At 53.7% G+C, this 115343-nt stretch carries 109 protein-coding genes, 3 pseudogenes and 1 riboswitch (2 of these 113 cut by a window edge); of the genes and pseudogenes, 41 read left to right on the forward strand and 71 right to left on the reverse strand.

Annotated elements, in window-relative coordinates; all coding sequences use genetic code 11:
* From BQ5383_RS06015 to BQ5383_RS06035, 5 genes are all read right to left on the reverse strand, one after another.
* A protein-coding gene (locus tag BQ5383_RS06015; protein WP_071430309.1) for an ABC transporter ATP-binding protein crosses the window boundary here: on the reverse strand, positions 1 to 743 show its 5' end (the start). 1066 nt of this gene lie to the left of the window's left edge; only the first 743 of its 1809 coding nucleotides appear in the window; it begins with the start codon at positions 741 to 743; its stop codon lies off the left edge, out of view.
* 122 nt (positions 744 to 865) lie between these two features.
* Positions 866 to 2347: an ABC transporter ATP-binding protein gene (locus tag BQ5383_RS06020; RefSeq protein ID WP_071430311.1), complete on the reverse strand. Its 1482-nt coding sequence runs from the start codon at positions 2345 to 2347 to the stop codon at positions 866 to 868.
* Positions 2347 to 3024, reverse strand: coding sequence for an energy-coupling factor transporter transmembrane component T family protein (locus BQ5383_RS06025; RefSeq protein WP_071430314.1), 678 nt, complete (start codon positions 3022 to 3024; stop codon positions 2347 to 2349). The genes BQ5383_RS06020 and BQ5383_RS06025 overlap by 1 nt, the downstream gene beginning before the upstream one ends.
* A gap of 3 nt (positions 3025 to 3027) precedes the next feature.
* Entirely contained in the window at positions 3028 to 3633 is a 606-nt protein-coding gene (locus BQ5383_RS06030) for an MptD family putative ECF transporter S component (protein ID WP_071430316.1), read from the reverse strand.
* A 117-nt stretch (positions 3634 to 3750) separates the two neighbouring features.
* Positions 3751 to 4806, reverse strand: a complete 1056-nt coding sequence (locus BQ5383_RS06035; protein ID WP_235821950.1) for a helix-turn-helix domain-containing protein — start codon at positions 4804 to 4806, stop codon at positions 3751 to 3753.
* Positions 4807 to 5107: 301 nt separating this feature from the next.
* Between BQ5383_RS06035 and BQ5383_RS06040 the strand changes: the two genes are divergently transcribed.
* The 3 genes from BQ5383_RS06040 to BQ5383_RS06050 all read left to right on the forward strand — a co-directional run bounded on the left by BQ5383_RS06040 (position 5108) and on the right by BQ5383_RS06050 (position 7175).
* A complete protein-coding gene (locus BQ5383_RS06040; RefSeq protein ID WP_071430318.1) occupies positions 5108 to 5437 on the forward strand; it encodes a plasmid mobilization protein in 330 nt (109 codons plus the stop codon).
* A complete protein-coding gene (locus BQ5383_RS06045) occupies positions 5398 to 6747 on the forward strand; it encodes a relaxase/mobilization nuclease domain-containing protein (protein ID WP_071430320.1) in 1350 nt (449 codons plus the stop codon). The genes BQ5383_RS06040 and BQ5383_RS06045 overlap by 40 nt, the downstream gene beginning before the upstream one ends.
* A gap of 92 nt (positions 6748 to 6839) precedes the next feature.
* Positions 6840 to 7175: a DUF6050 family protein gene (locus BQ5383_RS06050; protein WP_071434910.1), complete on the forward strand. Its 336-nt coding sequence runs from the start codon at positions 6840 to 6842 to the stop codon at positions 7173 to 7175.
* A gap of 48 nt (positions 7176 to 7223) precedes the next feature.
* On the opposite strand, the gene BQ5383_RS06055 is transcribed toward BQ5383_RS06050, so the two are convergent.
* The 23 genes and pseudogenes from BQ5383_RS06055 to BQ5383_RS06165 form a co-directional block, all read right to left on the reverse strand.
* Positions 7224 to 8090, reverse strand: coding sequence for an alpha/beta fold hydrolase (locus tag BQ5383_RS06055; RefSeq protein ID WP_071430322.1), 867 nt, complete (start codon positions 8088 to 8090; stop codon positions 7224 to 7226).
* A 15-nt stretch (positions 8091 to 8105) separates the two neighbouring features.
* On the reverse strand, positions 8106 to 8765 hold the full coding sequence (locus tag BQ5383_RS06060; RefSeq protein ID WP_044993466.1) for an L-2-amino-thiazoline-4-carboxylic acid hydrolase: 660 nt from the start codon (positions 8763 to 8765) through the stop codon (positions 8106 to 8108).
* A 14-nt stretch (positions 8766 to 8779) separates the two neighbouring features.
* Entirely contained in the window at positions 8780 to 9595 is an 816-nt protein-coding gene (locus BQ5383_RS06065; protein WP_071430324.1) for a class I SAM-dependent methyltransferase, read from the reverse strand.
* A gap of 12 nt (positions 9596 to 9607) precedes the next feature.
* Complete coding sequence (locus BQ5383_RS06070) at positions 9608 to 10123, reverse strand: hypothetical protein (RefSeq protein ID WP_071430326.1); 516 nt, start codon at positions 10121 to 10123, stop codon at positions 9608 to 9610.
* A gap of 477 nt (positions 10124 to 10600) precedes the next feature.
* Positions 10601 to 10783 (reverse strand): hypothetical protein, encoded by a 183-nt coding sequence (locus tag BQ5383_RS06075; protein ID WP_071430328.1) that lies wholly within the window; start codon positions 10781 to 10783, stop codon positions 10601 to 10603.
* Positions 10780 to 12639 carry an antirestriction protein ArdA gene (locus BQ5383_RS06080; protein WP_071430330.1) on the reverse strand — a complete coding sequence of 620 codons (1860 nt, stop codon included), beginning with the start codon at positions 12637 to 12639 and terminating at the stop codon, positions 10780 to 10782. The genes BQ5383_RS06075 and BQ5383_RS06080 overlap by 4 nt, the downstream gene beginning before the upstream one ends.
* A 12-nt stretch (positions 12640 to 12651) precedes the next feature.
* A complete protein-coding gene (locus BQ5383_RS06085) occupies positions 12652 to 13179 on the reverse strand; it encodes a hypothetical protein (RefSeq protein WP_071430332.1) in 528 nt (175 codons plus the stop codon).
* Positions 13169 to 15265: a type IA DNA topoisomerase gene (locus BQ5383_RS06090; RefSeq protein WP_071430334.1), complete on the reverse strand. Its 2097-nt coding sequence runs from the start codon at positions 15263 to 15265 to the stop codon at positions 13169 to 13171. The genes BQ5383_RS06085 and BQ5383_RS06090 overlap by 11 nt, the downstream gene beginning before the upstream one ends.
* A pseudogene (locus tag BQ5383_RS21860) lies at positions 15262 to 15816 on the reverse strand (DUF4366 domain-containing protein); the annotation flags it as partial. The pseudogene BQ5383_RS21860 and the gene BQ5383_RS06090, both read right to left, overlap by 4 nt.
* A gap of 111 nt (positions 15817 to 15927) precedes the next feature.
* Positions 15928 to 16461, reverse strand: a pseudogene (locus BQ5383_RS21865) (SH3 domain-containing protein); the annotation flags it as partial.
* A complete protein-coding gene (locus BQ5383_RS06100; protein WP_071430338.1) occupies positions 16430 to 16711 on the reverse strand; it encodes a DUF4315 family protein in 282 nt (93 codons plus the stop codon). The pseudogene BQ5383_RS21865 and the gene BQ5383_RS06100, both read right to left, overlap by 32 nt.
* A gap of 504 nt (positions 16712 to 17215) precedes the next feature.
* Positions 17216 to 17587, reverse strand: coding sequence for a metal-dependent transcriptional regulator (locus BQ5383_RS06110; protein ID WP_071430342.1), 372 nt, complete (start codon positions 17585 to 17587; stop codon positions 17216 to 17218).
* Positions 17574 to 19067, reverse strand: coding sequence for an ATP-binding cassette domain-containing protein (locus BQ5383_RS06115; RefSeq protein ID WP_071430344.1), 1494 nt, complete (start codon positions 19065 to 19067; stop codon positions 17574 to 17576). The genes BQ5383_RS06110 and BQ5383_RS06115 overlap by 14 nt, the downstream gene beginning before the upstream one ends.
* Positions 19064 to 19804, reverse strand: a complete 741-nt coding sequence (locus BQ5383_RS06120; protein WP_071430346.1) for an energy-coupling factor transporter transmembrane component T — start codon at positions 19802 to 19804, stop codon at positions 19064 to 19066. The genes BQ5383_RS06115 and BQ5383_RS06120 overlap by 4 nt, the downstream gene beginning before the upstream one ends.
* A gap of 1 nt (position 19805) precedes the next feature.
* Positions 19806 to 20393, reverse strand: a complete 588-nt coding sequence (locus BQ5383_RS06125) for an MptD family putative ECF transporter S component (RefSeq protein WP_005341835.1) — start codon at positions 20391 to 20393, stop codon at positions 19806 to 19808.
* Positions 20394 to 20432: 39 nt separating this feature from the next.
* Complete coding sequence (locus BQ5383_RS06130) at positions 20433 to 22151, reverse strand: ABC transporter ATP-binding protein (protein ID WP_071430348.1); 1719 nt, start codon at positions 22149 to 22151, stop codon at positions 20433 to 20435.
* Positions 22145 to 23920 (reverse strand): ABC transporter ATP-binding protein, encoded by a 1776-nt coding sequence (locus BQ5383_RS06135; protein ID WP_083389861.1) that lies wholly within the window; start codon positions 23918 to 23920, stop codon positions 22145 to 22147. The genes BQ5383_RS06130 and BQ5383_RS06135 overlap by 7 nt, the downstream gene beginning before the upstream one ends.
* A 131-nt stretch (positions 23921 to 24051) precedes the next feature.
* A complete protein-coding gene (locus tag BQ5383_RS06140) occupies positions 24052 to 24672 on the reverse strand; it encodes a TetR/AcrR family transcriptional regulator (RefSeq protein WP_071430352.1) in 621 nt (206 codons plus the stop codon).
* A 237-nt stretch (positions 24673 to 24909) separates the two neighbouring features.
* Positions 24910 to 25263 carry a TnpV protein gene (locus BQ5383_RS06145; RefSeq protein WP_071430354.1) on the reverse strand — a complete coding sequence of 118 codons (354 nt, stop codon included), beginning with the start codon at positions 25261 to 25263 and terminating at the stop codon, positions 24910 to 24912.
* A 26-nt stretch (positions 25264 to 25289) separates the two neighbouring features.
* Positions 25290 to 27170, reverse strand: a complete 1881-nt coding sequence (locus BQ5383_RS06150; RefSeq protein WP_071430355.1) for a recombinase family protein — start codon at positions 27168 to 27170, stop codon at positions 25290 to 25292.
* A gap of 91 nt (positions 27171 to 27261) precedes the next feature.
* Positions 27262 to 28215: pseudogene (locus BQ5383_RS06155) on the reverse strand (type IV secretory system conjugative DNA transfer family protein); the annotation flags it as partial.
* Entirely contained in the window at positions 28212 to 28694 is a 483-nt protein-coding gene (locus BQ5383_RS06160; RefSeq protein ID WP_071430357.1) for a PcfB family protein, read from the reverse strand. The pseudogene BQ5383_RS06155 and the gene BQ5383_RS06160, both read right to left, overlap by 4 nt.
* Positions 28695 to 28699: 5 nt before the next feature.
* Positions 28700 to 29599, reverse strand: a complete 900-nt coding sequence (locus BQ5383_RS06165) for a DUF6017 domain-containing protein (RefSeq protein ID WP_071430359.1) — start codon at positions 29597 to 29599, stop codon at positions 28700 to 28702.
* A gap of 672 nt (positions 29600 to 30271) precedes the next feature.
* Between BQ5383_RS06165 and BQ5383_RS06170 the strand changes: the two genes are divergently transcribed.
* Positions 30272 to 30964 (forward strand): MgtC/SapB family protein, encoded by a 693-nt coding sequence (locus BQ5383_RS06170; protein ID WP_071430361.1) that lies wholly within the window; start codon positions 30272 to 30274, stop codon positions 30962 to 30964.
* A gap of 130 nt (positions 30965 to 31094) precedes the next feature.
* Here the strand turns inward: BQ5383_RS06170 and BQ5383_RS06175 are convergent, their stop codons facing one another.
* The 8 genes from BQ5383_RS06175 to BQ5383_RS06210 form a co-directional block, all read right to left on the reverse strand.
* Complete coding sequence (locus BQ5383_RS06175; protein WP_076944456.1) at positions 31095 to 32855, reverse strand: Na/Pi cotransporter family protein; 1761 nt, start codon at positions 32853 to 32855, stop codon at positions 31095 to 31097.
* Between the two features lie 659 nt (positions 32856 to 33514).
* On the reverse strand, positions 33515 to 33952 hold the full coding sequence (locus BQ5383_RS06180) for a hypothetical protein (protein WP_071430363.1): 438 nt from the start codon (positions 33950 to 33952) through the stop codon (positions 33515 to 33517).
* A 12-nt stretch (positions 33953 to 33964) separates the two neighbouring features.
* Positions 33965 to 34306 carry a phenylpyruvate tautomerase MIF-related protein gene (locus BQ5383_RS06185; protein WP_071430365.1) on the reverse strand — a complete coding sequence of 114 codons (342 nt, stop codon included), beginning with the start codon at positions 34304 to 34306 and terminating at the stop codon, positions 33965 to 33967.
* A gap of 29 nt (positions 34307 to 34335) precedes the next feature.
* Entirely contained in the window at positions 34336 to 35466 is a 1131-nt protein-coding gene (locus BQ5383_RS06190; protein ID WP_071430367.1) for a hypothetical protein, read from the reverse strand.
* A gap of 42 nt (positions 35467 to 35508) precedes the next feature.
* Positions 35509 to 37200: an arginine--tRNA ligase gene (argS, locus tag BQ5383_RS06195; RefSeq protein WP_071430369.1), complete on the reverse strand. Its 1692-nt coding sequence runs from the start codon at positions 37198 to 37200 to the stop codon at positions 35509 to 35511.
* Between the two features lie 185 nt (positions 37201 to 37385).
* Positions 37386 to 37829 (reverse strand): YwiB family protein, encoded by a 444-nt coding sequence (locus BQ5383_RS06200; RefSeq protein ID WP_071430371.1) that lies wholly within the window; start codon positions 37827 to 37829, stop codon positions 37386 to 37388.
* Positions 37830 to 37881: 52 nt separating this feature from the next.
* On the reverse strand, positions 37882 to 38724 hold the full coding sequence (gene murI / locus BQ5383_RS06205) for a glutamate racemase (protein WP_071430373.1): 843 nt from the start codon (positions 38722 to 38724) through the stop codon (positions 37882 to 37884).
* A 31-nt stretch (positions 38725 to 38755) separates the two neighbouring features.
* Entirely contained in the window at positions 38756 to 39838 is a 1083-nt protein-coding gene (locus BQ5383_RS06210) for a D-alanine--D-alanine ligase family protein (protein WP_071430375.1), read from the reverse strand.
* Between the two features lie 398 nt (positions 39839 to 40236).
* Between BQ5383_RS06210 and rpmG the strand changes: the two genes are divergently transcribed.
* From rpmG to rplA, 5 genes are all read left to right on the forward strand, one after another.
* On the forward strand, positions 40237 to 40386 hold the full coding sequence (gene rpmG, locus BQ5383_RS06220) for a 50S ribosomal protein L33 (RefSeq protein ID WP_071430379.1): 150 nt from the start codon (positions 40237 to 40239) through the stop codon (positions 40384 to 40386).
* Between the two features lie 13 nt (positions 40387 to 40399).
* Entirely contained in the window at positions 40400 to 40615 is a 216-nt protein-coding gene (secE, locus tag BQ5383_RS06225; RefSeq protein WP_071430381.1) for a preprotein translocase subunit SecE, read from the forward strand.
* A gap of 45 nt (positions 40616 to 40660) precedes the next feature.
* Positions 40661 to 41182, forward strand: a complete 522-nt coding sequence (gene nusG / locus BQ5383_RS06230) for a transcription termination/antitermination protein NusG (protein WP_071430383.1) — start codon at positions 40661 to 40663, stop codon at positions 41180 to 41182.
* A gap of 158 nt (positions 41183 to 41340) precedes the next feature.
* A complete protein-coding gene (gene rplK, locus BQ5383_RS06235; protein ID WP_071430385.1) occupies positions 41341 to 41766 on the forward strand; it encodes a 50S ribosomal protein L11 in 426 nt (141 codons plus the stop codon).
* Between the two features lie 63 nt (positions 41767 to 41829).
* Positions 41830 to 42543, forward strand: a complete 714-nt coding sequence (gene rplA / locus BQ5383_RS06240; protein ID WP_071430387.1) for a 50S ribosomal protein L1 — start codon at positions 41830 to 41832, stop codon at positions 42541 to 42543.
* A 421-nt stretch (positions 42544 to 42964) separates the two neighbouring features.
* On the opposite strand, the gene mfd is transcribed toward rplA, so the two are convergent.
* The 4 genes from mfd to glmU form a co-directional block, all read right to left on the reverse strand.
* The gene (mfd, locus tag BQ5383_RS06245; RefSeq protein ID WP_071430389.1) at positions 42965 to 46444 is read right to left on the reverse strand and encodes a transcription-repair coupling factor; all 3480 of its coding nucleotides are present in this window, start codon (positions 46442 to 46444) and stop codon (positions 42965 to 42967) included.
* 118 nt (positions 46445 to 46562) lie between these two features.
* Complete coding sequence (gene pth, locus BQ5383_RS06250; RefSeq protein WP_083389862.1) at positions 46563 to 47192, reverse strand: aminoacyl-tRNA hydrolase; 630 nt, start codon at positions 47190 to 47192, stop codon at positions 46563 to 46565.
* Positions 47193 to 47298: 106 nt separating this feature from the next.
* The gene (locus tag BQ5383_RS06255) at positions 47299 to 48261 is read right to left on the reverse strand and encodes a ribose-phosphate pyrophosphokinase (RefSeq protein WP_071430391.1); all 963 of its coding nucleotides are present in this window, start codon (positions 48259 to 48261) and stop codon (positions 47299 to 47301) included.
* 76 nt (positions 48262 to 48337) lie between these two features.
* Positions 48338 to 49720: a bifunctional UDP-N-acetylglucosamine diphosphorylase/glucosamine-1-phosphate N-acetyltransferase GlmU gene (gene glmU, locus BQ5383_RS06260; RefSeq protein WP_071430393.1), complete on the reverse strand. Its 1383-nt coding sequence runs from the start codon at positions 49718 to 49720 to the stop codon at positions 48338 to 48340.
* Positions 49721 to 50151: 431 nt separating this feature from the next.
* On the opposite strand from glmU, the gene ppdK reads away from it, so the two are divergent.
* Entirely contained in the window at positions 50152 to 52785 is a 2634-nt protein-coding gene (gene ppdK / locus BQ5383_RS06265) for a pyruvate, phosphate dikinase (RefSeq protein WP_071430395.1), read from the forward strand.
* A 160-nt stretch (positions 52786 to 52945) separates the two neighbouring features.
* On the opposite strand, the gene BQ5383_RS06270 is transcribed toward ppdK, so the two are convergent.
* The 5 genes from BQ5383_RS06270 to BQ5383_RS06290 form a co-directional block, all read right to left on the reverse strand.
* Positions 52946 to 54013, reverse strand: a complete 1068-nt coding sequence (locus tag BQ5383_RS06270; RefSeq protein WP_235821951.1) for an FUSC family protein — start codon at positions 54011 to 54013, stop codon at positions 52946 to 52948.
* Positions 53997 to 54440 carry a MarR family winged helix-turn-helix transcriptional regulator gene (locus tag BQ5383_RS06275; protein WP_071430399.1) on the reverse strand — a complete coding sequence of 148 codons (444 nt, stop codon included), beginning with the start codon at positions 54438 to 54440 and terminating at the stop codon, positions 53997 to 53999. Before BQ5383_RS06275 ends, BQ5383_RS06270 begins: the two co-directional genes overlap by 17 nt.
* 495 nt (positions 54441 to 54935) lie before the next feature.
* Positions 54936 to 55304, reverse strand: coding sequence for a response regulator (locus BQ5383_RS06280; RefSeq protein ID WP_071430401.1), 369 nt, complete (start codon positions 55302 to 55304; stop codon positions 54936 to 54938).
* Positions 55305 to 55371: 67 nt separating this feature from the next.
* Positions 55372 to 55854, reverse strand: coding sequence for a chemotaxis protein CheX (locus BQ5383_RS06285; protein WP_083389863.1), 483 nt, complete (start codon positions 55852 to 55854; stop codon positions 55372 to 55374).
* 99 nt (positions 55855 to 55953) lie between these two features.
* The gene (locus tag BQ5383_RS06290; protein ID WP_071430405.1) at positions 55954 to 57579 is read right to left on the reverse strand and encodes a DUF342 domain-containing protein; all 1626 of its coding nucleotides are present in this window, start codon (positions 57577 to 57579) and stop codon (positions 55954 to 55956) included.
* Between the two features lie 429 nt (positions 57580 to 58008).
* On the opposite strand from BQ5383_RS06290, the gene BQ5383_RS06295 reads away from it, so the two are divergent.
* Positions 58009 to 58848, forward strand: a complete 840-nt coding sequence (locus tag BQ5383_RS06295; protein WP_071430407.1) for a MerR family transcriptional regulator — start codon at positions 58009 to 58011, stop codon at positions 58846 to 58848.
* A gap of 116 nt (positions 58849 to 58964) precedes the next feature.
* A complete protein-coding gene (locus BQ5383_RS06300) occupies positions 58965 to 59990 on the forward strand; it encodes an NAD(P)H-dependent amine dehydrogenase family protein (protein WP_207646808.1) in 1026 nt (341 codons plus the stop codon).
* A 104-nt stretch (positions 59991 to 60094) separates the two neighbouring features.
* On the opposite strand, the gene BQ5383_RS06305 is transcribed toward BQ5383_RS06300, so the two are convergent.
* The 7 genes from BQ5383_RS06305 to BQ5383_RS06335 all read right to left on the reverse strand — a co-directional run bounded on the left by BQ5383_RS06305 (position 60095) and on the right by BQ5383_RS06335 (position 66818).
* Complete coding sequence (locus tag BQ5383_RS06305; RefSeq protein WP_071430411.1) at positions 60095 to 60661, reverse strand: folate family ECF transporter S component; 567 nt, start codon at positions 60659 to 60661, stop codon at positions 60095 to 60097.
* A gap of 82 nt (positions 60662 to 60743) precedes the next feature.
* A riboswitch (THF riboswitch) is annotated at positions 60744 to 60874 on the reverse strand.
* Between the two features lie 90 nt (positions 60875 to 60964).
* Complete coding sequence (locus BQ5383_RS06310) at positions 60965 to 61300, reverse strand: cupin domain-containing protein (protein WP_071430413.1); 336 nt, start codon at positions 61298 to 61300, stop codon at positions 60965 to 60967.
* Positions 61301 to 61392: 92 nt separating this feature from the next.
* Positions 61393 to 63042, reverse strand: a complete 1650-nt coding sequence (locus BQ5383_RS06315; RefSeq protein WP_071430415.1) for a DAK2 domain-containing protein — start codon at positions 63040 to 63042, stop codon at positions 61393 to 61395.
* Between the two features lie 91 nt (positions 63043 to 63133).
* Positions 63134 to 63484, reverse strand: a complete 351-nt coding sequence (locus BQ5383_RS06320; RefSeq protein WP_071430417.1) for an Asp23/Gls24 family envelope stress response protein — start codon at positions 63482 to 63484, stop codon at positions 63134 to 63136.
* 101 nt (positions 63485 to 63585) lie between these two features.
* A complete protein-coding gene (locus tag BQ5383_RS06325; protein ID WP_071430419.1) occupies positions 63586 to 65091 on the reverse strand; it encodes an ABC transporter substrate-binding protein in 1506 nt (501 codons plus the stop codon).
* Between the two features lie 443 nt (positions 65092 to 65534).
* On the reverse strand, positions 65535 to 65795 hold the full coding sequence (locus BQ5383_RS06330; protein ID WP_071430421.1) for a stage V sporulation protein S: 261 nt from the start codon (positions 65793 to 65795) through the stop codon (positions 65535 to 65537).
* Between the two features lie 252 nt (positions 65796 to 66047).
* Positions 66048 to 66818: a TIGR00282 family metallophosphoesterase gene (locus BQ5383_RS06335; RefSeq protein WP_071430423.1), complete on the reverse strand. Its 771-nt coding sequence runs from the start codon at positions 66816 to 66818 to the stop codon at positions 66048 to 66050.
* 301 nt (positions 66819 to 67119) lie between these two features.
* On the opposite strand from BQ5383_RS06335, the gene BQ5383_RS06340 reads away from it, so the two are divergent.
* From BQ5383_RS06340 to BQ5383_RS20645, 3 genes are read left to right on the forward strand one after another with little or no spacing between them, the layout of a single operon-like run.
* Positions 67120 to 67635 (forward strand): tRNA (cytidine(34)-2'-O)-methyltransferase, encoded by a 516-nt coding sequence (locus BQ5383_RS06340; protein ID WP_071430425.1) that lies wholly within the window; start codon positions 67120 to 67122, stop codon positions 67633 to 67635.
* Entirely contained in the window at positions 67628 to 68509 is an 882-nt protein-coding gene (locus tag BQ5383_RS06345) for a DegV family protein (RefSeq protein WP_071430427.1), read from the forward strand. The genes BQ5383_RS06340 and BQ5383_RS06345 overlap by 8 nt, the downstream gene beginning before the upstream one ends.
* Positions 68510 to 68563: 54 nt before the next feature.
* Complete coding sequence (locus tag BQ5383_RS20645; protein ID WP_139193369.1) at positions 68564 to 68782, forward strand: hypothetical protein; 219 nt, start codon at positions 68564 to 68566, stop codon at positions 68780 to 68782.
* On the opposite strand, the gene BQ5383_RS06350 is transcribed toward BQ5383_RS20645, so the two are convergent.
* Positions 68767 to 69276, reverse strand: coding sequence for a hypothetical protein (locus BQ5383_RS06350; protein ID WP_071430429.1), 510 nt, complete (start codon positions 69274 to 69276; stop codon positions 68767 to 68769). The genes BQ5383_RS20645 and BQ5383_RS06350 overlap by 16 nt on opposite strands.
* A gap of 243 nt (positions 69277 to 69519) precedes the next feature.
* On the opposite strand from BQ5383_RS06350, the gene BQ5383_RS06355 reads away from it, so the two are divergent.
* A complete protein-coding gene (locus BQ5383_RS06355) occupies positions 69520 to 70320 on the forward strand; it encodes a M55 family metallopeptidase (RefSeq protein ID WP_071430431.1) in 801 nt (266 codons plus the stop codon).
* Positions 70321 to 70685: 365 nt separating this feature from the next.
* Here the strand turns inward: BQ5383_RS06355 and BQ5383_RS06360 are convergent, their stop codons facing one another.
* From BQ5383_RS06360 to BQ5383_RS06370, 3 genes are read right to left on the reverse strand one after another with little or no spacing between them, the layout of a single operon-like run.
* Positions 70686 to 71516, reverse strand: coding sequence for a VOC family protein (locus BQ5383_RS06360; protein WP_071430433.1), 831 nt, complete (start codon positions 71514 to 71516; stop codon positions 70686 to 70688).
* A 21-nt stretch (positions 71517 to 71537) separates the two neighbouring features.
* Positions 71538 to 72824: an APC family permease gene (locus tag BQ5383_RS06365; protein WP_071430435.1), complete on the reverse strand. Its 1287-nt coding sequence runs from the start codon at positions 72822 to 72824 to the stop codon at positions 71538 to 71540.
* A gap of 26 nt (positions 72825 to 72850) precedes the next feature.
* Positions 72851 to 74029: a MalY/PatB family protein gene (locus BQ5383_RS06370; RefSeq protein WP_235822027.1), complete on the reverse strand. Its 1179-nt coding sequence runs from the start codon at positions 74027 to 74029 to the stop codon at positions 72851 to 72853.
* 187 nt (positions 74030 to 74216) lie between these two features.
* Between BQ5383_RS06370 and BQ5383_RS06375 the strand changes: the two genes are divergently transcribed.
* Positions 74217 to 74687 carry a MarR family winged helix-turn-helix transcriptional regulator gene (locus BQ5383_RS06375; protein WP_083389867.1) on the forward strand — a complete coding sequence of 157 codons (471 nt, stop codon included), beginning with the start codon at positions 74217 to 74219 and terminating at the stop codon, positions 74685 to 74687.
* 615 nt (positions 74688 to 75302) lie between these two features.
* Here the strand turns inward: BQ5383_RS06375 and alaS are convergent.
* Positions 75303 to 77951, reverse strand: coding sequence for an alanine--tRNA ligase (gene alaS / locus BQ5383_RS06380; RefSeq protein ID WP_071430439.1), 2649 nt, complete (start codon positions 77949 to 77951; stop codon positions 75303 to 75305).
* A gap of 457 nt (positions 77952 to 78408) precedes the next feature.
* Between alaS and BQ5383_RS06385 the strand changes: the two genes are divergently transcribed.
* Positions 78409 to 78849: a DUF8122 domain-containing protein gene (locus tag BQ5383_RS06385; protein WP_071430441.1), complete on the forward strand. Its 441-nt coding sequence runs from the start codon at positions 78409 to 78411 to the stop codon at positions 78847 to 78849.
* Here BQ5383_RS06385 and BQ5383_RS06390 read toward each other — a convergent pair.
* From BQ5383_RS06390 to BQ5383_RS06410, 5 genes are all read right to left on the reverse strand, one after another.
* Positions 78827 to 79495 (reverse strand): stage II sporulation protein R, encoded by a 669-nt coding sequence (locus BQ5383_RS06390; protein WP_071430443.1) that lies wholly within the window; start codon positions 79493 to 79495, stop codon positions 78827 to 78829. The genes BQ5383_RS06385 and BQ5383_RS06390 overlap by 23 nt on opposite strands.
* Before the next feature lie 114 nt (positions 79496 to 79609).
* Positions 79610 to 80737, reverse strand: coding sequence for a DUF362 domain-containing protein (locus BQ5383_RS06395; protein ID WP_071430445.1), 1128 nt, complete (start codon positions 80735 to 80737; stop codon positions 79610 to 79612).
* 113 nt (positions 80738 to 80850) lie between these two features.
* Positions 80851 to 82029 (reverse strand): aminotransferase class I/II-fold pyridoxal phosphate-dependent enzyme, encoded by a 1179-nt coding sequence (locus BQ5383_RS06400; protein ID WP_071430447.1) that lies wholly within the window; start codon positions 82027 to 82029, stop codon positions 80851 to 80853.
* Complete coding sequence (locus BQ5383_RS06405; protein WP_071430449.1) at positions 82029 to 82505, reverse strand: Lrp/AsnC family transcriptional regulator; 477 nt, start codon at positions 82503 to 82505, stop codon at positions 82029 to 82031. The genes BQ5383_RS06400 and BQ5383_RS06405 overlap by 1 nt, the downstream gene beginning before the upstream one ends.
* A gap of 182 nt (positions 82506 to 82687) precedes the next feature.
* The gene (locus BQ5383_RS06410; RefSeq protein ID WP_172724595.1) at positions 82688 to 83503 is read right to left on the reverse strand and encodes a histidinol-phosphatase HisJ family protein; all 816 of its coding nucleotides are present in this window, start codon (positions 83501 to 83503) and stop codon (positions 82688 to 82690) included.
* Between the two features lie 438 nt (positions 83504 to 83941).
* Here BQ5383_RS06410 and nadE point away from each other — a divergent pair, with 438 nt between their 5' ends.
* The 13 genes from nadE to BQ5383_RS06475 all read left to right on the forward strand — a co-directional run bounded on the left by nadE (position 83942) and on the right by BQ5383_RS06475 (position 99064).
* Positions 83942 to 85759: an NAD(+) synthase gene (gene nadE, locus BQ5383_RS06415; protein WP_071430451.1), complete on the forward strand. Its 1818-nt coding sequence runs from the start codon at positions 83942 to 83944 to the stop codon at positions 85757 to 85759.
* A 235-nt stretch (positions 85760 to 85994) separates the two neighbouring features.
* A complete protein-coding gene (locus BQ5383_RS06420; RefSeq protein WP_071430453.1) occupies positions 85995 to 86312 on the forward strand; it encodes a hypothetical protein in 318 nt (105 codons plus the stop codon).
* 4 nt (positions 86313 to 86316) lie between these two features.
* A complete protein-coding gene (locus tag BQ5383_RS06425) occupies positions 86317 to 87354 on the forward strand; it encodes a V0D/AC39 family V-type ATPase subunit (protein WP_071430455.1) in 1038 nt (345 codons plus the stop codon).
* A 90-nt stretch (positions 87355 to 87444) separates the two neighbouring features.
* Positions 87445 to 89391: a V-type ATP synthase subunit I gene (locus tag BQ5383_RS06430; protein ID WP_071430458.1), complete on the forward strand. Its 1947-nt coding sequence runs from the start codon at positions 87445 to 87447 to the stop codon at positions 89389 to 89391.
* A gap of 65 nt (positions 89392 to 89456) precedes the next feature.
* On the forward strand, positions 89457 to 89897 hold the full coding sequence (locus BQ5383_RS06435; RefSeq protein ID WP_071430460.1) for an ATP synthase subunit C: 441 nt from the start codon (positions 89457 to 89459) through the stop codon (positions 89895 to 89897).
* Positions 89898 to 89944: 47 nt separating this feature from the next.
* Entirely contained in the window at positions 89945 to 90253 is a 309-nt protein-coding gene (locus tag BQ5383_RS06440) for a V-type ATP synthase subunit F (RefSeq protein ID WP_071430462.1), read from the forward strand.
* A 50-nt stretch (positions 90254 to 90303) separates the two neighbouring features.
* Positions 90304 to 90900 carry a V-type ATP synthase subunit E gene (locus BQ5383_RS06445; protein WP_071430464.1) on the forward strand — a complete coding sequence of 199 codons (597 nt, stop codon included), beginning with the start codon at positions 90304 to 90306 and terminating at the stop codon, positions 90898 to 90900.
* Positions 90901 to 90992: 92 nt separating this feature from the next.
* Positions 90993 to 92789 carry a V-type ATP synthase subunit A gene (locus BQ5383_RS06450; RefSeq protein WP_071434921.1) on the forward strand — a complete coding sequence of 599 codons (1797 nt, stop codon included), beginning with the start codon at positions 90993 to 90995 and terminating at the stop codon, positions 92787 to 92789.
* Between the two features lie 18 nt (positions 92790 to 92807).
* Entirely contained in the window at positions 92808 to 94220 is a 1413-nt protein-coding gene (locus BQ5383_RS06455) for a V-type ATP synthase subunit B (protein WP_071430466.1), read from the forward strand.
* Between the two features lie 29 nt (positions 94221 to 94249).
* Positions 94250 to 94960: a V-type ATP synthase subunit D gene (locus tag BQ5383_RS06460; RefSeq protein ID WP_083389869.1), complete on the forward strand. Its 711-nt coding sequence runs from the start codon at positions 94250 to 94252 to the stop codon at positions 94958 to 94960.
* A 653-nt stretch (positions 94961 to 95613) separates the two neighbouring features.
* Positions 95614 to 96456, forward strand: a complete 843-nt coding sequence (locus BQ5383_RS06465) for a YitT family protein (protein WP_268874640.1) — start codon at positions 95614 to 95616, stop codon at positions 96454 to 96456.
* Positions 96457 to 97057: 601 nt separating this feature from the next.
* Positions 97058 to 98398, forward strand: coding sequence for an alanine/glycine:cation symporter family protein (locus BQ5383_RS06470; RefSeq protein ID WP_071430468.1), 1341 nt, complete (start codon positions 97058 to 97060; stop codon positions 98396 to 98398).
* A gap of 240 nt (positions 98399 to 98638) precedes the next feature.
* A complete protein-coding gene (locus tag BQ5383_RS06475; protein WP_071430469.1) occupies positions 98639 to 99064 on the forward strand; it encodes an RrF2 family transcriptional regulator in 426 nt (141 codons plus the stop codon).
* A gap of 194 nt (positions 99065 to 99258) precedes the next feature.
* On the opposite strand, the gene BQ5383_RS06480 is transcribed toward BQ5383_RS06475, so the two are convergent.
* Positions 99259 to 100122, reverse strand: a complete 864-nt coding sequence (locus BQ5383_RS06480; RefSeq protein ID WP_071434924.1) for a putative manganese transporter — start codon at positions 100120 to 100122, stop codon at positions 99259 to 99261.
* A 258-nt stretch (positions 100123 to 100380) separates the two neighbouring features.
* Between BQ5383_RS06480 and BQ5383_RS06485 the strand changes: the two genes are divergently transcribed.
* Genes BQ5383_RS06485 through BQ5383_RS20005 form a run of 3 tightly spaced genes read left to right on the forward strand, consistent with a single transcriptional unit; the run spans position 100381 to position 102814 of the window.
* Positions 100381 to 100626 carry a FeoA family protein gene (locus BQ5383_RS06485; RefSeq protein ID WP_071430471.1) on the forward strand — a complete coding sequence of 82 codons (246 nt, stop codon included), beginning with the start codon at positions 100381 to 100383 and terminating at the stop codon, positions 100624 to 100626.
* The gene (gene feoB, locus BQ5383_RS06490; protein ID WP_071430473.1) at positions 100623 to 102623 is read left to right on the forward strand and encodes a ferrous iron transport protein B; all 2001 of its coding nucleotides are present in this window, start codon (positions 100623 to 100625) and stop codon (positions 102621 to 102623) included. The genes BQ5383_RS06485 and feoB overlap by 4 nt, the downstream gene beginning before the upstream one ends.
* Before the next feature lie 23 nt (positions 102624 to 102646).
* A complete protein-coding gene (locus BQ5383_RS20005) occupies positions 102647 to 102814 on the forward strand; it encodes a FeoB-associated Cys-rich membrane protein (RefSeq protein WP_076944457.1) in 168 nt (55 codons plus the stop codon).
* 156 nt (positions 102815 to 102970) lie between these two features.
* On the opposite strand, the gene BQ5383_RS06495 is transcribed toward BQ5383_RS20005, so the two are convergent.
* Positions 102971 to 103498 (reverse strand): cysteine hydrolase family protein, encoded by a 528-nt coding sequence (locus tag BQ5383_RS06495; protein WP_071430475.1) that lies wholly within the window; start codon positions 103496 to 103498, stop codon positions 102971 to 102973.
* Positions 103499 to 103845: 347 nt separating this feature from the next.
* Between BQ5383_RS06495 and BQ5383_RS06500 the strand changes: the two genes are divergently transcribed.
* The 3 genes from BQ5383_RS06500 to BQ5383_RS06515 all read left to right on the forward strand — a co-directional run bounded on the left by BQ5383_RS06500 (position 103846) and on the right by BQ5383_RS06515 (position 106663).
* The gene (locus BQ5383_RS06500) at positions 103846 to 104931 is read left to right on the forward strand and encodes an MGDG synthase family glycosyltransferase (protein ID WP_071430477.1); all 1086 of its coding nucleotides are present in this window, start codon (positions 103846 to 103848) and stop codon (positions 104929 to 104931) included.
* Between the two features lie 15 nt (positions 104932 to 104946).
* Positions 104947 to 105987, forward strand: coding sequence for a lysylphosphatidylglycerol synthase transmembrane domain-containing protein (locus tag BQ5383_RS06505; protein ID WP_071430479.1), 1041 nt, complete (start codon positions 104947 to 104949; stop codon positions 105985 to 105987).
* A gap of 463 nt (positions 105988 to 106450) precedes the next feature.
* Positions 106451 to 106663 (forward strand): hypothetical protein, encoded by a 213-nt coding sequence (locus BQ5383_RS06515; protein ID WP_139193371.1) that lies wholly within the window; start codon positions 106451 to 106453, stop codon positions 106661 to 106663.
* A gap of 186 nt (positions 106664 to 106849) precedes the next feature.
* Here BQ5383_RS06515 and tnpA read toward each other — a convergent pair whose 3' ends face one another.
* The 4 genes from tnpA to BQ5383_RS06535 form a co-directional block, all read right to left on the reverse strand.
* Entirely contained in the window at positions 106850 to 107326 is a 477-nt protein-coding gene (gene tnpA, locus BQ5383_RS06520; RefSeq protein WP_071430484.1) for an IS200/IS605 family transposase, read from the reverse strand.
* A 209-nt stretch (positions 107327 to 107535) separates the two neighbouring features.
* Entirely contained in the window at positions 107536 to 108474 is a 939-nt protein-coding gene (locus BQ5383_RS06525; protein ID WP_071430486.1) for a putative ABC transporter permease, read from the reverse strand.
* 187 nt (positions 108475 to 108661) lie between these two features.
* The gene (locus tag BQ5383_RS06530) at positions 108662 to 108964 is read right to left on the reverse strand and encodes a hypothetical protein (RefSeq protein ID WP_071430488.1); all 303 of its coding nucleotides are present in this window, start codon (positions 108962 to 108964) and stop codon (positions 108662 to 108664) included.
* Positions 108965 to 108970: 6 nt separating this feature from the next.
* Positions 108971 to 109264: a DUF2089 family protein gene (locus BQ5383_RS06535; protein WP_071430490.1), complete on the reverse strand. Its 294-nt coding sequence runs from the start codon at positions 109262 to 109264 to the stop codon at positions 108971 to 108973.
* A 414-nt stretch (positions 109265 to 109678) separates the two neighbouring features.
* Here BQ5383_RS06535 and BQ5383_RS06540 point away from each other — a divergent pair, with 414 nt between their 5' ends.
* On the forward strand, positions 109679 to 110824 hold the full coding sequence (locus tag BQ5383_RS06540; RefSeq protein WP_071430492.1) for a hypothetical protein: 1146 nt from the start codon (positions 109679 to 109681) through the stop codon (positions 110822 to 110824).
* A 400-nt stretch (positions 110825 to 111224) separates the two neighbouring features.
* Here BQ5383_RS06540 and BQ5383_RS06545 read toward each other — a convergent pair whose 3' ends face one another.
* Both BQ5383_RS06545 and BQ5383_RS06550 read right to left on the reverse strand, forming a co-directional pair.
* The gene (locus BQ5383_RS06545; RefSeq protein ID WP_139193372.1) at positions 111225 to 111431 is read right to left on the reverse strand and encodes a hypothetical protein; all 207 of its coding nucleotides are present in this window, start codon (positions 111429 to 111431) and stop codon (positions 111225 to 111227) included.
* A gap of 63 nt (positions 111432 to 111494) precedes the next feature.
* Positions 111495 to 111752: an AbrB/MazE/SpoVT family DNA-binding domain-containing protein gene (locus BQ5383_RS06550; protein ID WP_071430496.1), complete on the reverse strand. Its 258-nt coding sequence runs from the start codon at positions 111750 to 111752 to the stop codon at positions 111495 to 111497.
* 213 nt (positions 111753 to 111965) lie between these two features.
* On the opposite strand from BQ5383_RS06550, the gene BQ5383_RS06555 reads away from it, so the two are divergent.
* The 3 genes from BQ5383_RS06555 (at position 111966) to BQ5383_RS06565 (ending at position 114727) form a co-directional block, all read left to right on the forward strand.
* Entirely contained in the window at positions 111966 to 112541 is a 576-nt protein-coding gene (locus tag BQ5383_RS06555) for a nucleoside recognition domain-containing protein (protein ID WP_235821952.1), read from the forward strand.
* Positions 112538 to 113068, forward strand: a complete 531-nt coding sequence (locus BQ5383_RS06560) for a spore maturation protein (RefSeq protein ID WP_338061413.1) — start codon at positions 112538 to 112540, stop codon at positions 113066 to 113068. Before BQ5383_RS06555 ends, BQ5383_RS06560 begins: the two co-directional genes overlap by 4 nt.
* Positions 113069 to 113347: 279 nt before the next feature.
* Positions 113348 to 114727 (forward strand): MATE family efflux transporter, encoded by a 1380-nt coding sequence (locus tag BQ5383_RS06565; RefSeq protein ID WP_071430500.1) that lies wholly within the window; start codon positions 113348 to 113350, stop codon positions 114725 to 114727.
* Positions 114728 to 115208: 481 nt separating this feature from the next.
* On the opposite strand, the gene BQ5383_RS06570 is transcribed toward BQ5383_RS06565, so the two are convergent.
* A protein-coding gene (locus BQ5383_RS06570; RefSeq protein WP_071430502.1) for a MerR family transcriptional regulator crosses the window boundary here: on the reverse strand, positions 115209 to 115343 show its 3' portion. The gene runs 699 nt beyond the window's last position; the window shows 135 of its 834 coding nt (coding positions 700-834); the start codon falls outside the window, past its right edge; it ends in the stop codon at positions 115209 to 115211.

Here is a 115343-nt window from a genome sequence, read left to right on the forward strand (position 1 = left end):
GCATACCCGGAAGCAAATTTTTCGTATTCTTCTATTGCAGCGTGAAAATTTTTGAAGGAATAAATAGTTTGCTGAAATACTTTTACAACAGGAATACCGCGAATATATTCCACAGCTTCTTTATTCATTGTTTCCAGTGCAGTCATATACTTGCCCATAAACTGCGCATTATCTCCGCCCATCATCTGTTTGAGAAAGATGACACTGATTCCCATAGGTATCAGGCAGCAAATTCCCAGCCGCCAGTCAAAAAGGAAAATCAAAATAATAACGGCAACCGGCATAACTGCGGCTCCGGTCAGATCGGGAAGCTGATGGGCCAGAAATCCTTCTGTAAGTCCTGCATTATCATCAATGATTTTTCTGAGCCGTCCGCTTGCATTTTGGCTGAAATACCCCAACGGCAGCGTCACGATATGATGAATTGCAGATTTTCTCATATTGGTGGCTGTACGAAACGCCGCCAGATGAGTACAGTTCAGGGCGATAAAATAAATTAAAATGCTTGCCGCTGCAAACACAACCGCCATCCACGCATAATGGGCGCTCCCCGTTGCAAGAGATATATCCCCGGCAGCAAAAGCCTGGATTAAATCGCGGATGACGAGCCAAATGCAAACAAAAGGCAGCATAGATAAAATGGTACTGATCCCGGAGAGAACACATCCCAAAACGGTCAAAACATGGAATTTCCCTGCATATCCGAACATTCTGGACAGTTCTCCATTTTTTTGCTTATCCATAAGCAAGGCTCCTTTCGCAATAATAGACGGGTTAGCATCTTCTAACCCGTCTATTATCATAAAATCATTCGGTTGTTTCTGCCACTCCATACAGAGCGTATCTATCCAATCAGACACATAATTCATTGACACATAAGGCAGGAATATAAGCGGGACAAATTTTCCTGTAACGGAAATGCTTCTACATGACCTTCATCAACGAAATGCAGAACCCGATTGCAAGTCATAGCGGCAAATTCATAATCGTGGGTAATGATTAAAATGGTCTTTCCTTTTTGCGCCAGAGCTTTCAAATGCTCCGATATTCTCATCATATTTTTGAAATCAAGACCGCTGGTAGGCTCATCCAAAATCAAAACGGGGGTATCTATCCAATCCGATACTGCAAGAGCGAGCCGTTGTTTCTGCCCGCCGGAAAGAGTAGCGGGATGCCGTTCTTTCCATTCAAACAAGCCATATAGTTTTAGCAGATCATCGCGTTGCTCCTGGGTACTTCCTTTTCCGTTCAATAGCAGTTCTTCTTCTACGCTGTCCCCAAACAACTGGCAATCTGTATTTTGCATAACAAAGTAGGCAAAATTCTTCCTTTTGCCTTTAGATACCTTTGTCCCGTTATATATGACCTGACCCTCTTTTTCCTTTTGCATACCACAAAGAATATTCGACAAAGTAGTTTTCCCTATTCCGTTATGGCCTACAATCGCAATCAGGTCGCCAGCATACGCCCGAAAAGATATATCGTGGAAAACCGGATGTTTGCGATAGGAAAACGTCAAATCCTTTACCTCCATCGTCATATCTTTTTCTTTTGTAGGGGGAATATCTACTTCAATATGGTGTAAATCTGCCGCCCGTATTCCTATGGCTCGTCTTTTTTCTTCTGGAATAGAGAGCAGTTCTCCCGCCGTCCATTCTTCTTTTATGCTCCCGTTTTCCATATAAAGAAAACGGTCTGCAAGGTCAGTAAGATAATAAAGCCGGTGTTCAGCAACAATGATTGTGTGGCCTTCCGCTTTTAGTCCACCCATCAAATTTTTAAGCGCCTCAACGGAATACATATCCAAATTGGCCGAAGGTTCATCAAACACATAAATTTCCGGGTCAACAGCATTGACGGAGGCCACCGCTATTTTCTGTTTTTCTCCGCTGGACATCGGATAAATTTCTTTCCCGCGCAGCATATCTCCGTTAATACGTTTGATCGCACTTGAAACCCGTCCATCCAGTTCTTCATACGGAACGCCATAGTTTTCACACCCGAACGCAATTTCATCCTCTGTAATACTGGCAAAAAACTGGCTCTTTGGATCTTGAAAGATTGAACCTACTTTTTTCCCGATTTCATACAGAGGATATTCCGATATGCTGCGTCCCAGCAGTGTGACTCGCCCTTTCAGCGTCCCTTCGTAAAATTGTTCAGCTAACCCGTTTATCAATCGTGTTAAAGTTGTCTTTCCGCAGCCGCTCCCTCCAGTCAGAACAAGGAACTCGCCCTTTTTTATATCGAGGCTGATATGATGGATACTTTCTGTTTCGGCTCCCGGATATTCAAAAGATACATCTTCAAACTGGATAACGGATCGCCTTGCTTTATCATTTACCATTATGCTACCGTCCTTTCCAGCACAAAATAGAGTGCGGTTACGCAAACAGCAACCACGCACATAATCCAATCTCTTTTTTGAAATTCTATCTTCCTGCGGCAGGTATGTTTTCCCGGATTGGAAATCCCCCTGCTTTCAGCAGAAGCTGCGAGTTCTTCAGCTATTCTGGATGAACGGAAAATAACAGGCGTAACAATATACTCCATTGCGTCCAGAGGATGTTTCCATGACAACAGCTTTCGCAGCCGAAGTGAGGCAAACACATCGGAAAATTCACTGCGCACAGTAGGGAAGAAACGCAGCATGAAGGTTACGGGCAGGGCAATTCCATCAGGAGCGTGGATTTTCTTAAAAACTGCTACAACTTCTCCCGGCGGCATACCAATCACGGGCTGCGCAGCCATAACCATCATCAAAATACGCAGCACCATGAACAGGAACATTTCCGGCATAAGAATGGTAATGCCCTGTCCTCCTGAAAGCAGCCTCAACACGATAAAAACACCGCAGACGATTAGATATTTTATTGTCTGCCTGCCAAAGCCCTGAATAATCAAATACACGCTCAAAACGCCCAAAAGTGTGTATATCAAAATGTCGCTTGTGAGCACCGCCACAAGCGACATAGTGAGAACTATGACAAGCAATTTGGTCCGAAAATCAAATTTCATGCTCATAGTTTATTTAATCGCGCCACTCTTTCTGAAGTGCTTCACAATCAGTTTGTTGCTAATCATGCAGCCAAGGACGGCCAGGATAGCGGTGACAGCCAGGCTCAAAAGGACGTACTTCGGATCGGTGTAATACTGGGTCTGAACCTGAACCTGCTGCTCACTGACACCGGTGGCAAGAAATGCGTCTTTGAAAAACCAAATTTCTGACATACCATGTGCAGCGCGAACCAATGCCGTGATTACCCACGAAATGGACACACGCTTAATGTCATGGTAGGCATCCTTTCCGCACATGGAAAGCTCTGCGATGATACCGCCGCCCAAAAACCACGGAATCATAAATGGCCCCATCATCAATCCGGCGATAATTGCCCACATGATATTGTAGACAAGAGCGGGGCCATGCTTGCCGACTTTCATGCACATATAAACATAGAACGGTGCGAGGATAAGTGCCGCACCTGCGGCGTTAAAAATCATGGAATAGAACAGTGAAGCGCCGGTCAGGGTCGAATAGACCATAAATACAACGAACATGACCGCACAGAAGATACCGATGATTGCCGCGTCTTTGACAGTGTACTTGTTACCTGTCGATTTTTCATTTTCCATTTGGAAATCCTCCTTTGTCTTGCAGAAAGTTAGCAGTACCTAACCCACCATTCAAAAAATAGGCCAGCTTCAAGCGGTCTTTCTGCTTTTATCTGACAAAGGATATTCTAATACAGCTCAGATTTCTTCGCCACTCCATACGGACCCGCTTCTATCCAAACGGACACTCTTTCTGAATTCCGTCGGAGAGCTGCCATACGTTTCTTTGAAGGCAGAAGTGAATTTATTCGGATTTTCATATCCGATTTTACTTGCAATCTCCGTTACTGACAACTCGGTTTCCAGCAACAATTTTTTGGCGACTTGAAGCCGATAGGTACGAAGATAAGAATAGACAGAGGTTCCATAGACGCCTCGAAAGCACTTTTTCAATGCTGTTGTAGAAATCTCGAATTTCTGGGAAAGCTGTTCAATCGTATGATGTGCTGTCAAGTCCTCCGTAATATAGGACGCTACTGCTTTAATCAATGCGACCTGATTTTGATTGAAATAATCCGTCTGTAAAACTTCTTCTGCCGTATTGAGATCACTTAAGAACAGAAGCAGTTCCAGCATTTTGACTTTCATGTATCCTGGTTTTCTTTTTTCCCGGACATGATAGAGTTCCGAAAAAATATGTTCAATAGACGGATTGGCCCGCATGATGCAGCAACGGTTTCCTTCGCAAATATATTTTTGTATGTAGTGCAAATCAATATTCAATAGCTCCATGATTTGCCGTACTTCCGGCAGCAATTCATCCAGATTGATGATGATAGAAATACCGTGATAGTGGTTCAGCGGAAAACACGAATTTGACTTTTTCTTCATCATGGAGCTGATCGACAAATCGCCTTCCGCCATATAGCAGCAACTATTTTCACCAAAGCTACACTCAAAACGTCCTATCAGACAATGGTTAATCTCTATCATGTTTTTAGCTGTGGCTTGATTTTGATTGCAATATCCCATGTGCATATCGTTATAGTAAAGCTCAATACCAGAAAAAACCTGATAGACTGTAATGCGTCCATGCCCTGTTTCATTTGACAGCCGAAATATTTTACAGTCCTGCCGTAGTTCATCTTCTTCGGGAGAGCCGTATAACTTTGTCCCTTCAAATTCGTCTGGCAATTCAGACCGCAATAATACTTCAATCGCACCAGAGAGTGCTTGTTTTTCATAGGTCAGCACCACCCATTCCTCCCTTCAGTTCGCCATAACTAACTGCTATTAAGTATATGTGATAATTTCTTCTGTGTCAAATTTTGATAAAGGCCCATGACGTTAAAGATTTTTAGATGGAAATAGCCAAAATCTCTGTTTCAAATTGTAGTATTAGTAGAGGGAGAATACGAGGGTAGGGTTACGATAGCAAGCACAGCCAGTGAGTACCCACTGGCGGATTTTTGATTTAGGGGGGACCCCTGCCCCTAAATCAAAAATTGCTTGCTGGGATAGTCCCAGACCCTTATAGAAACGGAGGCGGCGCAGCATGGCAAACCGAAAGCGGAATATCCAGATGAAGTTTTGGGTGACAGAGGAGGAAAAGCGGCTCATTGAGGAGAAAATGGCCCAGCTCCACACAAAGCGGAGCGGCGCCTATCTCCGCAAAATGGCGATTGATGGGTACATCATCCAGGTGGACACCACCGACATCAAGGAGATGACCCGCGCCCTCTCCGCCATCGGCCGGAACATCAATCAGATCGCCAAACGGTTGAACGCCGGCGGTCCGGCCTACCAGGCCGACATGGAGGAGATCCGGGAGAGGATGGACCAGATATGGCAGTTACAAAGACGCATCCTATTAAGTCAACGCTGAAAGCGGCCATTGACTATATCTGCAATCCCGATAAGACAGATGGGAAACTGCTGGTGTCCTCCTTCGGCTGCTCCGCCGAGACCGCCGACATCGAATTTGCCTGGACCCGCCGCCATGCCATCGACAAGGGCACGAACCTGGGCAGGCACCTCATCCAGGCGTTTGAGCCTGGGGAGGTCACGCCGGAGGAAGCCCACCGGATCGGCATGGAGCTGGCGCGGGAGGTCCTGGGCGGCAAGTATGAATTTGTCCTTACCACCCACATAGACAGAGACCACGTCCATAATCACCTGATTTTCAATACGGTCAGCTTTCAGGACCACAAGCACTATCACTCCAACAAGCGGAGCTATCACTTCATCCGCCGCGCCAGCGACCGTATCTGCAAGGAGCATGGCCTGTCTGTCATCGTCCCCGGCCGTGACAAGGGCAAGAGCTACATCGAACACCAGGCGGAACAGAACGGCACCAGCTACAAGGCAAAGCTGCGCTCCGCCATCGACCGGCTCCTGCCCGGCTGCGCCGACCTGGAGGACCTGCTCCGCCGCCTCCAGCGGGAAGGGTATGAGCTGAAACGGGGCAAGTACATCTCCGCCAGGGCTCCGGGCCAGGAGCGGTTCACCCGTCTGAAGACCCTGGGCGCCGACTACGCCGAGGAGGCCCTGACCGCCCGAATCGCCGGAAGGCCCAGCCCCTCCCGCCAGCCGAAGCAGCGCACCGGGAAGCCCAGCCTGCTCATTGACATCCAGAATAACATCAAAGCCCAGCAGAGCGCCGGCTACAAGCATTGGGCGACCATCGAGAACTTGAAGCGGGCCGCGGAAACACTGAACTTCCTGACGGAGCATGGCATCGGAAGTTTGGAGGACCTGTCCGAGCGGTGCGACGGGGCGGCGGCTGCTACCGCCAGGGTGAAGGCGGACCTCCGAGCGACGGAGAAGGAAATGGAGCGGCTGACCCTCACCATGAAGCACGCCGCCACCTACCGTCAGCTCCGTCCACTGTATGAGGAATACCGCCAGTCCAGGGACAAGGAGAAGTTCCTCCGGGGGCATGAGGGCGAGATCATCCTGTTCGAGGCGGCGGCAAGGGAGCTGAAACGCCTGGACGCCGTACCCCTGCCCGCCACCAAGCGGCTCCGGGCCGAGATGGACGAACTCACCGCCAGACGGACCGCCCTGCAATCAGAATATCGGAAGGCCCAGCGGGAGGAGCGGGAGTACGACACCCTCCGTCAGAATGTGGAGGCTCTGCTGGAAAAGCCGAGGGAACCCGAACCGCACAGGCAGCGGAGCAACGAACTGGAATAGAGGCGGTTGTGCGCTTTGCCGGACTTTTCAAAAGCCCCTGGGCGCGGTCTGATTTTATCTGTATAATGGAGGCAGGAATGGAGGTGCTGCCAATGACGAGAACCGAGGCCGTTAAGGAATTTTTCAAGAAGGCAGTTTTGCCCGTCGCCATCGCCGGGCTGCTGTACTGCATTTTCAAATCCGCCTGCATCAGGAATGGAGAGCTGGATCTTCTCTGGCTCTGGATACTCTGCGGCCTGCCCTTCGGCATCCATCGGATGTGCGTGTGGATCGTGCCGGGCGGCGGCTCCCTGGGCGGCGGCGCCGCCCTGTTTGTTCTGAACTTCGTGATCGGCGGCATCATCGGCGGCTTCGTCCTGGTGTGGCGCCTGCTGGTGGCGGCATGGTATGTGCCCCTCACCATCTACCGCCTGATCGTAGGATATTGAGATGGACAAATGATAGAGAGCCGGCTGGCATTGACCAGCCGGCTCTCCTCATGGTGTCCGCTCCAGAATAAATTTTGTTACCAGATCCGCATACTGTTCCAGCCGCACCATCAGCGCCAGGTGGCCGCCGGTCAGGTCGGTGACCACCGTGGGACTTGGCATCAGGGCGATCAGGTCCTCCCGGCAGGCCGGGGTGAAGGTGGTGTCGTCCTCGGACAAAATCAGCAGCACCCGCCCCTCCCACGGGGCAAAATCATTGCGGGTCATGCCAAAGTAGTGTTCTGCGTCACAGAGAAAGTCAATCATGTGCTGTTCATAGGGCTTGGTGAGCAGTTCCATCATAGCGCCGCACAGTTCCTCCATAGCGGCCTTTTCCTGGGCTGTAAAGCCATCGGTTTTCTTTTTCATCACCGCCCATCTCATCATCCGCTTGATGAGCGGAAACGGCAGGAAGGCAAGCCATTTTTTGAACTTCCGCTGGCTTTCGATTATCTTCATCAGATCCTGATACCCGGCCTTGCTCATGTTGCCGGACAGCGAGCAGGTGTTGGAGAGGACCAGCCCCTCCACCACTTCCGGGTGGCGGGAGGCGATGACCTGGGCCACTACGCCGCCCAGGGACTGTCCCACCAACCAGACCTTTTCCTTCAGGTGGCGGAGTAGTTCAGCCACGGCATCGGCAAACTCGCCGTTGTCCCCGAACTGGAGCTGATAGTCAAAGGTCAGCACCGAAAAATCCCTGGCGAACCGGGCAAAGTGCTTATAAAACAGGTCGGACAGCCCAATGCCGCCCGTGAGCAGGACCAGCGTGGCTTTGGCCTGGCGATTTTGATAGTAGCGATAGGTAAAGAGTTTCCCGCTGCTGACCGTGAAGGTGGCGGCGGGATAAGTCCGGCGAAATTCTGCAAGCGTCATCAAATCTTCCTTTTTCTATTTTCCCTGCCGTTCTTTGTCCCAACGGGAACCCTTTTTGCAGATATAAAAGTCACAGCAGTCACCGCCGGCAGCCAGCGTTTTGGTACGGTAGAGCCGCCCACCCATCCAGTCGACGGACATCGTGTCCAGAGCGCATAGATAGGGAACCAGATGAGGAAGGCCCTCCTGTCGGCCCAGGGCACACAGACCGCACTGGTGGTAAAGGATCGTATATTCCTCTGCATCCCGGCCGAAGATGACCTCGGCATTCCACTGAAAGGGGTTCCTATCTGCATCCGCCAAAGATGCAGTCGCTGCTCGCTTATATTGAGCCTTCAATGTAAATGCAGTCTTGGCTTTGCCCCGGAAGGCGGTCACAACCAGAGGAGAACGCATACTGGCACTTACCATGCCCTCAAAGCACTTTTCACTCATTTTTTCTTCTGCCGCCTTATAGATAGACAGCCATAGAATTCCACCAGTCAGGCAGACCCGCAACGGGTTTTCCATCATGGAGCCAATATCCGGGGTACGGGATACCATTTGCCGGTAAATCTGCTTAGAGAGCTGCTTCAACGCAGAAATATCCCATCCCAACTCCTGCCTTGCCAGATACCGAAATGCGGCAGGAGCGATGGCAACCCACATCAGCCTTTCACAATATGTATAGTTCATGACAAACCTCCGTCTTACTTCCGCCCCGCCAGCATCCGGGAGTCGCCCAGCATCATCATGGCCGCCCGCCGGCGGGAACCGAAAGCCTCCTGGGCGGTGTCGATGAGGCGCACGTCCTCATAGCCCATGTCCCGCAGCTTTTGGACAAAGGCATCCATGTCCCCGTACTTTTTTGGCTTCATGTCATCGTTGAGCGCAAAGACGCCGCCCTTTTTCAGCACCCGCAGGGTCTCCAACAGCAGAGCCTGCTTGTCCGCACCCATTACATTGTGGTAGACATAGTTGCTCACCACGGCGTCGAAACTCTCATCAGGGAAATCCAGCTTGTTGGCATCCCCGTGCCGGAACGCACACCTGAAGCCGACGCCCTCGCTCTCGGCATTTTTCTCGCACATGGCCTGACCATAGCCGTAGGCCACACCCCAATAGTCCATGCCGGTGATTTGGGCGTCCGGCCAGGTGAGAGCCGCCCGTATGCTCAGTGCGCCGGAGCCGCATCCAACCTCCAGAAGTTGTCCCTGCCCGTCAAAATCCAGATGGGAGAGGACGACCTGATGGACCCGCTCCATCATTCCTCCGCCGCCGAAAGCGTACTGTTTCCGTATCCATGCACACCAGATCAGCAGGGCAAGCAGCGCCGCTGCGGCAACAGAGAACAGGATGCCGAGCGCGGCAATATGAAACATGGAAAAGGATATCGCTGCCAGCACCGCCGACAGGGTCAACAGCCCACCGATCATGTAAAAAACCGGGTTAGACATCCAGCTTCCGTAGTCCTCGCCGTGGGTGCCGAGTCGGATTATTTTTTGTTGCTTTTGATGTTGTTTCATTTGAACCATCTCCTATCCTATCTTTTGCAATAACAGCCCCAATCCCGCCTGAGCCGCCGCCATGAGCGGGCACAGCAGCAGCGGCCATTGGAGCAGGTGCTCTGGCAGCGCATAGCCCTTCATCCAGTCTGTGAACTCATAGCCGGGATGTCCCTCTGTACCAGGGATCACAAAACGGTCTTTCGCTTTTTTCTGGATCAGCCACACATCCAGAAAAAGAAGATCGCCTATGTTGATCATCATCCACTGGATGTATCCCATCAGGGATAGACGCCAGAATCCGGTTGTCCCGCCCTCCACAGTGCTGACCGCACCATAGAGAAGGAGGGGCAGCCACTCCCCGAAGCAGATCCAAAGCCGGTAAAAACGGTTTTCGGCCTTTGTCGGCGGATCTTTTGCCGCCTTGATGATGGCGGGCGGATAGCAGGGAAACATCAACCGGGGCTTATACAGTGCCACCGCCGCGGCGAACAGGTTAAAATAGGCCGCCATGGCGAGCCCGTCCAGGATGGTGCGCGTCCAGTTCATATACATCCCCTTTCACTTGTAAGCAAATCAATAGGTTAGCAATAACTAACCTATATGTTCAGTATATCTTATCCCGCATGAAAAAGCAATGCACCATTGATGCCATCCTGCGATTTTGCACTATGGAAATGTGGAAAACGGCCGCTCCGCCGATGGAAAGCAGATATTCACGGCCCGATGGAAAAGCCGCCGGCTTTCCCACAGCTCCGCAAGCATGACCGTTTACGCACATTCCCACAGCGCCTACTACGGCGAATATCCTTCCTGTCCGATCCTGATGGAAAGAGAAAAAAGAGAACAAAAAAAGAAGCGGGAGCGTCACCCTCGGCCCAAACCGAAGGCGGCGCTCCCGCTCTGTTATGGAAAAGCGTTCAAAACAGCCTCTTTGCACCCCTCAAATCAGAGGGAGAAGCCCGCATGGGAAATCATAAGGGCGGCTCCCGGAAAAGCTGCCACAGACGATTTTTCAGCCCATTTTCAACCCCTATCTGCACACTTTTTCGCGCGTGCGGACTGGTAATGGGGACAGGCGATGAGGACTGCCCGGAAACTCTGCTTGCAGGGATGGACACAGCCCTTGCAGATCTTGTTGTACCTGCGGCGGCCGTTCTCCCCCAGGAAGAAAGCCCATTCCAGCCGCCACTTCTTGCTCCGGCTCATAGGTCGTGCTCCCGGGGCTTCTTCTGGTGGGCCTTGTCCGGGGGCTTGCGCTCGCCGCACTCCCGCTTGGCCTCCTCCAGCCGTTCCCGGATGGAGGGGCGCTTCTCCGGGGATGTCCGGGCCGCCTCGGCCTTCGCCGCCTCCTGCTCCTCCCCCTTGCGGCCGTTATTGATAACCCCATCGATCATCCCGTAGTCGTCCTCCACGGTCATCTCGGCGGTGCGGAGAGGATTTTCCGGCTCTACCGGCAGGGCGATGATCTGCCCGTTCAGGTTGATGAACTGCTCCGGCTGCTTGAAATGTTCCGTGTACTTCTGCGCCAGCTCCGGGGGCAGCGAGGTGAAGTCCTCCTCGCTCAGGCCCACCACCAGGAAGGTGCCGGCCATGATGTCATAGAGGTTGCCCTCCTCATCCCGCAGGCCCCGGTTCAGTTCCAGGCCGATCAGCTTGCCCTCATCGTTGCAGACCAGCCCCACAGGGTCAGAGAAAGGATAGGAGGCGGTAATGTCGCCGCCCACCTCCGCTTGCAGCGAGTGAAGGCCGGGGTCGATCTCCTTCAGGTAGGGTTCCTTCCTGGGCTCCACCACCAAAACGGTCATCTTCTCCGGGGTGATATGTTCCTGGGCCTCCTCGCTGCGGATAGCGAAGGAACGGGAACCGTTGCCCATGATGAGGTACTTCCCATCGTCAGACTGATGGTGGAAGCCGTACCCGGCCGCCTCCATCTGCTCCCGGCTCATATCCGTCACATAGAAGGTGCCCCTGGGAGTCCGCACCGTTTCGCCGGTCTCCCGGTCATCCGGGGAGGGCGCCGGGGTCTGTCCGGCCAGCTCCGCCTCATACTCCCGGCCCGCCTGCTCCGCAAAGGCCAGCATCTCGTCCACATGGGACTTGTCCGGGTCCTCCAATGCCGCTTTGATTACAGCCGGATCAAAGTCAAGAAATTCCTCATAGCCGGTGGCGTCTTTGAATTTCTCAATCTCCGAAGGGAGATAGTCCTCCTGGGTCTGCCCCAGGGCGGCCAGCTTCTCATCCAGGGCGGAAATGCGGCCGGCCATCAGATTTTCGTAGATCTCCTCCTTGGCCGCGTGCTCCTCCGGGTGCTCGGCGGCATACTGCGGGTCGTGCTGGCGGAAGAACTCGTCCATATCGTAGGCGATGTCCATCGCCCATTCGGATTTTTCCTCCTCGGTCAGCTCCTCCGCGTCCTGGAAGGTCATCACCCGGTATTCCTCCGGGATGCTGCCATGCTCCCCATCGTAATACTCATGGAAGCTGCTCCCGGTGTCCCGCACATACCCCAGGTCGGTGAACTCGCCGCCCTCCTCCAGGGCGACGTCCCGGCCGTAGGCCTCATAGTCGATGTAGTTCCGCAGGTGCTCCGGCACCTGCATGGCGTCCAGCTCCTCGATGTAATACCGGCCCAGGTCGTCGTGGTCGTGGATGTCGGGGTAAATGTCGTAGCAGTCTAGGTTCTCGGTCAGGTTGATGATCTCCTGCAAGCTGCCCGAATGGTCGCCGATCTCCATCGCCGCCTGGAACTGTTCGTACTCGCCCTGGCTCATCTCGTCCAGTTTGGAGGCCAGGTAGTTGAGCTCGTCCAGGTTCTCATACTCGCCCAGCTTGTCGTAGAGGCCGTCCACATAGCAGTCATAGTCAGTGATGAACCACTCCTCATAGGGCTGGCCGAAGTCATCCTTCTGCCCAATGCCGATCCGTTCAAATACCTTCTGCATCTCCTCTGGCGTGGTGGGGAACTTCACCCATTCGCCCACCAGGTCGCCCTCGTTGTACTTGCCCAGGTTGGTGATGAAGGCGGCAAAGGGATAATCCTTGTCATATTCATAATGGGGCATATACGCACCTCCTTACAGCTCCGGCTCAGACTTCCCCTTGCGGGGCGCCTGGGCCTTATTTTTGTTCCTGCACTCCTGTTTGCTCTGTTCCAGCCGCTCCTTGATGGAGGGCTTGCGGTCCGCCTGCTTCGCCTGGGGGCGGTCGTGCTGCCATGGGTCATCCGTGGGGAACAGATACCCCCGGCTGGTGAAGCACCCCCGGTCCTCCTCCAGGGCGCGCCGGCCGAAGGGGGCGGGGTCAATGGCGGCCCGGAGGTCGTCCGTCAGGCCGATGGTCAGTTTCTCCTCCAGGTACTCCCAGCCCAGGTCCTCCAGGGTCCGAACATGGGGCTCCAGCACGAAGCAGTCCACATTTTTCTCAAATTCCAGGAACTGCTCCGCCGTGGTCAGCCGATAGGGGGACTCCTGGACAGCAGCCAGAAGATCCCGGTCCTCCTGGGATAGGGCGGCAACGGCTTTCGCTACCGCCGCCAGCTCCTCCCGGCTCATGTTCTGTTCAGCGCCGCCCAGGGAAATATCCGGGATTGCTTTATCTGCCATTCACGCCCTCCTTCCGTTTGGGTAACTCCAATTTGAAGCGGACATACTTCTCGCCGGTATCGTCCAGCACCACCACCGCGTCATAGGCGGCGCCCTTCTTTTCAGACCACATCCCCTTGACGGAGGTGCGGCCCTTCTTCAAAAGGTCGGCGGCCATCTTCTTTGTCAGCTCCTTCTTGCGGGAGGTCCAGAAACGGTCGTCCTTCCACAGCACGAAGCGGCAGGAGCGGTCGGAGCAGTAAAAGTTCTTCCTGCCCTCATAGACCGGCTTGCCGCAGCGGGGACAGAGGCCCACGGCCTCCCGCTCCGGGGCAAACAGCTTCTGGCCCTCCTCGGAGATGTGGGAATAGGTTTTCACCAGCTCCCGCGCCATGTCAGAGATCCCCGCCATGAAAGCGGCGGGATCGCCCTCACCCCTGGCGATGGCGGTCAGCTTCTGCTCCCACTCCGCCGTGAGCATGGGAGAGGTCAAAGTATCCGGCAGGACGGTGACCAGGTTAATCCCCGCCTTGGTAGGGATGAGACTTTTCCCTTTGCGCTCCACAAACCCGGCCGCCACCAGCTTCTCCAGGATCGCCGCCCTGGTGGCCGGGGTGCCCAGGCCCTTGCGCTCGGCGTCCTCCGGCATCTCCTCTTTCCCGGCAGTCTCCATCGCCGCCAGGAGGGTGTCCTCCGTGTACGCCTTGGGCGGGGCGGTGAAGTGTTCGGTGACAGCGGCCTCCACCTGGTCAAAAAGTTGACCCTCGGTGAAGTCCGGCAGAGCGGCGGGTTCCGCCTCGCCCTCCGGCTGCTCCTTCAGGGAAACGCGGAAAATGTGGTCGATCTCACGCCAGCCCTCGGAGAGGATGCGCCGCCCCTTGGCGGTGAAGGTCTGCCCGCCGCAGGTAAAGGTCGCCGTCACCGCCTCGTACACATAGGGCTCCGCAACCGCGCACAGCAGCTCCCGGCACACCAACAGAAGGATATTGCGCTCACCCACGGGCAGTTCGGACAGGTCCGCCTTCTCCAGCTCCAGCGTGGGGATGATGGCGTGGTGGTCGGACACCTTCTTGTCATTTACCAGCAAGGACACATCCGGGAAGAACTCCCCGCACCCGTCAAAGGGCGGTACCTTGGCCGCCAGGTGGAGGACCACCGAAGCGGTCTCCGCCATGTCGGCGGTCAAAAACCGACTGTCCGTCCGGGGATAGGTCAGCAGCTTTTTCTCATAGAGGGATTGTGCGTAGTCCAGCGTCTGTTTCGCCGTGTAGCCGAAGATGCGGTTGGCCTCCCGCTGGAGGGTGGTCAGGTCGTAGAGCCTGGGCGGTGCCTCTTTCTTCTGTTCACGGGTGACGGAAGCGCAGACTGCCTCCGCGCCGGCACAGGCCGCCCTCAGGGCCTCCGCCTCCTCCGGGGCGGCGATCTTCTCCGACACCGCCTCGGCCCCGCCCAGGGTCAGGCGCACATGATGGTATTTCTCTTTGCGGAACATTGTGATTTTGCTGTCCCGGTCCACCAGCATGGCAAGGGTGGGGGTCTGCACCCGCCCCACATTCAGGGTGCGGTGGTAGAGGACAGAAAAAAGTCTTGTGGCGTTGATCCCAATGAGCCAGTCTGCTTTCTGGCGGCAGAGGGCGGACTGGTACAGCGGGTCATACTCCGCGCCGGGGCGCAGGTCCTGGAAGCCCTCCCGGATCGCCGCGTCCTCCATGGAAGAGATCCACAGACGGGAGAAGGGCTTCTGGCATCCCGCCATCTCATAGACCAGCCGGAAGATGAGCTCGCCCTCCCGCCCGGCGTCGCAGGCGTTGACCAGCTCGGTGACATCCTCCCGGTCCATGAGGCACTTCAAGTTCTGGAAGGCGTCCTCCTTGTCCTTCACCAGCACATAGCGGAAGGGCTCCGGCAGGATGGGAAGGTCATCATACCGCCATTTCTTGTAGCCGGGGTCATAGCCCGCCGCATCCATCGGGGACACCAAATGGCCCACACACCAGGAAACGATGAGCCCATTCCCCTCAAAACAGCCGTCGGCCCTGGATGTGACGCCCAGGGCCGACGCGACGGCTTTTGCAACACTCGGTTTCTCGCAGATCACCAGCTTCATTTCGTTTCCTCCGTTTCTTCTTCCTGTTCCGGTTCGTCCTCGTTGATGTAGTCCTCCTCATCCTCAAAATCATAGTCGTCCGGGTCCGCGCTGGCCTTGGCCGCCTGCTTGGGCTTGATGAACTTGATATAGGCGAAGGCTCCGCCGCCGCACAGCACCAGCAGCACCAGGGCCAGCGCCAGGGCGCCCATGCCCCCGGACTTCTCCGCCTCCGGCTCCGGTTCGGGTTCCGGCTCCGGCTCCGCGCCGGCGCACTCGGCCATATTCACCGCGCACACCTCGCAGGAGGTGTTCACCGCCCCGGCCTGGCATTTCTCCGTACAGGTGCAGACCGCCGGCGCCTCCTGGGCCTCGCCATCCTCCATCAGTGCCAGGAGGTCCGCCTCGTCCACCTGGTTCAGGAAGTGGACGGTCTGCGCCCCCTCGTCATCCCGGTCGATGATGAGATAGAACACGTTGCCGCCCTTTGTCTCCACCGTGATGAACTGCTTGCCGGAGGATGTCCCGCCCAGGTCGTCAATGAGGGACAGGTTCCCATCCGGGGTCAGGGCTGCCCCTCCGCCCCCGGAGAGGCCGGAGGCGAACAGCTCCAGCAGGGCGGAGAGGTCCGTCCCGTCCAGGGAGAGGGAGAAGCTGCCCGTGTCCGTGATGGTCAGGTAGTCGGAATGAACATAGCCCTCCCGCTCCGGCAGAAGCACCTTGACCCATTCGCCCTCGGTGCCGATGACTTCTACCTGCGCCCCATCGGGAAGCTGGGTGAAGGCGTCGTTATCCAGCCCAGCGCCGGTGCGGACATTCAGGTTGCCGCCGCAGGTGGTCACGGTGCCGGTCTGCTGGGTTTCCCATTTCTCCGTGTCAGGGGTGAACAGGATACCGTCCTCGGTGACAGTCACAGTCCCCAGGCCGCCCAGCAGTTCGGTGATCTGGTCCAGGGTGTCCCCGTCTGCCTCCGTGTTATTGTCCGCGCTATCATCGCCGGCGGGATCTTCCTCATCAGTGATAGTGACCTCCGGGGCCTCGGCGTCCTCCGCAGGGTCCGCCTCCGTCCCGGCAGTTTCGGTGTAGTAGGGTTCGCCCTCCCCACCGCCGGCGAAAGCGGGGACAGCAAAGGCCGTGGCACAGAGCGCCACGGCCAGGGCCGCCGTAAACAGGCGGATGATCTTCTTATTCTTCATACTCGGTATCCTCCATCTCATTCTCGCCGGGGTCCGCCGCGGCCTCCGCCTCCATCATGCCCTCCGGCAGGGTGATGAGGCCGCTGGCGTAGGCCTTCAGGAAGGCCGTCAGTTCCCGGTTGTCCATCTTCACCGCCTTGACCATGCGGACGATCTCCAGGTTCTCCTCCTCGGTGAGCTGGGCCTCCAGGGCGCGGAGGCGCTTCTGCTGCTCGGAGATTTTCTCCTTGGTCTTTTCAATGTCACGGCGGATCTTCTCAACAGTTGCCATGTGTGCAAAACTCCTTTCCATAACTTCCATCTGCCTTTCCTCCATTCAGATTTTTTTGGTAAATCTGAATGGGGCGGCGGGGATCGGCACCGGGGATAAAGTTCGGGCCATGCTGACCCGATGTTCCGGCTCCACAGGTATGAAAAAACGCCCGGACAGCAGAAAGCTATTCGAGCGCAAAAACTCCAATATTCACTTACAGAATGACAATTTTCGCACCGGCTACCAGACGGAGCCTGTTCGTTGACTGGGCTTTTTTTGACGGTAGTGAAATATCGTCTGAATTTGTCGAAGCGTTCTTTGCTTCACGGCGGCTCCCTCCTAAAGCCGCCGTGTCAGCGTATAGGCGTCACTCCTTTGTTGAGGGCATAAGGAACGGCGGCCTTGATGTACTCAAAACCGCCGCAGTCTTTGAAAATCCATTATGGGCGCACGAAGCTACCTGCCCTGCAACGGTTTTTTTCTTTCCCGTCTGGCGGGGCAGGATAGCTTGCCTTATTCAGTTTATTCTTGCTCTTGTGCGGCTGCCTCTTTCAGCCGCGAAAAGCTCTCGTCACTGATGATGTGTTCAATCCGGCAGGCGTCGGCCTCCGCAGTTTCAGGGTCAACGCCCGCTGCGATAAGCTGTTCGGTAAAGAAACAATGTCTCTCATAGATTTTTTCAGCGACCTCGCGGCCTACATCGGTCAGATGGAGAAAATGATCTTTGTCCATTGTGAGAAAGCCGCCGTTCCGCAAGGTAGCCACTGCATGGCACACGCTGGGCTTTGACACCTCCATGTGCCGGGCCACATCTACGGAGCGCACCATACCGCGTTTCTTTTGGAGAACAAGGATGGTTTCCAGGTAGTCCTCCCCGGATTTATGTAGCTTCATAGTTTCTATCTACAGGTACAAAAAACTCCGATAGTTTTTGTTTACTAATATAATTCCAGCCATCGCTCCATTTAACTTTCCCATTTTCTATAAAGACGAAATAATTGCAGCATTTTCCGATCAACTCTGGATCATGAGTAATCACAAAAACTGTTTTTCCCATATTACTGAGTTGTTGTAGATTATCTGCAACCTCCAGCATATGATGATAGTCTAATCCGCTGGTAGGTTCGTCAAATAGGAGAATGGACTTAGCTGAGGCGATTGCACTGCCAATAGCCACTCTCTGCTTTTGCCCTCCTGAAAGAGACATAGGATGATATTCCGAGAACGCTTCCAGATTTAGACTATCTAATATGCTTATAGCGTTGTTTCTATCTAATTCTTCATCTTCTCCAGACATGCTTAACAGAATCTCATCCAGAACACTTTCCGTAAAAAGCTGATGGTTTACATCTTGCATAACCATATAGCTGATTTTCAACCGTTCCTTTGTATCATAAGAAACTCCATCCATCTCAACCGTTCCTTTTGCACCTTTCAACAGTCCACACAGGCATTTTCCAAAGGTGGTTTTCCCTGCTCCATTATGCCCAAGAACTGCCACAATACTTCCTTTAGGAATAGATAGCATTGGAATATCTAATAGGGAATGCTTCTTGTCATATGCAAAGGAAAAGTCATAGATATTGATAACACCTTTTTTTTGACTTATGGAAGGTATTTTTTGAAACACTGTCGGATTCCGTGAACGTAACCCCATGTGTATAACTTCCGTATCGTCATACTTCCAAAATGATGCGGCATCTATATCTCTTTCGATCTGTCCATTCTGTAAAATTATAATTCGATCCACAACATCCATTAGGTAATACAGCCTATGTTCCGCAATCAATATCGTTTTTCCTTTTTTCTTCCACCCAATGATTGCCTGTCTCAAATCCCAAATGGTAGCAACATCCAAATTCGAGGAAGGCTCATCCAATATAAATATATCTGGTTCCATCGCAGATACAGAAGCGCAGGCCACCTTCTGTTTTTCCCCCCCGGACAAAGCAAAAAGGTTACGTCCCATAAGATTTTGGATTTTCATTTCTCCAATGGCTTGTCCTATTCGTCTTAATATTTCCTGTTGTTCGATACCATAGTTTTCGCACCCAAAAGCAATCTCGCTGGTCGTATCCACATTAAAAAATTGGCTGCGAGGATTCTGGAATACGGTTCCTATTTTTCCATTAAAATCATAAATGGTCTGTCCTGTTACATCTTTATCATCGATTATTACTTTACCTGACATTTTTCCCTCATAATACTCTGGGATAAGTTTATTGATGATTCTCGTCAGTGTTGTTTTTCCACAGCCGGATTCTCCACAAAATAAGACTACCTGACCTGTAGGAATCGTGATAGAAATATTATGTACGCCGCTTTCACGCTCTGAACTATTATAGGTAAAAGATACATTGTCCAATTCAATCACGACATCACCCCCAATGCAAATGCCCATAATAACAGAAATATTGATATTATCAATACAATAGCATCATTTTTGCTGAATCCGATTTGTGCAATATTGGTTCGTTTAACTGAGTTACCCAATCCGCGAGTTAAAGCAGCGGCTGATAATTCATCTCCTATTTTTACAACGGAGATCAGAAGCGGTATCAGCCGGTACTCCAAAATAGTACCGGGAGACTTCCAGAACTTTTTTGTACCAAATTGAATTCCCCTCATCCGCATAGCTTCAGTAATAGATTGGGATTCTTCCTGCATGGTTGGTACAAAGCGAAATACCACAGCAATCGGAATCAGCACCTTTTTAGAAACATGCCAACGCTCCATAGAAGATACAAATTCATCCGCTTTCGTAGACTTTATGATGTAATAACCCATCATAAAGGTTGGAAATAACCGCAAGACCAATGCAATTAGAAGGACAACAATACCGTTTAACAGTTGAGGCAGAGTAGCAATGTCTTTTATATAATTGGCAATCACAGCCAAAACAAATAAGCTACCATAAATCACTGCTGTTTTTTTCTGACCGTTAACAATAAGGAGCAAAAAGGGTAGTCCTGCCAATACGCAGATGTAAGGCATGTTGTTATAAACAACAAACATTAATGTTGCTATCAGCACCATGAAAAGTAACTTTGTCCTGGGATCAAGGGAAAAGCCTTTCCTCTTTTCTGGTATGTAAGCCGGATACTGCATCATTTTACGCAATTCCTGCACGCTTAAAATGCTTTTTCAGCATTTTCTTTCCCAAAGCTGCTCCAATCAAACCACCGATAAAAATAATCCCAAGACCGGCAATTCCCATCCACCATGGCATATACTGCATGAGTTGTGTTACATACTGAGAACCCATTTCTTCTTCAATGTGCGCCATATAGGTATCTGTCATAACCCACATAGGCATACAGCAACCGATTGCACCCCAGCTAAAGACACAATATCCCATAACAATAAGTTTAAAATTCTGGAATTTCGCAACTTTAAAGAAAATTTCGGCTAAAATACCAGCAACAATATAAGAAACAAGTGGTGTCCAAGTATATCCGAGAGCAAACCAGAACAGACCAAGTATCAAAGCCATAATAAAAACCATACCTGATTTCTTTACTTTTGTAGCAAAAAGCATGAATGGTATTCCTGTGACAATCGGCACAAAAAACAAGGAAATCGGATAAAGGATAGGAACCGCATTCATCATCCCAACCACAAAGAATACTACCAGGTACATAGCGGTATAGATACCGATGTTAATTAAGTCCTTTGAATTAAGTTTGTTTGTTTTTTCCATTTTCATTGTCCTTTCCAAGTATAAATATTGGTTTTACTGCTAAATCTGCCAACCAACAGATTGTGTACGGATTGTTAGAAAGTTCTTGTAAACTCCTTCCTGTGCTATCAGTTCTTTATGAGTGCCTTGCTGTACAATTTCACCATCACTCAATACAATAATCTGATCCGCTTTCCGAACCGTTGTCATACGGTGGGCAATACTGATCAATGTTTTACCCTTTGTCAATTCTTCAATCGCCTTTAACAATTCATGTTCGTTTTCTGGATCGACACTCGAAGTTGCTTCATCCAGAATAATTACGGGGGCATCCTTTAGAATCGCTCTTGCTATAGAAATACGCTGTCTTTCACCGCCTGAGAGAGTAGAACCTCCTTCTCCGATGATAGTATCAAAGCCATCCGGCAACTTCATAATAAAATCATAACAGCAGGCTTTCTTTGCAGCAATTTTCACTTCTTCTCGTGTTGCATCCGGTTTACCAAATTTGATATTATTTGCAATCGTATCGTGGAAAAGATAAACATTTTGAAATACCATGCTGATGTTAGAGAGCAGATCGTCACAGGCATATTCTTTCACATTATGCCCTCCAAACAACACTTCTCCAGAATCCACATCCCAAAACCGGGTAATCAAATTGCATAAGGTTGTCTTTCCAGAACCAGAGTAACCAACAATAGCGGTAGAAGTTCCTTGAGGAATTTTTAGGCTAACCTTTTTAATGATTGGGCGGCTATCATATCCAAAAGATACATTTTTCAATTCTATATCACAATTCGCAGGTTCAATCTTTTTCGCGCCCTCGTCCATGACAGGAATGTTCATAACCTTCTCCATTCGGTTTAGTGAACTGTCAAGAACACGCAACAAAAATGCTCCATTCCCCATCGTTTCCATTTGCCCGTAAATCATAAACGATGATACCAAAAACATTACTCCTATAGGAAATGTTAGCTGCCCGATCAGCATAAGCCACGCTGAATAACCAATAATCAGCCCACTGAACACCTCAAGAATTCCCTTATAGAGATTAACAACAGACATTACCTGTTTTTCCATCGTAATATTTGCATTTTTTGTTTCTTCTAATACCTGATGTATTTCATCATCCGGCTGGCGTCCAAAGGAACGTATTACGGAAATACCTCTAATGTATTCAAGCACTTTTGTGACCATTATTTCGCGAGATGCTTCCCGTCGAGGAGCCTGTTTTGTCGTCCGGATCTTTATCAGTTTGAGTGTAACAGATGATAAAAGCAAGCCAATCAGTGAGAGTAATGCAACTTTCCAGTTGAAAAACAAGAGGACAATCATCACACACACTGCCTGAATAATGCCGCCTACCATATTCTCCACAGCAACCATTGAGAAATTTTCCAGTTCTGTTGTAGCGGAACTTAATGCTGTGTTAATCATACCTAAGTTCTGTTCGGAGAAAAAGCCCATAGGCGCTCGTTTCATTCTATCACCTATTTCCATACGTTTTTCACAAAAAACGTTGTATCCATTTGCGCTCATATAGATACTGATAAGATACTTCATAATGCATTTTCCAACAATACTGACCAAAAGAATCCAAATACTGTTTCGTATGTGATCATTCGTAAGCTCCCGGATATTTAACAGAATATTTAAAATTGCAAAGATCGAGCAAGCTGTACAAACAGAATAAATCAAGCTACACACGATACCGGCAATCAGCCGAGATTTATAAGAGCCGCATAAGTCTAAAATACGCTTGATAGTTTTTAGCATGATTCCACCTCCTGTTCCAACACAGATCCATCCATTGCCGTAATATGATCTCTCCACATACGGTTATACAACGAACAATTCTTCAGTAACTCTTCCTGTTTGCCCTCGGCAACAATTTCTCCACTGTCCATAACCACAATTTTATCCGCATTTTTAATCGTAGACAGACGATGTGCAATAACAATTAACGTTTTTCCCGCAATCAATTTATTGATTGCAGACTGGACAATAGACTCACTTTCTGGATCTGCAAATGCTGTGGCCTCATCAAGAATAATCACATCTGATTTTTTCAACATTGTTCTTGCGATAGTAATCCTCTGCCTTTCACCTCCAGACAGTTTGCTACCCGCATCTCCTGCTTTTGTGTCGTACCCGTATTCCAGCTTCTGTATAAATTCATGACAGTTTGCTGCCTTTGCTGCGGCTATAACTTCTTCGTCGGATGCGTCTTTTCTGCCCAAACGAATGTTTTCCATAATGGAAATATCAAAAAGAAAATTGTCTTGTGCCACATAACCAACATGTTCCATCAACTGCGGAAACGGAATATCCTTTATGTTTTGACCGCCTAAAAGAACATTTCCCGAAGTAGCCTCCCAAAATCCTGCCATCAATTTTGCAATCGTAGACTTTCCGCTTCCAGAAGGGCCAACGATGGCCGTTACTCCATGCGGAATAGTTTTTAAATTGATATGATGAAGGACTTCTGTATCCTTATAGGCAAAGGATACATCCTGAAATTCAAATTCTGAATCAGAAAGAATAACGGGTGCGGAAGGTCTATCCATTTCTTTTTGCCCTAAAAATGCGTCTACCTGCTCCACACTTTGATATATAACCGCAAAATCATCTACAAACTGTGTTGCCGCCATAATCGGCCCGGCAATTCCCATAGAAAGGATAATACAGGTAATAAACGTTGAGAAATCCAACATACCAGTTCTAAACCAATATGCCCCCAATGGTAGAGAAAATAATAATGTAGAAGAAATAACTGTATATCCAATCGAAGAAAACAGCCAGCATCCTTTCCACCAATCTAAAGTCGAATCCCGAAAGAATTTTACAGCATCCGTAAACTTTCCATAAGAAGATGCAGACTGGTTAAAAGCTTTAATCACCTCGATACCATTCACATACTCCACAATCGCATTGTTCATTTCATTTCCTGCTCTGATGTACCGTTCGGACTTTTCTTTATACCCAATCATCTGTCCCATAAGAATTACAAATCCAATCGGAACTGTTGCTAAAGTGGCCAGTGCCATCCTCCAGTCCATGGCAAATAGCATAACCAAAATAGCAATCGGGGCAAAAATATTAGAAATCATCTCCGGCAGAATATGGGCAAGTGGCTTTTCCAATTTATCAACGGTATTAACCACAAGTGATTTCAACGTGCCCGTAGGAGTATCTATCATAACTCCCATAGGCACACGTTCCATCTTTCTTGTGAGCTTTTCACGAATATTTTTTAGTACAGTAAATGCAGCCTCATGAGATTTCATAGATGACCATGTGGTGAGAGTCATTTTTAGCAACAAACCAAGAACAGCGAGTGTTGACCACCCAACAACCGCTTTCATCGTTTGTTCTTCATAAAAGAAATCTGCTGTTAATCTTGCCACACAGAAATAGGGAATCATTCCGCATAAAATCCCTATGACTGCCAGAAACACGGAAGCTGCCATTTTCCCATAACAATCTTGGGCAAATACAATCAATTTTCCTACTGTTCCAGTCTGAATTTTGGGCTTTTCATTCATTTTCATTCCTCCTTGAACAACACGATGAGTTAGATGTAGCTAACTTCATATTAAAAAACAAGATACGCTTTAAAAACAAAGTATGCTTACTTTGTCAGCTTTTATTATAAAAGTTTGGCCCTTGATTATTCTCAAAGGCCAAGAACCTTCTGCCAGCCGGCATTAAAAAACTCTACCATTGTATGAACATACGCCAGTGTATCTTCTCTTCCATAATTATGCATGACAGATTCAAAGACACAGGAAAGAAATGCATGAGACAACATATGAAATTCATTCTCACACAGATCCTTTACAATAATTCCTCGTTCGTGCATGACATCCAGCATTTTAAGGGTATTCTGCACCTCCATAGTGACAACGTCATTAACAAAAGAGCTATACTTCGTTCCATCTGCACATTCTAACAGCAATTTGAAACTGTCAAAATTCTGATAAATAAAGTCTACCAGATTCTGTAATGTATCATTGCTGATTTTCCAAAGTTCTTTAATACATTCTGTCTCAATAGAATCAAAACAAAGTTCTTTTGATGCATCATACATTTTATAAAGACCATCAATTGCAGGTTGCACCAAATATCCAAAGAGTTCTTCCTTGCTTGCAAAATGTCGATAAAACGAACCAGTGGTAATTCCCGCTTCTTTACATAGTTCTCGGAGATTCGTTCTTTCATATCCATTTTGCATAAATAATCGTTTTCCACTTTTAATAACATTTTCATGTGTAGTCTCATATGTTCCATATCCCATTTTCCCACCCCTTAGTGAACAAAGAAAGCTAACTTAGTTATAAGCATACACTCATTCCTGTTTATTGTCAAGTCTTGTAGTATTAACTTTACGCATTTGATGCCTACAAATTTTTGAATTTTAAGTTTTCTTCCGCATAGTGTGTTTGCCATGGAAAAGTTAATCATATGAAAAATTCACAAAGCGTCAAATATAGTGCGCTAACGTCCACTATATTTGACGTTTCGGATAAATTATCTAATTGCAAATCAATTCATCGTTCACTATTTCCTCCGCCTGCGCTTTCAGCGTGTTCATCAGCCCTACCCAGCGCATGGGGTCGCGGGCTTTCAGTTCCTCAGTGACGCCCGCCGCCTCCATCATACAGGGCAGCATGGTCTCCATCTGTTCCCGCGCCGCCCGGTCAATCTCCAACAGGTGCGGGTACAGCTTTTCATTCAAAATCAAGCTGCTGTAAAGACCGGGCCGGTGTTCCTTCAGGTAGCGTTGCCGCATACGGCCATACTTGCCGATGGCGGCCTCCGGCTGCTCGGAAAGTTTCAGGTCGGGGATGTAGTAATCCCCGCAGCGGGTGTAAGTCAATTCGCTCATGTTCATTCTCCTTTGCACTGTGATGGTTAAACTGCGGCGCTGGCCGGTAAGGTGGCCTTGCGCGGCTCCTGCCTGGGTAACTGGCTGACGGTGTTAAAAATGCCCTTCTCCATATCCTCGGCCCGGATCGCGGCCTTTGCTGCCTCCATTTTCGCCTTGCGCTTGGCGTTGTAGCGTTCTTCCCATTCCTTCTGCTTGCCATTAGCCTTACGGCGCAAGTAGTTCTGGTGAAGCCTGTCCTTGCGTTCCTCCTTCTTCCGCAGTTCTTCCTGTTCCTCCGGGGTCAGGGGAACCGGCTGCAAGGCAGGAGGGATATAGCGGCCCACAAAGTTGAAGTAGATTTCAACCTCCTGTGTGGTATCCTGGCTGCCTTTGCGGGCGCGTTCATGGACAAGGATTTTCTCTACAAACTCGTTGAGCATGGTGTTTGTCAGCGTGTCGAAGTTCTCGTACTTGTCAATCAGGGCAATAAACTTCTCCGCAGATTTCCGGCTCTGCTCATAGCCGGTAACGGCCTTTTCCAATTCCACGATTTCCGCATTGAGGGTGTCCTGCTCTTTGGCGTACTGTGCGTCCAGGGCCTCATACCGGGCGTCCGGCAGCTTACCCAGGGCGTTGTCCTCATAGATTTTGCAAATCAGCTTTTCCAGTTCCCCGGCCCGCTTTTGGGCGGCGGCCAGCCGTTTCCGCTTCTTGGATATGTCGGCGGTCTGCTGGGCTACCTGCGTTTCCTGGACGGTGCGGATAAACTCGGCCCGGTCATTCCTGGAATACTCCGCGATGGCCCTGAGCATATCGGCAATCAGGGTCAGAACAGCTTCGGCCTTGATACGGTGCTGTGTAGGGCAAAGGGAGCCGATAGGATACTTCCCATACTGGCCGCAAGTGTACTGCGGGACGCGCTTGCCGTTGTATGTGCGGTGAACATACATCTTGCCGCCGCAATCGGCGCAGTACATCAGGCCGGTCAGGGGATGGGCCTCCCCAAAGCCGTCCGGGTAGCGTCTGGCGTTTCCCCGGATACGCTGCACATTGTCAAAGGTTTCCTGGTCGATAATGGCCTCATGGGTGTTCTCAAAAATCGTCCATTCGCTTTCGTCAACATAGTGACTTTTCTTGTCCTTAAAGTGCTTGCGGGTTTTGAAATTGACCGTATGGCCTAAATACTCCTGTTTTTTCAGGATTTCAACAACGGTAGAGGCACTCCAACGATAAATATCCGCAAAGGCCTTATTCTTGTTCACTCCCTCGCCATAGCGGGCAAGGTGAACGGCTGGCATTTCAATTTTTTCTTCTGACAACTTGGTTGCGATCTGATAGGGGCCGTAGCCCTCCATCGCAAGCGCGAAAATATGGCGTACCACAGCGGCGGCTTCTTCATCCACAAGCCAGTGTTCCCGCTTTTCGTCCCACAGATAGCCGTAGATAACGGTGCCGGTCAGGTGCTTGCCGCTCATGCCTTTGGACTTAAATACAGAGCGGATTTTCCGGCTGGTGTCGCGGGCGTAAAACTCATTCATGATATTGCGGAAGGGCGTAAAATCATCATCGCCTTTCAGACTGTCCACACCGTCATTGATGGCGATCAGCCGGACACCGCGCTGCCGCAAAATCTCCATGACCTGACCGACTTTCAGATAGTCGCGTCCCAGGCGGCTCATGTCCTTGATGACGATGGCCTCCACCCGTCCGGCCTCGACTTCCTCCATCATCGCCAGAAAGCCGGGACGGTCAAAGCGGGTTCCCGATACGCCGTCATCGGTGAAGTGGGTAGGGTTCGGCAGTCCATTCCGGCGGGCAAACTCCTCTAACATCTGCTTTTGATGGCTTATGGAGTTGCTCTCGCCCTGTAACTCATCATCGCGGCTCAAACGCTCATACAGTGGGGTGATTTTCTCGTTTCTCATGGCTGTACCTCCTGAAATGAAAATGCTCTAAGTGACTGCTTCACTAACCATGACAAAAACCATGATTAAGAAGTCACTTAGAGCATACATCTCCCGCCGCCATCTTGAATTTGCGGTACTGCTTCACAGCAAAGTGGTCCGGGTGCTCCTTTTCCAGCTTGGCGAACAGAATGTCCACCGGGCTTTGGAACTCCTCGTCGTCCTCCCGCGCCTCACTGGCGTTGATGAGGTCCAGCAGGGTGATAAAGTTGCGCTCCTCCGGCTCCGCCTCGTACCAGATGTACCCGATGAGGGCGGAATAGTACAGCCGCTCGGCCTTCACCCAGAAATCTTCACTGGACTTTTCGCCCTCGCCTTTGGTGTTGAGGATCAGGGCATTCACCAGCTTCAAAATATCCTTCTCCGAGCGGATGTACGCCAGAGGGTTATACCGCATGGACTTCTTGAAGTTGATGAGGTTCAGGCTTTTGATGCGGTATCCCTTGCGCTCCAGCAGGGCTCCTACCTCGTTCAGGATGGTGCCTTTCGGGTCAGTGACCACATAGGAGGAATGGCACTGGAGCAGGTTGGGCTTGACAAAGAACCTTGTCTTTCCGCTGCCGGAACCGCCAATGACCAAAATGTTTTTATTCCTGGCATACTTGGGCTCCTTGGGGCGGCTCGACATGGTGATCCGTTCCGTCTGAGTGAGGAGGACGTTCTGGAAGAAGTCCGGGTCTGCGTAGGGAGCGATGTCGGCCGGGGTGCCCCAGCGGGCGCTCCCGTACTCGATCCCCCGGCGGTATTTCTTCGCGTTCTTGCCTTTGGAGTAGACCGCCAGCCGGATCAGCACCGCGCCGGCGGCGCCCATGCACAGGTCCAGCAGATGGAAGCTGGGCGCCAGGCTGGCAAAGGCCGCCGAAAAGCCCTGCCCGATGTGGAGCAGCTTCTCCGAGGCGTCCGCCCCAGGCGCCAGCCGTATCCCCTGGCAGAGCTTGTCAAAGAGATACACGAAGATGAGATACGGGAGGTTGAGGATGATCTGCTTTTTCAGCTTGTCGGTCATCGCGCCACCTCCCGGTCCTTGGTCTTGACCTTCTCCCGTTCCCGGTGTTTGGTCTTTGACTGTTCCTGAGCCTGGGCCAGCCTCTCCCGGATGGTGGGGCGATTCTCCCGGCCCAGGGTCATGGCGGTGAACTCCTTGAAGGCCGGCTGGAGCTGGTCCTTGTCCTTCGCCTTGAAGAACACATAGTAGTGCGGCGGGTCGGTTGTGGGGTCTTTTTTCAGGGCATAGTCGATGTCATACTTTTTCGCCACCGCCGAAAACGCCTTGATGTTCTGCTCCGTGATCTCGATGTTGGTCAGGGAGGCACCATGCTGTTTGAGCTGGTGCAGGGTCTGTTTTCCCTGGTGTAAGCTGCGCTGGGAGGGCTTTTTCTGCATCTCCTCCAGCACCTTCTTCACGGCCTTTTGGAGCAGGTCCGCGGTCATCTTGCCCGCCTCCACCGAGAGGGAGACCACGCCCTGGGTGATTTCTTCCTGCACTCACATCACCTCCGATCTCCGCCGCCGTACATATCGTGGCTCACCAGGGAAGTGTAGTAGCTGTCGATGGTGGCCGGGGCGTTATACAAAGCGGCCAGCAGGTATTTCTTGATATTGCGGACATAGGTGGTGTTCTCCCGCATCCGGTCCAGCACATACTCGATGTGGGAACTGTTCAGTTTCAGGAACCGGGACTTGACCACCTCCGCCGGGTAGTCGTCCCCGGCGATACGGATCATCTCCCGGTTGGAGCACACCGTGTCCACCATGAGCTCCACCAGCTCGTCCAGGCGGTCACGGTCAAGGCGGTGGTTCTGGATGAGGCAGTCATACTCGATGTTCTCCAAAATCAATTCCCGATAGCTTTCCCGTTCCCGCATCCGGTCCCGTCCTTTCCGGTCCGAGCCCCTGGGGGTTTGGGGGATTGATTGGACAGGATTTGATCCTTCCGTACTTGATAGATCTTTTTTTGATTTTTCTTTACTTGATCTATTAGTATTTAATTGTGCGGGGTTTCCCTGTTCAGGTTCTTCCAAGACAGGGGAAGCCTGTTCAGGATTATCCAAGACTGGATTTTCCCGTTCAGGTTTTTGCGGTTTTGGTTCCGGCGGTCTGGGCTGCTCCAGGATGGTGTACTCGATGGCGCCGAGCTGGCCGTTGGGGTTGCGGACCCGCTGGCGGATCACATAGCCGTGTTCCTCCAGCTCCCGCACCCCGGCGCAGATACTGTCAACGCCATCCTTGCAGATCCGGGCCAGCCCCTTGGTGGTATAGTCCCACTCCTCCGGCAGGGAGAGCATGAGGGAGAGAAGGCCCTTCGCTTTCAACGAGAGCGACTTGTCCCGCAGGTGATGGTTGGACATCACCGTGTAATCGCGGGTTTTCTCAATGCGGAATACCGCCATGTTGGATACCTCCTTCCTTCGGTTTTGAAAAGTGTTCGTTTCGGCGGGTTTGCGCCCCTGTATCGCCGCCCGGCCTCCCATGAGGGAAAGAATATGGGCGGCTTCATTTGCGCCGCCCACAGGCGAAAAAACAGGGGATTTCCCACCCGTTTTTATACAGTTTTGCGTGCCCCCGGCAGGGCATAAAAAAACGCCACAGGTTTGTGTTACCCATGGCGTTGCCCCGGCAGATGGCCGGTCTGTATTCAGTTATATGGTCACGGGGCGGAGGCCCCGATTGACGGGTACTGTACCCGTATCTTGGCATTTCGTGGTCTTTCAGCGTGTCAAGGCTCACTCAACAGTAGTAAAATCGTAGTAAATGAGATGGTTTTGACCTGTCTGAAATGCCCGTGGATACAGTGTTTTCAAGGGATAATCAGATTTTGGCTTGATTTTTCAGAGAAAAATCCTGCTTTCAGCAAACAGACTAAATCATGTTTTGAAGCCGCTCCTGTTTTCAGAGGCATTTTTCTCCATGTCCCTCTTTTTGTACCTTTGGCTGCTGCGGGTATCGTTGACAATTAGAACAAAATGTGGTTTAATGGACAAATGGTATAGATTCATTTTTTATGATTTTTCTTTTTTGTTGAAATATACAGTTTCCCCTTGGGGAGAAGGAGAGGAACTTTTATGTCGGGGATTTTCTCGCTGGACCTTGTCAGCATCAATACTGTCTCCATTCTGGCCCGTTTGGGATTGTCTGTCATCTGCGGCGGCATTATTGGCCTGGAACGGGGTAAAAAGGGACGTCCCGCCGGCTTCAGAACCCATATTCTGGTTTGTATGGGTTCTGCCTTGGCCATCATGACCAATCAGTATATTGTGGAAACCTTCGGCGTTTCTGACCCCGCCCGTCTGGGTGCTCAGGTCATCAGCGGCATCGGCTTTCTGGGCGCTGGTACCATCATTGTCACCGGCCGTCACCAGGTAAAGGGACTTACCACCGCCGCCGGTCTGTGGGCTTGTGCCTGCATGGGGCTGGCTATTGGCATCGGCTTTTATGAAGCGGCCATCGCTGCCTGTGCCTGCATCTTTTTTGTTTCCACGCTGCTGCATCGGTTCGACCATTATGTGCTGTCCCGCTCCAAGGTAATGGATCTGTATGTGGAATTCGGCTCCATCAGCGATATCAGTTCCTTTATGGCCCGGATGAAGGTCCAGGGCATCAGCATTGTGGAACTGGAAATGACCAAAGTCAACAGCACCAGCGACGCGGAAGTGGCTGCGATCATGACCATCAAGAGTGAAGAAGCAAAAGATCACGCTGATGTGATGGGGCTCATCAGCCAGATGCCCGGCGTCAAGTTTGTGGAAGGCTTGTAACTGCCATCTGTCCTTCCCCATCGTCAACAGCCAAAACATAAAACGCGGCACAGTCTCCGCCAATGTGAGACTATGCCGCTTTTTTAATTCGGGTAAAGGCTGCACAATGCCCATTTCCGGCAAAGGCTCTTTATTCTCCCAGATACTTTTGCTGATATTCCTTATAATAAGCCTCATAGGCGGCAGAACTGCCCCGATGAAGAGCGTGAAGATATGCATGGGTATCGAAATCCTGATGGTCTTCCTGAACGGTGATGAGGAAAACCGCGATGTTGGAACAATGGTCGGCAATCCGCTCCAGATTGGACAGCGCCTCAACAAAGGAAAAGGCGGTATCGATAGAACATTGCCCATCCCGCAGGCGGGTGACATGGGACGCTTTCAGCTGCTCCTCCAAAATGTCGATCACCTGCTCCAACGGCTCTACCCGATGAGCCAGAGGCAGATTTCCGCCGCAGTAAGCTGACAGGGTGTTGCGGAGGATCTCCTCCACAGCGGCAGTAATGAGCATCAGCTCCCGATGGGCTTCCTCGGAAAAATCGCTGTTGCGGTTCTGGATGGCTTCCATGATATTTTCGCACTGGTCACCGATACGCTCCAGTTCACCGATCATATGAAGCAGCTCATTGACTTCATTATTGTTCTTTTCCGACAAGGCATGGTGGGAAATTTTGATGGCATATCCCTCGATTTTATCCTGAAGGGAGTCCAGCATGGTCTCGTTGCGCTGAAGTTTCTCAGCACTTTTGGCATCATAGCCTTCCAGCAGCATTTTTTTGGCCAGGAAGAAATTTTCCAGCGCCAGATCAGCCATATGGAATACCGCTTCCCTGCCATGCTGGATCGCCAGACCGGGAGAAACCAGCAGCCGTTCGTCCAAGCCTTCCAGCGTGTCCGCCATTTGATTTTCTTCCTCGGACGCGGGAATGATGGTATAGGCCAATTTTTCCAGGGCACCGGCAAAGGGCATCAGCAGCAAGGTAACTGAAACGTTGAAAATGGTGTGGAAGTTTGCGATACCGCCTTTGGTGATGGGGTCATTCCAGAAAGGAAATCCCACCAATCCCTGTATGGCGTACAATCCGGTGAGGAACACCACTGTGCCAACGATATTAAAGGACAGATGGATCAGTGCTGACCGCTTGGCAGAACGGGACGCACCGATGGAGGCCAGAATGGGGGTAATACAGGTACCGATGTTCTGGCCCAAAATGACCGGGAACGCCGCGGCACAGGTGATGCTCCCCGTAGAGGAAAGGGCCTGCAAGATACCCACTGAAGCGGAAGAGGACTGGATGATGGCTGTGACCACCGCGCCTGCCAATACGCCCAGCAGAGGATTGGACATGGTTTGGAAGAGCTGCGCGAAAGCAGGGGAGGAGCTGAGGGGCTCCACAGCAGATTCCATTTGGAACATACCGGTAAACAACACGCCGAATCCCAGAAGCATCTGGCCTACATTCTTGATCCGGTCACTTCTGCCCGCCATGTAGCAAACAATACCCACAAGGGCCATCAGCGGCGCCAAAGTGGTGGGTTTGATCAGTTCCAGCCAGAAATTATCGGAAGAAATATCGGTCAAACGCAGGATATGGGCGGTAATGGTGGTACCGATATTGGCGCCCATAATGACGCCGATGGCTTGGCGCAGACGAAGAATACGGGCATTGACCAAGCCCACCACAACCACGGTGGTAGCGGAAGAGGATTGGATCGCGCCGGTCACCAAGGCACCCAGCAGAACCGCCTTGGGCAAGCTGTCGGTGAGCCGCTCCAGAATACTCTCCAGCCGTCCTTCCGACGCCTTTTCCAGGCTGCCGCTGAGGACGGACATTCCATACAAAAATAAAGCCAGGCCTCCCAAAAGACCTACCACGTTGAAAAAAGCCAAGGTGAAAACCTCCTGTTAGTTCTTTCTCTACACTGCTCTTGTATCCTAACAACAGTTTTTGCCATGGGGATCATTTTATGTTATGCCTCTGCTTTTCTCTGCTCAGGAGAGAAAAAAGGCTGATTTTACATGAATTTTACATTAAAATACGCCCTAAAAACCGTCATATTACCTATATTTTTCAATTCTATTATAACAACAGGGTCGTCTCAGGGGAAGCTGGCACAATAGCGAAATATGATTAAAAATTTAATGGATTTTGTTGCAATAGTAGAAAAGAAAGAAAATCTGTCCTTTTTTGGCAGCCGTTTCATCTGTTTCCAGGTCAAGAGGGACGGAAGGCAGTACCTGTTTTAAGCAGATCTTTTCCTATAGAAAAAATTTCCCGACGAACTTGGGCCGACGCAAACGCCGTACCAGGATCGTCAGGAAACCTCAACTGTATCTTTTTATTCTGTTGGATTTCAAAGGGTTATAAGCCTTCCGAAAGTCTGGGTCTTCCGGCACCTTCTGCCGCCGCAGCATCAGCTGCCCCCTTCATTGCTTTTCCAAATGGCCAAAGGCAATGCTATTTTCCAAAACAGCACCCCTGTGCTTCAAAGGTCGCAGCTGAAAAATATTGCCGCCTGCTTTAAAGGGTCTTATACCCCCATCAGGCTTTATTTTTGTCCGTTTTTGGCCCATTTGCGCCACAGCAGGAGCAGGCCGCTGTACCCATTGTTTTTGTCCCGCCGCAGGTCCTGTACCATCTTCCAGGGGGCGTCACTGCCGTCAAAATAGAGAATCGTACCATCTTCACTGCATCCGGTCAGCTCCTTGGGAGCCTCTTCCACAGCGGAAATCACTTCGCCTTTTCCAGCTTCCCAAAGCATTTTCCCCTGAGGGTCCATATTCCGGCACCAGGCTTCCCCGGACAAACCGGCCGCCTCCCCATAACACCAGCGCTCAAAGTGGATACGGCCATCCAGATAGAATACCAGGCAATCCCGGAATCTGGCAGCGGGCTGCTGGAGCTGGTACCGCCGCCCCGCACAGCCGCTTTTGCGCAGCTTTCCCTGGCGGATGAGGCCGATCAGGTTTTGGCATTGTTCCGTCATGGCCGCTCCTCCTTAAAAATTGCTGCCGCTCCAGCCCCACAGGCCGGTACCCAGGTAGCGGACATAAATTCGGTCCATGGGAATTTCCAGCGTTTCTGCCACTGTTTTGGTGAGGGCGGCGGTCAGTTTGCCGCAGGGGCCTTCCGACGGCTGGCCGAACAGGTCCACCGCCACCATAGCGCAGGGGGCGCTGCTGCCCTGGAAATACATCCGGCAGTCCCCTTCCATCTGACACATGAGCCACTGTTCGCTCTTCCCCGGCAGCAGGGAGATATCCCGTCCAAAGGCAGCTTTCAAAGCTTGTTCCTGGCTGTCAGAAATCCCTTTGTTGGTTTTCAGCTGAATATAAGGCACAGACGCTTCCTCCTCACTTTTTGCAGTATTTACAGCACCACCGCGCCGTAACGATCCGCCAATTCCTCCAGCACCTCCGGCTCCAGTCCGGAACGGCTGTCCACAATAGCCCGGCCATTGTAATAAAACAGCGCCGCCTCCAGCGCCTCTTCCCCTTCCGCCAGAAAAGCCACCGGCAGCTGGTCTATATGACCATTGTTCAGGGAGATGGCATAGGCGTCATCAGCGGTATCCAGCTGGATGCAAAGCACATCGCAGCCGCTCCGCTCCGCCTCCAGAACATCGTCGGTCATATCCAGGCGGCATTCCACCGGCTCGCTGAACTCCAGGTTTTCATCCAGATAATACACCTGGGTTTCATTGGCGGCCCAGATGTTGTCCGGCTCCAGCTCGCTTTCCTCCTCCTGATCTGCCAGACGGGCTTCCCGCAGGGCCCCCGCGGCATAAACCAGCTGTTCCTCCTTCGCTCCCCGGATACCCATCATCCCCACGCCCAAAGCAGAAAGCTGGCGGGCCCGCTGGGCAAAAAGGATATTGGTATCCTCCGCCGACAGATTGCCGGTAAGGTTCCGGGTGACAGACAAAACAGGGATCCTTCTGTGGGGGCGGATGGTTTCCAGCGCTTCCAGCTGAGCGCCGGTAAAGCTGGTGGAATAGCCGAAGGCGGCGATTCCCAGTTCCTGAAGCACCGCGAAAGCGGAAAGAAGATCAGTCTGGCCCAGCAGCACTTCCCCTTCTCCCAGGGGTTCCATGGACACCAGCACGGGCAATCCCGACGCGCGGCAGCCCAGCACGCCCGCCCGGGCCTGCAAAAGACTTCTGGCACAATAAACCATCACCCAATTGGCTCCGGCGGCAGCACAGGCGGCGGCCAATTCATGGAAATGAGCCACCCCCGCGGCAAAAGGGATCTCTCCGTAGGGCTCCAGGATCAAATCTCCCGCATAGATCGCGGCACAAATCAGCGCTTCCCCGCCGGTTTCCTCCTTTGCCTGCTCCATCAGACGGCGGCAGCAGGCGGTCCCTTCCGGCCCCGGCAGGATATCCTCCGGCAGCGGCACCACCGCTACCGGCTGGGCCCCCGCTCCGGCAATCTCCCGGCAGTAGGGCAGCTGGTCTTCATACAATAAAATACACGGTCGCTGAGGTACAGATTCCATAGACGATGTCAGACGCTCCTTTTTTCATCCAAAGGCGGGAGGTCACATAACCTCCGGCGCGGTAATCTTGAGCAGGGAAAGGGTGTTGCGCAGCACAATGCGGGCGGCATCGCACAGGCACAGACGGGCCTTGAGGATCTGCTCCTCCTCCCCTTTGACCCGGCAGGCAGTATAGAACTTGTGGAACAAGGTTGCTACATCGGTGCAGTAGCTGCTGAGCTTGGCGGGATCGTAGTGCTTGGCCACACCCACAATCTCCTGGGGCAGCTGTCCCAGACGGCGGATCAGCTCCCGCTCCTCGGGGGCGGTAAGGATCGCCAGAGCCTCCTCGCTCAGCTGGCCGGGTTGATAGCCCTCAGCCGCCAGATTTTTCAGCAGGCTGCAGATTCTGGCATGGGCGTACTGCACATAGAAGACAGGGTTCTGGGCGCTCTGCTCCACCGCCAGATCCAGATCAAAGTCCAGTGTGGAACCAGGTTCCCGCATAATGAAGAAGAACCGGGCGGCATCCAGCGGCACCTCGTCCAGCAGGTCGGAGAGGGTGACGGCATTGCCGGAGCGCTTGCTCATGCGATAGGGCTCGCCGTTTTTCATCAGCCGCACCAGCTGCATCAGTACGATATCCAGCTTGTCCCCTTGGAGGCCCAAAGCATCCATCGCTCCCTTGAGGCGGGCCACATGGCCGTGGTGGTCGGCGCCCCAGACATTGATGACCCGATCAAAGCCTCTGACGGCAAACTTATTATAATGATAGGCGATATCCGCGGCGAAATAGGTGGAAATACCGTTGGCCCGCACCAGCACATCATCCTTTTCCGCGCCGAAAGCGGTGGCCTTATACCAGATGGCCCCATCCTTCTCATAGGTGTAGCCCCGGTCGGTGAGCATCCGGATGACATCCTCCACCGCCTGGGGATGGAGGGTGCTTTCATGGAACCAGACGTCGTAGTTGATGCGGTACCGTCCCAGGTCCTCATGGAGCTTCTGGATGTTTTTGGGCAAAGCAAACGCTACCAGTGCGTCCTTGCGCTCCCTGGAATCGGCATTAACATACTTGTCTCCATAGATGGCGGCAAAGGCCTTGGCGTGTTCAATGATATCCGCTCCATGGTAGGCGTTCTCCGGCAGCTCCAGAGCGTCCTCACCCTGGTACAGCTGGAGATAGCGCACCTCCAGGGAGACGGCAAATTTCTCGATCTGATTGCCGGCGTCGTTGACATAGAACTCCCGGGTAACATCATAACCCGCCCAGTCCATGGCCTCTGCCAGACAGTCGCCGATGGCGCCGCCCCGGGCGTTGCCCATGTGCATGGGACCGGTGGGGTTGGCGGAAACATACTCCACCATCACCTTTTCCCCGTTGCCGAAGGTGCTGCGGCCATAGTCATCTCCTTTTTCCCGTACCTCGGAAAGGATACGTCCAAACCACTGGGGCTTCATAAAGAAGTTGATAAAACCAGGACCGGCCACTTCCACCCGCTCCACATCGGTACCCTCGGTGTTCATAGCGGATACCAGCGCCGCGGCAATCTTTGCAGGAGCCGAACGCATGGTGCGGGCGTTGACCATAGCGGCATTGGTGGCGAAATCTCCCTTGGTGGTATCACCGGGGACCTCCACAATAAATTCAGCGGGGGGGCAATCGGGCAGGCTTCCGTCCTTTGCCGCCTGAGCAAAGGCATCCAGCAGCATCTGGCGCAGCTTACTTTCGGTCTGTTGGGTTACACTGATCATGATGTTTCAAAACTCCTTATATCTGATACTTCTGTATGTTTTTATTTTCCATGAAAGGACGTTACCAAAATGGAACGAGGAAACTGCCGCTTTTGGGGGCAAATCCATCCTTCTCTCCACAGTTGGCGTGGAGAAGAGCTGGGATGGTTCCTCTTTCCAGCTCTTTCCTTTATTCTGGACAAAATTCAGTTGACTTTGGCGTCGTTGGCAGGAGAAACGATGATATCCACCTGATTCTCACTGGTCAGGGCAGTGTTCAGATCCAGGGAATAGCGGAAAAAAATATTTCCTCCCTCATCGGTCAGGGTGCTTCGGATCTCATCTCCCGACACGCCAATGGTCATGCTGCCGTAACCGGTCTCATAATTACATTGGTGGCGGCGGCCCTTCTCCACAATCAGCTGGGATTCCACCGAGCCATGGCGGCTCATGGTCACCCGCTGCTGGGTGGGATCAAAACGCAGCGTGGTCCTGGCCCCCTGAAAGCCGGTGGCCTCGCTCTCCTCATACATAATATAATAACTCTTGTTCCGGCGGCAAAACTGACCTGTGGTGATCAGCTCCACCACATCCCGATCTCCCTGGGCGATCTGGGTGCCGGTGATTTTGATGACAACATCCTTTTTCATCTGTTTCCTTTCCGGCCTTCCGGGCCTTGATGGATTCTCATGGTGTGTCTGTTCAGATCCCGGCGGTCAGCCGCAGGCTCTCCAAAACATCCGGCTCCACATGGGAAACATGGCCCTCCATGGTTTCCCCCAAAAAAATCCTTGCCAATCGGGAAAAGCCCTCGGCAGAATCGGACACCATGCAGTCACAGCTCCCCTGCTGTCCAGTGGGAGCCAGCAGCTCCTTTTCCCGCAGCAGCGCTGCCACCGCTTCCGCCGCTTCCCTTCCGGAATCGATGAGGGTCACTTCATCCCCCATGTAAGCGGAGATGGCGGGGGCCAATAACGGATAATGGGTACAGCCCAGAATCAGCGTATCCACCTGCTCCTGGCGGAAATGGGAAAGATACAGCTCCATGGCGTCCTCCACCAGAGGGTCCCCCGGCTGATAATGTCCTTCCTCCACCAGCGGCACAAAGAGGGGGCAGGGGGCCGCCAGCAAAAAGGCTCCGGGGAGCTTCTGCTGCAGCAGCCGCTGGAACTTTCCGCTGCTGATGGTGGCCCGTGTGGCGATGACGCCGATGCGTCCCCGTCTGGTGGCACGGCAGGCGGCCTCCACAGCGGGGGCCACCACCTCCAGATAAGGACAGGGACAGGCTTCCTCCAGCAGCTCACCGGCCACAGAGCTGACGGTCCCGCAGGCGGAAAGAATCACCTTCACCTGATGATCCAGCAGCAGCCGCGCTCCCTGAGCGGCATAGCGGGTGATGGTTTCCCGGCCCCGGCTGCCGTAAGGCACCCGTCCGGTATCGCCAAAGTAAACAATTTTTTCCTCCGGAAGGATACGGCGCAGCTGCCGCACCGCGGTCAGTCCTCCCAGACCGGAGTCGAATACTCCAATGGGGCGAGAGTCCATTACATGGCTCCTTTTCTTGATATAATAGTAGTTACCCCTCCAGCGCCAGACGGATCAGACGGTCCAGCAAAGCGCCATAGGTAAATCCGGAGGCCATCATCAGCTTGGGATACATACTGATATTGGTAAAACCGGGCATGGTGTTGATTTCATTGAGGATCACCGATTTTCCGTCACGGAGGGCAAAGAAGTCCACACGGGCCAGCCCCTGGCATCCCAGCGCCTTATAGGCCTCCACAGCGTACCGACGGATGGTCTGGGTCTGCTCCTGTCCAAGGCGGGCGGGAATATACAGATCGGTGGAGCCGTCCAGATACTTGCCCTCATAATCGTACAGCGCCCGCACCGGCACAATTTCCCCGATGACGTCGGAGGCGGCGGGAGAACTGTTGCCGATCACGGCGCACTCCACCTCCGCTCCCTCAATGGCCTGCTCCACGATGACCTTGTCATCCTGGGCAAAGGCGGTTTCCAAAGCGGCCTTGAGGGAGGCAAGATCATCCGCCCGGCTCACCCCCACGGAGGAACCGGCATTGGCGGGCTTGACAAAGGCGGGGTAGCCAAAGCTTTCCAGAATCTGCTTTTCCACCTGCTCCGGCCGGGAGAGATCCACCTGGGTCAGGGTGATCCATCTGGCATTGGGGATGCCTGCGGCGGTAAAGAGGCGTTTGGCGGTATCCTTATCCATGCAGTTGGCGCTGGCCATCACGCCGCAGCCCACATAGGGGATGCCCGCCAGCTCCAAAAGTCCCTGGATGGTGCCGTCCTCACCGTTGCGGCCATGGAGGACCGGAAAGACCACATCCACCGGAAGCTTTTCCCAGCCGTCTCCCTTCAGCATCAGCAGTCCGTGATGTTCCCGGTCGGGAGAAAGGACGCAGGGGGTCAGATATTCCGGCAACCGCTCCCAGTCACCGGGGCTGATGGCCTCAACAGGACCGGTATACAGCATCCAGCGGCCCTGTTTGGTGATACCTACCATTCGTACCTGATAGTGCTCCCGATCCAGGTTCTGCAGCACCGAGGTAACCGACAGCCGGGAGACTTCATGCTCCGAGGAAACGCCGCCGAAGATCACAGCGACGGTGATTTTGCGCTTTGTCAGCTTTGTCATGGGCAAAAGACCTCTTTAATTCAAAGGTTTTGTCTGCCGCGCCGCTCTGAGATCAAAAAATCGCCGCGGCGGTACACATTAATATATGATAGCACAAACAGCGTATATGCGCAACGGATAAAAGCTCTTTCCACCCCCTGTTCGAAGGGCGAAAAAGAGCATGGAAACAGGGCTTTTCTTGTTCAAAAGGACGGTCCCGCCGCAGGTTGGAAGCGGCAGCTTGTTCAAAAGGGAAAAAAGGCCGCAAATCCTTCCGCCGCCTTGACTTTTCCCCGGAAGATATGCTATAGTAGGAATACCTCTCAGGAGGGTTCTTTTTTTGTGCGCTTTTTTGCGCATAAACCCCTCCGCCAAGAACAGAGGGAGGCAAAAAAATCCGCAAATCAGGAGGTGCCGAAATGAGAGTAAAGGTTACTTTGGCTTGCACGGAGTGCAAACAGCGCAACTACAACACGATGAAGAACAAGAAGAACGATCCGGACAGACTGGAAATGAACAAGTACTGCCGCTTCTGCCGCAAGCACACCCTTCATCGGGAAACCAAGTAAGGAGGTCGTGAAAATGGCAGGTGAACAGACCAAAAAGCCCGGCATTTTCGCTCGGATCTCCCGTTCCTTCAAGGACATGAAGGGTGAGATGAAGAAGGTCGTATGGCCCAGCAAAAAGCAGATCATCAACAACACCCTGGTGGTACTGGGCTTTGTGATTGTGGCCGGCATTTTTGTCTGGGGACTGGATTCTCTGCTGTCCCTGCTGGTCAGCGGCCTGTTCCAGTAACACCGGAATATCACCCCCTGGCCGGGGGCAAGGGAGGGAAAACCAGTGCCGGAAGAAGCAAAATGGTATGTGGTCCATACCTATTCTGGATATGAGAACAAGGTAGCGGACAGCATCCTCAACGCGGTGGAAAACCGTCAGCTCCATCACCTCATCCGCGAGGTGAAGATCCCCACCGAAAAGGTGATCGAGATCACCAAGGACAACCAAAAAAAAGAGGTGGAGCGCAAGCTTTTCCCCAGCTACGTGCTGGTGAAAATGATCCTCACCGACGACAGCTGGTATGTGGTGCGCAACATCCGGGGCGTCACCGGCTTTGTCGGCCCTGGCTCCAAGCCTGTTCCCCTCACCGACGCGGAGGTTGCCCGGTTTGGCGTGGAGACCCGTGAAATCGAGGTCAACTATGCCGTGGGCGACAGCGTTATGGTGGACGGCGGCTATCTGGAAGGCTTTATCGGCGTCGTGGATTCCATCGACATGGACAAGCAGACCGTCTGCGTCACCGTGTCCATGATGGGCAAAGAGGTGCCGGTGGAGCTGGAGCTCAACCAGGTCAAACCGCTGTAACAACTGCCGGAAGGGTCCGGCATGGTATGCAAACTCATTCCGCCGGAGGGCGGAACAAATAGGCTGGTCCGTCGTTGAGCCGAGGATACAGTCTGTGGGAGGGACTGCCCGGAGGGACAGATCCCGCAAGAATGACCACTAATTTGGAGGTGCTTATTATGGCTCAGAAAGTAGTTGGCTTTATTAAGCTGCAGATCCCCGCTGGCAAGGCTACCCCGGCTCCCCCGGTTGGTCCTGCTCTTGGTCAGCACGGCGTCAACATCATGGCGTTCACCAAGGAGTTCAACGAGCGTACCAAGAACGATGTGGGCCTGATTATCCCTGTCGTTATCACCGTTTACGCCGACCGCTCCTTCAGCTTCATCACCAAGACTCCCCCCGCCCCCGTTCTCATCAAGAAGGCCATCGGCCTGCAGAGCGGTTCCGGCGTGCCCAACAAGACCAAGGTGGGCAAGATCACCAAGGAGCAAATCCGGAAGATCGCTGAGCAGAAGATGCCCGACCTGAATGCCGCCTCCATCGAGGCCGCCATGAGCATGGTCGCTGGTACCTGCCGCAGCATGGGCGTTGAAGTAGTAGACTGAGATTCTCCCGGTGGGAGGAAGTAAAGGTCCGTTTATTACCACTTTAGGAGGAGTTTGATCCACATGAAACACGGAAAGAAATATGTAGAAAGCCGTAAGCTGCTGGAAGGCGCCAGCTATTACGATACCGCAGAGGCCATTGAGCTCTGCACCAAGACCGGTAAGGCCAAGTTTGACGAGACTGTGGAGATCCATGTCCGTCTGGGCGTTGACTCCCGTCACGCCGATCAGCAGGTCCGTGGCGCCGTCGTGCTGCCCAACGGTACCGGCAAGAAGGTCCGGGTCCTGGTTTTCGCCAGAAACGATGCTGCCAAGGCTGCTGAGGCTGCCGGCGCTGAGTATGTTGGCGCTGAGGATTACATGGAGAAGATCCAGAAAGAGAACTGGATGGACTTCGACGTTGTTATCGCCTCTCCCGACATGATGGGTATTGTCGGTCGTCTCGGTAAGGTGCTGGGTCCCCGCGGCCTGATGCCCAACCCCAAGGCTGGTACCGTTACCCCCGACGTGGCCCGTGCTGTCACCGAGGCCAAGGCTGGTAAGATCGAGTATCGTCTGGACAAGACCAACATCATCCACTGCCCCATCGGCAAGGTTTCCTTCGGCGCTGAGAAGCTCCAGGAGAACTTTGACACCTTGATGAACGCGATCATCAAGGCAAAGCCCGCTGCTGCCAAGGGTCAGTACGTCAAGTCCTGCGTCATTGCCACTACCATGGGTCCTGGCATCCGCATCAATCCTGCCAAGTTTGCTTCTGTGGCTCCCGCCGCGAAATAAGCTTTTTATGGCTGTACGCCGCTCCGGTTGAACCGGAGCGGCTTTTTTTCTGCTTCCAGGTTGCATAATAAAAGCCGTGGCTCTCAGTCAAACCGGGAACCACGGCTTTTGGCGTATCAAAAAAACTTTACTTTTGAGAGAGCTACTCCATTTTCCCCTCTGCGCCTTCGGCTCCCCGGGGGAACCGGAGATTTCCCCCATTTTCCGCTCCAGTGGGACCCCAGACGCTAATTAAAAATCAGGTTTATTCCCTGTTTTCTTTCTCTTTTTTTCTTCTTTGAAATCATTTTTCTGTGTACCAGCCGCTTCGGTTTAATCTGAGCGGCTTTTTGCCGCCATCCTGTCATGAGCCGGACAGCAAAAAGGCCGTGGCTCCCATTTTATCTGGAACCACGGCCTTCAGAAAGCAGTTTCAAAAGATTCAGGATTTTGGGGCTGCCTCATCCTCTTCCATTACACCCAACACCTCACGGATGGCATCCAGGGGGGTCTGGTTCTTCTGGACACGGACGGTAAAATAAGGTTTTGCACCGGCATTCACCAGCACACGGCCCTTCATCCGCTGAACCATGGCGATAGTCTTTTCCATATCCAGGTTTTCCGGATAAAGAAGCACGCTGTTGCCCCGTTGGCTGATCTCCTTGATGCCGTGGGCGGCGGCGGAATTACGTACCAGCGCCACATCCAGCAGTCCCTTCACCGCGGCGGGGGGCTCACCGAACCGGTCGATGAGCTCATCCATGGTGTCCATATAATCCTCCTGGGTATATACGCAGGCGATCTTCTTATAGATATCCACCCGCTGGTTGAGGCTGGAAATATAGTCCTCGGGGATATGGGCGCCGATCTGCAGGTCCACCAGGCATTCGGTGGAAGCCTTCACCGGCTCTCCCTTTTCCTCACTGATAGCATCGGAAAGAAGCTTCAGGTACAGGTCGTATCCTACCGCTTCCATATGGCCATGCTGCTGACTGCCCAGAATATCACCAGCTCCCCGAATCTCCAGGTCCCGCATAGCGATGCGGAAGCCGGAGCCGAAGGAGGTGAACTCCCGGATGGCCGCCAGCCGCTTCTCCCCCACCTCGGTGAGGATACGGCCCCGGCGGAAGGTGAAATAGGCATAGGCCCTCCGTCCCGAGCGGCCCACACGGCCCCGCAGCTGATACAGCTGGGACAGGCCCATGCGGTCCGCATCCTCGATGATAAGCGTATTGCAGTTGGGCACATCCACGCCGGTTTCAATAATGGTGGTGCAGACCAGAATATCGATCTCCCGTTCCACCAGCCCCCGCCATACCTGGGAGAGGGCTTCTTCCCCCATTTTTCCGTGGGCGGTCTGAATCCGGGCCTCCGGCAGCCGCTCCTGGAGAAAGGCGGCGCAGCTTTCAATGGAATCCACCCGGTTATGGAGATAAAATACCTGTCCGCCCCGGCGCAGCTCCCGGCGAATGGCCTCCAGGATGATGCCCTCGTTGTATTCCAGCACATAGGTCTGAACCGGATGCCGGTCCTGGGGGGCTTCCTCAATAACAGACATATCCCGGATGCCGCTCATGGCCATGTTCAGGGTCCTGGGAATGGGGGTGGCGGAAAGGGTGAGGACATCCACACTGGCCCGCAGCTCCTTGAACCGCTCCTTGTGGGCCACACCGAACCGCTGCTCTTCGTCGATAACACACAGTCCCAGGTCCTTGAACTCCACATCCTTCTGCACCAGCTTGTGGGTGCCTACCACCACATCGATCTCGCCGGTTTTCAGCTTTCTGAGAATTTCCTTCTGTTCCTTGGGGGAACGGAACCGGGACAGCAGCTCCACCTTGATGGGGTAGCCATCCAGCCTCCGCAGGAAGGTCTGGTAGTGCTGCCAGGCCAAAATCGTGGTAGGGACCATCACGGCGCACTGTTTGCCGTCCAGAACACATTTGAAGATACCCCGGAGGGCCACCTCTGTTTTTCCAAAGCCCACATCTCCACAGAGAAGCCGGTCCATGGGGACAGGGCGCTCCATGTCGGACTTGATCTCCTCGATACACCGCAGCTGGTCGTCCGTCTCCTCATACTCGAACTTCTGCTCAAACTCCCGCTGCCATTCGCTGTCCTCCGAAAAGGCGAAGCCCTTGGTATGCAGCCGTTTGGCATACAGGGCGATCAGCTCCTTGGCCATGTCGGAGACCGCCTTTTTCACCCGCTGGCGGGTCTTGCTCCACTCGCTGGAATTGAGGCGGTTGAGGCGGACGGGGGCATCCTCCTTGCCGCCGATGTATTTGGTCACCAGGTCCAGCTGGGTGACGGGGACAAAAAGCATATCGGTACCGCCATAGCGGATCTTGATATAGTCCTTGACCACTCCCTGGACCTCTTTTTTGACGATTCCCTCAAACTGGCCGATACCGTGGGCGGAATGGACCACATAATCCCCCACCGTCAGATCGGCGATATCCTTGATGGCCTTGCCGTCCCGCCGGGACCGGGTCTTTTTCCGCTTGGTGGGCAGATGAGCGGCCCGGCCATAGGTGAGGATGGCCAACCCCAGCTGGGGATATTCCAATCCGGAGGAAAGGCCCCCTTCGCACACCAGCACCGCGCCCCGCTGGAATTCTCCCTGGTCCTTGGTATATCGCGCGGGGATCTTGTGGCCTTTCAGATCATCCGCCAGAGCCATAGCGCCCCGGACAGTTCCCGCCAGCACCATACAGCAGTACCCCTCCTGGAGGTAATGGTCCAGGTCCTCAATAAGGGTATCCAGCTGACCGCTCCAAACCGACAAGGTATTGGCCCGGATATCCACCAGTTCCCCCAGGCGCTGATTGGGATAGCTGCGCGGGAAGCTGTCCAGCAGGACAGTGGGATGCTCTGTATACAGCCCCGACAAATCGAAGTAATCCACACTGAGCCGGTCACAGCCCTTGGTGAGAACCCCTTCCTCCAGCAGCTGCTTGACATCCTCTTCCTGCTGCCACAGCTGATGGGCCACCGCTTCCTTGACGGCAATGCCGTCGCTGACAAAGAGATACCGGTCCCCCATATAGGACAGCAGGCTGCTCCGCTCCCGGTAAATGAGAGGCAGATAACGGTCCGCGGCAGGGATCTCCCGGCCATCAGCCAGCCGCTCCAGATCCTCTTCCAGGGCAGCCCCTCCTGTTTCCCGCTGCTTCTTGGTCAGCTTCTCCAAATGCTCCCGAAGGATGCCCGATAGTTGTTCCGGGGTATATAACAGCTCCCGGGCGGGGGTGATGACCGTCTTTTCAATGTTTTCCTCCCGCCGCTGGGTCTCGATGGAAAACCGTGCCATGGTGTCGATCTCGTCTCCCCAATATTCCACACGGACGGGCATGGGTGCATCGGGGGGATAAAAGTCCACGATACCGCCCCGGACAGCAAACTGGCAAAGCCCCTCTACCTGGTCGCACCGCTGGTATCCCGCCCACAGCAGATGCTCCACCAGCTCCTGCTGAGGGATGTTCTCTCCGGCGGAAACGGTGCGGATACTTTTGCGCAGCACCGATGGGGGAATGGTCAGCTGGATGGCGGCGGCAGCGGATGCCACAGCGATTCCCTTCTGTCCCTCCAGCAGCCGGCTGAGCACCGACAGCCGCAGGTGTTCATACTCACGGGAAACCCCCTCCACCGGGCGAAGGGTCAGCTCCCGCTCTGGATATTGCCAGGAGATCACCTCCCCGGCGAAGAGATTGATCTCCTCACACAGGCGGGCGGCAGATTGTTCATCGGGGGTGATGATCACTGCTCCCAACCGGTCACGGGTGGTGATGGCGTGGATGATCTGGGCTTTGTGGACCTGGGCGACACCAGTGACCAATACCGGCCACTTTCCTTCGTCCAGAGCCTGGGACAGCTTCTGGAACTGATCCAGTCGGGTCATTTGTTTGGCGATGGATTCCATGGAAACCTCCTGTTTCCGGTCCGCTCCCGCTGTGGGAGGGACATCAGCTTAACGGGATCATCAGGGGAATAAAACGCATTTTTTCTCAGCCGGGTGCTGATCAGCAGCGGCTGTGGGATCAATTGTAATCGCTCATGGCCTTGTCGATATTTCCCGCCAGAATCAGGCGGCAGATGGGGAGAATGTTTTGGAGCAGCTGGCCCAAAGTTTTGACATCCTCCTCAGGAAAGCGGCCCAGCACCCAGTCCGCCAGATCGTAATCGGGGTGAGGCTTTTCCCCCACGCCAAAGCGGACCCGTGGAAAAGTATCCTCCCCCAACAGATAGATGATATTTTTCAGTCCGTTATGCCCTCCGGCGCTGCCTTTACGGCGGATGCGCAGCTTGCCCACCGGCAGAGAGATGTCATCGGAAAACACCAGAATGTGATCGGTGGGGATTTTATAGAAATGGGCCGCCTCCTGCACCGCCTGTCCGGAGAGGTTCATGAAGGTGGAAGGCTTCATCAGCAGCACCCGCTTGCCGTCAATCACAGCGTCGCCGCAGAGGGCTTTGAATTTCAGCTGATCCACCCGGATCCCCAGCTGGGATGCCAATTGGTCCAGCGCGGCAAAACCCACATTGTGACGGGTGCCATCGTATTTGGCGCCGGGATTGCCCAGGCCCACAATCAGCCATTCCACCGGACCGGCGGGAGCCGCTGCGGGTTTGGACTGGATCTTTTTAAACAGATCGAAAATATCACTCATCAGAAAGGTCCTTTCTTTCCCTCAACGACACTTTGGGCAGGACGGGGGAACCCCCGCCCTGCCTTGGGCGTCACTGATGAAATTGTATCACGGTTACAGATCGAAATCAGCCGAACAGAGGAGAAACGGGCTTGTCCTCATAAATGCGGCCAATAGCCTCCGCAAAGACAGGAGCCACAGGCAGCATAGTGATGCGGGCATCCTTGGCGCCTTCCTTCTCGGGGATGGTATCCAGCAGCACCATTTCCTTGATGCAGCTGTTGGTGATGCGCTCAATGGCGGGACCGGAGAGGACACCATGAGTAGCGCAGGCATAAACCTCAGTAGCGCCGCCCACTTCCATCAGGGCCTTGGCAGCGTTGCAGATGCTGCCGGCGGTGTCTACCATATCATCCACCAGGAAAGCGATCTTGCCCTTGACATCACCGATGATGTTCATCACTTCGCAGACATTGGGACGGGGGCGGCGCTTGTCCACAATGGCCAGGGTGGTGTCCATCCGCTCAGCGAATTTCCGGGCACGGGTGACGGAACCCAGGTCGGGAGAAACCACAACCAGATCGTCACGGGGATAATCCTTGAACTTCTCCACAAAGTAAGGGGCCAGGATCGGCACGCCCAGCAGATGATCCACAGGGATGTCAAAGAAGCCCTGGATCTGAGCCGCGTGGAGGTCCATGGTCAGCATCCGGTCAGCGCCGGCGGTGGTGATCAGATCGGCGCACAGCTTGGCAGAGATCGGATCACGGGCCTTGGCCTTACGGTCCTGACGGGCATAGCCGAAGTAGGGGACCACAGCGGTGATCCGTCCGGCGGAAGCCCGCTTGAAGGCATCGATCATGATGAGCAGCTCCATGAGGTTGTTGTTGACGGGGCCGCAGGTGGACTGCACCACGAATACGTCGGAACCGCGGACCGATTCCTCAATGGAAACGGAGATCTCGCCGTCGGCAAAGCTGCTGACGGTGCTCTTGCCCACAGGCAGGCCCAGCTTCTGGGCAATCTCATGGGCAACCTTGGGGTTGGAGTTGGCAGTAAAGATCTTGATGTCCTTGCCGTGAATGTTCATGTGTAACGTCGCTCCTCTTCTATTCTGCAACAGCGCGAAACCGCCGCGCTATGTACCTGATTGACACCGGAGGAAATCACTTTCCCTCCGGCTTTTTCCGGGAATAAAGGCCCCGCTGTTCCTTGACGGTCTCCCGGGCTCTGGCGATGCACAGGCTGTTTTCCGGCAGGTCCACCGTCACAGTGGAACCGGCAGCGGTATAAGCCCCGTCCCCCAGCTTCACCGGCGCCACCAGATTGGTATTGCAGCCGATAAAGCAGTCATCCCCAATAACGGTGCGGTTTTTACCCGTGCCATTATAGTTGACCGTCACCACGCCGCAGCCGAAATTCACCCGGCTGCCGCAGTCGGTGTCCCCAATATAAGTGAGATGGGACGCATGGACGTCCTTGCCCAGAACAGAGTTTTTCAGCTCCACAAAGTCCCCGATCTTGGCTCCCGCGCCGATATGGCAGTCGGGGCGCACCTGGGAAAAGGGGCCGATCTGTACATGGTCCTCCAGTACCGAGCGGGTGATCCAAGTGGCCTTGACCACCGAGCCATCCCCGACTTTTGCATCCTCCAGCATGGAGTTGGGACCGATCACGCAGTTTTCCCCGATCACACAGTTTCCTTTTATCACAGTACCCGGGAGGATGGTGGTATCCCGTCCGATCACCGCCTGAGGACTGATGATGACACCGTCGGTGACGGGAATATCCACACCCTGGTCATAAAGACGGTCAAAAACCATCTCCCGCGCGATATCATTCAGCTGGGCCAGCTGGCGGCGGCTGTTTGCCCCCAGCACCACCCGGGCATCCCCGGCGTCGCAGGCGTCGGTGCGATAGCCCTTGCCTCTGAGGATGGCCAGCGTATCGGTGAGATACAGCTCCCCCTGGGCATTGGCGGGGGTCAGCTCCTCCAAAGCTTCCAGCAAGGGGCCGCACTGATACCAGCAGGCTCCGGCGTTGATCTCCCGGACTTGCCGCTGGGCATCATCAGCGTCCCGCTCCTCCACAATGGCCTCCACACCGTTCTCTCCCCGAATGATGCGGCCATATCCAAAAGGATCATCCACTACGGCGGAGACCACCGTCATGGCATTGCCCTGCTCCTTGTGCTGCCGGTAAGCTTTCTCAATCACCTCCGGGAACAGAAAGGGGGCGTCCCCGAAGAGGACCAGCAGATCCTCCCCCAGATGTGCCCGGATAAAATCCGCCGCGCAGCGGACCGCGTGGCCGGTACCCAGGCGCTCCCGCTGCTCCACGGTAGCGATTTCCTCCGGCAGGATCCCACGGACATCCTCCGCGCCCTTTCCCACCACGACACAAAGCTCACCTACACCAGCTCCGGCGCAGTTGTCCAGCACCCAGCGAAGCATGGGCTGAAACAGCACCTGACAAAGAACTTTCGAGCTTTTGGAACGCATCCGTTTGCCGTCTCCGGCAGCCAGGATCAGTCCGCAGGTATGATTCATCAGCAGGCTCCCTTCTGTCTGAACCCCCGCTTCGGGGAAAGACCAAGCAAAATACCGGAGACGCGAAAAACGGCTCCGTTAAACGTTTCAATCATCTATATGCAGCCAAACCGGCGTTCAGCTGTGTTAATACATCAATATGCTTATATTATGGCAACTTTTGCCCCTGATTGCAACCCCCAGACAGGGACTTTTGAAGGGGGAACGGAATCTTCATTCATTTTCCATGACTTTTTCTCCCCTTGGGAAAAGGAAATCCATCTTTTCACTAAATTTTGATTGTTTGTCCATAAAAAAGCAAGGTTTTTACTGGTATTTTTAAATGCCATTTGCTATAATATGCAGTGAATGTAGGACGCCGGTTTTTCTAACGGTAGAGCCGGAATAAAAGCGGCGGCTGGCATCGAAAAAATTAGGAGGTACCAAAAGACATGAGCAAGAAATTCGTTTACATGTTCTCCGAGGGCAACGGCTCCATGCGTGAGCTGTTGGGCGGCAAGGGCGCCAACCTGGCTGAAATGACCAGACTTGGCATGCCTGTTCCTCAGGGCTTCACCGTAACCACCGAGGCCTGCACCCAGTATTATGCCGATGGCAAAAAGATCAGCGATGAGATCCAGGCTGAGATCTACAAGAATATGGCTGAGCTGGAGAAGATCTCCGGCAAGAAGTTCGGCGACAAGGAAAACCCCCTGCTGGTTTCCGTTCGTTCCGGCGCCCGCGCTTCCATGCCCGGTATGATGGACACCATCCTGAACCTGGGCCTCAATGACGAGGTTGTGGAGAGCTTCGCCAAGAAGACCAACAACCCCCGTTTCGCTTATGACTCCTACCGCCGCTTCATCCAGATGTATTCCGACGTCGTTATGGAAGTGGGCAAGGGCTACTTCGAGAAGCTCATCGACGAGATGAAGGAGAAGAAGGGCGTCAAGCTGGACACCGAGCTGGACGCTGACGATCTCAAGGAGCTGGCTCGCCTGTTCAAGGAGGAGTTCAAGGCCAAGAAGGGCTTCGACTTCCCCTCCGATCCCAAGGAGCAGCTGATGGGCGCCATCATGGCCGTGTTCCGCAGCTGGGACAACCCCCGCGCCATCTACTACAGAAGAATGAACGACATCCCCTCCTCCTGGGGTACTGCCGTTAACGTCCAGATGATGGTCTTCGGCAACACCGGCGATACTTCCGGTACCGGCGTGGCCTTCACCCGTAACCCCGCCACCGGCGAGAAGAAGCTGTTCGGCGAGTTCCTGATGAACGCTCAGGGCGAAGACGTGGTGGCCGGCGTCCGTACTCCCCAAACCATCGATCAGCTGAAGGAGATCATGCCTGAGGCTTACGAGCAGTTTGTGGACATCTGCGGCAAGCTGGAGAAGCACTACAGAGATATGCAGGATATGGAGTTCACCATTGAGGACAAGAAGCTCTATATGCTCCAGACCCGTAACGGCAAGCGTACCGCTACCGCCGCTCTCCAGATCGCCTGCGACCTGGTTGACGAGGGTATGATCTCTGAGCAGGAAGCTGTTCTGATGGTAGACCCCAAGCAGCTGGACGCTCTGCTCCATCCCCAGTTTGACGCTGCCGCTCTGAAGGCTGCCAAGCCCATCGGCACCGCTCTCCCCGCTTCCCCCGGCGCTGCCTGCGGCCGCGTGGTGTTCACCGCTGAAGAGGCTGTGGAAATGGCCGAGAAGGGTGAGAAGGTTGTTCTGGTCCGTCTGGAGACCTCTCCTGAGGACATCCATGGTATGGACGTTTCCGAGGGTATCCTCACCGTCCGCGGTGGTATGACCTCCCACGCCGCTGTTGTTGCCCGTGGTATGGGTACCTGCTGCGTTTCCGGCTGCGGCGAGATCAAGATGAACGAGGAAGAGGGCTACTTCGAGCTGGCCGGCAGAACCATCAAGAGAGGCGACTACATCTCTCTGGACGGCACCACCGGTAACATCTACGGTGAAGCCATCCCCACCGTTCCCGCTTCCATCACCGGCAACTTCGGCCGTCTGATGGCTTGGGCTGACAAGTATCGTGACCTGGGTGTCCGCACCAATGCCGATACCCCCAGAGATGCCAAGAAGGCTGCCGAGTTCGGCGCCGAGGGCATCGGTCTGTGCCGTACCGAGCACATGTTCTTTGATGCTGACCGTATCCCCGCTATGCGCGAGATGATCGTTTCCGAGACTGTGGAGCAGAGAGAGAAGGCTCTGGCCAAGCTGCTGCCCATGCAGAGAGGCGACTTCGAGGCTCTGTACGAGGCTATGGAAGGCAAGGCTGTCACCATCCGCTTCCTGGATCCTCCGCTCCATGAGTTCCTGCCCACCGCTGAGGAGGACATCGTTGCTCTGGCCAAGGAGATGAACATGACCGTTGAGGCTCTGAAGGCTGTTATCGCCTCCCTCCACGAGTTCAACCCCATGATGGGTCACCGCGGCTGCCGTCTGGCTGTCACCTATCCCGAGATTGCCGCTATGCAGACCCGCGCTGTCATCGAGGCTGCTGTCAACGTTCAGAAGAAGCATCCTGAGTGGAACATCGAGCCTGAGATCATGATCCCCCTGGTTGGCGAGATCAAGGAGCTGGCTTATGTCAAGGGTGTTGTGGTTGAGACCGCTGACAAGGTTCTGGCCGAGGCTGGCATCACCATGAAGTACCATGTTGGTACCATGATCGAGATCCCCCGTGCTGCTCTGACCGCTGACGAGATTGCCACCGAGGCTGAATTCTTCTCCTTCGGTACCAACGACCTGACTCAGATGACCTTCGGCTTCTCCCGTGACGACGCCGGCAAGTTCCTGGGCGCTTACTATGACAAGAAGATCTACGAGCAGGATCCCTTTGCTCGTCTGGATCAGAAGGGCGTTGGCAAGCTGGTTGACATGGCTGCTCAGCTGGGCCGTAAGACCCGTCCCGACATCCACCTGGGTGTCTGCGGCGAGGTTGGCGGTGATCCTTCCTCCGTGGAGTTCTTCCACAAGGTTGGCCTGACCTATGTCTCCTGCTCTCCCTACCGTGTGCCGATCGCTCGTCTGGCTGCCGCTCAGGCTGCCATCAAGAACCCCCGCAAGTAAGAATCCCACCGCTTGCCATAGGATCTGATCAGGTGGGAACCCAGATTCCATCGCTGTGGTATGATTTGACCGTGGAGGTTGCTGTCTAAACACCAAAACCCCCGTACATTGCCCAAATGGTAATGTACGGGGGTTTTTTTATATTCTCTCTTTTTCTTTGTTATTCACTTTCCGGCATTGGAAGAAATCTGATCGCCACCAGTTGGTGGAAAATCGCTGCGAAGACCAGGCCAAATGTCACTCCCAGCAGCGTATCCACGATGCGCAGCATAACCGCACCTGTAAGCCCATAGATTTCGGTTGCCAGCATCAGCGCGCCAAAGCAGTTCATGGCCGTCTTGTACCGATAGTCAGTACAGAAACCCAAGCATAGTCCTCCCAATGGCCCCATCAACGGATGCAGGGCTTCCGGCATTACAAGATAGAAAATGAAAAATCCACAGCAGCCTGCGACTGCGCCTACGATTCTCTGCCAAAAACGGGGGAAGGCATTACCACGATAGGGATATTCCGACAGCAGCGACGCACAGGCAAAACCCATCCACATAAACCGCTGTACACCAAAGGCCTGCCCGGCAGTCAACACCAGGCTCACCCCAAGGGCCATGCGCAGCTGCCACAGGAAGATGGGGGCAGACAACTCAGATTCCCGCACCACTTGACGAAAACGAGTTGTTTTGTGCTGGTGCCGATGCTTGGCAAACAGGATTGCTCCACAGATCAAATAGCCCACCAGCGCCAAGAGTCCACGTCGTACCAGAGCCTCTCCAGCCACAGGGTTGCCTGTCAGGTAGATGTAGGCAAAGCTGTATAAACCGCCATTGCCCATTTCGGGCCGCTGGGTGGTCATAAAAAGCACAGCGAAAAAAGCCGCAAAGTGCAGTAGAATCAAAAAGACCGGCGGGAGCACCGCCGCTATGCTGGGTACAAACACCAGAATCGCCAGCACCGCTGCCAGGGTTACAAGGGAGTCCCCAATGTGGTACTGGAAATTGACGAAACGAATCCCCAGCATCATGCAGAACAAGGCCACGGCCAGAGGGGTGTTGTCGGCACCAAAGACACCGGACAGCACACTGATAAATACAATGGCAAAAGCAACGATCAGCGCTGAGCGTACTGCTATGGCAGTCCAATAATATGTTTTTTCCTGTCTTGTGCTGCAAGCCGCAATTTTCCCTTTGAGTATGGAGGGGTCCATCTGCAGCGCATTATAAAATTTCATCATCGGTATTCCGTTGTCCTTTCTCAATATGTGCGGCCAGTTTATCCGCATAATACATAAACGCCTCAAAGTCTTCGCCGGAACTTCTCCATAAATCATAGAAGGGCTGCAGGATGCTTTCATACCCCTTCCTTAATTCTTCAAGACCGGTTTCTGTGAGAAACAGTTGGTAGCTCCGCTCATCTTTTGTTTGTTTCTGTTTGCGGATGCAGTTTTTTTCATACAGCGCTTTGAGGCAGCGGCTTACCGCTTCTTTCTTCATACCGCTGTTTTTTCCCAGCAAAACGGGTGTATTTTCTTCGGGCCGCAAATACAGATGAGCCAAAAGTTCACATTCGCTGACGGTCAATGCAGATTTGTGTATGGGCAGCAGGGCGCGCATGATCTTTTGCATCTGCTGCTGATAATGCATCATATCTGTCCATTCCATGGATATTCCTCCTGTATGTAGTTAACTTTGTTAATTATATGCTTGAAAATCTTATTTGTCAATAGATCTTTTGACAGCATGAAACATTGCAGGTTCTCTTTTGGAGGCGGAGGGCTCTTGAATCTAAGGTGAAAAGATCATTTTCCTTAAAGTGACGCTCATTGGTTTCATGTATTTTTTCGGCCTTTTGAAAGCCCCTGGCTATTTTTCTCTTTCAGGGAAACTGTCCTAACTTTTCTTCCCGATTTCGGCAATGAAATACCACTTGTATCTCTGCCTTGGCTCTCGGAAATAAAACAGCAGTAAAAAGAGCACCTCCATACTGTGTGTATGAAAGTGCTCTTTTGAGGTTTGATTCTGTATTCTCCGCCCGGTCCGAAGCTTTTTATCCCATCCCAGTCTCTTTTGGGCGCAATTTCCTGTATCGGTTTGCAGTCTTTTTGCTTCACAGAAACCCTCAGCCTGCCAAAAATGGGTACAGCATGGGAACTGATCTTATTGGTCTGCAAAAGCCGTTTCCACCGCCTGCAGAAGCTGCTCCCGTTCAAAGGGCTTATACACAAAGCCTTTTGCACCGATATCCTTGGCTTCATTGACTGTATCGTCATAGGCCAGAGAGGAAACCATCAGAACGCGGGCATCGGCGTGAGCCTGCAGCAGCAGCCGGGCTGCCTGTAAACCATCCATTCCCGGCATTACAATGTCCATCGTCACCAAATCCGGTTGGGTAGTCTCATACATAGCCAAGGCGTCTTCGCCATTCTGGCAGCAGGCAACTACCTGATAATCTGTTCCAGACAGCATTTCCTGTAATTGCAGCTGAGCAATTCTGGAATCATCAACAACCATAATTTTCTTTGGCATCTCTGTGGCCCTCCTGTTTTGGTCTTTTTTATTTTGAGTTCCGGTATGTACAACATCGCAAGCAGTATCAGCAAGGCATAATGGAATTTTTCTCTTCATTGGGCGGCAGCCCCACGCAAATCAGCTGCATACTTCCATCCTTTTCGCTGTTATAGGTAAGAATATGCCGGCAGCTGGATTTTGACTCCGGAATGAACTTTCCCGGACGAAACCGGGGCGTTTGAAATCGGGATGGGATATGGGCGATTTGAAAAAATCCGGCAGCGACTCTGCCGCAAAGCACATTAAAATACTCCGTTGCCACGTCTTCAATATCCTGGCTGGTTACTGTTTCCTGTTTCATCACATTTTGAGCCAGTCTGACCAATAGCGCCATATCCGCATGCAGCAGCAGCGCCGCACGATGCTCTCCTTCCAATACTGTGTGAACAGTACAAACATTTTCTGAAAGTCCTACATCATCCTTCATCAGCTGAATACCTGCAAAACATTTGGTAATATCCTGCATGGACCGATCTAATACGCAGTGAACCTCCTGATGGATAGACATACAGACTTCCCTCCCCCTGTTTAATGGAATTACCGCTTGAAAGCGGATAGCTTTGGCACAAACGCTTTTAAATTGTCGGCGGAGCAAATTGGAGACTGTTTACAGGTAACCGACCCACCCGTTTTTCAGTCCTACAGCACAGTTCTGCCGCAGCGCATCAACCGTCATCGTATCATGACCAATGGTAACATTCGTACCTGGATAGACCGTACGGCAGTAAAAGCATCCTATATTTTCTTCTTCATCATGGGCCGAGCTGAGCAAAGCTTCCAGTTCCTTTTCAAATTTCTCCAGCTTCATTTCGGCCACATACTGGTTCAAATGCAGTTTGGAAAGTTTCTGGTCCCGCTGGGGGCTTTTAGGCTGCCGTTCCAGCGCTGCCAGGTCCTTGTTGATGGTTTCCAGCTCCTTGAGCAGCTGGATTTTTTGGGCCTCCTCACAGGGTTTTCCGCCCAAAATCACATGAGTGCACCGTTCCGTTTTAGTACCCACGATGGCGGCGATAACATCCTGAGCCGCACGAATGGTGCCTCCAATCAAAACACCCCGTCCGGTGGATACCTGCACCGTGCCATTGCAATATACCTCGCAGTTGATCATACAGTCTGCGTAAACATTTTTCTCCCCGTAAACGGTACACTGTTCCAGATACTTGGCATAGATACACTGATGCGCGTGAAGCACCGCACGCCCCTGTCCCTGCACACCGCTGGAAACAATGATGTTTTCTCCGGCTTCCACGGAACAGCCTTCCATCACGCCGTCAATCTGAACATTTCCTATGGCGCGGATGGAAAAACCGGTGGAAAGATCCCCGTGGATATGAATATCTCCCAAAAAGTTTATTACTCTTGGATGTTCCAGCTCCTGTTGGGAAATATGCAGCACCGGCTTGACCTGAAAACATCTTCCGCTAAATCCCAGATGGCCGGGCTGACTGGCCACCAGAAACCTGCCGTCAGCGGAAAGCTGCGTATTGCGGCCCTGAGGCGGCTGAGCGCTGCATCCCATTTGGGCTGCAATGACCTCCCCTGTCACTGTTCTGCCGGGAACGCCTGCGGTGGGCGGGAAAATCTCACAGATCACCTCTCCCTGGCGGATATCCTGCACCAGATGCAGATCCTCATAATCCATCTGATCCAGCTGTTCCACATGAACATAAGTGCTCTGCTCATATGTTCGGGGATAATGCTCCTCCACATATCCATCTCTGCCTGGAACCGGCATGGTTCCGGTTGCAATGAGGAAAAGATAAAAATACCGGTTGGACATCAGCTGCAGCCGTTCCAGCGTTCCCGACTTGATCCCACTGACCACTCCATGGGCAGACAGCTGCTGTTGGATTTCTTCCTTGCTTTGCTGATGCTCCATCCCCACCGGAGGGAAAAACAGCAGCCAGGCAGCCATTTTATCACTGGAAACAAAAATAAAGGACCCTTCCTCCAGCTGCACCGTCCTCTTTTGCTGGCACTGGAAAAAAATCTCTCTCAAGCGTTCCTGAGCGGCATAATCGATCAAAAAGGTCAGGCGCTTCATTTCCTCCTTCAGATCCTTCACCGGCAGAGAAACTCCCTGGGGAATGCCGGAAGCCAGATTCAAGCGCAGAGGCAGCTGAGCACAGCAATCACCAGCCCAAAGCACCCTCAGCTTGTTCAGCCCGTGGTTCGGGGGAAATGTCAGCTCATATCTCTCCTGCTCCATAGGGCAGCTTTCCATCTGAGCCATAGTCGTCCCTCCTTTCTTCCCAGCTTGTTTCCATAGACAGCATCTTTTGGTTTTCCAAGTATCTGCAGTTCTGTTCCCGCTTTGTAATATGTTTTTTCTATCACAAAGATCATCTACAAGCAATATCGGCTGAATTGTGAATAAGTTTAGTCATTTTTAAGTCATTATGGAAAATATTGTTTTTTTGTCAACCTTTTTACAAGTTTAACCAGTTGATAAAAATGGTACTCTGGAAGAGCATTCTGGAGCAATAAAAAAATCTGATCATCAGACTGTAGAAAACCTGGTTTAGGAAGCAACTGTTATGGGAGCAGTTTTTTTGAGGTCAGCTGGCCCTTTCTTTCCGAATCTGTTATAATAATAACAATCAGTAATGAACCAAAACTCTCACCCTGCCGCAGAGTTTGAAAAGAAGTTGGAGGCTATACCATGAAAAATCTGATGAAGATCGGCGAAATGGCTCGGTTCAACCAGGTATCTGTTCCCACCCTCCGGCTGTATGACCGGATGGGACTTTTGAAGCCCTGCCATATTGATCAAGACAGCGGTTACCGCTACTACAGTATTTATCAAAAAGCCCGGCTGGATATGATCCAGTATATGAAGGAGCTGGGGATGAGTCTGGGGGAGATCAAAACACTTCTGGAGCAGGGGGACATTCAGCTGATCGAATCCACCCTGATCCGGAAGAAAAAACAGGTTCGGCAGCAAATCGCGGAACTGGAAACACGGCTGGGAGCCATTACCCGTGCTATTGAAAGCACCGAACGGTTCCGGAAAGCCCCCAATAAGGGGATGACCACGGTGGAATATATCCCCCATCGGAAAATTTATGTGATGCACACCGATGTTAATTTTTATGACCACGATATTTCTGTTTATGAGGAGATCCTGGGACAGCTGAAGCTGGATATTCTTCGTCACGGATTGCCCCAGCTGTACTACTGCAACGCAGGCACCATCCTTCCCCGGGAATATTTTCTCAGCCAGCATCTGGAATCCCATGAGATTTTCGTCTTTGTGGATGACAACTTCCCCGAAAGCCAAACGGTGCGCCGGATAGACAGCGGTATGTTCGCCTGCATTTATCTGGACCGTTTCGAGGATGAACCGGCCTATGCGGCCAAGCTGCTGGAATACTGCACTCAAAACGGTTATACCGTCTGCGGAGATTATCTTTGTGAGGTTTTAACTGAATTCAATGTTTTTGACAGCCAGCATCGCTCCATGTTTCTCCGGTTGCAGGTGCCGCTTTCCTTCCAGCAGTAAAATTTGTGAAATAAAAAACAATTTCCTCTTGACTCTCATCCAAGGTGAGGCTGTATGCTGGAAGCAAGAAGAAGGCGGATATCGCCTGAAGTCAGATGAATAAGGAGGCACCAAGGATGAGCAAGATCAAAGTGGTACAGTACGGCTGCGGAAAAATGAGCAAATACACCCTGCGTTATCTTTATGAGCATGGGGCTCAGATCGTGGGCGCCATTGATGTCAACCCCGCCATCATCGGCATGGATATCGGCGATTACGCCGAACTGGGCGTAAAAACCGGCGTCCTCATCAGCGACAAGGCTGAAGAGGTCCTGGACAGCACTCAGCCGGATATCGCCATTGTCACCCTGTTCAGCCTGGTCAGTGACTGCTACGATCATTTTGTCAACTGCCTGAGCCGGGGGATCAATGTCATCACCACCTGCGAGGAAGCCACCTATTGCTGGACTACCGATCCGGTCCGGGCCAACAAGCTGGATGTGCTGGCCAAAGCCAACAACTGCACCTTTGTGGGCAGCGGCATGGAGGATACCTTCTGGGTCAACATGGTGGGAATGGTAGCCGGCAGCTGCAACACTATCCGCAAAATTGAAGGTGCGGTCAGCTACAATGTGGAAGATTACGGTCTGGCCCTGGCCAAAGCCCACGGCGTCGGCCTGACCCCCGAGGAATTTGAGCAGCAGATCGCTCATCCCGAAACCCTGGAGCCCTCCTATGTCTGGAACTCCAACGAAGCTCTGGCCTCCAAGATGGGCTGGACCATCAAGAGCCAGACCCAGAAGTGCGTCCCCTATTTCCATGACAGCGATCTGTATTCTTCCACCCTGGGAGAGACCATCCCCAAGGGCAACTGCATCGGAATGGCCGCTGTAGTCACTACTGAGACCTTCCAAGGTCCGGTTATCGAGACCCAGTGCATCGGCAAGGTTTACGGACCGGATGATGGCGATATGTGTGACTGGAAGATCACCGGTGAGCCGGACACCCAGTTCCATGTGGTCAAACCCGCTACGGTGGAGCATACCTGCGCCACCATCGTCAACCGGATTCCCAGCGTTCTCCGCGCTCCGGCGGGGCTGATCACCCTGGATGAGCTGGATGAGCTGGGCTACCTCACCTATCCCATGGAATATTATCTGTAATTCCCTGGTCCAGTCCCCGGTGAAGTGATTTTTTCATGAAATAAGAAGGGCCTCCCAACGGCGGTACGGGTAACCGTCATTGGGAGGTCCTTTTCCTGTTCTGTTTACGCCGCGCGTCTGGATCTTGCCTGCGCCTGGAGTACGATTCCGGATACCGTCACCAGCATCAGCGCTTCCAGCGGCAGCATTGCCACATTCTTAAAAATCCTCATAGGCAGATCTGCCAGCAATCCTTTCCCGTACAGCAGCTTCAGCCACAGGCTGTTGAGGAAAATGTTCAGGAAAAGATTGATCACCAGCTTGGTGCAGAAAGCCCGGCGATAGGTGACAGGCCGGTGGTAGAGGGCAATGCCCCAGATGAGTCCCGCCAAAACAGCGGTAATGGTGAAGCCGGGAAAATAGGCTCCCCCGCCGTTGTTGAACAGATATCCCACCATGTCTCCCGCGGCTCCTGCCATCATCGCCACCACCGGCCCGAACAGCATCCCCACCATGGCGCTGGTGAGAAAACCAAAGCCGATGCGCAGCTGGGGCGTCAGCTGGATACGGATATTCAGCGCATCCAGCGTAACGTTCAGGGCGATGAACAGGGCCGTCACCACCAAGGTCCTTGTTTTGTTCAGCTCATTGGCGGATTGCCTCAAGCGCTGCCACAAATTTTTTTCCTGCATCAAAAAACCTCCATTCTTACAGCGAAAGGCGCTGCAAAAATGGAGGAAAGCCCAAAGGGGCCCAAAACTCCGGCATTGATGCAGCAGCGGGATGCAGAGCCTACACCGCAGGATCACCCATTTCGTCCACAGAACAACTCCCCGTTTCCATGGCACTGGAGGCCGATACATCTCCTGAAGGAAAACGGCCAACGCGCAGGCTCTTACTCTGCTATCGCTATTTTCAGTTGTGCGCCGGTCCTTCCGGCGTCAAGGACATCATAGCACACCCTCGCTGCGGATGCAAGAGGCGGCGACAGCTTCTTACAGATGTTCCGGCACCACGGCGAAAAAGATCAGATCCCTGTCTCCTTCATTGCAGAGGCTGTGGCCGGTTCCCATGGGGCAGTAATGACAATCTCCTGCTTCCAGCATCTCCCGGCCTCCATCAGCCAGATACATGGTGCCCATGCCCTCCAGGATATAAATGATCTCACTGTTGCTCTCATGGGTGTGCATACCAATGGAAGCGCCCGGCTCCAGCCGTCCCTTCATGATTTTATTGCGGCTGTCGCTGAAGGACCGGAGATAAAATTCCTTTTTTCCCCCTTTGAAGCCCGGCAGCTTCTGCTCCTCCATCTGTTCCATCTGAAGCTTCATACTTTCACTCCTTTTCTTTGAGCTGAAAACAGACTTTCTCTCCAAAAAAGGACGGACAGCCGCAGCCATCCGTCCCGGAAAGTTTTTGCCGTTTATTCCACCGAAATGGTGAGATAGTAGACCGGCTGACCGCCATTGATGAGGGCCAGGTCCACTTCCTTGGGCAGCTTCTCCCGCACAGCGGCTTCCAGCTCCGCCGCCTGTTCCTCAGTAACATTCTCACCGTAAATGAGGGTGACAAAAGTGCTGTCCTTATTTAACAGCGCCTTGACCAGCTTTACAGCGCAGCGCTTCAGATCCCGCTCAGTAAAGGAGACCTTGCCGTTTTCCAGCGCCAGCAGCTCTCCTTCCTTGATCTTGTGACCATCATAATCGCTGTCCCGGGCCGCGAAGGTGATCTGTCCGGTGCCTACCCGCTCAGCAGCCTTGCCCATGGCAATGACGTTTGCCTGGGCATCCTCTTCACCGTTGAAGGCCAGCATAGCCGACAAGCCCTGGGGAATGGTGCGGGTGGGAATGACCTTGACCTCCCGGGTCTTCACCAGCTTGGCGGCCTGTTCCGCAGCCATGATGATATTCTTGTTGTTGGGCAGCACAAACACTGTGCCGGAGGGGGTAGCCTCAATGGCGTTGATGATGTCGTCAGTGGAGGGATTCATAGTCTGTCCGCCGCTGACCACATGATTGACCCCCAGATCGGTAAACAGCTGCTGCACCCCTTCGCCCGCCGCTACAGCCACAAAGCCAAAAGGAATGTCCGGATCCACCGGCACCTTGTTGAGGGCCTTGGCGGCAGTTGCCTTCTGCTGCTCCTCATACTGCAGGCGCATATTGTCGATCTTCATCTTGGTCAGCATACCGTACTCCAGCGCCTTTTGAATGGCCTTGCCGGGGTTGTCGGTATGAACGTGGCATTTGATGATATCCTCGTCATCCACCACCACCGCGCTGTCGCCGATGGATTCCAGATAAGCCCGGAGGGTCAGGGGATCCTTGGTGGTTTCTTTGTTTTTGATGACAATAAACTCGGTGCAGTAGGTGAAGGTAATATCTCCTTCATACTCTCCCGCAGCGTTGACATCCACATGGATGGCGCCTTCCCCGCCTTCCTGTCCGGCAGGCTGGATCACACCGTTGCCGGCAAAGACCGACTGCATTCCTTCAAAAATGCAGACCAGTCCCGCTCCGCCGGCGTCCACCACACCGGCCTTTTTCAGTACCGGCAGCTGCTCCGGTGTTTTGGCCAGGGCGTCCCTGGCGGCCGCCACCAGCTGATCCCACATTGCCGCCACCGTGGTATCCTCGGTATAACCGGCCTTGATGGTCTCAGCGGAAACACGGGCCACGGTGAGCATGGTGCCCTCAGTGGGCTTCATGACCGCCTTATAAGCGGATTCCACACCGATGCTCAGGGCGTTGATAAGATCATCCGCCTCAGCGGTTTCCTTCCCCTTGAGGCCCTTGGAAAAGCCCCGGAACAACAGGGAGGTGATTACGCCGGAGTTGCCCCGGGCTCCCCGGAGCAAAGCGGAGGAAGCGGTCTTGGAAACTTCGGCCACGGTGGCGTCGTCCGCCAGTCCCTCCAGCTCCCGCTTTGCGGCGTTGATGGTCATGCTCATATTGGTACCGGTGTCGCCATCCGGCACAGGAAAGACGTTCATGGCGTCTACCTGCTGCTTCTGATTGGTGATATTGTTGGCCGCCGAGATCATGGCGTCCCGCAAATCTCTGCCACTAATCAACTTTCGTACGCTCCTTTCGGAGAGGCTGTTCCCCGCTTATGGATGGAACACTGTCTCTCCCCTTCGATTTGGTCAGGTGAGACAGCTCTCCTTACTGCGCGGTCATGGAATCTACAAAAACATTGACCTTGGCCACCTGAAAGCCGGTGCTTTCCTCCACAGTATAGCGGACCTTATGAACAATGCTTTTGACAATAGCGGCGATATTTACCCCATAGGTAACGGCAATATGGATATCCACCAGCAGCTTGCCGTCTTCTGTGCGCACCCGGACGCCCTTATCGATATTGTCCCGGTTGCTCAGCACCGCTTTGATGCCCTGGTAGGGAGAGTTGATCATTCCGGCAACTCCGTAACACTCCGAAGCGGCCTTGCCGATGAGGTTTGCAAAATATTCCTGTGTGATCTCCACTGTGCCCAGTGTGTTTTCAAACCCGATCATAGTCATCCTCCTTTTTGCGGAAAAAAACCGCCTGTGGTCCCGGCTGTCCGTTGGAAAGGCGCCGGTCCGCGCTGAAAAGTCCGCCCCCTGCGGGGCACACCTTACCATTCTTCTATATTATAAAAAATATCCTGTTCCGTTGCAACTATATTTGCGGAAAAATCTCGGGAAAAGCAAAAGATGCCCCGGCGAAACAGCAGCGGGATCACCGGCATTTTCTTTTCCAGCATCGCCTCAAAATCCTCCTGGGAAAGCTCACCGCTGTGGAGCTGGGTATGGGCCTGTCTCAGCTCCTGATCGTCAGCCGCTCCCGGACCAAGCTGAGGGTCCGGAAACAGCACCCGGGACAGATCCAGATTGCCCGGCATCTTCACCTCTCCAAGGTACAGATCATACTGTCCCTGGGCGATCCTCTCCTGGAACTGCTCAAAGGGCAGCGCCTCCACAACAATCTCCACCCCCAGCTGAGCGCAGGAATCCTTGATCAGCTGGGCAACCGACTGCCGGTCATTGTTTTCGCTGTTGATCAGCAGCCCAACCGAAAACCGGCGTCCGTTTTGGGTCCTCCACCCTTCGCTGTCCCGCTGCTGCCACCCAAGAGCGTCCAGCTGCTGGTTTTGGCGGTCCACACTCAGATCCAGCTGGGCCACCCCCAGGGCGGTGGCGGAGGCCGCCGGATTGATGGGCAGGGCGGTAGCCGCGGCAAAGCCCACCATATAAGCCTTGCGGGCAATCTCTTCCCGGTCCATCATGGCGCTGAAAACACAGCGGGTTTGCTCATCCCATCCCAGCCGCTGGCTGTTGACCCCCAGATACACCATGTTGCTCAATGGAATCTGCCGATAGCCGATGCCCAGCCCCAGATTCAGGTCGGACTGAAGGTCGGAATACATCAGATCGATGGTTCCCTCCATTACACCATAGCTCTGTTCCTCCATGGTTTGAGTGGCCACCAGCTCCACGGTGCGGATATTGCCCGCGACACGGTAATAGCTCTCATTGACCACCATCCGGGTCTGACCTTCTTCCAGTACAAAGCGGCCGCAGCCTACGGGACGCTCCTGCGCCTCGGTTCCTATTTGCAGAATGGGGAAAGTCAGGCTTCTGGGAAAATAAATATCCGCCTGAGACAACGTAATGACCAATGTGTTGCTATCCGGCGCTTCAGCACCCACTACGCCTGTAAGAGCTGCGGAATATCGCGGTGTCTGGCGTGCCAGCTCCAGCGAGGCCAGAACATCGGCAGATGTCAAAGGAGAACCGTCGGAAAAGGTCAGCCCGCTGCGCAGCTTGACCACACAGCTGGCGCCCTCCACCGTCACCTCCTGAGCCAGGCGGTTTTTGGGCTGATAATCCTGATCCAGCGTCACCAGCGGATCATACAGCAAGCTGGTCAGGCAGCTGTTCTGAAGGGTTTGGCAGGTATAGGGATTGAGTGTATCCTCCGGGAAAAATGGCAGCCGGACCCGCTGCACCTGCTCAGGCTGACTTTGACTGACCTGAGGTTCGGACTGCTGCTGCGTTTGCTGTGTATCACTTCTGCCGCAGCCTGTGAACGCCAGGATAAGTGCCAACGATATCGCCGACATCCTCCAAAAAATTTTCATACCAGTTCCTTTCTATTGTACCCTGAAACCCAAAAATCTATCGCCTGATAAGCGGCAGAAAGCATCCCTTCCGCAAAAGAAAAAGGGATGATGCTTTTCCAACACAAATTTCTGTCGTGCTCCCTGCCGGGGCCCATTTCCCCCAGCCCTTGCGGGAATACTGAAGTACAGCTGTTTCCGGCGCCGAGCCGGCTGCCGTCCACCGGCTGGTATGTATCTCATGTATATTCCCACCCTCTTATGGAAAAGGGCGTCATTCCCGCCTCTGTTTATTCCGGCCGCTTCTTTTCCTCCCGCTTTTTCAGGAAAAGCGTTGCTGCGCAGGAATACCGTCGCAGCTGTCCCCAAAAAGCCTTTGGTGGATACCAGAGGTTTTTCAGGACTTGTGTACAGATTAAGCGGGGTCCGGAACGGACCCCGCCCAATTTTACTCTTCCTTCATTTTATCTTGGCTGCACAATCAGTTTGATGGCTGTGCGGTCCTCTTCGTCAATGGTGATGTTGGCAAATGCCGGTATGCAGACGAGGTCTACTCCCGCTGGAGCAAGATATCCCCTTGCGATTGCCACAGCTTTAATCGCCTGGTTCGCGGCACCCGCGCCAACAGCCTGAACCTCCACTTCCCCATGTTCCCGGATTACGCCCGCGATGGCGCCGGCTACCGCATTGGGGACGGATTTGGCGGAAACTTTCAGGACCTCCATGCTCTCCCCCCCTTTCTTTACTCTGCCTTACACCGGTTGGACCTGCAGTGCCGGCGAACTGCGGGTAAGGTTTTTTCCATTCTCAGGGCAGGCCATGGGGCCAAAGCTTCCGCATTTCCCACCTCTTGGGCGCCACCACCCAACGAACGAAAAAGCTCCTCTGATTCAAACTGCCGACACTGTATTGCTATCTATGAATAATCATAAACGATTCTAGCTGTTCTTGCAAGAACATCGAAAAAAATTAGATACTTATTCCACGTTCACCCGTTCAATTTTGGTGGTTTTTCCAGTCTTATGATCCACTGACAGCAATACTCCGCTCATTCTGCAGGGGCCGCTGTCATTAAGGAAGCGGGTGGGCAGGCCTGTGCGGAAACGATTGATGGCCAGCTCCGGACGTACACCCAACACGGAATTAAAGCTGCCGCACATTCCCAGATCGGTTATATATCCTGTTCCGCCGGGAAGGATACGTTCATCAGCGGTTTGGATATGGGTATGGGTGCCCACCACCGCCGTCACCCGGCCATCCAGATACATCCCCATCGCTACCTTTTCCGAGGTGGCTTCGGCGTGAAAATCCACCAAAATCACCTTGGCGTCCAGCTGAGGCAGCAGTTCATCCATCACATCAAAGGGATTTCGGTAAGCGTCCATAAAACAGCTTCCGGAAAGGTTGACCACCGCTGTTCTGGGAAGCCCCGGGCGGTCATAGATACAAAAACCCCGTCCCGGCGCGGAGGGATGATAATTCGCAGGGCGAATCAGCTCCTCCCGCTCAGCCAACTCCTGATAGATTTCCCGGCGGCGCAGCCCGTGGTTGCCCAAAGTGATCACATCGGCGCCGCTGTTCCACAGCTGTCTGGCGCTGGAGGGAAGGATCCCGTTGCCTTCGGCGGAATTTTCGCCATTGACCACCGTCAGTTCCACTTTCAGCTCCCGGCGAATACGGGGCAGACGCTCCAGCAGAAAGCGGCATCCGTTATCCCCCACAACGTCCCCCAGCATTAAAATATTCATCGGGTCCTCCTCCTTTCATCTTTGCCATCACCTGTCACAGCATCTTTTTAAGCCTTTGGGCAAGAGATGCCAGAGCCAAACTGTCCATCACCCAATCACGATAAAAGCGCCTGTTACAGGCAATGATGTTAGACATTATCATACCAGAAAACATCCATTTTGAAAAGTCTCCGGCGTGGATAAATCAACCTTTTCTCTTGACTTCCTCCATGGAATCCCTTAAACTTAAAAAGCAACACTTGTTACAATTTTATGCAGCTGCCCTTTCTCTTGGGGAAGCGCAGCGCCGGAGGTTTGACTATTGAGCTGTTTGAACATTGTGCTGGTGGAACCCCGCATTCCTCAAAACACCGGGAATGTGGCCCGCACCTGCGCCGCCACCGGAGCCCGTCTCCATCTGGTAGAGCCTCTGGGCTTTACGGTGGATTCCGCCAAGCTGAAACGGGCCGGTCTGGATTACTGGTCCTTTCTGGATATCACCTATTACCGCAACCTGGAGGATTTTTTCTCCAAAAACGCGGGGGGAACCTTTTTTTATTACACCACCAAGGCCCGGCAGGTATACAGCGATGTTTCCTATCCTGACGGCTGCTTTTTGGTATTCGGCCGGGAGGATGCCGGACTTCCGGAGGAACTGCTGCTTCAGAATCCCCGCAGCTGTGTCCGCATACCCATGCGTCAGGGGCTGCGGAGTTTGAATCTTTCCAATTCTGTCGCCATTGGCGTTTATGAAACCTTACGTCAGTGGGCGTTTCCGGCACTGCAAAATCAGGGACAGCTTCATCAATATAAATGGGAGGAAAACTGCTTTGATTAAGATCATCACCGATTCCGCTGCCGATATCCCTGCCAAAGAGCTGGCCGAGGGCCAGATTGAGATCATGTCCATCCCCATCACCGTAGACGGTGTCACCTATCGGGAAGGAAAGGACTTCACCAGCGAAGAATACTATCAGATGCTGGCAAAGGCCCGCAGTATTCCCGTTCACGCCCAGGTGACCATGCTGGAGTACAGCGAGGCCTTCCGCAAAGCCATCGAAGAGGGCTATAACAACATCATCTGCGTCACCATCACCGCCAAAGGTTCTGGTATGTATGACGCCGCCTGCCTGGCCAAAAAGGTCATTCTGGAGGAGCAGCCTGTACTGGCGGAGGAAGTGACCATTGATGTCATCGACTCCAAGGGTTATACTTACGTTTACGGTCAGGCGGTAGTGGCTGCTGCCAAAGCTGTTAAGGAAGGAAAGAGCCGGCAGGAAGTGCTGGAGATTCTGCGGCAGCATCTGGAGGGGTATCAGGCTGTGGTGGGCCTGACCAATCTTTCCTATGCCAAGCACAGCGGACGCATCACCACTGTAGCGGCTTTTGTGGGGGAGGTCATGGGATTCCGTCCCATTCTGCGCCTGACAAATGGTGAACTGAAAACAGAAGCAAAGGTACGGGGCGACAGCAAGCTGATTGAAAGCCTGGCCCAGATCTTTATAAAGGAAGCCGCCAATGATGGACGTCCCTACTACATCATTTGCGCAGACTGTATGGACAACGCCCAGGAGCTGAAAAAGCAAATCAGCAAGGGCAGCCATATCAAATGCGGCGGTATCTATCGGATCGGCGGCGCGGTGACCACCAATGCCGGTCCTACCGTCTTTGGCGTCATCATCCCCAAAAATATTCCCGCCCAGCAGGATTGAGAAAGCGGCGTCAATGGGCTTTTCACCATTTTAGTGCACAGGCAGCATTCTGTCATGGAAAAACCACTGCCTTCATCTTTTCCAGCAGGCACCATGGCCCGCTCTGGCGGTGTGCGTTTTGCCCCGCCGGCAGAACGCTTTGCTTTTTTTCCAAAAATTCCATCAGCGTGTGACAATGAAAAACACCGCCCCGCTACAGACTCGCTCGGTCTGTTTTTGGGGACGGTGTTTCTTCTTTCTTGTGATATGGGAGAAACTCACCATTCAGTCTGAACCTTGGATGGTGCACAGCGGCGAATGGCATCCACCATTCTTTGATCCGGCTCAAATATCACCCGGGTCAATCCATTTTCGCCTCTCAGCAGCAAAAACCAACGATTATCCGCGTTGGGAGCGGATGCCACATCCAGCACCCGGACACAGGCACGGGAAAGCTCGCTTTGATACCGGGGCGAAAGAGGGGCCATCAGCTCCAGCCGTTCCCGGAGATTTACTTCCAGGCGGTTTTTTCTGCGGCGCTGTCCATAAATGGCGTCTACTGTCAAATCCCCATTGGAAAGGGAATACTCATACTCCATATTGGTCAGTACCCAAAGGTACCAACCACCTACCAGAGCCACAGCCGCAACCAAGGGCATCAGAAAGGCCCCCAGCGTTCCAGAGACAAAAATCAGCACCACTGCCGCCAAAGCGATCAGCGCCTTGATGCCCATTTCCTTTGGTCCCATTTTTCTGGCGACCAGGCGCTCTACAAATACATCATCCATTTGAAGCACTCCTTTTTGATGGGATATCTTCCACCGCTGTCAGGGATGTATCTAGTGTAGCATGAACAAGCGCCCATTTCAAACAAATCCAAGATTGTTCATAAATTCCTTGTATTTATGCAAACATTTTACCACACATTTCACAAAACCACTTTTTCTTTTCCGCTTTCCGCGCTATAATGGAAAAGCATATTGATAAAATTTCCCTTTTGGGGGTAACGTTTGCATGAGGAGGTCTTTTTCATGAAAGTTTTTATCAGCAGCGATATTGAGGGAACCACAGGTATTACCACCTGGGATGAAACAGAAAAAAACGCGCCCTCCTACGGCTATTTCGCCGCTCAAATGACCAAAGAGGTGAATGCGGTCTGCACCGGCGCACTGGAAGCCGGAGCGGATGCCATTCTCATCAAGGACGCTCATGACTCTGCCCGCAATCTGGACCCCTCCGCCCTGCCCCGTCAGGCGCGGGTGCTGCGGGGATGGACCGGAGATCTGCTGTGCATGATGAGCGGTATTGACACCGACAGCTTTGACGCTGCTATCATGACCGGCTACCACAGCGCTGCGGGATGCCCCGGTAATCCCCTCTCCCACACCAATAACCTGAAAAACGAGTGGGTAACGCTCAACGGCCAGCGGATGAGTGAATTTACCCTCAACGCCCTGATGGCCGGATACTTTCATGTGCCGGTGGTGCTGGTGACCGGCGATGAAGCTCTGTGCCGGTATGCCAAGGGCTGGATTCCCGGTATTACCACTGTGGCTACCAACCGGGGCATCGGCGGGGCCTGTCTGGGCCGCCATCCTCAGGAAGTGACGGAAGAAATGCGGGTAGCCGCCCGCAGAGCTCTTACCAGTGATTTCAGCCGCTGCCAGGTGCCTATGCCGGAGCATTTCAAGATGACCATCCGCTTCCGGGAGCATCCTGTGGCCTACAGCCGCAGTTTTTACCCCGGCGCCACTCTCTCCGACGCCAAAGAAGTCTCCTTTGAAACCGACGATTTCATGGAGCTGCTGCGGTTTGCCCATTTTGTGCTGTAAGCAGACGGCGAGGGCTTTTGCTGTAGGATTGTAAAAGCTAATTCCCGTCTCGGGGCATTTTGGCTCTTGCCAAGGGGCTGATGCCATGAAAAACAAGGGTTCGTTCCCCCCGCTCACCATTCAAATCTCCATTTCTCCGCAGACCAAAGGGAACATATCTATCCTACGATGAATCTGCCTGTTTTCTGCTTATGAAGCCATGGAGCACAATCACCAAATGGGAAACTGATGTTTTCCCTGTCTGCGGTCTTTTGATCCTGTTCAAACGCCCCCGGAAGTCAGTGCATCCATCATGACTTCCGGGGGCTGATCGTTTTATGCAGATAAACTTTTTCTTTTAAAAATGGACCGGAGTAAGCAGAACATCATTTTGCCTGAAAGCCTAAAAACAGTCCCAACTGCTCGCAAACATCCACCACCAAAATCTCTTTCTCCTTAATGGCATATCCGCAGTGATCGGTGAATTTTTTCAAAGCCTCCCAGTCGGAAACGGCAAAAACCAATCCGGCATAGTGGCTGCGGCGCCAATCCTGAGTGACCCCATAGCGGCTGCTCAACTCATCATCGGTGCAAAACTCAATCTCGTCAATCAGGTGACCGCTGTCTGCCGCCGGCCGGAGAATCTCCTGAAGCTCCCCAAAGCCTTTGATGAAATCTCCTTTGCGCTGCTCATCGCCGCTGTTGACCACCAGCCGGGCAATGCGGAAGGCAGAGTTCTCATGCTGATAACGATGGGGCTGATAAATCAGATTTGGTGTGAGATGTTCCGCCACACCCAACAAGGTGGAAGGAATGGGAGATTGACCCAGATTCAGCCAGCCAAAACGGGCCATACCTTTGTTTTCTCCATGATCCGCTGGTCTGGAGGCTTCCATTACCTGGGAGACCTCCTTACCTGCCTCTTGAAGCAACTGATGGGATTTTTGAATATTGCTGCTGCTGAGCACCACCGTATGAAGGGCGGAGGGGGAATGGAGATATACGCTTAAATAATCTCCGGGTTTGCTGCAAATACATTCCAGGTAAGAGTTGTCAAACATGAAATGGAGGTTGGTTGCGGCGGCTTCACCCTCCAGACCGGTTTCCATAGAAGAAACTTGCCCGTGGCGGAATCCCAGACGGCGGAAAATTTCCTCCACCGGCGTCAGATCTTTGCTCATAATGCCTACATGGTCAATGACAGAAGCCTGTCTCAAAGCACATCCTTCTTTCTTCTTTTACTGGGGAATGTATTTCTTTCTTGCCAGAACGTAGAGGAAGCATACCACCAGCACTCCGCAGATAATGCCAAGCACCGTCATGCTGTAGCTCATAAAGTTATAAATGATCAGCGCTACAAACAATCCGGAGCAAACCAGTGTCAGCAGAGTCACCTTCCACTGCTCCTTGATGTAAAAACGGGATGCTTTCCACTGCTCGGGATATTTCTTGGGCAGGTTGATCAGCGCAAAGTTGGGGATCAGATAAAACAGCAGTGCCAGACCGGTACCGACTGTGGACAGCAGGCTGACATTGGCTCCCAGAAGAATGGGGACAATACCGATGATCCAGAAAATGGTCAGCAGCACATAAGGAGCGCCGAAGCGATTGACAGCAGCCACCTTCTTGGGGAACCAGCCGTCCTCCACGCCTTTGATCATGGTGTTGCAGTACCACATCAGGCTGCCGTTGATGGTGGTCATAATGGCCATCAAGCATCCGCCGATGATGAAGAACAGCATTCCCGCCTTATTGGAATAGATGACCTGGGCCGCAAAAGTCAGAGGCTGATTGGCCACCTGCTCATAAGGAAGCACGGAAGCTCCCGCGAAGCCTACCGCGGCAAAAAGCAGGGTGGCGATAGCGGTTACAGTCAGCGCCGCATAAAGCAGTGTACGCTGAGGCTTTTCCACGTTTCCGCCGAATTCCAGCAGGGTCAGGCCGCCGCCCATGGAGAACATGAACATTGCCACCGCGGAAATCAGGCCGCCAAAACCATTGGGGAACAGCCGCTCCACTGTCAGTGCGTCGGGCATGGCTTTCATACATCCCAACACAGCGAAGGAACCCAGTGCCAGTACCAGCAGGATATTGAGGAATTTCTGCACCTTGGTGGCAGTCTGAACACCGAACAGATTAAAAATATAGAACAGTGTCACAATGCCCACCGCAATTGGTGTAGCAGGAGCGTTGGGAATAATGGACACCACATAGTTGGCAAAGGCCACACCAAAGAAGGCCATGATGATCCGACCGATAAAGAAGATCATCAAAAACATTCCACCGGCCACAGGGCTGAGAAGCTCTTTGGAAACGGTATAGGAATAACTGGTTCTGGGGATGGTAACGCCTACGATAAGGGTGGGCAGCATGGAAAACATAAACAGGATACCGGCCAGAATATAAGCCAGGCCAACACCGGTATCTGTGTGCCCAATTCCAAATCCGGTCAGTGTGATCACGCCGCTGCCGATGATAATGCCCAGTCCGATGGTCACAAGCTCGCGATAACCAAGTTTCTTCATTTCTTCGTCCTCCCACAGATTTGATTTTATATCTCAGGATAGAGAGACCGTTTCATCTTTTCCAAACCCCGCAAAAGCACCCGTCTGGGACAAGCGAAATTGATTCTCTCAAATTCCTCTCCCGCCTGTCCGAAAATACTTCCGTGGTCCAGAGCGATCTTTCCTACTTCTTCCAGCTGCTTCTTTCTCCATGCGCTGTCCGGCCTGTCGGCAAAGCGCAGCCATGCCAAATATGTACCCTGAGGACGCTGCCACTGGCAGCCAGGCATATTGGCGCTGATATACTCTTCCATGGCGTCCAGATTGCCTTCCAGATACCGCAGCAGCTGCTCCAGCCACTCCTCTCCCTGCTCATAAGCCGCCTGTGCCGCGGCGGCGCCAAAGGGATTGGGCAGGAGAATACCGTTGGCATGGAGTGTTTGACAAAAATCTTTCCTTATGGCATCATTTGGTATAATGATATTGGAGGTTTGCAGCCCCGCTATATTGAAGGTTTTGCTGGGAGAACTGCATACGATGACATTGTCCAGATACTCCGTCATGGACAGCAGCGTGATATGCTTGCTTTCGCCAAACACGATATCACAATGAATTTCATCCGCCACCACCAATACCTGGTGTTTGCGGCAGATCTCCATTACCGCCGTCAGCTCTTGCCGATTCCATACCCTTCCAACGGGGTTGTGAGGGCTGCATAAAAACATTATTTTGGCTTTGGGGTCCGCTGCCTGACGCTCCAGCGCTTCCAGGTCCATCTCATAGCCAACAGGGGTGGAGCGCAGGGGTGCGTCTCCCATTTCCAGGCCATGGTCCCGGACCGCTTCCAAAAACGGATAATAAACCGGCGTTTGCAGCAGCAATTTGTCTCCGGGCCTGCATCGGCTCTGTATGATATAATTGAGGGCGGGAACGATGCCGTTGCTGTAGCAAATCCATTCCCTTTTTACTTCACATCCAAAGCGGCGGCGATACCAGCCGATCACGCTGTCATAATACGAGGAAGTAAAATCGCTGTATCCATAAATACCATGCTGGGCAACCTTTTCCACAGCTTCCCTCACGGGCTGTGGACAAAGAAAGTCCATATCCGCCACCCAGAAAGAATCCACATTTTCTCCGCTGAATCCACACCATTTCTCAATGAGCTGTGGATTCCATTTGATACTTCCGCTTTCCTTTCTGGAAATTTCCTGGTCAAAATTCACTGACAACCGGCATCCGCCCCTTTTGATGATATATTATTTTAAAGGCCCTTAAAGTTAATGTATTAAACAGTTTAATTGCTTAACCATATACTAACTCTGTTTTTGCTTTTTTCAATTGACAAATGCAAACATTTTCTGCAACAATATTTGTACATTAACGACATTTCTTCCGGGGAGGATTTCATCTATGACATCAAATGAGCGCTATGAAAAATTTTTGGAAATGATGCGTTTAATTATCCGCAGCAAAGATTTGATCAACTGTTATGAAAATATTCCCCGTACCTACGGTTCACCGGATATTTTGTATCAGGGGGAATGTCATACCATTCAGGCCATCGGCGACGACCCGGAGATCAGTATCACTGAAATTGCCAAGCAGATGAACAAAACAAAAAGCGCCTCATCCCAATTGATTGACCGGCTGGTGCGGAAAGGATTTGTTCTAAAATCCCCTTCTCCCCATAACAACCGCAGCTGCGTGCTGAGTTTAACGCCCTTGGGAGAGCAGGTCTATCAGTTCCACAAAAAATTCGACAGCGAAAGCTATCACTCCATTTTGGAGTCTCTTTCCCAGTTTTCTCTGGAAGACCTGGAAACTTTTATTCAAATCCAAACCGCTATCAATCAAAAGCTGGAAGAAAACACCCATCTCTGATACCGATATGCAAAAACTCCCCATGCCCGGATAAACCGGGCATGGGGAGTTTTTTGAGTGTGCCGAACTTTTTCGGCACACTTCCAGGGGGACCCAGTCCCCCTGGATACGCCGCTTGGTTCCTGGCGAAACCAGCGGCGATACCCCCGGTTTCGCGCCCCTGTGGGCGCGGGTCGTGGTATAAAAATCAGGCGCATGTCCCTCTGAGTGTGCCGAACCCTTCGACACACTTCCAGGGGGACCCAGTCCCCCTGGATACGCCGCTTGGTTCCTGATGAAACCAGCGGCGATACCCCCGGTTTCGCGCCCCGGTGGGCGCGGGTCGTGGTATAAAAATCAGGCGCATGTCCCTCTGAGTGTGCCGAACCCTTCGACACACTTCCAGGGGGACCCAGTCCCCCTGGATACGCCGCTTGGTTCCTGATGAAACCAGCGGCGATACCCCCGGTTTCGCGCCCCGGTGGGCGCGGGTCGTGGTATAAAAATCAGGCGCATGTCCTGATTTTTATGATTTTGAATTTGTCTGTACTCCAAAACAAATTTTTCCGCGGTCTAAAAAACTCCCCACACCCGGATAAACCGGGCACGGGGAGTTTTTCTCTTTCACAGGAATTCTTATTTTTTCAGCATATCCAGGATGACGCTATCCATCTGAGCGGCCGCATCGGGGATCTTGGAAGCGTCGCCCACACCGCCCATGGCGCTGTCGGGACGTCCGCCGCCGCCGCCGCCGGTGATGGCGGTGATGGCCTTGACCAGCTTGCCGGCATGGACACCCGCTTTGACCGCATCGGCGCCGCAGCTGACAGCCACGTTGCCTTTGCCGTCGCAGACGGTGCCCAGAATAGCGATCATATCAGGATGGTTAGCCCGGAGGGTATCACAGAGGGTACGGAGAGCCTCCGGCTTGGTGCCGTCCACGTTGGCGCAGATGACCCGGAAACCGCCCACCTCTTTGGCGCCGGAGCACAGGCTGTTCACCTTCATGGAGGCCAGCTTCTGTTCCGCGGCGGCCAGGGCCTTCTCTCTGGATTTCAGCTCGGCGGCCATAGCGGTCACACGCTCCGGCAGCTCAGCATGGTTGCCTGCCTTTACAGCGGCGGAAGCATCGGAAAGGAGCTTTTCGTCCTGATCCAGCACATCCAGCACGCCCCAGCCGGTGGTGGCCTCAATACGACGGATACCGGCGGCTACAGAGGATTCCTTGAGGATCTTGAACAGACCCAGCTTGGCGGTGTTATCCACATGGGTACCACCGCAGAATTCCAGGGAGCAGTCCTCCATGCGCACCACACGGACAATGTTGCCGTACTTCTCACCGAACAGGGCCATGGCGCCCAGCTTGCGGGCTTCCTCAATGGGCATCTCGGTGGCGGTGACATTGTGAGCAGCCAGAATCATCTCATTGACCTTCCGCTCCACCAGCTTGATCTCCTCAGCGGTCATGGCAGAGAAGTGGGAGAAGTCGAAACGGCAGGTATGGTCATCCACATAGGAACCGGCCTGATGGACATGATTGCCCAGCACCGACTGAAGGGCGCTCTGGAGCAGGTGGCAGGCAGAATGGTTGCGCATGATGGCCCGGCGGCGGTCTTTATTCACCTCAGCCTTGACGGTATCTCCGGTGGAGAGAACGCCATGCTTGACCCGGCCCATATGAGCGAAATATCCGGTAGCGGTCTTTTTGCAGTCCTCCACCTCAAAAACAGTGTCGCCGCAGGTGATGACGCCCTTGTCGCCCACCTGTCCGCCGCTTTCAGCATAGAAGGGGGTCTGGGAGAGGATGATGGTGGCTTCGTCACCTTCACCCACGCTGTCGGTCAGCTCACCGCTGTAAAGGATGGCCTCCACAGTGGCCTCTGTCTCCATGGTCTGATAGCCCACAAAGGTGGAGTGGATCTCCTTGCCCTTGAGAACGTCCTCGGTCCAGGCCACATCGCCCAGAGCGGCACGGGTAGCCTCACGGGCAGTCTCCCGCTGTACCTTCATGCAGGCGTTGAAGGTCTCCTCGTCCACGGTGACGTTACGCTCCGCGGCGATCTCCCGGGTCAGGTCGATGGGGAAGCCATAGGTATCATAGAGCTTGAAGGCCTCGTCGCCGGGGAACACATCCTTGCCCTCAGCCTGGAGACGGTCCAGAGTGGCGTTGACCATGGCAAGTCCGCCGTCGATGGTCTTGGCAAAGCGCTCCTCTTCCATCTTGATGACCTTGATGATGTAATCCTTGTTCTGTACCAGATCGGGATAAGCGGTCTCGTTCTCCTTGATGACCGTCTCGCATACCTTGTACAGGAAGGGTTCATTGATGCCCAGCAAACGTCCGTGACGGGCAGCCCGGCGCAGCAGACGGCGCAGGACATAGCCGCGGCCCTCATTCTGGGGCACCACGCCGTCGCCGATCATGAAGGTGGTGGAACGGATGTGGTCGGTAACCACACGGATGGAGATATCCTTCTGGGGATCCTTCTTGTATTCCACACCGGCAATGGCACAGATATGCTTCATGATGTTCTGGACGGTATCCACCTCGAAGAGGTTGTCCACACCCTGCATAATGCAGGCCAGACGCTCCAGGCCCATACCGGTATCGATGTTGGGATGCTCCAGGGGGGTGTAGTGGCCCTCGCCGTCGGAGTTGAACTGGGTAAACACCAGGTTCCAGAACTCCACGAAGCGGTCGCACTCACAGCCCACATGGCAATCGGGCTTGCCGCAGCCCTTGTCGGGACCACGGTCAAAGTAAATCTCAGAGCAGGGGCCGCAGGGACCGGAACCAATCTCCCAGAAGTTGTCCTCCCGGCCCATGCGGACCATGTGGCTGGGGTCCACACCCCGGCGCTTGGTCCAGATCTCATAGGCTTCATCGTCATCCTCAAAAACGGAGACATACAGCCGGTCCACCGGCAGCTCCAGCACCTTGGTGCAGAATTCCCAGGCCCAGGTGGTAGCTTCTTCCTTGAAATAATCGCCGAAGGAGAAGTTGCCCAGCATCTCAAAATAGGTGCCGTGGCGGGCGGTGTGGCCCACATTCTCGATATCGGGGGTGCGGATGCACTTCTGGCAGCTGGTGGCACGGTGATTGCCGTCAGGCAGTTCCGCCAGACCCATAAAGTATTTCTTCAGGGGAGCCATACCGGAGTTGATCAGCAGCAGGCTTGCCTCATCCTGAGGTACCAGGGGAGCGGAGGGCAGACGGGTGTGGCCCTTGCTCACATAGAAGCTGAGGAACTTCTCCCGCAGCTCATTGAGTCCTGTCCATTTCATTTGATGATTCCTCTCTTTTTTATGATTTTGTGATTGCAGATGGAGGATCAGGCAATGGAACAACAAAAAGGCTTTCATCCCTGCCGCTGACGGCCAAAGGGACGAAAGCCTCGCTTCCGTGGTACCACCCAAATTGCGCCCCTGACAGAGCGCCGCTTTTGAGACTGTAACGGGTCCACCCGTGCCGTTCCTCACGGCAAGGCTCAGGGTTGGCTGACAAAGCGGCCGGCCAAAGGCTTTCAGCCATGGCCTTTTTCTCTGAATGCCGGTGTGCTTTGCTTCTTCCCTTCCACGCCTGATTCCATATCTATTGGTCATTATACTCTGAGGCTTTGCCACTGTCAAGGCGCATTTTGCCTCTTTTTCTTTCTCTCTGGGCCTTCCTTTTAGAGGCTTTGCCGTGTATAATGGGAAAGTAGAATTTTCTTATCTTGCTATAGAAAGGATTGAGCCTTCCATGGCACTGAATCTTCGCTGTCAGAGCTGCGGCAAACGCTATGATTTTCAAAAGGATGAGATTTGTCCCCGTTGCGGCGCATTCAACAGTCCCAACGAGGATCAGCGCCAGGCCCTGGAAAAACAAATTCTTCAGGAACGCATCCGCCGGCAAGATGTACCGGACTGTACCCCCGAGTGTATGCCTGAGGGGTACGGCGGTCACAGCCACACCACTCGTCCCCGTACCGCCCAGCGGCAGTCCGGCAGCAATCAGTGGCAGTCCGCCCAGGCCCAGAAGGCCCGCCGGGCCCAGATCGCCCGGAAGGAGCGGGCGGAAAATGGGGGAAGCAAAAAGGGCTGCGGGTGCGCTGTGGTCATTCTGATTCTCCTGTTTTTCTGGATGCTGCCCATGCTTCTGGGTGCGCTGACCATGCTGTTTATTGATCTGGGGCTGTACTGACCCCCGCTTTTTGGCTGTCCACTTCCACAGGGGTTTCTTCTCCGAAAAATCGGTCCCAGATGCCTTCCGCCGCCTCCACCACCGCGAAGGAAAGGCGGTATGGCTGCTGCTGGGACAGGTCCCGGATCTCCTGGGTCAGCTCCGGGTCGGGGTCTGCCGCCGCTCCCACACAAAGGGGCGGGAACATGACGCACCACCAGTTCTGCCCCTGTCCCTTTCCAATGGTCAGCCGCAGGGCGTCGTACTCCCCCGCCGGAAGGGTGACATCCTCATATACCCGGGTACCGAAGTACATATGGACCAGTTCCGCCTTTACCGGATCGCCGCAGCCACGCTGTTTCAGGGTGGTTTCGGCGATCCGCTCTATTTCCCTGAGCTTCTCTGACGCCTGGAGCTCCGCCTGGGAGAGTGTGGAGGCCCCTTCAAAAAGCGTCTCGCTTTCCGCCAGCAAAGCGTCCCGGACCGCCAGCTTGTTCTGCTGATCCTGGTCACTGTCGGAGGCCGCCAGAATGTGAAGACGGAACACCTCCTGCCGGATCTGTCCGCACTCCTTCCAGAAGTCCCACAAAGGCAGCAGCAGTGCCGCCAGCATCAGTCCCAATATCAGCGCCCGGTCCAGACGTTCCGCCCGATCCTTTTTTCTCATATCAAAAACCGTCCCTTCTTCGCTGTCTGAGAGAAGTATGGGACGGTTTTTTGGTTTGTATTCCAAAAAATCAATTTCTGGCCGGTGGACAAGATCCCCGGAGCTTTGCCGCCATCATTTGACGATGCGGCGCACCGAAATAACATGGACCGGACACATCTCCTGGCAGCAGAAGCAGGAAATGCAGTTTTTCAGGTTGATATGGGCCTTTCCCTGACGAATCTCAATGGTATGAGGCGGACAGCTTTCAGCACATTTGCCGCAGCCGACGCACCGGCCCAGGTCTATCTTGGGTGTGGGGCGCAGGATGCGGTCCATCAATGCCCGGGCGGGGCGGCGGAACACCGGCGGCAGCTTGGAGACAAAATCCAGGCTGATGCCCCGTGGCAGACGGAAGGGCTCCAGCTGGGGCATGGGGTCTCCCTCCAGGCGAATCTTCTCCGGGCAGACCAGTCCCCGCTCCAGCGCCTCTTTGAGCATGGGGACCGTATCCGGCTCCAGCCCCATGGCCTGAGCCACAGCCCAATCCTGGGCGTACAGGTCCCGTGCGGCAAAAAGGCATCCCATCTGCCGGGGAGTACCGCTGGAAGGCCCATCCCCCTCCATGGCCACAATGCCGTCCAGCACCGTCACCGCGGGAGCCACCAGCTCATCCAGATCCACCAGCATTCCGGCGAAAGCCTGCTGGTTGGGATAGCGGTAATGCAGCTCCGGCTTCTGCAGCCCCGGCACACAGCCGAAAAGATTCTTCATTCCGGCGGAAAGGGTGGTCATGCCGTGGGTCTTTACCTTGGCCAGATTCACCACCAGATCCGCCTGGGCAATGGGGCGGATGAGATTGAAGCTTTTGCAGTATTTTCCCGCTTCCCGGCTTTTGGCCACCCAGGTGACATCGGTATTCAGCTTGATCCGGTCCTCCAGCCGCCGCAGGCCGCAGGTCTGATAGATTCCCTTTAAAAGCCCTTCGGTATACAGTCCTCCGGGGCTGTCCGCCAGGGTGATGTCTGTAATTCCCCGGGCGAGGAACCAGTCCGCTGCCGCTTCCACCACCATGGGGTGGGTGGTCACTGCCTGTTCCGGCTTTCTGGCCGCCAGAAGATTGGGCTTGAAAACCACCTTCATCCCGGGACGAAGAAGCTCCTCCACCCCCAACAAGGCAAACTGTCTGTCAATGGCTTTTCTGAGCATGGCGGGATCATATTTTTCCACCCGGCTGACTGTGACAAGGCCGCTGTATTCCATGGATTTCCTCCCTGATATGGTAATGCATTGGGTAAGCTTTTCCAAAACTCCCCCAGTCGGGGGCAGGCAAAAGCCCGGAGGATCGGCGACACCGCTCCTTCGGGCTGAAGATCTTATTCTTTGGGCAGTACACCCAATTCGCCCAGATAAGTCTCGATCCGGCGGAGAGCCTCCACCAGATGCTCCACCGAGTAGGAATAAGAGATGCGGACATAGCCCTCGCCGCTTTCGCCGAAGGCGCTGCCGGGGATGACCGCCACCTTCTGGGAACGGAGCAAACCCTCACAGAAGTCCTCCGAGGTCATGCCGGTGATCTTGATGGAGGGGAACACATAAAAGGCCCCCTGGGGATCAAAACAGGTCAGCCCCATTTTATTGAGGCTGTTGACCAGCAGCCCCCGGCGCATTCCAAATTGGATGGCCATCCGCTGGATCTCATCATCACAGCTGCGCATCGCCTCAATGGCGGCATACTGGCTGGTAGTGGGGGCGCACATGATGGCAAACTGATGGAGTTTGAGCATCTGAGCCATAATCTCCTTGGGGCCCACGGCATAGCCCAGCCGCCAGCCGGTCATGGCGTAAGCCTTGGAGAAGCCGTTGACCACCACCGTCCGCTCCTTCATGCCGGGAAGGGAGGCGATGGAGACATGGCGTCCCTCATAGGTCAGCTCCGCGTAAATCTCATCGGAAAGGACGATAATATCCGTTTCCCGCAGCACCTCAGCGATCCCCTCCAGATCCTGCCGGTTCATAATGGCGCCGGTGGGATTGTTGGGGAAGGGGAAAACCAGCATCTTGGTTTTGGGGGTGATGGCTGCCCGCAGCGCCTCCGGGGTCAGCTTGAACTGATCCTCCGCCCGGGTGGCCAGAGGCACCGGGACCCCGCCCACCAGACGGGCAATGGGATCGTAAGCCACAAAACAGGGCTCAGGGATCAGCACCTCATCCCCTGGATTGATCAGCGCCCGGGTACACAGGTCGATGGCCTCGGAGCCGCCCACCGTCACCAGCACCTGGCTGCTTTCATAATTCAGATCGAACCGGCGGTGGAGATAACGGGCGATCTCCTCCCGCAGCTCCGCCAGGCCCGCGTTGGCGGTGTACCAGGTATAGCCCTTTTCCAGCGACTGGATACCTGCCCGGCGGATGGCATAGGGGGTGCGGAAGTCCGGCTCTCCCACGCCCAGAGAGATCACACCCTCCATGGCATTGGCCAGATCGAAAAATTTTCGGATACCGGAAGGTTTTAATTGCTGCACACAGGAGGATAAAATTTTGCTGTAATCCATCAGAAGGTGACCTCCCTCATATCCTGATCGGTATCTACCGTCACCACGCCCTGCTCCTTATATTTTTTCAGTACAAAGTGGGTGGCGGTGGACTGGACCGACTCCAGGGGAGCCAGCCGGTGGGCCACAAACAGCGCCACGTCCTTGAAGGTTTTTCCCGCCACTTCCAGGGCCAGATCATAACCGCCGCTCATCAGGTAAACCTCCTGCACCTCATCAAACTGAGCAATGGTGCCGGCGATCTCATCAAAGCCCATGCCGCTCTTGGGGGTTACCTTCAGCTCAATACGGGCCAGACACAGGGAACGGTCCGTCTTGTCCCAATCCACAATGGCCTTATAGCCCTTGATGATTCCCTCCCGCTGGAGCCGGTCGATCTCCTGTGCCACCTCCACTGTGGTCTTTCCGGTCATGGCGGCCAGTTGTTCATTGGTCAGGCGGGCATTGTCCGCCAGAATTTGCAGGATGGTATTCATCATAAAACACTCCTCTCTTTAATCAAAGGGCGGTCAAGCCGCCCCTAAAATCACCACGATAGATCTCTGCCGAAGTTCCGGCCCTTCAATCGCCCTGTTGCCCCCGCTTTGACCCTTTGCCGGCAGCGACGCCTCCGCTCTTTTGAACGGATGCAAAATTTTCCCATCCGACAGCTGATGTTTTACAGGATCCTCAGCATCACCGGCTTGCGCTGGCTGTAAAAGGTGAAGTAACGGAAGCCCACCTCCAAAAGCAGGTCCATAGCCAAATCAAAATCCGCCGCCAGATGATCGGCGCTGTGGGCGTCGCTGCCCAACGTGACCAGCTCGCCTCCCAGCTCCCGATACCACCGCAGCACAGATCTCTCCGGAACAGGTTTTCCCAATCCCGCCCGAAGGCCGAAGGTGTTCACCTCCAGCCCTTTTCCGTCAGCGATCAATTGGCGGAGAATGGCGTCCACCATCTCTTTGCAGCAGTCCTCCTGTACAGGAATGCGGTATTTGCCCCAGATAAACCGTTCCGGATAACCCAGGTGAGCAAGCACATCAAACTGTCCCCACAGAACCATGTCATACTGGGCCTGATAATACTGCTCCAGCACTTTGGAAACCACCACCGCCGGATCGTTGAAATCCACCCTGGACAGGGGCTTGCCTTTTTCCAGGCTGTGGACCGATCCCAGCACCACGTCATAGGATGTCAGCCCCAGAGCCTGACTGGCTGCGGCGGGATAAAGATGTCCCTGTGCCAGTTCCACTCCCCTTGTCAGCCGCACAGACCGCCCAAAGGTAGCCTGCGCTACACCGATTTCAAAAATGGATTGGCGCAGCCGCGTTTCATATTGCTCCTCCGCAGCCACATCGCATTCAAAATGGTCGGTGACGGCAAAACCCATCACACCCTTTTCCAATGCCTTTTCACAAAGATAGGTGACGGAATGACAGCCGTCTGGGGAGTTGTCGCTATGTACATGGCTATCAAAAATGTTCAGTTTCATTGGTATGTGCTCCTTCCCCGCTGTCCTTTGTGCCGATAATGGTATCATTCTAGCATTTTCCACCCCAAAAGTACAGCCCATAACATCAGGAAAACGCTTTGCGAAGGGGAGGAAAAAATGGATTTTTCCAAATTCCGCTCCCATTGCCCCCCAAAAACAAACCACCTCTTCCCCCATCGGCAGGCAGGACTGTCCCACCCAAAACTTTCTGTTTTTTCTGCCGTCTTTTTCCATGTGGGGCAAAGGCTGCGGGGCAACTTTTTCTTTCCCTCTCCTCTTTACAAAGTGTGATATAATAAAAGGTATGACAATAACCTGTGGGACAGCCGCCGGACGGCCCTGTTTTCGGTTGTCCACCGGATCAGCCGGGACCTCTTGGACCTCTTGACAGAAAAGGAACCTGAGGTCTCACCATCCCCTAAGGAGGTCGAAACAGCTATGATTTCTCTCATTCGTGTAGCCGCCGCCGTCAATAAAGTGGTTCCCGCCGACAGCGACGGCTGTTTGAAAAATTTATGGGAATGTGTGGATTGCCTCAAAGAGGACAACCCGGACATCATCGTTTTCCCCACCCTGTCCCTGTCGGGCCGGGGCTGCGGCAGTCTGTTCCGCAGCGCGGTGCTGCTGGAAGGATGCCGCAAAGCTCTTGAAAACCTGTGCATTCTCTCCAGAGAGCTGGAATCCTACCTGGTGGTGGGATTGCCTTTGGAGGATGGAGGCCGTCCCGTGTCGGTGACAGCGGTTCTCCACAGCGGAGAGGTACGGGGGCTGATCCCCTCCTTCGACGCCCCTCCGGAAATGGATTTTTCCCAGTTTTCCCACCGCATCCTGCCGGTGGATACCGTGTTCCGCTGCGGCAACCTTTCCTTTTCTGTGCTTCCCGGGGACGTAAGCAAGCTTTCCCGGCGGATGCATTTGCTGGAGGGCACCGGCTGTGATCTTGTGCTGGTCCCCTCCTATGAGCCGGCCAGCTGCGGCAGCATGGCTCTGGGCCGGGATGTGGCCCGGCAGGTATCCAGGGACCATGGCGTGGCAGTGGCGGTAGCCAACGGCGGAGCCGGGGATTCCTCCTCGCCCTATCTGTACCGGGGCTGGTGCGGCGTATGGGAATGCGGCACCGAGCTGTGCGGGGAGCAGTGCCAGGGAGACAGCGCCTTCTGTCTGTGTGATGTGGACAGCGACATCATCCATTCTCAAAAGGCCTCCAAGGCTTACCGGGACCCGGTCTTTTCCGCTTATGGAGGACTGAAGCGGGGCCTGCTGCGGCGGGTGGCCCGCAATCCCTTCCTTACCGGCCGGGACAGCGGCGCTATGATGGAGCTGTTCGATCTCCAGGTGCGCTCCCTGGCGGACCGCCTCACTTCCACCGGGATGACCCGGCTGGTGCTGGGGGTATCCGGGGGGCTGGATTCCACTCTGGCGGCGCTGGTGTGCGCCAAAGCCCTGGCCCTGTGCAAATTGCCCCCTGAGTGCCTCATCGGCGTCACCATGCCCGGCTTTGGCACCACAGAACGGACCAAAGGCAATGGAGCGGCCTTGTTGGAGGGTTTGGGGGCCCGGATCCTGGAGATCCCCATCGGGGATGCCTGCAGGCAGCATTTCCAGGATATCGGCCTTAATGATGAGGATCGGGGCGCTGCCTATGAAAACGCTCAGGCCCGGGAGCGGACCCAGATCCTGATGGATATCGGAAACATGGAGAACGCCCTGGTGGTAGGCACCGGAGACCTTTCGGAGGCGGCTCTGGGCTGGTGCACCTACGGTGGGGATCATCTGGCGGGATACAATGTCAACATCTGCCTGACCAAAGGGATGGTCCGCAAGCTGTGCAGCGTTCTGGCCGCCAACGGAGTGTTTCCCCAGCTGACAGGCATCCTGCGGGATATCATCAACACCCCCATCAGTCCGGAGCTGCTGCCTCCTGACGAAAACGGGGAGATGGTACAGCGTTCGGAGGACATCCTGGGGCCCTATGAGCTTCATGACTTTTTCCTTTATTATCTGATCCGTTACTCCATGCGCCCCTCCAAGATCTACCACTATGCCTGCATCGCCTTTTCCGGCAGCTATAAGCCGGAATATCTCAAGGACCGGCTGGCCTTTTTCCTCAGACGGTTCTGCTCCTCCCAGTTCAAGCGGAGTGTGGAAACCAGCAGCGCCGCCATTGACTGGCCCAACCTGTGCGGTGTCGGCTTTACCATGCCCTCCGATCTGCGGGCAGACGCCCTGCTGCGGGAGCTGGACAGTGGAGAATGAGGTTTTTTGAGCGTGGCCGCGCCAATGTTTCGGACTTTGTCACTTTTCATATAAATGCGTTTTGTTGGGAATTTGTTTCCGTCAGATTTCGTCTTGTAAAATTTCTCGAATAGGTATATGATGAATCATATTCAAAGCGTATGGCACAGTTGTTATAGCGGCTATGTCTTTTCCTCTCTTTTCCGCCGCACAGAAAAGGAGAGAGCGCTGCAAAGACGGTGCGGAGAAAGGTCGAATGAGTATGGATAAGATCCTGAACCGCCTGGTGGAAGCGGACCGCAAGGCCTCCGCCCTGGTGGAGGAAGCGGAGGAATATCTGGATTCCACTGTTTCCAACATGGACCGGGAGGTAGAGGAGTTCAAAAAGGGCTATGAGGAGAAAGCAGTCCATCGGATCGGCATCATCCGGGACGAGGAAGACAAAGCTTCCATGGAATCCCTGGCGGACATCTCCAAACGGTATGAATCCCTGATGTCCAACATGGAGCAGGTGTATGAAAAGAACCATGTCCAGTGGGAGCAGGAACTGTTCAACAGATGTGTAGGCAGGTGAGGAAATGTTACAGGCCTTTTCCGACAACGCCATTTACGCCAAGTGCCGTTCTTTCTTCGGAGAGCGTCTGACGCCGGCGGATTACGGTGAGATGATGAAGAAATCCTCCGTTTCCGAAGTGGCCGCCTATCTGAAGGAGAGCACCCACTACCGGGATGTGCTCAGCGGCGCTGACGAAGGGACCATTCACCGGGGACAGCTGGAAAATCTGCTGCGCAACGAGAAGTTCCGCATCTATGAACGGATCATCCAGTATGATGCCCGGCGGGACGGCGACTTTTATCACTATATTTATTTGAGGGAGGAAATCGATCAGCTGATCAACCTCCTGATGTACCTCAGCGGCGGCTGTGACGGCGAGTATTTTTACCGCTACAGCGATTATCTGAAAAAACATTGTACCTATGATCTGGATCGGGTGGTACTGGCACGCAGCTTTGATCAGCTGCTGGAGATCCTTGCCGGCACCCAGTATGCCAAGATTCTGGAAAAGGACCGCCCGGAAGGGGAAGATCGTTTCGATCTGGCCGCCTGTGAGCGGAACCTGAATACCTATTATTATCGCAGTCTGCTGGACACCATCGACAAGGAGTTTTCCGGGGAGACCCGGCGGGCCCTGCACCGGCTGTTTCTGGAGCGTATCGACGCGGAAAATATTGCCGGAGCATACCGTCTGCGGCGTTTCTTCAAAAACACTCCTGATTCCATCCGCCTGAACCTGCTGCCCTTTGAGACCCCCTCCCGGAAGCTCATCGACGACATCATCGCCTCGGGCACGCCGGCAGAACTGGAGCAGGTGCTGCGTCACTCCCAGTTGGGCGAGATGATGGAGGAAGGAGATATCCAGTTCATTGAGAATATCACCCATCGTCTGCGCAACCATCTGAGCAAACGGTATATCTGGTATTCCAGCCATCCTCCGGTGGTGATGGTGGCTCTGATGACCCAACTGGATCTGGAGCTGGAAAATCTCATCAACATCATCGAATCCATCCGTTACGGCCTTGATCCGGCGGAAATGAAGAAGCTGCTAGTCATCTGACCGGAAGATTTTTCAAGGCTCAGTCAAGTCTCTTTGGCCGGGCGGGAACGTCCGGTTCTGAATATTATTGGATGAAAGGTGGTGAAGTCTATGTCAATTGAAAAAATGTCCCTGGTAACCATCAAGGGTGAACGAAGTTATCTGGATGAAACCCTGCTGCGGTGCACACAGTCCGGTGTGTTCCATCCGGAAAACGCTTCCTCCATGATTGAGTATTCCGGCGGACTGACGATGATGAAAGCCGATAACGTTTATCTGAATGTCATCAAAAACATTTCTGAAATCGCCGAAAAAACTGATATAGACCTTCAGTACGAGCCCTACGAATCTCTCCAGATGGAAAACAGCCAAATGCAGCAGTACACCGAAGAGCTGGGGCAAAAGGTCTCCAAGCTTCTCAGTCAGAAGCGAGGCGTTCTGCAGCTCATTGATTCCCACAACCACGCCATCAAGCATTTGCAGCATCTGATCCGTCTGGACTACAATTTTGATGACATCTTCTCCTGCAAATTCCTGAAGGTGCGCTTTGGCCGTCTGCCCCTGGAAAGCTTTGAAAAGCTTCACTCCTACAGCAACAATCCCTTTGTGATCTTTTCCTATGACCGGGACAAACAATATCACTGGTGTATGTATCTGATGCCTGCTGCCGCGGAAAAGCAGATCGACAGCCTGTTCCAGTCCCTGTATTTTGAGCGCATCCGCATCCCGGATTACGCCCACGGCAAGCCGGAGGAGGCGGTGGCCTTCATCCAGAAGGACCTGAAACGGGAGCAGGATGAGCTGGAGAAGATCAACGGTCAGATCCAGCAGCTGCTGGGGGGCGAGGCCCAAAAGATCCGCATGGTCTACTCCAAGGCCAAGTTCCTCAGTCAGGCCTTTGAGCTGCGGAAATACGCCTCCACAGTGGAGTACGCTTCCTTCATCAAATCCGACTTTGTGGTGGTGGGCTTTGTCCCCACCAAACAGCTGACCACCTTCATCTCCCTGTTTGACAGCCTGGGCGCCAAGGTGGCGGTGGAGGTCAAGGACGGCAGCGAGTGTGAGGAAATCGCGCCTCCCGTGAAGCTGAAAAACAACTGGTTTGTCCGTCCCTTTGAAATGTTCGTGGATATGTACGGCCTGCCCTCCTATAAGGGCATCGACCCCACCCCCTATGTGGCCATCACCTATATGCTGCTGTTCGGCATCATGTTCGGCGATCTGGGCCAGGGCCTGGTGGTAGCCCTGCTGGGCCTGATCGTTCAGAAAAAGGGCATCGCTCTGGGCGGGGTCATGTCCCGTATCGGCCTGACCTCCATGGTTTTCGGCTTTTTGTACGGTTCGGTCTTCGGCGTGGAAACCATGCTGATACCGGTCCACCGTGCCTTGTTTGGTCGGGACCATCTCATTGAAGTGATGGAGCCATCGGCCACCAATTTCCTGCTCATTGCCGCCATTGCCATCGGCGCGGTCATTATTATCCTTTCCATCTCCCTGAATGTGATGTTGGGCTTCCGGGAGAAAAATCTGGAACGTGCCGTCTTTTCCAATAACGGCCTGGCGGGACTGGTGTTTTACTGCGCGGTGATCTTCGCCGCAGTTTCCACCCTGATGCTGGGCAACAATGTCCTCACCCCCGTATATGTGGTACCGCTGCTGGTGGTGCCGCTGCTGCTGATGTTCTTCAAAGAACCCCTGGGACGGCTGCTGGAAAAGAAAGAGCCTTTCCCTGACGGTTTCGGCGGCTTCTTTGTGGAGAGCTTCTTTGAGATGTTCGAAGTGCTCCTGAGCTTTATCACCAACACCATGTCCTTTATCCGTGTGGGCAGCTTCGTGCTGGTCCATGCCGGTATGATGATCGTGGTCTTCACCCTGTCCGGAATGGTGGGCGGCGTCGGCAGCATCATCATCGCCGTTGTCGGCAACATCTTCGTAATGGGTATCGAAGGCCTGATCGTTGGTATTCAGGTGCTCCGTCTGGAATTCTATGAGATCTTCAGCCGCTTCTTTGACAGCGACGGTCTCCCCTTCCAGCCTGTGGGCGTGGACAATGCCTGAAATATCCCCATTTAGGTCCGTCATTAAAAGTTTATTCTGACACATTCAATTGGAGGTTACGAACCATGAATATCCTGACTCTGTTTTTACTGCCCCTGGCCGTTGTCGCTCTGCTGGCTATGCCCCTGGTCCCTGTCTATCGCGGTATCACTACCGGACGCAAAGCAAAGCACGCTGTTGTATTCAATCTCTGCGCCTTCTTCGGCGTGGCCGCTCTGATGATGATCCTGCCCATCGGCAATGTGGTTGCTCTGGCCGCTGAGGAAGCCGCTGTGGCCGAAGTGATCTCCACCGGCGCCGGTATGGGTTACCTGGCCGCCGCTCTGGTTACCGGTCTGTCCTGCATCGGCGCCGGTATCGCTGTTGCCGCCGCCGCTCCCGCCGCTATCGGCGCTTTCAGCGAGAACTCCAAGAACTTCGGTAAGGCGCTGATCTTCGTGGCCCTGGGCGAAGGCGTCGCTCTGTACGGCCTGCTGATCTCCATCCTGATCATCAACAGCCTGTAAGTTTGGCCTCCCACCCGGAGCCATCCCGGAAAGGAAGGGTTCCTCAAATGCGTTTTTATCTGCTCAGCGATAACATTGACACCCTGATGGGTATGCGTCTGGCAGGCATTGAAGGCGTCGTCATCCATGAGAAGGAAGAGGTGGAGAAGGCCCTTACAGAGGCCATGAATGATCCCGGCATCGGCATCATCCTCATGACCAACAAGCTGATCAACCTCTGTCCCCAGCTGGTCTACGACCTGAAGCTCAACCGGAAGAAGCCCCTGATCGTGGAGGTCACCGACCGCCACGGCGCGGGCCAGCTTTCCGACGCCATCACCCGCTATGTGCGGGAAGCGGTAGGCATCCAGATCTGAGCCGCCGCCTTTTGGCCGCCATCCTGCCCGTCAAGAAAGGATGAAACCCCATGGCAACCATTGAAGAAAGATATCAAATGATCGAAACTGAGATCATGGAGGACGCCCAGGCCAAAGCTGACAAGCTGCGTGCCCAGGCGGAGGAGTACCGTCAGTCCGCCCTGAAGAAGGCGGAGGACGAGGTGCTTCACGAGCTGTACTCCAAGATCCAGGACGAGATCTCCGAAATCAGGGGCAGCACCACCCGCTCCGTTTCCCAGCAGGAGGCCCAGTCCCGTCAAAGTCTGCTTCTCAAGCGTGAGGAGCTGACCAATTCTGTGTTCCTTCATGTGCGCAAGATGCTGCTGGAGTATACCAAAACTCCCGCGTATCAGAAATTTATGCTGGATCTGGCCAAGGAGATGGCCAAAATCTATCCTCTGGAGAACAGCACCATCATGCTCAAGGCCGATGACTACTCCATGGCCTCCCAGCTGGATGAAGTGTTCGGCAAAAAGTGCCGGATCCTGGCGGATGAAAACATCCACATCGGCGGCATGAAGCTGATGAACCAGGGCGCGGGCATCTTCGTGGACGAGACCCTGGACAGCCGCCTGGAGGATCAGAAGCCCTGGTTCTACTCCCACTCCGGCCTGTCCATCACCTGATTTTTTGATTCAAAGGCATATTATCCGTCCTCTCCTTCCGCACAGGGAGGGACGGACCAAATCCAGCTGTGCGGAGAAACGGCGGTGAAACTGTGGCAAACGTCATCTATTCCATCAATGGCCCTGTTGTTACAGTCAAAGATTCTAAAGACTTTTCCATGCAGGAAATGGTCTATGTGGGCAGTAAGCGTCTGGTGGGAGAGGTTATCTCCATCACCGACCATCTGACCACCATTCAGGTTTATGAGGAAACCACCGGCCTGCGGTGCGGTGAGGCAGTGGAGCCCACCGGCAGCCCCATCAGCGCCACCCTTGGCCCCGGTATCCTTTCCAATATTTTCGATGGTATTCAGCGTCCTCTGGGGCAGCTGGAAGCGCTTTCCGGCGCCTTCATCAGTGAAGGCTGCAACATTCCTTCCCTGGATGTCCAGCGGAAATGGGATGTCACCATGAAAGTACAGGTGGGGGACACCCTCACCCCCGGCATGATCTATGCCACCTGCCCTGAGACAGCCATCATCGAGCACCGTTTCCTGGTGCCCGCCGGCGTGTCCGGTAAAGTGACCTGGACCGCTCCCAATGGGTCTTATGCCCTGGAGGACTGCGTGGTAAAGGTGACCGATGAAAAAGGCGTGGAGCGGCAGCTGACCCTTTGCCAGAAATGGCCTATCCGTGTTCCCCGTCCGGTGGCCAAGCGGCTGCCCATCACCCGGCCCCTTATCACCGGCCAGCGTGTCATTGACACCCTGTTCCCCATCGCCAAGGGCGGTACCGCCGCTATCCCCGGCGGTTTCGGCACCGGCAAAACCATGACCCAGCACCAGCTGGCCAAATGGAGCGACGCTGATATTATCGTGTACATCGGCTGCGGCGAGCGCGGCAATGAGATGACCCAGGTGCTGGAGGAGTTTGGCAGCCTGGTGGACCCCAAAACTCAGCGTCCTCTGACCGACCGTACGGTGCTCATCGCCAACACCTCCAACATGCCTGTGGCCGCCCGTGAGGCTTCCATTTACACCGGCATCACCTTGGCGGAATACTATCGTGATATGGGCTACCATGTAGCCATCATGGCCGACTCCACCTCCCGTTGGGCTGAGGCTCTCCGTGAGATTTCCGGCCGTCTGGAGGAGATGCCCGCCGAGGAAGGCTTCCCCGCCTACCTCCCCTCCCGTCTGTCCGAGTTCTATGAGCGTGCAGGCTATATGGAAACCCTCTGCGGCAGCGAGGGCAGCGTTTCCATCATCGGCGCTGTCTCTCCCCAGGGCGCCGACTTCTCCGAGCCTGTGACTCAGAACACCAAGCGTTTTGTCCGCTGCTTCTGGGCACTGGATAAGTCCCTGGCCTATTCCAGACACTATCCTGCCATCAACTGGACCACCAGCTACAGCGAATATCTGGATGATCTGCGCCAGTGGTACAAGGACAATATCGACCCCACTTTCGTCAAAAAGCGTCAGGCCATTGTCAACCTGCTTCACGAAGAGGATAAGCTGATGGAGATCGTCAAGCTCATCGGCGCCGACGTACTGCCCGACGATCAGAAGCTGGTCATTGAGATCTGCCGTATCATCCGGGTCGGATTTTTGCAGCAGAACGCCTATCATAAGGACGATACCTATGTCTCTCTGGAAAAACAGCTGAAGATGATGGATGTCATCCTTTATCTGTACGACAAGGTCAAGAGCCTGCTTTCCACCGGCGTGCCCATCAGCACTGTGCTGGAGACTGGTCTGTTTGACAAGATCGTCAAGATGAAGTACGACATTCCCAACGATCATCTGGAAATGTTTGACCAGTATCGTCTGGACATTGAGCTGGAGCTAGCTAAGGTGCCGGTGCCGGAGCAGCGTGACGGCGCGGCGTCCGCCCAGATGCCCCAAATCTGACGAAAGGAGAGGTTATCAATGAGTGTACAATTCGTAGGCCTCAAAGAGATCAACGGCCCGCTGGTGGTGCTGGATAACGTCTCCAACGTGGGCTATGAGGAAATGGTGGAGCTGGTGCTGGAGGACGGCAGCGTCCGCACCGGACGTGTGGTGTTGCTGGAGGACAAGAAGGCGGTCATCCAGGTGTTTGAAGGCACCCGGGGCCTGTCCCTGACCAACACCAAAACCCGGATGCTGGGCCACCCCATGGAGATTCCCCTGTCCACCGAGATCCTGGGCCGTATCCTCAGCGGCAGCGGCAAGCCCATTGACGGCTTGGGCGAGATTTTCGCCGAGCGCTCCGCCGACATCAACGGCAAGCCCATCAATCCTGTTTCCAGAACCTATCCCCGTAACTATATCCGCACCGGTATTTCTTCCATCGACGCGCTGATGACCCTGATTCGGGGCCAGAAGCTGCCGATTTTCTCCGGTTCCGGTATGAACCATAACAAGCTGGCGGTGCAGATCGTCCGTCAGGCCAAGGTCACCAAGGACGGCGGCCAGCCCTCCGATGAGAAGTTCTGCGTGGTGTTCGCCGCCATGGGCGTTAAAAACGACGTGGCCGACTACTTCAAGAGCTCCTTTGAGGAAAGCGGCGTGCTCAAGAACGTGGTCATGTTCCTCAACCTGTCCAACGACCCCATCATTGAGCGTATCCTCACACCCCGCTGCGCTCTGACCGTGGCGGAATATCTGGCCTTTGAGCATGATATGCACGTTCTGGTCATCCTCACCGATATGACCTCTTACGCGGAGGCCCTCCGTGAGTTCTCCTCCTCCAAGGGCGAGATCCCCGGCAGAAAGGGCTATCCCGGCTATCTGTATTCCGACCTGGCCTCCATTTATGAGCGTGCCGGCATCATCAACGGCCACAAGGGCTCTGTCACCCAGATCCCCATCCTCACCATGCCCAACGACGATATCACCCACCCTGTACCTGACCTGACGGGTTACATCACCGAGGGTCAGATCGTTCTGGACCGTTCTCTGGACCTGATGGGCACTTATCCTCCGGTATCGGTGCTGCCCAGCCTGTCCCGTCTGATGAAGGACGGCATCGGCGAAGGCTATACCCGTGCTGATCACTCCGCCCTGGCCAACCAGCTGTTCGCCAGCTACGCCAAGGTGCAGGATGCCCGGAGCCTTGCTTCGGTTATCGGTGAGGAGGAGCTGAGCCCCATTGATAAGAACTATCTGGAGTTCGGCACCTATTTTGAGCGGTTCTTCATCAACCAGTCCTTTGAGGAGGAGCGGACCATCGACCAGACCCTGGATCTGGGCTGGAAGCTGTTGGCGCTGCTGCCCCGGGAGGAGCTGGACCGTCTGGACAGCAAGCTGCTGGATGAGCATTATCATCCTGAGGATGCCCGGATGTTCCGGGGCGCCTGACATTCCGCTGAGTTAGGAGGGAGAAATCCATGAAAAACGACAATCTGGTGCCAACCAAAGGCAATTTGATGAACGTCAAAAAGTCCCTCCAGTTGGCGCGAATGGGCTTCGACCTGCTGGACCGGAAGCGGAATATCCTCATCCGGGAGCTGATGACCCTCATCGACACTGCCAAGCGTCTCCGGGGACAGATCAGCTCCACCTACAACACCGCTTACTTTGCCCTCCAGCGGGCCAATATCACCCTGGGCGTGATCCAGGATATCGGCCGCAGCGTACCGGTGGAGGATGGTCTGGATATTCAGTACCGCAGCGTCATGGGCGTGGAGCTGCCCACTGTCAAACTGGACGCCGCGCCGGAGCCGGAGTTCTGCTACGGTTTCGCGGGCACCAACTCCCAGCTGGACTACGCCTATCTCTGCTTCCATAAGGTGAAGCTGATGACGGCTCAGCTGGCGGAAATCGAAAACAGCATCTACCGTCTGGCCAACGCCATCAAAAAGACCCAATCCCGTGCCAATGCCCTGAAGAATATCATCATCCCCAACTTCGAGTATTCTTCCAAGTTCATCACCGATGCTCTGGAAGAAAAAGAACGGGAAGAGTTCTCCCGCCTGAAGGTCATCAAGGCCCAGAAGCTGAAGAAGGAAGAAGAGGACGCCATCTTCCAGGAGATCCAAGAGCTTCAGGAGGACCCGGTGATGGCCGAGGAACAACAGGGAGAAAAAGAGGCGGAATAATACGCCTTTTCTCCAAAGCAGACTTCTTTTACCCGTTTTCCAACATAACAGGAACCAACAGCGGCGGCAGAGTATTTCTGCCGCCGCTTGAGCATGTCGAAAAAGTTCGACACGCTTCCAGGGGGTATCCAATACCCCCTGGATACGCCGCAGGTTCCTGACGAAACCAGCGGCGATACCCCCGGTTTCGCGCCCCGGTGGGCGCGGGTCATGGTATAAAAATCAGGCACATGTCCCTCTGAGTGTGCCGAAGGGGTTCGGCACACTTCCAGGGGGACCCAGTCCCCCTGGATACGCCGCAGGTTCCTGACGAAACCAGCGGCGATACCCCCGGTTTCGCGCCCCGGTGGGCGCGGGTCATGGTATAAAAATCAGGCACATGTCCTGATTTTTATGATTTTGAATTTTGTTTTTTCTTGAAAGCAGGTCTTTCTACAGGCTGGGCGGCGGCAGAGTATTTCTGCCGCCGCTTCTTTTTGTTTTAAAATTTGCATTTATTATGGTATAATGCTAGTAATATTTCGTTTTGTCTTCCTGTTTGCAGGAAAAATTTCAAATTTCAAACACATATCATTGGAAAGGGGTGCTTTATTATTATCAGACAAGTACAACAAATATTTCCCACCGCCGGACAGCTCAAGGGCAGCAATTTCCTGTTTTTAACCATTGCGGGAATCATTAACGCTTTCGGCGTTACCATCTTTCTTTCCCCTGTCAAGCTTTACGATAGTGGAATATCCGGTACCGCCATGCTGCTTTCCCAAATCACACCGGAGGCTTTCGGTCTCTCCCTGTTTCTGGTGGTGCTGAACATTCCGCTGTTTCTCTATGGCCTGAAAAAACAAGGGGCACCTTTTACCATTTATGCCATCTATACCGTACTCATCTACTCTGTCAGCGCCTGGCTGATCATTGATGTGCTCCCTGTTGATGTCAGTTTTGCCTCTCCACTTGCCGGTTCCGACCTGCTGCTGTGCGCCTTATTCGGCGGACTGATTTCCGGTCTGGGAAGTGGTCTGGCCATCCGCTTTGGAGGAGCCATGGACGGCATTGAAGTTATGGCCGTTATCTTTGCCAAGCGCATGGGAATGTCGGTAGGCACTTTCGTGATGGCGTATAACATCCTGCTGTATATCGCCTGCGGCATTGTCATAAAAAGCTGGATTCTCCCTCTTTACTCCATTGTCACCTATATGGCCGCACTGAAGATGGTGGACGCGATTGTGGAAGGCTTTGACCGGGCCAAGTCCGTTTACATCGTCACAACCCAGCCTGACGCTGTATGTGAGATTCTTTCCAAAACCTTTGAACAAGGCATCACCATCATCGGCGCTCAGGGATATTATTCCGGAGCGGAGTGCAAAGTTGTATGGGTGGTACTCAACCGCTTCCAAATCAGCAAAATGCGGGACCTAGTCCATGATGTGGACCCCAAAGCTTACATCACCATTTATGATGTGGCGGATGTGTTCAAACTGGATACCGCCGCATCATAAGAAAATCCAGGACTTCCAAGCACCCGTTGTTTCTCTGAGCATCCTCTGCTTCTCGGCAAAATTTCATTGAGTACTTTTGTTTTGCACTGTAGAGAGAGGGACAGGCGGTGTGAAAAAACAGATACTGATGATTTTCAATTACCCTATCTGTTGAAATAAGGCTTCGTGCAGTCTGAGGGGCGACGAATTAACCGCCGCCCCTCCTGGCCGCCGAAAGGCGGCCTATTATTTTTCCTGATAAAACAAAAATCACATCCCGACAAAACAGTAAGTGCGTTGGACAACTTCACCCGAACAGTCAATCAGCAGAAGAGGCTTCCCGCATCGGAACAGGCGCACAAAACATCTCTCCGGTCCATTCTCCACTAAAAACCAAAAAGGTCCACAATATCAGCTGGCTCTCCTCCCATTATCTAAATCACGATTGCCGGGGCAATGGATTACCGGGGAAAAACCTCCCCTTGCTCCATCTGCTGATCTGCCTGCCGCCTCTCCCCCATGATGATGTTTTTTCTTTCCTGAGAAGGACGGATTTTTTACCTCCCTTTCCCATATCCATAGAAAGAGAAGCAGACTGCCGCTGGGGAAAGGAGACCACACCATGGAACGAATCTTGCAATACTGCAACTGGCTGGAGGCCTTGCTGTGGGGTCCGGGGATGCTGGCGCTGCTGTTGGCGGCGGGAATCTATTTTACCTTGGGCACCGGCTTTTTTCAGCTGCGCCGGGCCGGGCTGATCATACGCCGCACCTTGGGGACACTGGGGAGAAAGAAGTCTTCCCCTGATGGAGTGACCCCCTTCCAGGCGGTATCCGCCGCTCTGGCGGGAACCATGGGGACAGGAAACATCGCCGGTATTGCCACAGCTCTGGTGGCGGGAGGTCCGGGAGCCATCTTCTGGATGTGGGTCAGCGCTTTTTTCGGTATGATGACCAAATACGCCGAGGTGGTTCTGGCTGTACGGTATCGCAGGCCCGCACCGGGAGGCGGCTGGCAGGGTGGACCCATGGAGTATATCTCCCGGGGGCTGGGATGCAGACCTTTGGCTGTGCTGTTTTGTCTGCTGCTGGTTCCCGCTTCTTTGGGCATCGGCAACGCCGCTCAGGTCCATTCCGCGGCAGCAGCCATGGACTCTGCTTTTCACATTCCGCCCGTTATCACCGGCCTGGCTATGGCCGCCGTTACCGGCCTGGTGCTGCTGGGCGGCATCCGCCGGGTGGGAAAAGTGGCGGAAAATCTGGTACCTCTGGCCTGCATCATCTATTTTTCCGCCGGATCACTGGTACTGTTTTTCAACCGGCAGGAAATTCCCGGGGCTATTGCCCTGATTATGGAGTGTGCCTTTTCTCCCAGGGCCGCTTTGGGAGGGGGACTGGGATACAGCGTGCTTCGTGGAATGAGAGCCGGAATCGCCCGGGGTGTTTTTTCCAATGAAGCCGGATTGGGCTCTGCCCCCATTGCCCATGCCTCCGCCCATACCAACAGCCCCACAGAACAGGGGATGTGGGGAATTTTCGAGGTTTTTGCCGATACGCTGGTGATGTGTACTTTCACCGCCCTGATTCTCCTCACCTCCGGAAATCTGTGGCGCAGCGGACTGGATGGCTCCGCTCTGACAGCGGAAGCCTTCACCCATCGTCTGGGGCCAGCCGGAGGATGGGCGGTTGCCTTGTCTCTGTGTTGCTTCGGCGCCGCTACTCTGTTCACCTGGGCCTACTATGGAGAACAGGGGATCGCCTTTCTCACCAAGGGAAGCTCTTTCTGGAAAAAGCTGTATCGGGGAACTTTTGTGGCAGTGGCGGCCCTTTCCGCCGGGATGAGGCTGGAAGTGGTGTGGAACCTTTCCGACCTGCTGAATATTCTCATGGCCATCCCCAATCTGCTGGCGGTGGTTTCCCTGAGCGGAGAGGTATTTCAATTGACAAAAAAGGAGTGGGGTTAAGGGATATTTCAGTACGATGCTTAAAAGAAATTCTCCTCCACACAATGAAATCCCCATCCTGTTTTCTCTGCAACAGCCATAAAGTAAAAACACTTTTTCCACTTTGTTCCATTTCTTTTTTTGTTGGCTGCTAAATTTCACCGTGCCTTTTCTCCCGGATTTGACAAATGGACCCCAGGGGTATATAATGACATCGACAATACCTACTTGTCCAGTATAGAATCATCAGGGAGGCACGTCATGCATATCACATTGGAATCGGATTACGCGGTGCGGATTATCTATTGTCTGGCACAGAATCCTTTGAGAATGGATGCGAAAAAAATCTCGGATGAAACCGGTGTGACTCTGCGTTTTTCCTTGAAGATCCTGCGCAAGCTGGTTTCCGGCGGTTTGGTACAATCCTATAAGGGCACCAAGGGTGGATATGAATTAGCCAAGCCTCCCAAGGATATTTCCCTTGCCGATGTCATCCAAACAGTGGAGGGCAAATTCGCCTTGAGCCGCTGCGTCTCCGAAGAGGAATATCAATGCAGCAGGGGCAGCGGCAATTGCGCTGACTGCCGTTTCCATCAGGTGTATGCCGATATCTCTCAAATGGTGCAGCAGCGGTTGGAACAGGTGCGCTTCTCCGACTTTCTGGAGGAGGAAAAGGCCAATAAGTGATTTCTTTGCTAAACTTTGCTGTATAACATCCGGGGTGCATACAGCATGGAAATTATATTTGGCTCTTTGGGGAGTTTTTTGCTCCGCTGATTGGGGAAGAGAATCCCGCAGCTGATTTTTTCTTCTTATAACAAAAAATATCCGACTGTGATCAAAACTCACAGCCGGATATTTTTTATTATGGATTGGCTCGTTCATACTCCTGCCGTTTGCAGCAGAATACCACACACTACAGCTGCCAGATACAGAACCCCCATCAGCTGCAGATTTCTGATGGTATGGCGGCGTCCCACCCGGAACAGCACCAACAGCCCCACACCGGCATTGGTGGAAAGCCCCGCCAAAGCGGCCCCAAAGCTGAGGGTACCGTCCATCAGCAGCCGGGTCAGCAAAACAGAAGCTCCGCAGTTTGGAATCAAACCGATGATCCCTGCCAAAGCCGGTTGAAAGATGCTGCCTTCCATCAGTACCATGGAAAGACGCTCTTCCCCAATGATTTCCAACACCCCGCCCAGAACCAGTGTGGTGAGAAAAAGAAAGACAAAAATTTCCCCTGTGTGGTGGAGTGCCGACCGCAGAACGCCCTGCTCCTCACAATGGCAATCCTCACAAAGCTCCTCCATCGCCTCCTGATCTCTGCCCCAGCTGAGTTTTCCCCTGCTGCGCAGGAAGGCGTCCACCCCCAAGCCCAGCGCAGCTCCCAGCGCTACCTTCCAGGCCATCAGCCGCAGCAGCACCGGCAATCCGCCGGGACTGGCCAGCAGCAGGGGAACCGCCTCATCGGAGGTGGAAAAGAATACCGCCAACAGGGTACCGGGGGTAATGATATGTCCGCAGTAAAGGTTTGCCGCAGCCACCGAAAAGCCGCACTGGGGCACGCATCCCAGCAGCGCTCCTGTCACCGGCCCGCTTTTGTTGGAGGCAGCCAGCAGGCGTTCCATCCGCCCGGAAGAATGATGCTCCAGGTACTCCATCAGCAGATAAGCGCCAAAGAGAAAGGGGAGCATTTTCAGCGTATCCATCAACGCGTCTTTCAGCAGATCTACAATCAGTTCCACAGCAAATTTCCTTTCTGACCATTCTGTCTTCGCCAAAAAGCAAATGAGAATCATTCGCATTTATTTATTATACTGTTCCTTCGGCCAAAGTCAAGAAAATTTTGTCGCTGCCGCTGAAACTTCTCTTTTCCGGCCCAAAACCCAACAAAATTCATTGACTTTTTCTCCCCCATACACTAAAATTTAACCTGCGGCAAAAAGCCGTTTTCTTTCGATATGTAAGTTAGCCTAATCTAACATTGAGGATGGTTGAAGGATATGACACTGGATCACCTGAAAACCGGCTGCGCCGGTATCATCACAGCGGTAGGCGGAAGCGGAGCGCTGCGCCGGCGGCTGCTGGACATGGGCCTGACCCCCAAAACCCGGGTGATGGTCCGCAAAGTGGCTCCCATGGGGGACCCTATTGAAATTTATCTGAGAAGCTATGAGCTGACCCTGCGGAAAGAGGAAGCTGCCAAAATTACCGTGGAGCCTGTTGACGGGAAGGAGGCACAGGGATGATTTTCGCGCTGATCGGCAATCAAAACTGCGGCAAAACCACCTTGTTCAATCAGCTGACCGGTTCCAACCAGCATGTGGGCAATTTCCCCGGCGTGACGGTGGAAAAAAAGGAAGGGCGCATCCGCCATACGGACAGTACAGTGGTGGATCTGCCGGGCATCTATTCCCTTTCCCCCTATACTGCCGAGGAAGTGGTGACCCGGGATTTTCTTCTTCAGGATAAGCCGGATGGCATTATCAACATTGTGGACGCCACCAATATTGAACGGAACCTGTATCTGACCCTCCAGCTGATGGAATTGCAGCTGCCTATGGTGCTGGCGCTGAATATGATGGATGAGGTAAGCGCTTCCGGCGGCTCCATTGATGTGCAGCGCCTGTCTCAGGATCTGGGGATTCCGGTGGTGCCCATTTCCGCCAGCAGAAACCAGGGAATTTCCGAGCTGGTGGATCAGGCCCTCCGGGTAGGGGAGCAGCACATTCTGCCCGCCCGGCTGGATTTCTGCACCGGTGAGGTACATCGTGCCATCCATGGTATCGCTCATCTTATTGAGGACCATGCCCAGGCCATCAAGATGCCGGTGCGCTTCGCGGCCACCAAGCTGGTGGAGGACGACCAGCCCACCATCGAGGCCCTTCATCTCAACCAGAACGAGCTGGAAACGCTGGTCCACATCACCACCGAAATGGAGCAGGCTTTGGGGACGGACCGTGAGGCCGCCCTGGCGGATATGCGTTATACATATATTGAAAAGCTCACCAAGGATACGGTCCATAAGCCCCAGGAGACCAAAGAGCAGCAGCGTTCGGTGAAAATCGACAATCTGCTGACCCATCCTGTATGGGCCATTCCCCTGTTTCTGCTGATCATGTCTCTGGTGTTCTGGTTCACCTTCGGTGTGTTTGGTTCCTTCCTCAGCGATCTGATGTCCCTGCTGGTGGATCAGGTAACCACTTTGGTGGACGCCGGGCTGACAGCTTATGGCATCAATCCCGTTCTCCATTCCCTGATCATCAACGGCATTTTTGCCGGTGTGGGCAGTGTTCTCTCCTTCCTTCCCACCATCTTGATTTTGTTCTTCTTTCTTTCCCTGCTGGAGGACAGCGGCTATATGGCCCGGGTGGCCTTCGTCATGGACAAACTGCTGCGGAAGATCGGTCTTTCCGGCAAGTCCTTCGTTCCCATGCTCATCGGCTTCGGCTGCACCGTTCCGGCGGTGATGTCCTCCCGGACCCTTTCCAGTGAGCGGGACCGGAAAATGACCATCATCCTCACCCCCTTTATGTCCTGCAGCGCCAAGCTGCCGGTCTATGGCCTGTTCACCTCGGTCTTTTTCCCGGACAATGCCGCCCTGGTGATGATTTTCCTGTACATTCTGGGAATGGTCGTGGCTATCCTTTATGGCCTGGCGCTCAAAAGCACCCTCTTCCGGGGACAGCCCATCCCCTTTGTTATGGAGCTGCCCGCCTACCGGCTGCCTTCCGCCAAAACCATCGCTCTGCATATGTGGGATAAAGCCAAGGATTTCATCCACAAGGCTTTCACTGTTATCTTTGTGGCCACCATCATTATTTGGGTGCTCCAAAGCTTTGATACCCGCTTCAATGTGGTGGACGACAGCGCCCACAGTATGCTGGCCATGCTGGGTTCCTTCATCGCTCCCCTCTTCGCCCCTCTGGGCTTTGGCAACTGGATGGCCTCCACCGCTCTGGTCACCGGTCTGACCGCCAAGGAAGCGGTGGTCAGCACCCTCACCGTCCTTACGGGAGCCGCTGACAGCGCTGGTCTGGCGGCAGCTTTGGGACAGATCTTCGCCCCCAAGGCCGCTCTCTCCTTCCTGGTGTTCACTCTGCTGTATATGCCCTGCGTGGCTGCCTTTGCCGCCATCCGCCGGGAGTATGGCTCAGGGATCAAAGCTGTGGGTATCATGGCGGCCCAAACCGGTATCGCCTGGTGTGTGGCTTTCTGTGTTTATCACATCGCCCTGATGTTCTGATCTGTTATAGAAAGGAGCCCCCTATGGGTATACAGGATATCATCCTTCTTCTGCTGCTGGGGCTGCTGGTGGTTCTGGCTCTGGTGAGCATCCGCCGCAGGCGGAAAAAAGGAGGCTGCGCCGGTTGTTCCGGCTGCTCCGGCAGCTGTGCCGGTTGTTCCTCCGCTTCTTCCCGCAATACGCAGGATTAAAAAATATTTACAGAAAAAATCCCGCTGGAAAAGAGATGGCTCTTTCCCGGCGGGATTTTATGTTGCTGCAAAATTCAAAAAATGAAACAGGGGGCTTCAATCCAGCGGACCTGGGCGCCTGTTCTTGCTGAGGCAGGTATGGGGGCTGTCCGCTTTTTATATCACTTCCATCTGGAGCCCCTTCATCACATCCAGGGCCTTCTGATGCATCTGAGGATCGAAGCTGGCGCACAGCTGGGAATGGATGACGATCTCCGCCTGAGGATAGGTGGTTTGCATCAGGATGGCGTTGCTGATGACACACATATTGGTCACCACCCCTACAAAATGCACTTCCGTGGGCTCATACTCCTTGAGAAAGCTCCAGTTGAGAGCACCGAAGCAGGGCTTGGTCATCAGATATACATGGGGATAGCTGGCGTTTCTGTAATGATCCAAACTGCCGTAAAGGCTCCATCCCTCGCTGCCTTTGAGACAATGGGGGGTGGGAAGGTGCCGTCCTTCTCGGGTATCCAGGTAATCCTGCCCATGGGTATCCAATGTAAAGACCACCGGAGCGTCCTGGGCTACAAATTCCTCCACCAGCTTTCGGATGCCCTCTTCCAGCTCCGCCGCTTTGGGGAAGCCCAGCGCGCCGTCCACAAAGTCCTTCTGATAGTCCACCACCACTAAAACCTTGCCCACTTTCAGCACTTCCTTTCTTTTTGAGGAAAAATCCAGATTCCTTTGGTAGCATTATAATACACCGCCTGATAAAAGGCAATTTTCTTCTGATGCTGGGAATGTTTCCTTCCTGATTCCCAGAGAATGAAGATTTTTGATTCCTCCAGTCGTTGTGGTAAATGAAGCCTCCGGAGGCTGTTGTTTCAAAAAAATTTACAAATATTTTCTTCTCCCGTCACCGAAGGATGCTGGAAGGTGTGGTATCCTTGTCCTGTACTAATAGAAGTAGTACAGATGATACGGATGTAAAATCTTGATCAGCGCCAGGTAAATGCCGGGCGCGGTTATAGAAAAGGAAGTGTAGATTGATGAAGCTGCTGATTTTGACCGGAAAATTCGGAATGGGACATTTTTCTGCTTCCCGTTCCCTCTCCCGCCAGATCCAGGATGACTTCACTCAGGCTCAGGTGGAAGTAACCGACTTTTTTGAATACGCCGTACCGGATTACTCCCACAGCATCTATGAGGCTTTTTCATTGTTGGTGAGCAAGGGCAGCAGCGTCTACAATGTCTACTACCGTATGACCGAAAAAGGCGGCGGTGAACTGCCTTTGCTGCTGGAATGGTATCTGTTGGAAAAAATGGAAGCCCTTCTCGCTCAGCGCCGTCCCGACGCGGTCATTGCCACCCTTCCCCTTTGTGCCCAGCTGGTGTCTCTGTATAAGGAGCGTTCCGGCAGCAACTTGCCCCTGATCACCTGCATCACCGACATCAGCACCCACCGGGAGTGGATCAGCCCGGGAACCGACTGCTATCTGGTGGGTCTGGAGCTGGTACGGGAGGGGTTGGTGGCACAAGGGGTGCCGCGGGAAAAGATACTGGTCAGCGGTATTCCGGTACGGCCGGAATTTCGCCGCATCCACCGGGAACAATCCAGAAAGGATCGGAAGGAACTGCTGATCATGGGCGGCGGGTTGGGATTGCTGCCCCGCTCCGAAAGCTTCTACCGGCAGCTGGACGCCCTACCCCGGGTACACACCACAGTCATTACCGGCTCCAACCAGAAGGCCTATGACCGCCTTCACGGCCGATATGGGAATATTGATGTTATAGGCTACACCGACCAGGTCCATCAGTACATGGCCCAGGCGGATCTGATTCTCTCCAAGCCCGGCGGGATCACCCTGTTTGAAACCATCTGTTCCGAACTGCCGCTACTGGCCTTCTCTCCCTTTCTCCAGCAGGAGATCAACAACAGCCGCCTGCTGGACCGTTATCAGATCGGCCGGGTACTGGACCGCAATCAGCGGGAATGTCTGGAGCAGATCCGCCAGATGCTTTCCGACCCCGGAGCGCTGGAGCGGATGCGGGAAAACATCCGCCGTCTGAAAGCCCAATTTGATTGCCGCCTGGTAGGTCTGGCGCTGCGCCAGCTGGTACCTGCCGCCTGCTGAAAAGGAGTGAGGTTAATGACTGCGCGTCTAAAAAAACTGTGGGGAGCTTTGCTGCTCCTGGTGCTGATGGGCGGCACAGGGCTTCTTCTGGCCCGGGACCTGAGTCCCGCCGCTGTGGCAGCGGCTTTTCATCAGGCGGACCTGCGGTTTCTGCTGATGGCTGCCGGACTGATGACTGCCTTTATGGTGTTGGAAACCTTCAAGCTTCGGGGGCTTTTTCTGGGCCTCACCGGCAGAAAACTGGGTCTGCGCCGCAGCCTGGGCTACGCCTTTGTGGGATTTTATTTCAGTGCCGTCACCCCCTCCTCCACCGGAGGGCAACCGGCTCAAATCTACTATATGTCCCGTGATGGAGAGGATGGAGCAGCGGCAGCTCTGACCTTGCTGCTGATGGCTTTGGCACACCAAACCTCCATGGTCACCCTGGGCGGGATCTTTTTCGCCACCCAGCGGCACTTCCTGCTGGGACAGATGACCGGCCTGGGGCTGCTGTTCCTGGTGGGATGGGGCGCCAACCTGGCCATGCTGGCGGGAATCCTGGCACTGATCCTCAAGCCGGAACCGGCTCTTCACGCCGTCAGCCGGGTCATCACCCTGCTGGGTAAGAAAAAGATCCTTCGGGACCCGGAGGGGCTCAACCATCGTCTGGAAGAAGCCGCGGCGGCCTATGGACGGGGCAGACAAGCCGCCGCAGAACATCCGGGCCGAATGGTGTGGCTGATGGCAATGACCATCGCCCAGGCTCTGCTGATGTATCTCATCCCCGCCGCCATCTACTGGGCCTTCCACCTGAGGGGTTTCTCTCTGATCCAGCTGTTGGCCGTTCAGTCCGCTCTTACCATTTCCGTCTCCACACTTCCGCTGCCGGGTTCAGCGGGAGCCTCGGAGGGCAGCTTTCTGGTGCTGTTCCGTCAGGTATTTGGTCTGTCCCTGGTAGCACCGGCGATGGTTCTCAGCCGGGCAGTCAGCTTCTATCTGCCTCTGGGGATCAGCGCGCTGGGTACCGCCGCTGTTCATCTTCTCCCCAGCCGCAGAAAAAAGCAGGCTTTCGGATGATCTTGAGGCTGCCGGCCCAAAAGATCGCCGTCAAAAACATCTTTGGAGGACTTTATGAGCAAAACGGCCCCATACTGGCTCATTTTCATCTGTCCATACCGGGCTCCCCTGAAGGCCGCTTTTGTATGACGAAAAGAGGATTTCAAAGGCTGTTTGCGTATCTGGCAGACAGCTTTTTTCCTTCCTGTTCCTGCCCGCCGCCTTGTTCTTTCATCACATACCTTTGGGGGACCGGTCAAAAAGCCCCAAAAATTTTCCACCGGTTTTCCCGCCCTTTCCCCCGATTTTCCTCCGAAAATTCCGTCGTTTCAACAGGATTTCCCCAAAAGTTGTGTAAAATCGAAAACCTCGACGGCCTTCGACAAATTCTCGCCGGAGGATAGGGTATAGTAAAGATGCCGGAGAAAATGTCCCACTTTCGGGACACCCGGTGAAATCTGACAAAAAGGACCGGAAACTGCTTATGATGAAATCTGTACGGCTTTGGATGATCGCATGCCTCATTGAATCTGAATGGCGCAGGATCGCCTCTTGGAGGAAGAAGGCCGCCCGCCTGATCGACGGGGGAGCTCCTTGGACTTCCCCAGAGCTGGTGGAGCTGTCAGACCGGATCGCCCGAAGCGGTTTCCGCAGCTGGCGCCTTCAGCAGCGGTATCGCGTTCTGGCGGGTATTTGAGGAAAGGAAATGACAGCGGCCATACTTCTTACATAAAGCGATTTATGCCAGTCAGGACCCCCGGCTAAGCCGGGGGCTTGGGATAGCCCTAGAAGGGCATGATACGGACAACGCCCCTAAAGGGGCCACGAATGGGTCGGCCAACTGCATTGCTGACTCATGGCGGGCCCCTGAAGGGGCGTTCCTTTACGCCTTGGTATTCTTGCTACCCGTAAACGGGTCTATGAACTCCTTTAAACTCATTTGATCCGCTATCTGGTCTGTCTCTAACTGTTGTTTGATGTATTCCTGTATTTGCTTTTTATTTCGCCCCACTGTATCTACATAATATCCTCTTGCCCAGAAATGTCTGTCCCCATACTTATACTTCAGATTCGCATGTCTGCCAAAGATCATTAAACTGCTTTTTCCTTTGAGATATCCCATAATTTGTGATACACTATACTTCGGTGGAATACTCAGAAGCATATGGATATGATCTGGGCACGCTTGTGCTTCTATAATTTCCACTCCCTTTTGCTCACACAGCTTTCGCAGTATTTGTCCGATATCTTTCCTGATCTGACCATATATTGCCATTCGCCGGTACTTTGGCGCAAATACCACATGATATTGGCATCTCCATCTTGTGTGCTGCAAACTTTCTATATCTTTTTCTTTCATAGAAAAGACCTCCTGGTTCTTTATTGTTGCAGTTGGCCGACCGCAACTCTATTCTACCAGAAGGTTTTTTCACTATATAATTTCTTTTACTCTCCCCGGCTTAGCCGGGGGTTCTCTTTTCGCTAAAGCATACTAAAAGAACTCCTCCCAACGCATACATAGCTGCATTGGGAGGAGTTCTTTCTGATACAAAAAGGAAGTTTCCGTTTTCAGTCGTTTTTCTGGTCGGAGCGGGAGGAAATCTCCGACAGCTTTTCCTTCAGGCGCTCCAGTGCGTCTCCATATTCAGAGGAACGCAGCGCGGGGAATGCCTTGAGCAGACGGCGGTCCTGGAACCGGGACATAGCGGTGGAACGGGCTTTGATCTGTTCGATCCGCTGCCGCAATTCCGCCTTCAGCTGATCCTGTTTGAGCAGATCGGAAGCGGTTTCCACCGAGCTTTGCCAACGGCTGCGCAGCTCTTCCAGACGCTGGGGATCGCCATGGGTCTCCAAGGCTTCCCGCAGGCGCGCTTTCATTTCTTCGGGAGTCAAAGTCTCCAGACCGGTCTGGAGCTTATCCCGCAGCTGCTCTCCATGAGCTACCAACTGCCCTTTGTAATCATCCAGGGCCTGCTGCAGCTGCCGCAGACGGCTGCTCATTGCCAAAGTATGCTTCACAGTGACGATGGTATCCGCCATCATCAGCGCTGCCGCCGCTCCGGTGAAGAACATCACTGTCAGGTCAGAAAAACTGTCTACAAAGCCGGATATTCTGGGATGGAGCCAATACATCAGCACCATGGACAGGACGCCGAATACCAGCGCCCCATACAAGCAAACCCGTCCATTGATGTTAAAGGGAAAATCGTGATAATCCCACCAGCTGGCATGAAACAGCTTTTCCAGCAGCCAGCTGGTGAAATACTCCAGTACGCCGGTGACAACAATGCTGGAGAAAAACAGCGCCACAGGGGTATCGGTGACCCCTTGGAGCAGCAGCACCACGGATACCGCTCCCACGCCATAGATGGGGCAATAGGGACCGTTTAAAAAGCCCCGGTTGACCAAACTGCGGGACATGACAGAGCACAGGATGGATTCGTACACCCATCCCAATACGCTGTAGAGAACAAACCAGAGAAAAATTTTCGCTATTTGCAGCTCCATAAAAACCTCCTGAAGGTTACCGAAAGCAAAGCACACGGCAGAAACTTTTCATTCCCGCAGCGCAGAACCTGTCTTTCATTTTTGTCTATGATCATTTTCTTTTTTATTTCTCAAAAATGCCGGCTGAAAGGCCGAAAGGGTGTAATACTTCCCCCGCCGGAAATACCGGAAGCTGAGATTCACCCTCTTATTCCAGATCCTGAGCCTTCATCCGTTCCATCTCCCGGTGTTTTTGGATCCCGCTCCTGCAGCCCGCATAGATGGCCAACAACAGCAGTGTGGAAATATTGCCCAACAGCAGCACCAAAACGATCATCCCTATGGTACTGCTCAGGGACGCCCCGGGCAAAGCCGCCGCATTGAATACCATCACCAGCGACCAGAGGAAGGAAAGGCCGGGAAGTATCAGGCCAAGCCATCTGTTTTGCTGTCTGGAAAGAAAAATTTGCAGCACCAACGACAGTGCAAAAACAATCAGTAAAAAAATCATGGCGGCTCACCTCTTCTCTTTCTTATAGGCGTCAATGAGCAGCTTCGCAGTGTCAAAATCCAGCTTTTCTTCCACTGCCAGCCGCTTGACCAGAGAAATATAGGGATCATGTCCCGCCTGGTCCCCCAGACGTATCTTCTGGATGAGCCGGTCCAGCCGCAGACGCACTGTAGGATAGGTGACGCCGTACTGGGCAGCCATTTCCTTCAGGGAGCCGGATGCCAAAAGAAACTTTTTGATAAAAACCAGATCCTCATCCTCCAGCTCTGCCAGCCATTCCGGCAGCAGTTTCCTTGCCATCTCCCGTTCTCTCCTTTTGTTGTGCGCGTCCGGGGGTTTGTTCCGCCAAAGGCCGCCATCCTCGCTTGTTAAATTAATATCATCTCACAAATCAAATTATACACTTTAATTTTATTAAAGTCAACATTTAATTTTTTTAAAATCAAAAATGATTCTGCCCATTCTCGTTTAACTACATCGTACTGATATTTTTTCCTTAAGCAGGGAGCCATCCGGGTACCAGCTATTAAAATTTATTAAAATATTACAATTTTGTATTTTCATATTGTACTTTTCAGGTCAAAATGCTACAATAGGCCCTGTTGGATTTCCATCCAATTGTGCAAACCTTGTTTCACCCTGAGTTCCCGCCAGAGATGGAGAGGAAGAGCCGGAGCTCAGCACCACCAACGATCTGCAAAGGAGCCATCTGATATGAAGCATCTTTCTCCCCTTCTGGCCTGTCTGCTGGCTGCCGGTTTGGCCTTGTCCGCCTGCGGCACCTCTCCTTCCTCATCACCGTCTCAGAGTGAAGCTTCCTCTTCCGCGCCCTCCAGTTCCTCCAGTCAACAGTCCCAAGCTTCCGCCCCCTTCGCCATTACCCAGCAAAAGGTCGTGGAGCAGCTTCCCTCCAATACGGATGAGTACGGGGAGTTTCTTTCCAAGGGCTCTCCCGCCTTTGTTATTCCAGCTCTGAAAGAGGGATATGTTCCCCAGGGGATGTGCCTGCTGCCATCGGAACAAAAACTGGTCATTTCCTACTACGCCGGGGAAAAGGGAGAAAACTCCATTCTCTGTCTGGTGGATATCGCCTCCGGTCAACTGGAAAAGTCGGTACGCCTGCTCAATGAGGACGGCTCCGTTTATACCGGTCATGCCGGAGGACTGGCCGCCACTGAAAAAAATCTGTGGGCTGCCACCAGCGGCAACTGCCAGCGGCTGCCCATTGAAGAGCTGATGGCGGCGGCGGATGGAGACACGGTCCAATTTGTAGATCATTTTGTTACCGGTACCCGTGCCTCCTTTGCCAACGCTGTGGATGGCGTACTGTGGGTGGGCGACTTTTATTACGGCGGCGGCGGTTATGATACGGATAAAAGCCATCATATGACCACCCCTGACGGCTCCAAAAACCGCGCGTGGGCCGTAGGTTTTCAGCTGGACCCTTCCACCGAAAATGAACTGAAGGCGGAATCCTTTGCCAATCAGTCCACCACCGTCATCCCAGACTATGTACTGTCCATTCCCCATAAAATTCAGGGAATGACCCGTTTGTCCGACGGCACCATCGTCCTCAGTGAATCCTATGGCCGCAAGAATGCCTCCCATCTGCTGCTGCATCAGGATGTTCTGGCACAGCAGCCCCACACCACAGTAACCATCCGTGATACCGAAGTACCTCTGTGGTACCTGGATTCCAACACACTTACCCGCTCCATCACCATGCCGCCCATGAGTGAAGCCGTGGAATCCGCCGGAGATGGTGTCTATCTGCTTTTTGAATCAGGGGCCGCATCCTATGTCTCGGACGCGGTAGATCCGGTAGACCATGTCTATCATTTGTCCGGCCTGGTGGAATAACCACAGCGCTGATACAACAAGGGGGCTCTCCCCTATACCTGGCAAACTGCTGAAAAACAACAAGCCTTTTCTCCGGTCACGGTTTGGCTGAACCAGGATCCTCTTTTCTCCCTGGTTACGGATGTTCGCCGTCCGGCTTCTCGGCGAAAAGAGATAAGTGGCTGAAAAGGCGGACCTTTTTTCCGCAAACATTCAGACCATCTTTCCAATGAATTTTTTGACAGCCTATGGGGCGTTCCATTTTACAGGGCGCCTCATAGGCTGTCTGAATTTATTTCTATAAAAACCATAGCAGGCTTGCTGCCTGATGTTGGTTTGATCTCATCTTCCAGATGAAAAATCCCAGGGGAGTCTCTGCCGGTTTTACCAATAATCAGCGCTGTGTGAAAACCGCTGATTTTTAGCCGGGCACAAGACTGAACATACCGCCGGCAGAGAAAATACCGGGATGCATTCGGTCCTCAAAGGCTTTTTCCCGTTCCGTCAGCTGCAAAAATGCAGGAAAGGGGGCACAGCCGAAAATCAAAAAGTCCCCTTGAGGCGCAGTTGAGGTTTCCTGAGCCAGCCGGGGGCGTGGAGCAAAATCCGCCCCTTTTCCCGTTTCCAACAAAAAAGCACCTCCCGTTCAACAGGAGGTGCAAGATCCCAAAGGGAAACAGGAACCAATGAATCAGCGGTTGTCGCTGCCCAAAGCTCCCAGCTTTTTCGCACATTCAGCACAAACATTTTTATCCGCGAAGTCAACCAGGTTTTCCCGACTGCCGCAGAAGATACAGTTGGGAGAGTACTTCTTCAGAACGATTTGTTCCCCTTCCACGAAGATTTCCAAATCGCTCTTCAGGTCGATGTCCAGCGTACGGCGGAGTTCTACCGGCAGGACAATGCGGCCCAGGCTGTCAACTTTACGGACAATCCCGGTAGCTTTCAAAATATCGCCTCCAAATCTAAGGTTGCATTTCTTACTAATTATATCCTATATTGGTGAAAAACACAAGATGGATAGTGTGGAATAGTTTTTAAAATTTTGGAATATATATGAAATATCTGTTCCATTTTTTAAAATAGTTTGTGAACCTTACATATATTGGAAGATGAAAATACAATTCATCCGCAAAACTGCAACTGGAGGTGGAAAAGAGCTGTGTTAGGTTGGATTTTGGGAGGAATGCTGGCGATTTCCCTGGGGGCCGGATGGTTTGGCGGCCGAATGGATCTGGTTTCCCAAGCGGCCATGACCGGAGGCGGCGAAGCGGTGGAACTGGCTCTGAGCCTGGCGGGAATGCTGGCTTTATGGGGCGGGCTGATGAGAATTGCGGAACACAGCGGCCTGACCACGATGGTAAGCCGCTGTCTGGAGCCGATAACCCGCCTCCTCTTTCCCTCTCTGCGGGAAGGCGAGCGGGCCCGGGAGCTGATCTCCATGAACATGACCGCAAATCTTTTGGGGTTGGGCAATGCTGCCACTCCTCTGGGGCTGGCGGCTATGAAGGAACTGAGCCGCAGAGCGGGACATCCTGCCAGAGCCACCAGAGAAATGGTAACCTTTGTGGTGCTCAATACCGCTTCCATCCAGCTGCTCCCCGCCACCAACGCGCTGCTCCGGCTTCAGGCCGGCTCGGAGGCTCCTCTGGAAATCCTGCCTGCGGTATGGCTCACTTCCGCGGCTGGTGTAACAGTGTCTCTGCTGCTGGCCCGTGGAGGGAGGGAAAAGAGATGATGTCTGCTGCCACACAGCTATTGCTGCCGGTATTGATCGCGGGGATCTTTTTTCATGGACTGTGGAAGAAGATACCGGTGTTTGATTCCTTCGTCCAGGGGGCGGCGGACGGCTTGAAAACCGCCCTGTCCATCACACCCGCACTTGTCTGTCTGATCACGGTGCTGGCCATGTTCCGATCCTCCGGCGGGCTGGAGCTGCTGCTGAAGCTGGTCTCCCCTTTAGCCGACCTGCTGAGAATCCCCGGCGAAATTCTTCCTTTGGCGCTGATGCGCCCTCTGTCCGGCAGCGGTGCGCTGGTGTTTTTTCAGGAGATACTGGAGCGGTGCGGTCCTGACAGCTTTGCCGGACGGGCAGCCAGTGTCCTGATGGGCTCTACCGAAACCACCTTTTATACTGTGGCGGTTTACTACGGGGCGGTCCAGGTGCGTGAAACAGGGCGAACTATCCCGGCGGCGCTGGCGGGAGATCTGACAGGGCTGTTGGTGAGCGTATTGGCGGTGAGGCTCCTGTTTGGCGGCGGATAAGCTGGGGATACAGCGGATTTGTTTGCAGTAAATGCCATATCTTTTGTACGCCTTGATACAAATTTTCTATCCTCGGGGGCTGGCATACTCTGTATAGAAGCGGCCTGCCGGCTTTGGTAATGAGGAGTGCAGCCGCTTCAAATGGATTTGTGCATTCTCTCCGAGATATCAAAGAGAAAGAGGGATAAAATATCTTTTCTTTCCCTTGAATAGGGAAGATAAGGGCTGTATAATCACCTATGCGAAAGAAGATATTATTGTGAAGGAATTGACAAAAATATGGCGAGAGAAAATGACTTGGGACGGGACTCTATTCCAGGCCTGGTGCTGAGGCTGGCCATTCCGGCCATGCTGGCCCAGTTCGTCAATGTATTGTACAGTATTGTAGACCGGATTTTCATTGGAAACATTCCTGTCATCGGCGGCGACGCTTTGGCGGGAGCGGGCATCTGCGCGCCGGTAGTGACCCTCATTTCCTCCTTTGCGCTGCTGGCAGGAATGGGCGGCGCTCCCCTGATGGCCATCCGTATGGGTGAAGGCAATCAGGAGGGGGCCCGGAAAATCCTGGCCAACTGCGCCGCGCTGCTGCTGGGGCTGGCCGTAGGACTGACTGTGCTGTTTCTGATTTTCAAAAAGCCGCTGCTGATGGCTTTTGGAGCCAGTGCCGCCACCTATCCATATGCCGACACCTATATGACCATCTATACCCTGGGAGCGGTGTTTGCCATTCTGGCAACAGGGTTAAACCTTTTTATCACCTGCCAGGGCTATGCCACCATGAGTATGCTTACCGTCATCATCGGCGCTGTGGTAAATATCGTGCTGGATCCGATTTTTATTTTTGGTCTGAATATGGGTGTGGCGGGAGCCGCTATCGCAACTGTCATTGCTCAGGGCTGCTCCTGCGCTTTTGTGCTGCGGACTCTTCTTTCCTCCGGTATCCGTGTGCGTCTGAGCTGGGGCGGTTACGACCGCAAACTGATGAAGCGGGTGATGATCTTCGGTTTATCCCCCTTTCTCATCAGTTCCACCGACAGTGTGGTCATCATCGCTTTCAACAGTGTTCTCCAACGCTTTGGCGGAGCGGAACAGGGAGATTTGCTGGTGACCTGCGCCACCATTGTTATGAGCTTTATGCAGCTGATCACCATGCCTATGATGGGCATTACCAGCGGGACCCAGCCCATCCTCAGCTTCAATTACGGGGCCAAGAAAATCCAGCGTATCCGGGATGGTGAAAAGATGATCCTGATGCTGGCGGTGGCCTTCGCGGTGGTGATGTTCACCCTGGCTCATACCATCCCTCATGTCTTTGTCCGAATTTTCTCCAGTGATCCCAAATACCTGGATCTCTCAATGTGGGGGATTCGGGTGTATACTGCCTGCGTCATCCCAATGGCATTCCAGTATACCTTTGTGGATGGTCTGACCGCTCTGGGGATTCCAAAAGCAGCGGTGACCCTGTCTCTGTTCCGAAAGCTGGTATTGCTGCTGCTCACCTTCCTGCTGCCGGTGTGGTTCGGCGCAAAAAGCGCCTTTTTCTCAGAACCGGCGGCAGACCTGCTGTGCGGAACCATTTCCACCATCACTTTTCTGATGATCTTCGGCAAGGTACTGAAAAGGAGAATGGAAATGCCGGATGGAGCGTCTGTTCTGTAAGAGATGGCATAGGCATCTCTCTTGTGTATGGAACCGGGGAATTATAAGCGGGGCCCGAAAGCGGTTTTCACAATGCCCTTGCTCCCGCCTTAATTCCCAAATGTCCTTCTGAACGCAGCCACATTCCCCTTACAGCCGAACTAAAGTCATGGTTATGTAAGAGGCTGCATTTTTCTTTCACAGCTTTTTCGGCAGTTAAAACGCCCGGGCTCTCCCAAGAATTTGGGAGAACCCGGGCGTCTCAGCGTGGCGAAAAATTCGGCACACTTCCAGAGGGTATTGGATACCCCCTGGATACGCCGCAGGTTCCTGACGAAACCACCAGCGATACCCCTTCTCTGCACATTTTCCATTCCCTGCACTGCAAAAAATTACAGAGCCAGAAGATTTTCGCGTCTTCTAAAAACGGACAAAATCTTTTATCCCTTGGGATAAAACTTTGCAGGAGCATAAGCGCTGCTGTTTTTATATCACATCACCTTCAGCAGCGATCATCTTCCTTTTGTTCCAATGGCTTTAAGCGCACCTGGATCTCTGTACGAAATTCCTCCTCCTGATCTGTATCATAAATATCCACCAAATACAGCTCCAATGCCGGGCCTTCCGGCTGACGGCC

Source organism: Angelakisella massiliensis (genome assembly GCF_900104675.1).
GTDB classification, from domain to species: domain Bacteria; phylum Bacillota; class Clostridia; order Oscillospirales; family Ruminococcaceae; genus Angelakisella; species Angelakisella massiliensis.

Coding starts and splice junctions, on each gene's coding strand:
- BQ5383_RS06020 (WP_071430311.1), bottom strand. CDS start 2,347: ATGGTAAATGATAAAGCAAGGCGATCCGTTATCCAGTTTGAAGATGTA.
- BQ5383_RS06025 (WP_071430314.1), bottom strand. CDS start 3,024: ATGAGCATGAAATTTGATTTTCGGACCAAATTGCTTGTCATAGTTCTC.
- BQ5383_RS06030 (WP_071430316.1), bottom strand. CDS start 3,633: ATGGAAAATGAAAAATCGACAGGTAACAAGTACACTGTCAAAGACGCG.
- BQ5383_RS06040 (WP_071430318.1), top strand. CDS start 5,108: ATGGCAAACCGAAAGCGGAATATCCAGATGAAGTTTTGGGTGACAGAG.
- BQ5383_RS06045 (WP_071430320.1), top strand. CDS start 5,398: ATGGCAGTTACAAAGACGCATCCTATTAAGTCAACGCTGAAAGCGGCC.
- BQ5383_RS06050 (WP_071434910.1), top strand. CDS start 6,840: ATGACGAGAACCGAGGCCGTTAAGGAATTTTTCAAGAAGGCAGTTTTG.
- BQ5383_RS06055 (WP_071430322.1), bottom strand. CDS start 8,090: ATGACGCTTGCAGAATTTCGCCGGACTTATCCCGCCGCCACCTTCACG.
- BQ5383_RS06060 (WP_044993466.1), bottom strand. CDS start 8,765: ATGAACTATACATATTGTGAAAGGCTGATGTGGGTTGCCATCGCTCCT.
- BQ5383_RS06065 (WP_071430324.1), bottom strand. CDS start 9,595: ATGAAACAACATCAAAAGCAACAAAAAATAATCCGACTCGGCACCCAC.
- BQ5383_RS06070 (WP_071430326.1), bottom strand. CDS start 10,123: ATGAACTGGACGCGCACCATCCTGGACGGGCTCGCCATGGCGGCCTAT.
- BQ5383_RS06075 (WP_071430328.1), bottom strand. CDS start 10,783: ATGAGCCGGAGCAAGAAGTGGCGGCTGGAATGGGCTTTCTTCCTGGGG.
- BQ5383_RS06080 (WP_071430330.1), bottom strand. CDS start 12,639: ATGCCCCATTATGAATATGACAAGGATTATCCCTTTGCCGCCTTCATC.
- BQ5383_RS06085 (WP_071430332.1), bottom strand. CDS start 13,179: ATGGCAGATAAAGCAATCCCGGATATTTCCCTGGGCGGCGCTGAACAG.
- BQ5383_RS06090 (WP_071430334.1), bottom strand. CDS start 15,265: ATGAAGCTGGTGATCTGCGAGAAACCGAGTGTTGCAAAAGCCGTCGCG.
- BQ5383_RS06100 (WP_071430338.1), bottom strand. CDS start 16,711: ATGGCAACTGTTGAGAAGATCCGCCGTGACATTGAAAAGACCAAGGAG.
- BQ5383_RS06110 (WP_071430342.1), bottom strand. CDS start 17,587: ATGAAGCTACATAAATCCGGGGAGGACTACCTGGAAACCATCCTTGTT.
- BQ5383_RS06120 (WP_071430346.1), bottom strand. CDS start 19,804: ATGATGCAGTATCCGGCTTACATACCAGAAAAGAGGAAAGGCTTTTCC.
- BQ5383_RS06125 (WP_005341835.1), bottom strand. CDS start 20,393: ATGGAAAAAACAAACAAACTTAATTCAAAGGACTTAATTAACATCGGT.
- BQ5383_RS06130 (WP_071430348.1), bottom strand. CDS start 22,151: ATGCTAAAAACTATCAAGCGTATTTTAGACTTATGCGGCTCTTATAAA.
- BQ5383_RS06135 (WP_083389861.1), bottom strand. CDS start 23,920: ATGAATGAAAAGCCCAAAATTCAGACTGGAACAGTAGGAAAATTGATT.
- BQ5383_RS06140 (WP_071430352.1), bottom strand. CDS start 24,672: ATGGGATATGGAACATATGAGACTACACATGAAAATGTTATTAAAAGT.
- BQ5383_RS06145 (WP_071430354.1), bottom strand. CDS start 25,263: ATGAGCGAATTGACTTACACCCGCTGCGGGGATTACTACATCCCCGAC.
- BQ5383_RS06150 (WP_071430355.1), bottom strand. CDS start 27,170: ATGAGAAACGAGAAAATCACCCCACTGTATGAGCGTTTGAGCCGCGAT.
- BQ5383_RS06165 (WP_071430359.1), bottom strand. CDS start 29,599: ATGGCGGTATTCCGCATTGAGAAAACCCGCGATTACACGGTGATGTCC.
- BQ5383_RS06170 (WP_071430361.1), top strand. CDS start 30,272: ATGTCGGGGATTTTCTCGCTGGACCTTGTCAGCATCAATACTGTCTCC.
- BQ5383_RS06180 (WP_071430363.1), bottom strand. CDS start 33,952: ATGACGGAACAATGCCAAAACCTGATCGGCCTCATCCGCCAGGGAAAG.
- BQ5383_RS06190 (WP_071430367.1), bottom strand. CDS start 35,466: ATGGAATCTGTACCTCAGCGACCGTGTATTTTATTGTATGAAGACCAG.
- argS (WP_071430369.1), bottom strand. CDS start 37,200: ATGATCAGTGTAACCCAACAGACCGAAAGTAAGCTGCGCCAGATGCTG.
- BQ5383_RS06200 (WP_071430371.1), bottom strand. CDS start 37,829: ATGAAAAAGGATGTTGTCATCAAAATCACCGGCACCCAGATCGCCCAG.
- murI (WP_071430373.1), bottom strand. CDS start 38,724: ATGGACTCTCGCCCCATTGGAGTATTCGACTCCGGTCTGGGAGGACTG.
- BQ5383_RS06210 (WP_071430375.1), bottom strand. CDS start 39,838: ATGACAAAGCTGACAAAGCGCAAAATCACCGTCGCTGTGATCTTCGGC.
- rpmG (WP_071430379.1), top strand. CDS start 40,237: ATGAGAGTAAAGGTTACTTTGGCTTGCACGGAGTGCAAACAGCGCAAC.
- secE (WP_071430381.1), top strand. CDS start 40,400: ATGGCAGGTGAACAGACCAAAAAGCCCGGCATTTTCGCTCGGATCTCC.
- rplK (WP_071430385.1), top strand. CDS start 41,341: ATGGCTCAGAAAGTAGTTGGCTTTATTAAGCTGCAGATCCCCGCTGGC.
- rplA (WP_071430387.1), top strand. CDS start 41,830: ATGAAACACGGAAAGAAATATGTAGAAAGCCGTAAGCTGCTGGAAGGC.
- mfd (WP_071430389.1), bottom strand. CDS start 46,444: ATGGAATCCATCGCCAAACAAATGACCCGACTGGATCAGTTCCAGAAG.
- pth (WP_083389862.1), bottom strand. CDS start 47,192: ATGAGTGATATTTTCGATCTGTTTAAAAAGATCCAGTCCAAACCCGCA.
- BQ5383_RS06255 (WP_071430391.1), bottom strand. CDS start 48,261: ATGAACATTCACGGCAAGGACATCAAGATCTTTACTGCCAACTCCAAC.
- glmU (WP_071430393.1), bottom strand. CDS start 49,720: ATGAATCATACCTGCGGACTGATCCTGGCTGCCGGAGACGGCAAACGG.
- ppdK (WP_071430395.1), top strand. CDS start 50,152: ATGAGCAAGAAATTCGTTTACATGTTCTCCGAGGGCAACGGCTCCATG.
- BQ5383_RS06270 (WP_235821951.1), bottom strand. CDS start 54,013: ATGATGAAATTTTATAATGCGCTGCAGATGGACCCCTCCATACTCAAA.
- BQ5383_RS06275 (WP_071430399.1), bottom strand. CDS start 54,440: ATGGAATGGACAGATATGATGCATTATCAGCAGCAGATGCAAAAGATC.
- BQ5383_RS06280 (WP_071430401.1), bottom strand. CDS start 55,304: ATGCCAAAGAAAATTATGGTTGTTGATGATTCCAGAATTGCTCAGCTG.
- BQ5383_RS06285 (WP_083389863.1), bottom strand. CDS start 55,854: ATGTCTATCCATCAGGAGGTTCACTGCGTATTAGATCGGTCCATGCAG.
- BQ5383_RS06290 (WP_071430405.1), bottom strand. CDS start 57,579: ATGGCTCAGATGGAAAGCTGCCCTATGGAGCAGGAGAGATATGAGCTG.
- BQ5383_RS06295 (WP_071430407.1), top strand. CDS start 58,009: ATGAAAAATCTGATGAAGATCGGCGAAATGGCTCGGTTCAACCAGGTA.
- BQ5383_RS06300 (WP_207646808.1), top strand. CDS start 58,965: ATGAGCAAGATCAAAGTGGTACAGTACGGCTGCGGAAAAATGAGCAAA.
- BQ5383_RS06305 (WP_071430411.1), bottom strand. CDS start 60,661: ATGCAGGAAAAAAATTTGTGGCAGCGCTTGAGGCAATCCGCCAATGAG.
- BQ5383_RS06310 (WP_071430413.1), bottom strand. CDS start 61,300: ATGAAGCTTCAGATGGAACAGATGGAGGAGCAGAAGCTGCCGGGCTTC.
- BQ5383_RS06320 (WP_071430417.1), bottom strand. CDS start 63,484: ATGATCGGGTTTGAAAACACACTGGGCACAGTGGAGATCACACAGGAA.
- BQ5383_RS06325 (WP_071430419.1), bottom strand. CDS start 65,091: ATGAAAATTTTTTGGAGGATGTCGGCGATATCGTTGGCACTTATCCTG.
- BQ5383_RS06330 (WP_071430421.1), bottom strand. CDS start 65,795: ATGGAGGTCCTGAAAGTTTCCGCCAAATCCGTCCCCAATGCGGTAGCC.
- BQ5383_RS06335 (WP_071430423.1), bottom strand. CDS start 66,818: ATGAATATTTTAATGCTGGGGGACGTTGTGGGGGATAACGGATGCCGC.
- BQ5383_RS20645 (WP_139193369.1), top strand. CDS start 68,564: ATGGAAAAACCACTGCCTTCATCTTTTCCAGCAGGCACCATGGCCCGC.
- BQ5383_RS06350 (WP_071430429.1), bottom strand. CDS start 69,276: ATGGATGATGTATTTGTAGAGCGCCTGGTCGCCAGAAAAATGGGACCA.
- BQ5383_RS06355 (WP_071430431.1), top strand. CDS start 69,520: ATGAAAGTTTTTATCAGCAGCGATATTGAGGGAACCACAGGTATTACC.
- BQ5383_RS06365 (WP_071430435.1), bottom strand. CDS start 72,824: ATGAAGAAACTTGGTTATCGCGAGCTTGTGACCATCGGACTGGGCATT.
- BQ5383_RS06375 (WP_083389867.1), top strand. CDS start 74,217: ATGACATCAAATGAGCGCTATGAAAAATTTTTGGAAATGATGCGTTTA.
- alaS (WP_071430439.1), bottom strand. CDS start 77,951: ATGAAATGGACAGGACTCAATGAGCTGCGGGAGAAGTTCCTCAGCTTC.
- BQ5383_RS06385 (WP_071430441.1), top strand. CDS start 78,409: ATGGCACTGAATCTTCGCTGTCAGAGCTGCGGCAAACGCTATGATTTT.
- BQ5383_RS06390 (WP_071430443.1), bottom strand. CDS start 79,495: ATGAGAAAAAAGGATCGGGCGGAACGTCTGGACCGGGCGCTGATATTG.
- BQ5383_RS06395 (WP_071430445.1), bottom strand. CDS start 80,737: ATGGAATACAGCGGCCTTGTCACAGTCAGCCGGGTGGAAAAATATGAT.
- BQ5383_RS06400 (WP_071430447.1), bottom strand. CDS start 82,029: ATGGATTACAGCAAAATTTTATCCTCCTGTGTGCAGCAATTAAAACCT.
- BQ5383_RS06405 (WP_071430449.1), bottom strand. CDS start 82,505: ATGAATACCATCCTGCAAATTCTGGCGGACAATGCCCGCCTGACCAAT.
- BQ5383_RS06410 (WP_172724595.1), bottom strand. CDS start 83,503: ATGAAACTGAACATTTTTGATAGCCATGTACATAGCGACAACTCCCCA.
- nadE (WP_071430451.1), top strand. CDS start 83,942: ATGATTTCTCTCATTCGTGTAGCCGCCGCCGTCAATAAAGTGGTTCCC.
- BQ5383_RS06420 (WP_071430453.1), top strand. CDS start 85,995: ATGAGTATGGATAAGATCCTGAACCGCCTGGTGGAAGCGGACCGCAAG.
- BQ5383_RS06425 (WP_071430455.1), top strand. CDS start 86,317: ATGTTACAGGCCTTTTCCGACAACGCCATTTACGCCAAGTGCCGTTCT.
- BQ5383_RS06430 (WP_071430458.1), top strand. CDS start 87,445: ATGTCAATTGAAAAAATGTCCCTGGTAACCATCAAGGGTGAACGAAGT.
- BQ5383_RS06435 (WP_071430460.1), top strand. CDS start 89,457: ATGAATATCCTGACTCTGTTTTTACTGCCCCTGGCCGTTGTCGCTCTG.
- BQ5383_RS06440 (WP_071430462.1), top strand. CDS start 89,945: ATGCGTTTTTATCTGCTCAGCGATAACATTGACACCCTGATGGGTATG.
- BQ5383_RS06445 (WP_071430464.1), top strand. CDS start 90,304: ATGGCAACCATTGAAGAAAGATATCAAATGATCGAAACTGAGATCATG.
- BQ5383_RS06455 (WP_071430466.1), top strand. CDS start 92,808: ATGAGTGTACAATTCGTAGGCCTCAAAGAGATCAACGGCCCGCTGGTG.
- BQ5383_RS06460 (WP_083389869.1), top strand. CDS start 94,250: ATGAAAAACGACAATCTGGTGCCAACCAAAGGCAATTTGATGAACGTC.
- BQ5383_RS06470 (WP_071430468.1), top strand. CDS start 97,058: ATGGAACGAATCTTGCAATACTGCAACTGGCTGGAGGCCTTGCTGTGG.
- BQ5383_RS06475 (WP_071430469.1), top strand. CDS start 98,639: ATGCATATCACATTGGAATCGGATTACGCGGTGCGGATTATCTATTGT.
- BQ5383_RS06485 (WP_071430471.1), top strand. CDS start 100,381: ATGACACTGGATCACCTGAAAACCGGCTGCGCCGGTATCATCACAGCG.
- feoB (WP_071430473.1), top strand. CDS start 100,623: ATGATTTTCGCGCTGATCGGCAATCAAAACTGCGGCAAAACCACCTTG.
- BQ5383_RS20005 (WP_076944457.1), top strand. CDS start 102,647: ATGGGTATACAGGATATCATCCTTCTTCTGCTGCTGGGGCTGCTGGTG.
- BQ5383_RS06500 (WP_071430477.1), top strand. CDS start 103,846: ATGAAGCTGCTGATTTTGACCGGAAAATTCGGAATGGGACATTTTTCT.
- BQ5383_RS06505 (WP_071430479.1), top strand. CDS start 104,947: ATGACTGCGCGTCTAAAAAAACTGTGGGGAGCTTTGCTGCTCCTGGTG.
- BQ5383_RS06515 (WP_139193371.1), top strand. CDS start 106,451: ATGATGAAATCTGTACGGCTTTGGATGATCGCATGCCTCATTGAATCT.
- tnpA (WP_071430484.1), bottom strand. CDS start 107,326: ATGAAAGAAAAAGATATAGAAAGTTTGCAGCACACAAGATGGAGATGC.
- BQ5383_RS06525 (WP_071430486.1), bottom strand. CDS start 108,474: ATGGAGCTGCAAATAGCGAAAATTTTTCTCTGGTTTGTTCTCTACAGC.
- BQ5383_RS06530 (WP_071430488.1), bottom strand. CDS start 108,964: ATGATTTTTTTACTGATTGTTTTTGCACTGTCGTTGGTGCTGCAAATT.
- BQ5383_RS06535 (WP_071430490.1), bottom strand. CDS start 109,264: ATGGCAAGGAAACTGCTGCCGGAATGGCTGGCAGAGCTGGAGGATGAG.
- BQ5383_RS06540 (WP_071430492.1), top strand. CDS start 109,679: ATGAAGCATCTTTCTCCCCTTCTGGCCTGTCTGCTGGCTGCCGGTTTG.
- BQ5383_RS06560 (WP_338061413.1), top strand. CDS start 112,538: ATGATGTCTGCTGCCACACAGCTATTGCTGCCGGTATTGATCGCGGGG.
- BQ5383_RS06565 (WP_071430500.1), top strand. CDS start 113,348: ATGGCGAGAGAAAATGACTTGGGACGGGACTCTATTCCAGGCCTGGTG.